Genomic DNA, 113,413 nt, shown 5'->3' with positions numbered 1-113,413 from the left:
CCGCCCTCACGGGCGTACTGCGGTTCTGGTGGGACGACGCCGCCACCGAGGGCGTCCTGGTCTCGGCGATCGGCACCCTGGTGTCGGTCGCCGCGCTCCTGGCCGACGTGCTGCGCGGCGACGCCGACCCGGCCCCGCGGTCGGCCGACGAGGACCGGCGCCGGGCCGCCGACGCGCTGGCCGAGGCCGTACGGGAGCAGTGGGCGGCGGAGGCCCGGCTGCGGCGGCTCCAGGACCCGGAGCCGATCGAGGTGGGCTGGGCGCCCGCGGACCGGCGGCTGGCCGACCATCCGGAGAACGTCGGGCGCGGCGGCCGGATCCCCGCACCGCGGGCGCGGCGGGTCGAGGACCTGGCCGCGTGGTTCGCCGGTCTCCCCGGCCGGCGGCTGGTGGTCCTGGGCGGCCCCGGCTCCGGCAAGTCCGTGCTGGCGATGCGGTTCGTCCTCGCCCGGCTCGCCGCCCGGCGCCCGGGCGGACCGGTGCCGGTGCTCTTCCCGCTGGCCGGCTGGGACCCCCGGCACACCGGGCTGCGCGACTGGCTCGCGGACCGGCTGGCCGCCGACTACCGGCCGCTGGGCGCCGTCCTCGACGGGTCGCGCACCCTCGCCCGCTCCCTGCTGGACACCGGTCTGGTGCTGCCGGTCCTCGACGGCTTCGACGAACTGGCCCGGCCCGCCTACGGGGAGGCCGTACGGCGCATCAACGCCGAACTCGACGACGACCTGCCCCTGCTGCTCACCAGCCGCCGCGCGGCCTGGTCGGCCGCGGTGGCCGACGGCGACGTGCTGACCGCCGCCGAGGTCGTCGAACTCCAGCCCCTGGACCTCGCCCAGGCCTCGGCCCACCTGGAGCGGACCGCACGGCCGCTGCGCACGCCGGACGGGGCACCCGGCACCGTGTGGACGCCGGTGCTGCGGGAACTCGCCCGGCGCCCCCGCTCCGCTCCCGCCCGGGCGCTCAGCACGCCCCTGATGGTGACGCTGGCCCGCGCGGTGTACGGCGACACCTCCCGCGACCCGTCGGAACTACTCGACCGGGAGCGCTTCGCCTCGGTGGGCGCGGTCGAGGAGCATCTGCTCGGGGCGTTCGTACCGGCCGCCTTCGCGGACGCCGACCCGCGCACGGCCTCGGACGCGGTACGGCGGCTCACCCTGCTGGCGCGGGCGCTGCACCGGCGGGACACCGGACGGCTGGCGTGGTGGGAGCTGGAGTCGCTGCTGCCGCGGGCGCTGCGGGTGTTCGGGCCGGGGCTGCTGTCCATGGCCGTGCTGTCGGCGCTGCTGCTGCCCGTCACGGTCACCCGTGCCGTACACCGGCTGGCGGGGGTGGAAGACGTCCTGTCGCTGGTCGCCGCGCTGGTGGGACAGACCCTGGGCTTCGCCTTCGGGGTGGCGCGGCTGCTGCCGGACGGCGCGGACGGACCGGACGGCGGGCCGGCGGGCGGGCCGGACCGGCGGTTCCTCGTCCGGCAGGGGCTGACCGTCGTCGGGGTGACCGGGGCGCTGTGGGCGGCCGTCGCGTACGCCGACGACCTGCGGTTCGGCTTCCGCTTCGGCTCGGTGACCGACGGCTGGCTGCCCGATCTGCTCGGCGGGGGTCTGTTCTCCCTGCTGTTCACCCTGTTCTTCGGCACCGCCGGGCTGTCCCGGCGGCCGGTGCCGCTCGGTCTGCCGTGGAGCGGCGCCGGGGAACGCGCGACGGCCCGGCTGGGCGGGGCGGTCCTGCTGCTCGGCGGGGCGGGCACGGCGGGGACGGGGCTGCTGGGCAGGACCGGCGATCCGTGGCCGGTGCTGGTGGGCGTCACGGCCGCCGGTGCGGGGACCGCCCTGCTGGTGAGCGCCACCCGCCGGGCCGGCCGGGAGGGTGCGCTGCCGGCCCGGCCAGGCCGGGTCGTAGGGCGGTTCGCGGCGGGCATGGTCCGGGGCACCGCCGTCACGCTGCTGACCGGGGTCACCGCCTGCACGCTCGCGGGGCTCGCCGCCACGGGCGTGACCCTCCTCAAGTCCGGTGCCGCACCCGATCTCGCCGGACGGCACCTCGACGGCTGGCGGTTCACGGAACACGGCGGGGTCAGGACCGCGGCCACGGTACGGCCGGTGCGGGGCACGCTGCTGCTTCCCGGTGCCGGGGCCCGGCCGATCGCCTACCCGCGGGGCGCGGAACCGCCCGACTGCACGATCCCGCTGGTCCCGGAGCGCCGATGCGTCCCCTTCCAGTCCCGGGAGACGGAGTTCGAGTCCCGGGGCGGAGCGGTGACCGTGCGCCTCGCCGCGGCCTCCGCACGGCCCGCGGCGCATGAGCCCGCCCGGCCGTCGGCCCACGGGCCGGTGACGGTCGCGTACGCGGCCGACCTGCGGTCGGTGCTGCCCTCGGACGCCCGTGCCTGGCTGACCCAGGGCCCGGCGACGGCATTCGCGGCCCGGTGCCTGCCGCCGTTCGTGGCCGCCGGGGCGCTGGTCGGGCTGGTGGGCGGGTGCGTGTGCGGGGTCTACCGCGCGCTGAGCGTGCCGTCCGACACCATGCGCGCGACCGGCCCCGCGTCCTCCCTGCGCACGGACCGCACGGCGTCCTTCACCCGCGGCGGTGTCGTCGCCCTGCTCGTCGCCTGCGTCTGCGTGCCGGTGACGTTGCTGCCCGGCGACTGGGGCGGACTGGTGCATGTCGGCACCCAGTTGTGGCTCCCGCTGGGCACCACGGCGGTGGCGCTGAGCGCCTGGGGCCGGTTCGCGGTCGCCCGGGTCTGGCTCGGGGTGACCGGCGCGCTGCCCTGGCGGCTGATGGCATTCCTGGAGGACGCCCACCGGCGTGGCGTCCTGCGCCGGTCCGGGGCCTGCTTCGAGTTCCGGCATCTGCGGCTGCAGTCGCACCTGGCGCACGACGGCGTCCCCGCCTCCGGCCCGGCCGACGCCCCGCCCCGGCCCCGCGAGGCGCCCGGCGAACCGGCCGGGGAGCGGGGCGGCCGGCCCCTCCGGTAGTCGGCGGGCCACCGGCTGACACGGCCTGATCAGGCCGCATAATGGGGCTGAGACATCGGATGTCTGGGCGACAGGGAGGCCGGTATGGCAGTCACCGACGAGGCGATCGAGAAGATCAAGGACATGATCGTCTCCGGTGCGCTGCGCCCCGGTGACCGGTTGCCCAAGGAGAGCGAGCTCGCCGCCGAACTGGGCCTGTCCCGCAACTCGTTGCGGGAGGCGGTACGGGCCCTGTCACTGATCCGGATCCTGGACGTCCGGCAGGGCGACGGCACGTATGTCACCAGCCTGGACCCGCAGTTGCTCCTTGAGGCGATGAGCTTCGTCGTCGACTTCCACCGCGACGACACGGTCCTGGAGTTCCTCGCGGTGCGCCGGATCCTGGAGCCGGCCGCCACCGCGATGGCCGCCTCCCGGATCAGCGAGCAGCAACTGGACGCGCTCGCCGCCCAGTTGGACGCCCTCGGCACCGCGCCCTCGGTGGAGGAGCTGGTCGCCTGCGACCTGGAGTTCCACCGGGGCATCGTACAGAGCTCGGGGAACTCGGTGCTGTGCTCGCTGCTTGACGGGCTGTCCGGGCCGACCACCAGGGCCCGGATCTGGCGCGGCCTGACCCAGGAGGACGCGGTCGCCCGGACCCTGCGCGAGCACCGGGCGATCCTGGCCGCACTGCGCGACCGGGACGCCGAGGCGGCCCGCTCCTGGGCGACCGTGCACATCGCGAGCGTGGAGCAGTGGCTGCGCAGCAGTCTGTGAAGCGCTTACCGGCTTCCCGAGGTCAGGGGTGTTCGAGGGCGGCGAACGGGGCAGTGATCCGTTCACTCCCCCGTGCAAGGGGGCTGCGGGCGCCCCCGCCTCACGCCGTAAGGTTGGGGCGTACGCGAGGGCACGTCGGAAGGAGGCACTGGGTGATCGAGCTGGAGGGGGTTCCCGAGCTGATCGACCCAGTCATGGTGGCCGCGTTCGAAGGCTGGAACGATGCCGGCGACGCCGCCTCCACCGCGGTCGCGCATCTGGAGCGGGAATGGAAGGGCGAGGTGTTCGCGGCACTCGACGCCGAGGACTACTACGACTTCCAGGTGAACCGCCCCACGGTGTGGATGGACGCCGGCGTGCGCAAGATCACCTGGCCGACGACACGGCTGTCGGTGGTCCGGGTCGGCGGCGCGAAGCCACGCGACCTGGTGCTGGTCAGAGGCATCGAGCCGTCCATGCGCTGGCGCTCGTTCTGCAACGAGCTGCTCGGTTTCGCCCATGAGCTGGGCGTCGAGCTGGTGGTCGTCCTGGGCGCGCTGCTCGGTGACACCCCGCACACGCGTCCGGTGCCGGTCAGCGGGGTGACGTCGGACCCGGACCTGGCCCAGCGGATGGACCTGGAGGAGACCAAGTACGAGGGCCCGACGGGCATCGTCGGCGTCCTCCAGGAGGCGTGCACGCATGCGGGCGTCCCGGCGGTCTCGCTCTGGGCGGCCGTCCCGCACTACGTCTCCCAGCCGCCCAACCCCAAGGCCACCATGGCCCTGCTCAACCGCCTTGAGGACCTGCTCGACCTGCGGATCCCGCTGGGCGAGCTGCCCGAGGACGCCCGCGCCTGGCAGGTCGGGGTGGACCAGCTGGCCGCGGAGGACAGCGAGGTCGCCGAGTACGTGCAGACGCTGGAGGAGGCCCGGGACACCGCCGAGCTGCCGGAGGCGTCGGGTGAGGCGATCGCCCGTGAGTTCGAGCGCTATCTGCGGCGCCGGGACGTGAGCCCGCCCGGCTCGCCCGGCGGTCACGCCACGGCGGACGGCAGCGACAGCGCGTCGTACCTGCGGGACAACCCCGGCGGCCGGACCCGCCCGCCACGGGCGCCGAAGCCCGACACGCCCGGGACCACGGAGAATTCCGGGGAGACCGGCGATTCCGTGGACCCTGGCCCGGACGGCGAGGACACCTCCGAGGACTGAACAGGGGCGGTACGCGTAGTGCGTACCGCCCCCTTTTTTTGTTCTTCATTCGGTTTTTCGGCGTCAGGCGCCGACCGCGGTGACGGAGTACGTCGTCTCGGACGTCGGCGTGGTCGTGAAGCGCGCGTTGGGCAGGTAGAGCCGGCCGCCGTACGCGGCGACGGTGGTCGGGACGTCGAAGGCCGGGTCGGTGATCCGGCGCTGGAAGACACCGCTGCGGCCGTCCGCGGCCAGCCGGAAGACGTCGATGGCGTTCTGCCGGTTCTGTACGGCGTACAGCGTGCGGCCGCGGACCAGCAGGCCGTCGCCGTTGACGAGCGGGGCCGCGTCGCCCAGGTCCACGGCCTCGGTGATCCCGGTGGCCGGGTCGACGCGGTGCAGCAGACCGACACCGGCCTGGACGACGAGGAGTGCGGAGCCGTCGGGGGTGCGGGCGATGCCGTTGGCGTTGATCGCGCCGTCGGCCGACTGGACCCAGTCGCCGGTCAGCGGCAGCCGTACGACGTCCCCGGCGGCCGGGAGTTCGCCGTTGCGGCCGAGCGGGAGGCCGTAGAGCACCGGCTGGTACGACTCGGTGAACCAGGCGGCACGCGGGGTCAGCACGATGTCGTTGGCGAAGCTCGGGGCGGCGGTGGCGAGGGTGTAGGAGGCGAGGGTCTCGCCGCTGCGGGCGTCGACCACGCGGGCGCCGAAGCTGCGCGCGGCCACGAACAGGCGTCCGCGAGGGTCGAGTTTGAGGCCGACGGCGGGGGTGCCGGGGCCGGTCGAGATCACCTTGCCGGTGCCGGTGCGCAGGTCGGCGCGGTAGAGGGAGCCGTCGACGAGGGAGCCGAGGTAGGCGTAGGGGCCGGCGCCGATGGTGATGCCCTCGGGCTGCCAGCCGTCGGGGAGGGCGAGGGAGGTGGGCGCCGCCGCTTGCGCGTGGGGGCCGAGGGTGAGGGCGCCGAAGGTTGCCGTGCCGAGGGTGAGCAGGCGGCGTCGGCTTAAGGGGTGGGCCACGGGGGTGCCTTCCGCGTGGGGGGGGCCGGCAGTTGGCCGGTCCGTTCGGTCAACTGACCGTAATAGCCCACCACATGGGTCACATTGAGCACACCCGCGTTGGGGGATCGACAGGGTTTCGACAGTTGGGGGGTGCGCGTCGAAAGTTGTCTGCGGGTGCGTTGTGGTTGCTCGCGCCCACGCGGCGGAGCCGCATATTGATACAGCCCCGCGCCCCTAAAAGACAAAGACAGGGGCGCGGGGGGGCGCTTCTTATAGGGCCACGCCCAGCAGGGCGTCCACGGCTCGCGATGCGACACCCGGTGCGCCCGTGTCCGTGCCGCCCTGGTCCTGCTGGAGTGCTGCCCAGCGGTCCACCGCCGCCAGTGCGGCCGGGGCGTCCAGGTCGTTGGAGAGGGCCTCGCGGATCTCCTCCACCAGGGGCTCGGCGGGCGGGCCGTCCGGGCGGGAGACCGCCGCGCGCCAGCGGGTGAGGCGTTCCTGGGCGTCCCGCAGTACCTGGTCGGTCCACTCCCAGTCGGCGCGGTAGTGGTGGGACAGGAGGGCGAGGCGGATGGCGGCCGGGTCGACGCCGTCCTGGCGGAGCCGGGAGACGAAGACCAGGTTGCCCTTGGACTTGGACATCTTCTCGCCGTCGAGGGCGACCATGCCGGCGTGGACGTACGCCTTGGCCATCGGGTACTCGCCGGTGAGCACCTGGGCGTGCGAGGCGCCCATCTCGTGGTGCGGGAAGGCCAGGTCGGAGCCGCCGCCCTGGACGTCGAAGGTCATGCCGAGGTGGTCCAGGGCGATCGCCACGCACTCGATGTGCCAGCCGGGGCGGCCGCGGCCGAGGGAGCTGCCGTCCCAGCTCGGTTCGCCCTCGCGGGCGGCCATCCACAGCATCGGGTCGAGGGGGTTCTTCTTGCCGGGGCGGTCCGGGTCGCCGCCGCGCTCGGCGGACAGCAGCCGCATCGCGGCCGCGTCGAGGCCCGAGACCTCGCCGAAGTGGGGGTCGGACTCGACGGAGAAGTAGATGTCGCCTTCGAGTTCGTAGGCCGCGCCGAGCTCGCGCAGCCGCTCGACCAGCGGCACGATGCCGGGTATGGCCTCGACCGCGCCTATGTAGTGCCGCGGCGGCAGCATCCTGAGGGCGGTCATGTCCTCGCGGAAGAGGGTGGTCTCCTTCTCGGCGAGGGCGACCCAGTCGACGCCGTCCCGCTCCGCGCGCTCCAGGAGCGGGTCGTCGACGTCCGTCACGTTCTGGACGTAGTGCACCTGCCGCTTGGTGTCGAGCCACACGCGCTGCACGAGGTCGAACGCGTTGTAGGTCGCCGCGTGCCCCATGTGGGTCGCGTCGTACGGCGTGATGCCGCAGACATAGATACGGGCGACGGGACCGGGGTCAAGGGTGACCAGACCGCCGGTCGCGGTGTCGTGGATCCTCAGGTCGCGGCCCTGACCAGGCAGGGCGGGGACCTCGGAAGCGGGCCAGGCATGCATGTACATGAGCGTAACCGGACCCGAGTTCGGTATACGAACCGGACGGCCGGGAAGGCGCTCTTGATCTCGGGCCCGGAGTGTGCTGCCAGGCCCTATACGGGCGGCCAGGGGATGGCCGGCCACTCGCCGCTGGGTTCCGGGTGCTTGCCGGCGGTGAGCAATGTCTCGACACGCGCGCGGGTGGCGTCCAGCTCGGCCGCGGTGATCAGTTCGGCCAGCCGGGTCCCCAGCGGCCCGCCGAGGGCCTCGTGCAGCCCCGTGAGGACCTCGACGGCCTCGCCGGTGAGGTCCTCCCCGGCCCAGCCCCACAGCAGGGTGCGCAGCTTGTTGTCGACGTTGAAGGTGACGCCGTGGTCGATGCCGTAGAGCCGGCCGTCGGCGGTGGGCAGCAGGTGGCCGCCCTTGCGGTCGGCGTTGTTGATGACGGCGTCGAGGACGGCGAGCCGGCGCAGCCGTTCGTCGTCGGCGTGCACCAGCAGCGCGGTCCTGCCCTCGCCGACCTCGGCGAAGCCGATGGCCTTCCAGCCGGGCTCGGGCTCCTCCGCGTCCACCAGGGCGAGCAGTTCGCTGCCCTCGGGGTCGACGTCGATCCACAGCTGGACCATGCCCTCGCCGTACGGCCCGTCGCGCAGCACGGTGGGCGGGACCAGGTCCCAGCCGGTGGCCGCGGAGACCTCGTAGGCGGCCACCTCGCGCTGCGCGAGGGTGCCGTCGGGGAAGTCCCACAGCGGGCGCTCCCCGGCGACCGGCTTGTAGACGCAGGACGCCTCCTCGCCGTCGTGCGCGACCGTGCAGAACAGCGCCGCGTTGGAGGCGTCACGGATGCGGCCGCGTACCTTCAGCTCACCGTGGGCGAGCAGCTCGGCGGCGGTCACGCTCCGCGGCGGTATCCGTTCTGGCGCGGACATACGTGTCCTTCCGGGTCGAGCGGGAGGCTGCACAGCGGGCACGGCGGCCGCCCGGCGTTGACGACGTCGAGGGCGCGCTTGCAGAAGGCCCTGGCCTGCGCGCCGGTCAGCCGGACCCGCAGCATCGGGGGCCCGTTCTCCTCGTCCTGGAGGAGCCGCTCCTCGGCCTCGGCGAGGTCCTCCTCGGAGTCGGCGTCCAGCTCCACGAGGGCCTGCGCCTCGACGATCATGCGCTCTTCCTCGCCGTCCCAGGCGAGTGCCATGGTGCCGACGCGGAACTCCTCCTCGATGGGGGTGTCCAGCGGGGCGCTGTCGGCGATCTCGTTGGGTGCGACGGCGGGGACGGAGGCGTTGCCGCCGCTGCGGCGTACGACCTCGTCGAGGAGTTCGTCCATGCGTTCGGCGAGTGCGGCGACCTGGGTCTTCTCCAGGGCCACGCTGGTCGTCCGGGGGCCGGCCGTGGCCTGGAGGAAGAACGTACGGCGTCCGGGCATCCCGACCGTGCCCGCGACGAAGCGGTCCGGCGGATCGTAGAGGAACACCTGACGGGACACGTCCTGTCTCCATGGGAATCGAGAGTGCATGGCATTGGGGGTCGGCGACACGACCGGTGGGGTCGCTTACGTGGATCGCTTCACCCTACTGCGGCTGACGATCACGGCGCGCCGGCGCCGCCACCGACCGCGGCGTCTTCCCCGGGAGGTTCCTCGCGGGGGGCGAGCGAGGCGAAATCCCCGGTGTCCCCGAGACGAACGAGAAACGGCCTGAGGCGGGTGTAGCGGATCGCGGTGATCGAACACGGTTCGACGGAGATCCGCTGGAAGAGGTCGAGATGCAGCCCGAGCGCGTCCGCGACCAGGGACTTGATGATGTCACCGTGCGAGCACATGAGATAGACGGCGTCCGAGCCGTGGTCGCGCTCCACGCGCGCGTTCCACTCACGGACCGCCTCGGCGGCGCGGGTCTGCATGGCCCGCATGGACTCGCCGCCGGGGAACGCCGCCGCCGACGGATGGGCCTGGACGACCTCCATCAGCGGCTCGTCCCTGAGCTCGGCGAGCTTGCGGCCGGACCAGTCGCCGTAGTGGGCCTCCCCGATCCGCTCGTCGGTGTGCGCGGTGAGCCCGGGGCGGGCGTCGAGCAGCGGGCGGAGCGTCTCCTGGCAGCGTTGCAGCGGGCTGGTGACGATCTCGGAGATGGGCAGCCCGGCGAGCCGGCCGGGCAGCGCGGCGGCCTGGGCGGCCCCGCGTTCGTCGAGGGCGACGCCCGGCGTCCAGCCGGCGAGCACACCGGAGGTGTTGGCGGTGGACCGTCCGTGCCTTACGAGGATCAGCGTGGGCATGCGGCCCAGGGTAGGCGCACGCCGAAGTGCACAGCCGGGCGGGCGACGGGAGAATACGCTCCGTGATCGTCGATTGCGCCATCTACCGGGACGGGGAGCGGACGGAGACGCCGCAGGACTTCTCCGACGCCCTCGCGGAGGCACGCGCGCGTGGCGACAGCTTTCTGTGGATCGGCCTGTACGAGCCGACGGAACGCGAGTTCGACCTGGTCACCGACGAGTTCGGGCTGCATCCGCTGGCCGTCGAGGACGCCCTCACGGCTCACCAGCGGCCCAAGCTGGAGGTGTACGACGACTCCCTGTTCGTCGTCCTGAAGCCGGTGACGTACGAGCCGAAGAGCGACACGGTGACCTCCGGCGAGCTGATGATCTTCATCGGGGACTCCTTCGTGGTCACCGTGCGCCACGGGACGCCCTCGCCGCTCGGCGACATCCGGCGGCATCTGGAGGAGCGGCACGAGATGCTGAAGCACGGGCCGACGGGGGTGCTGTACTCGATCTCCGACGCGGTCGTGGACCACTACCTGGAGGTCGCGACCGAGCTGCAGAACGACCTGGAGGAGCTGGAGGCGGAGGTGTTCTCGCCGAGCGGCGGCGGGTCCCGGCACACCGCTTCGCGGATCTACACCTTCAAGCGGCAGATCCTGGAGTTCCGCCGGGCGACGGTGCCGCTGGCCCTGCCGATGACCAAGCTGGCGGGGGTGGGCCCGTACGGCAGCGGTATGGCGGTGCCCTTCGTGCAGGAGTCGGCCCGCCCGTTCTTCCGGGACGTCAACGACCATCTGATGCGGGTGAACGAGAACGTGGAGGCGCTGGACCGGCTGGTGTCGGACGTCCTCGGCGCCCACCTCGCGCAGATGAGCGTGCGGCAGAACGACGACATGCGGAAGATCTCCGCGTGGGCGGCCATGGCCGCCGTCCCCACGTTGATCGCGGGGATCTACGGCATGAACTTCGACCACATGCCCGAGCTGCACTGGATCTGGTCGTATCCGGCGGTGATCCTGTTCATGGCCTGCCTGGAGCTGATGCTGTACCGGATGTTCAAGCGCCGCGGGTGGATGTGAGCGGTCTCCGCGGGGCGGTCCGGCCCGGACTCAGGCGAACTCGGGTGCGGGTGTCGGGGGCCCGCCCAGGGCGTTCCTGCGCTCCGGCATCCGCAGCGAGACCATGCGGCGCCAGCCGGCGGCGCGCTCGTAGGCGTAGACCGCGTGGATGCCGCACGCGAGGAGCGCGGACCTGGTCCTCCGCCAGCCGAGGATGCGGCCCATGCGGGCCATGACGGCGAGGCTGACGTCCCGGTGGATGCGGATCTCGGCGAGGGCGCAGGCGCGGAGGGTCCGCTGGATGGTGCGGCCGTGCCCGGCGGCGGCGAAGCTCAGCAGTTCCTCGTGGCAGTAGGCGAGGTGGTTGTCCTCGTCGCCGGAGATCACGCGCACCGCGCGGCCCACGTCCTGGTGGTCGGCGAAGTACCGGCGCAGCAGCTCCATCTGCTCGGAGGCGCGCTGCTCGGTGACCCGGCTGTGGGCGAGGTAGGTGATGATGTCCGGCACGGTGAGCGGCCGGTCGGCCCGGAGCCGGTCGTGGGCGAGCCCGATGCCGTGCCGTTCCAGGATCATCGTGTAGTCGGTGTCGGCCGGCACCGGAACGGGCGTCAGCCCGCGCTTCCTCAGCAGGGCGTGGAAGATGCGCCCGTGCTTGTCCTCGTCGGCGCCATGGCGGGTGATCTTGGGGGCGAGGTCGCGTTCGCTCCGCGGTACCAGCGCGGCGATCCGCGCGTTCTCCCAGCCGCCCTGGGACTCCCCGCCGGCCGCGATGGAGCAGAAGAGCCGGAAGGACTCGTCGTTGTCGAGGATCTCCTGGAACAGACTCCTGGCCGAAAGCATCGTGGGCACCTCTCCGGAGGCTCACCAAACCCGTAAAGAACGAGTCAAATGCCGCATCGGAGTGGCTGCAACAGGTGTCCGGGCGAACTCGGCCGAAAGGAGGAGGACCGGGGTCACACCGGGGGCGTAACCGCGCGGGCACCGGCGCGTTGTTCTGCGTGACGGCCGTGGCGGGGAAGACCCCCGAGCCCCCACCACGGCCGCGGACTTCTCTCACCTCTCAGGTGTTCACGCGAGCCCGGCGCGCTCCAGGGCCTCGGCGCCGGCCCGCAGCGAGGCGAGCCGCTCGTCCAGGGCGAAGCCGGCGGGCGCGAGGGAGAGCGTGGTGACCCCGGCGGCCGCGTAGGCCTTCATCCGGTCGGCGATCCGGTCCACGGAACCGAGCAGCGTGGTCTGGTCGATCAGCTCCTGCGGTACGGCGGCCGCGGCCCCGTTCTTGTCCCCGGACAGGTACTTGTCCTGGATCTCGGCGGCCTCCCGCTCGTAGCCCATCCGCTGGGCGAGCTGGTTGTAGAAGTTCTGCTTGCGGCTGCCCATGCCGCCGACGTACAGCGCGGTGTAGGGCCGGAAGGTGTCGGCGAGCGAGGCCACGTCCTTGTCGTCGCCGACGGCGAGCGGCAGCGTCGGGCAGATGTCGAACCCGTCGAGGGTCTTGCCGGCCTTCTCCCGTCCCGCGCGCAGATACCGGACGGCCGTCTCCTCCAGGTGCTCGGCGGAGGGGAAGATCAGCAGCGCGCCGTCGGCGATCTCGCCGGTCTGCTCCAGGTTCTTCGGGCCGATGGCCGCGATGTAGACCGGGATGTGCTCGCGCTCCGGGTGCACGGTCAGCTTGATCGGCTTGCCGGGGCCGCCCGGCAGCGGCAGCGTCCAGTGCTCGCCCTCGTACGACAGCCGTTCCCGGCTCATCGCCCGCCGCACGATCTCCACGTACTCGCGGGTGCGGGAGAGCGGCTTGTCGAACTTGACGCCGTACCAGCCCTCGGAGACCTGCGGTCCGGAGACGCCGAGGCCGAGCCGGAAGCGGCCGCCGGAGAGGGAGTCGAGGGTCGCGGCGGTCATCGCGGTCATGGCCGGCTGCCGGGCGGGGATCTGGAAGATGGCCGAGCCGACGTCGATGCGCTCGGTCTGGGCGGCGACCCAGCTGAGCACGGTGGCGGCGTCGGAGCCGTAGGCCTCGGCGGCCCAGCACACGGCGTACCCGAGCCGCTCGGCCTCCTGCGCCACGGCCAGATTGTCCCCGTCCATCCCGGCGCCCCAGTAGCCGAGGTTGATCCCGAGCTGCATGGCCGTTCCCCTTACCGATCAGTAACGTCGCTGTTGCGAAGACCTTAGCGTGAGGCGCCCCGAAAGGGGCGCGGGGAACTGCGCGCTCAGCCCCCACCGGCCCGCAGCCTGCCGACGGCCGAAAGCCCACAGCGAAGTTACCCGTCCCACCCCTTCTGCCATGGAAATCGGTTATCCACAGGCAACCCAACGCACCAGCTCTGGCCAGTAATCTCGCGGCATGGAGCAGAGGCATCTCGGCCGCACCGGCCTGCGCGTGTCCCGGATCGGACTCGGCACCCTCACCTGGGGCCGGGACGTCGACGAGCACGACGCCGCGGACATGCTGAAGGCGTTCTGGGAAGCCGGCGGGACCCTTGTCGACACCGCGGACGTGTACGGCGACGGAGAGGCCGAGTACCTGCTCGGGCAGCTCATAGAAGGGCTGGTGCCGCGCCGGGACCTGGTCATCTCGACCAAGGCGGGCAGCGTCCCCGACCCGGACCGGCGTTTCAACGGCTCGCGCGGCCATCTGCTCGCCGCGCTGGACGCCTCGCTGGCCCGCCTCGGCACCGACTACGTCGACGTCTGGCACGTGCACGCCTACGACCCGGACACCCCGCTGGAGGAGACCCTCCAGGCCCTCGACCTGGCGGTCAGCACCGGCCGGGCCCGGTACGCCGGGGTCTCCAACTTCTGCGGCTGGCAGCTGGCGAAGGCGGCGACCTGGCAGCTCGCGGCGCCGGGCACGCGCACCCGGCTGGCCAGCACGCAGCTGGAGTACTCGCTGCTCCAGCGGGGCATCGAGCGCGAGGTGCTGCCCGCCGCCCTCGACCTGGGCATCGGCCTGCTGCCGTCCTCCCCGCTGGGCCGGGGCGTGCTGACCGCGAAGTACCGGCACTCCACCCCCTCGGACTCGCGCGGTGCCTCGGAGCATCTGGCGCTGTTCGTCGAGCCGTACCTCGACGACACCGCGACCCGGATCGTGGACGCGGTGCAGACGGCGGCGGACGGGCTCGCGGTCACCCCGCTCCAGGTGGCGCTCGCATGGGTGCGGGACCGGCCGGGCGTGGCCGCGCCGATCGTCGGCGCGCGCAACGCGCAGCAGCTCGCGGGGGCATTGTCAGTGGAGGCGCTTACTCTTCCTGACGAGATCTGCCGGGCGCTCGACGACGTGTCGGCGCCCGTGCACCGCTATCCCGATCACGACTGGAGCACGCTGTGAGCACGGAGCCGGGGCTGGGCGCCAAGCCCGAGGCCGACGAGGACACGACGGCCGGGGGGACGGCGGAAGCCGGCGACCCCACCGCCGACACGGCCACAGCGGGCGGCACGACGACTGCGGGGACCGGCGCGCCCGGGACCGGTGGAGCGGACGGCGACGACGACGCGGGGGCCACCGGATCCGGCGCGGTCGGCGCCACCGGTGCGGCGGGCGCGGGCGGATCGGGAAGTGCCGTGCCGGACGCGGGGAGCGGCGAGGCCGCCGGGGGCGACAGCGCGGCTCAGTTGTCCGAGGCCGCGGCCGAGTTGGCTGCTCAGCGGGTCGAGCGGGAGCGGATCGCGCAGCGGAAGGCCGAGAAGAAGGGGCCCATCGAGAGCGGGACCAAGCTCAGCGGGACGGCCGCGGATCTGCTCGCGGCGATCCGGGCGGTGGAGAGCGGGGACAAGCCTGCGGCCACCGTGTTCGCGGACCCCGAGCCGGCCACGCGCCGGGCCCCGGCGCCCGAGCCGGTCCGCAGGCCCGAGTCGGCGCCCGCCACCGCCGCACCGGCCATGCCCGCCGCGCCCGCCGCGGAGGCGGTCACGGCGGTACGCGGGGTGCTGACCGACGGCGGGGCGCCCGAGTCGCTCGCCCCCCAGGTCGCCGCCGCTCTCGGCGAGGGCGCGGACACGCTGCTGCGGGAGGACCCCTGGCAGCTGCTCCGGGTCACCGGCGTACGGCCGGACCAGGCCGACGGGTTCGCGCGGGCGCTGCTCGGCGCGGAGTGCGGTCCGGACGACGAGCGGCGCGGCCGGGCGGTGACCGGCTGGCTCCTGGAGCAGGCCGCCGTGGCCGGGCACACCGCGCTGGAGATGCCGGCGCTCACGGCCGCGCTCGCCCAGCGGGCGGTGCCGGACCCGGAGGAGGCCGTGCAGGGCGCGCTGGCGGAGGGCGAGGCGCTGGTCTTCCAGGACGCCCTGGATCCAGGCGCCCCGGAGCCCGAGGACGACGAGGAGGAGCGGCCGGTCCGGGTCCTGGTCGGCCTGGAGCGGTACGCGCTGGCCGAGGAGAGCCTCGCCGACGGGCTGGCCCGGCTCGTCAACTCGCTGGCCAAGGACGCCTCGGAGCTCTGGGAGGCGGCCGCCGCGGCGGCCGCCGGCGGCGCGGCCGAGCTGGCGCGTGCCGTCGCCGGGCACGGCCTGGTGCTGCACACGGGCGGCGAGGCGGCCCGCGCCGAACCCGCGGCCCTGCTGACCGCCGCCCGCGCGGCCGGACTGCGCGCCTTCGCGGCCGCCCACACCCCCGACGGCAGCCGGCGCCTCACGAGCGGCGAAGGAGCCGTCGGCACCGTCGCCGACCTGCTCGCCGGCGTCACGGGCCCCGGCCGGGACGCGGACGGCGCCCTGGATCTCGACCTGCTCATCGTGCTGGACGCGCCCCAGCTGGACGTGGAGGGCGCGGCCATCCTCGTGGAGGCGCTGCCCGACGGGGCCCGGCTGGTGCTGAGCGGGGATCCGGCGATGCTGTGGTCCGCGGGTCCCGGGCGGGTCTTCGCCGACCTGCTGGCGGCCCGCGTGTGCCCGCAGATCGCCTCCCGCACGCCCGACCCCGGCCCGCTCGGCGAACTGGTCTCCGGGATCGGCGTCGGCGAGCTCACCCAGGTCGAGGCGCCCGGCAAGGAGGTCGTGATCGTGCCGGTGCGGGACGCGGGCGAGGCGGTGCACCGGACGGTGCAGCTGGTCGCCGACTCCGTTCCGCGCGCGATCGGCGTCCCCGCCGAGCAGACGGTGGTGATCACCCCGGGCCACGGTGGAGCGGCCGGCACCCGCGCCCTCAACGCCGCCCTCAAGGAACGGCTCAATCCGGGCCCCGGCCGCTTCGGCGGCTTCGACCCCGGTGACCGGATCGCCTACTCCCCCGCGCCGGGCCGTACGGTGCCCGGCCAGGTGGTGAAGGCCGACGCCGACGGGCTGCACCTGTCGTGCGCGGGTGCGCCGGTGGTCGTGCCGAAGGAGCGGGTGGAGCAGTCCGTCCGCCACGGCTGGGCCCTGACCGCCCACCAGGCGGCGGGGAGCCGCTGGCCGGCGGCGGTCGTGGTGCTGCCCGGGGACGCGGTCCAGTCCCTGAGCCGCCCCTGGGTGTACACGGCGTTCAGCCGGGCGGAGCGCCACCTGTCGGTGGTCCACGGAGTGGACCAGGCCCTGGCGAAGGCGGTGGCCGAGTCCCTGCCGAAGCCGCGGACGACCCGCCTGCCGCTGCTGTTGAAGACGCAGGTCCCCGCAGCGAACTGACCGTTTCCGCCGGCGGCTCCGTCCGGGCACGAGCCGACCCCGCCGCACGGTCCCTGTCCCGCCGCCGGATCTGCTCCCGCCGCGACGGCGATCAGCCGCAACGGCGCGGGCCGGCGGTGCCCATCCGGTCTCAACCCTCGGAAGGCACCGCCGGCCGACCGGCGAATCAGCGCTCGGCGTCCATCAGCGCTCGGCGTCCAACGGCTCCAGATCCTCGTCCTCGTCCAGGTCGAGGTCGTCGTCCAGCTCGTCGGCGCCCCCGGCGTCCTCACCGTCCTCGCCGTCCTCCGTGTCCTCGTCGTCGAAGACCGCGCTGACGTCGAAGCGGCACACCACCCGCTGCGGATCGACGCCCTCGAAGGGCACCTCCAGCCACTCGCCGGGCTCGGCCGGCTCGTCCGCCGCGGTCACCCACAGCGTGGAGTCGCCCTCCTCCAGGCCGAACTCCTTGTGCCGGGAGGCGATCTCGTCCGGTTCGAACTCGCCGAACAGGACGCCCAGCGCCCCGTGGATCGTGCCGGCGGCACCCTCGTCCGCGCCGGGGCCGTCGTCGTACTCCGCCGCCTCGACGCGCTGGGCCTGGGCCAGCAGCCGCTGTGGTTCCGCCACGGCGTAGTCGCGGCGGATCAGCACGCTGATCGCGTTCGGTTCCTCGGGGCCCGCGTACGGTGGCAGCGAGTCGTCCGTACCGGGGATCTCGAAGGGCGTGACCTCGTCGTAGCGGTCGTAGAGAAGCTCGTCGTAGACCTCGGCGGCCGCGGCCAGCTGGTTGAACGCCTCGTATACAGCCGGGTCGTCCTCCCCCGACCTGCGTTCGACCGCGGCCAGATGGCGGTCGAGCGCGGTCTTGACCGCCTCGGCGGCGGCGCGTACCTCGGCAGCGGTGGGCTGCACAGCATCAGACATAGTGCAGACGCTATCCGTACCGGGCACCAGCCCGCACAATAGATGCGATGCCGGAATACGAATTTGTCGACGTGTACGTACCTCGCGGGGTGTCCCGCAAGGAGGCCACACGTCTACTGACGGACCATGCCGAGTACGGACACTGGGAGTTGGACCGACTGAGCCTGATGCGCGACGGCAGCCGCAGGGTGCGGTTGCGCCGGCGGATCATCCGCCAGGTGCGTGCCACATGGTGAGACTGGCCGACTGACGGAAGGGGCCCCGTGTCGACGGGGCCCGTCCCGTTCCACGCACCGGTCGCGGCGCGTCACGCTCCGTGCGCTACGCCGCGGCGCGCGCCCTGCGGTACAGCACGGCGCCCGCGAGCAGCGCACCGGCGCCGGCCGGGAGCGCGAGACCCAGTGGCAGGTCACTGCCGGTGTGCGCGAGCTGCGCGGCGGTGACGGGCCGGCTCACGGAGACGCTGCCCAGCGGGTGGACGAGGGTGGCGCCGCGGGCACCGGTCGGGACGGTCCTGCTCCCGGAGTGAGCGGGGGGCATGCCCGGGTGCACGCCCGGAGCGCCCGGGTGTCCCGGAGTCCCCGGGTTCCCCGGCCTGCCCGGCGTTCCGGGGTTCCCCGGCTTCCCGGGCGGCGTGCTGCCGTGCCCGCCGTGCGCAGGAGGCGTGCCGTGCCCGCCGTGGCCGGGCGGCTGCGTGGGGTGACCACCGCCGGGAGACCCTGGGTGTCCCGGGTGTCCTGGGTGCCCCGGGTGTCCGATGTGTCCGGAACCCCCGTCGTTGGCGCACTCGTTGCCCACGGCGGTGTTGCCGACGCCGATGACGTCGACGCTGTTGCCGCACATATTGACCGGAACGTCGACCGGCGCCTGCGCGGTGTTGCCCGAGCCGACACCGGGCGAACCTGCGGTGTGCCCCCCGGCGGGCGAACCCCCGTGGCCGCTGTGACCGCCGTTGCCGCCGTTGCCGCCGGGACCGCCGTACCCACCGTGGTCTCCGCTGTGGCCGTGGCCCGCCGAAGCACCGCCCCCGCCGCCGTGGTTGGCGCACTTGTTGCCCATCGACGGGTTCAGGGCGCCGACGACGTTCACGGTGTTGCCGCAGACGTTCACCGGCACGTGCACCGGCGCCTGCACCGTGTTGCCGGAGAGCACGCCGGGTGAGTCGGCGGCGGAGCCGACCGCCCCCGAGTCGGCGTGGGCGTATCCGCTTGCCGCGGCGATCACGCCGGTCGCCGCGGCCACTGTCATAAGGCCCTTACGGGTACCCTGTCGCATTTCTGAATTCCCCTGCCTCGGATCCTGACCTTGCATTCCGCACGGACATTCGTTCGGAAAAAGCCCGCGGAAAAACCGGTCGGCCCCGGAGCGCATGGCGCGCGCTCCGGGGCCGACGGGAAGACGCCCCTCAGGGAGTCGGCGTCACTTGTTGATGCAGGTGTTGCCGAAGGCGGGGTTCAGCAGCCCGATCACGGAGATCGTGTTGCCGCAGACGTTCACCGGGACGTGCACGGGAACCTGGATCACGTTGCCGGAGACGACACCCGGGGAATGCATGGCAGCGCCCTGGGCACCCGAGTCGGCGACGGCCAGGCCCGCACCCGCGAGAACCAGACCACCAGTGGCAGCCGCAGCAGCGACGACCTTCTTGAGCATTATTCCTCCTTGTTGGCAATGCGATTCGCAGTAGCGGATCACATCTGGAGTAACGAGGAGGGAGTAATGGAGCTACGAGCTTATCGTCGCATTCACTCTTCTCATTCGGCCTCGTACAGCCGCCCGATTATATGAAGCCAGGACTTTACGACGCGTCGATGAAGCGGTCGAGCACGCGCACCCCGAACTGCAGCCCGTCCACCGGCACCCGCTCGTCCACGCCGTGGAACATGCCGGCGAAGTCCAGCTCCGGCGGCAGCTTGAGCGGCGCGAAGCCGAAGCCGCGGATGCCGAGGTCGTCGAAGGACTTGGCGTCGGTGCCGCCGGAGAGCATGTACGGGATCGCCTTGGCGGTCGGGTCCTCGGCGAGCAGCGAGGACTGCATGGCCTCCACCAGGGCGCCGTCGAAGCTGGTCTCCAGCGCCTTGTCGGAGTGCACGTCCGCGCGGACCACGTTCGGGCCGAGGATCCGGTCGAGGTCGGCGAGGAACTCCTCCTCGTGGCCCGGCAGGAAGCGGCCGTCGACGTGCGCGGTGGCCTCGCCCGGGATGACGTTGACCTTGTAACCGGCGTTGAGCTGGGTCGGGTTGGCGGTGTTGCCGAGGGTCGCGCCGATCAGCTTGGCGATGCCGCCGAGCCGGGTCAGCGTCGACTCCATGTCCTCCGGGTCCAGCTCGGTGCCGAGCGCGTCGCCCAGCTCGTCGAGGAAGGCCCGGGTGGTCTTGGTGACCCGCACCGGGAACTTGTGCCGGCCGAGCCGGGCCACGGCCTCGGACAGCTCGGTGATCGCGTTGTCGCGGTGGATCATCGAGCCGTGCCCGGCGGTGCCGGCCACCTTCAGCTTCATCCAGTGCATGCCCTTCTCGGCCGTCTGGATGAGGTAGAGCCGCCGCTGCTCGCTCACCGTGAAGGAGAAGCCGCCCACCTCGCTGATCGCCTCGGTGACCCCCTCGAAGAGGTCCGGGTGGTTGTCGACCAGGTGCCGGGCGCCCCAGATGCCGCCGGCCTCCTCGTCGGCGAGGAAGGCGAGGACGATGTCCCGGGGCGGCTTCCGGCCGCTGCGCAGCCGGTCCCGTACGACCGCCAGGGTCATGGCGTCCATGTCCTTCATGTCGACGGCGCCCCGGCCCCACACGCACCCGTCCGCGACCTCGCCGGAGAAGGGGTGGTGGGTCCAGTCGTCGGCGTTGGCCGGTACGACGTCGAGGTGGCCGTGGATGAGGAGGGCGGGCCTGGACGGGTCCGCGCCCTCGATGCGGGCCACCGTCGAGGCGCGGCCCGGGTGGGACTCGAAGATCTTCGGTTCGAGGCCGACCTCCGCGAGCTTCTCGGCGACCCACTCGGCCGCCTTGCGCTCGCCGGGACCGGAGTGGTCGCCGTAGTTGCTGGTGTCGAACCGGATCAGCTCGCGGCAGAGGTCGACGACCTCGTCCTCGCCGGTGACGCCCCTGGCCGTGTCCGTCTCGCTCACGCTGCTTCCTTCCGCTGTCACTGCCGCCCGGTCCCCGCCATCCTCTCTCCCTTCCCGCTCCGGGCCCAAGGCCGGTCCCGGCCCGTCACACGCCGTTCACGCCCGCGGGTCCGGAAACAGGGTGTGATCGACCGCCCCCGAAAGCCTGGTAGTGTTTCCTTCGTCGTCGCGAGGGAAACCCGCACGGAAGACTTCGCACGACAGACACCTTGTCCGGGTGGCGGAATGGCAGACGCGCTAGCTTGAGGTGCTAGTGCCCTTTATCGGGCGTGGGGGTTCAAGTCCCCCCTCGGACACCACGAAGAAACCCCTGCTGAGCAGGGGTTTCTTGGTTTTTCTGGACAGAGCGCCGTCGGCGACCACCTTCCGGTGGGCGCCGCTCTCTCAGTCGAGGCCGCCTATTCGGCCGTCACCGAGGGCCACGGCGGAGGTGAACGCGCGGAGCGCGGTGCGGTCCAGCAGGAGCGCGGGCCCTTCGGGCCACTTGCTGTCGCGGACGGCGACCGTCGCCCCGTCGACGATCCCGCATTCCACGCAGTCGGACTGTGATGCGGACGCCGAGGACTTCCACCAGGTCACCGGCAGAGTCGACGCGTCGTCAGCGTGCTTCATTCCTTATTCGTTCTTCCTTATCTGGGTGATCAGTTCCACCGACGCCTCGACGGACTCGGCGGCAGACGTGAGGCGTTGCCACGCGGCCCGGTGCGTGGAGACCCGATCACGTTCCTCGATGTACAGGGCGGAGGTCAGCCCTTCCTGGTGGACGACGTCCAGATCGGTGTGCGGACCGAAGCCCAGGATGCTGAAGGTGCCGGTGAGCCCGGCGTGCAGGGGGGCGTCCGACCGCAACACCTGGATGTTGATGTTCGGGCGCCGCCCCATCGTAAGCAGGCGCCCCAACTGCTCGTACATCAGGGCGGGATCCTCGGTGGTGGAGCGCAGGGCCTGTTCGGAGATGATCGCCCAGAGCGCCAGCGGGTCGCTGTCCCGGGTGAGGACGGCCTGGCGTGCCAGCCGTACCTCGACGAGCGCGTCGACCCGTGCCTCGACCGCCTCGGACATGGCGGTCGCCCGGATGATCTCGCGGGCGTACTCGGCGGTCTGGAGCAGTCCGGGGACCATGCCCAGCTGCCAGGTGGAGACCGTCTCGGCCTCCGCCTCCAGGCTGATCAGGTCCTCGTACACCGGGGTGAGGACACCCCGGTACGAGTGCCACCAGCCGCGCCGGCCGCCCTCCTTGGTGAGCGTGATCAGGGCCGCGCGCAGCTCGTCGCTGACGTCGCGGCCGAGGTCGCCGTACAGATGGAGCAGCGCCTGGATGTCCGCTGCCTTGGGGGCGGTCTTGCCGGTCTCCATCCGGGACAGCTTGGAGGAGACGAACGCGCCTTCGGAGTGCTCGGCGACCTCGTCGAGGGTGAGTTCGCCACGCAGCTCGCGCAACTTCGCACCGAGCCGTCGCCGGCGCACCGTGGGCGTGCTCACGGATTCCCCCTTCTGTCCGGTGAACTGCCCGACAGTCTGCCCGTGCCGCACCAACCCTCGCCACCGACTGACGACTTGTGCCGCAAGTCTCTCGCGTCGATGCGCAATTTTTCACATCCCGCGGGACGTATTGCGATCGACTGTGCCGTGAAGGCACCATGAATCCGGGAAATACGACAGTGACCGCACTCGCATGGCGAACCACCGTGCCTGCGTTGGGACATGCCCGTGAGGGGATGCACATGATCGAACGCCAGCGGAGCACCACGACCGAACCCCGCTCCCTGCAAGTCGCCCCACCGCCGGTCCTGTTACTGGCCAGCGAGCCTCAGTCGGCCAAGGCTGCCCGGCTGTTCGTGAGCGACTTCATCGCCCACCACACCCCTGACGCCTCCCGCGACCACATCGACGCGGTCGCCCTGGTCACCTGCGAGCTGGTCACCAACTCCCTGCGCTACGAGACCGACCCGGACGACCCGGTCCGTCTCGTCATCGACACCGACGGCTCCCGGACCCGGGTCGAGGTGCACGACCCGCTGGGCCGCCATCCCCGCCTGCGCCCCATCTCGGTCGAACGGGACCGGGGTCGCGGTCTGCTGATCCTCGACGCGCTCTGCTCGGGCCGCTGGGGTGTGGGCAATCTGCCCTGGGGCAAGTCCATCTGGGCCGAGGTCAGCGCCGCGTGACGTCCGGCGCCCTGTGACGTTTCCTCCGCCCCCACGGCGACGGCCGGTTCCGCGGCGATCTCTCCCCCCTCTTCGCCGCAGGGCCGGCCGTTGTCGTACGGGCCGCCGGACACACGGAGTTGGCCCGCCTCACGCTGTGTGTCCCATCTCTCGTCGTGCGCGGAGAATGCCAGGTCAGGAGTTGCTTAAGATTCAAGGGACTACTCCGAACGGCTGTCTCCAGGTGGCCGCGAGATGAACGGGAGCCTAGCGTCGTACTAATATTTCCGGCTTGTTACCTAGCCGGAGCCGGACAACCCCAGGCAGACCTGCGGGCCCGCCGGCATCCCGGAGGTTCCGGGAACGAGACGCGAGGACCGGATGGCAGCGATTGACGAGAGCAGCGCTCTCGGCCTGCTCGACGAAGAGATCCGCGAGGAGTTCGGGGACACCGCACGTTTCTCGGCCGGGGCGGCGGCCTCGCCGCGCACCCTGGTGGACGTGTTCGAAGCAACGGTGCGGGCCCACCCGGACGAGCCCGCACTGGACGACGGCACCATCCAGCTCACCTACCGCGGGCTCGCCATAGAGGTGGCGCGGCTGCGGCGGCGGCTCGCCGAGGCCGGCATCGGGCTCGGCGACCGTGTGGGCGTCCGGGTGCCGTCCGGAACCAACGACCTGTATGTCGCCGTTCTCGGCGTGCTCGCGGCCGGCGCCGCCTACGTCCCGGTCGACGCCGAGGACCCGGACGAGCGGGCCGCGCTGGTGTTCGGCGAGGCGGAGGTGGCAGCCGTCCTCGGCGAGGGCCTGGACATCGACGTCCGCCACGAGTCCGAAAGGCCCTCCGGCCGCCCCGGCGCCGAAAACGACGCCTGGATCATCTTCACCTCCGGGTCCACCGGCAAGCCCAAGGGCGTCGCCGTCACCCACCGCAGCGCCGCCGCCTTCGTGGACGCCGAGGCCGCGCTGTTCCTGGCCGAGGAGCCGATCGGGCCCGGCGACCGGGTCATGGCGGGCCTCTCCGTGGCCTTCGACGCTTCCTGCGAGGAGATGTGGCTGGCCTGGCGCTACGGCGCCTGTCTGGTGCCGGTGCCGCGCTCCCAGGTGCGCAGCGGCGCCGACCTCGGCCCCTGGCTGGTCGACCAGGAGATCACCGTCGTCTCGACCGTGCCGACCCTGGCCGCCCTCTGGGAGCCCGAGACCCTCAACGACGTCCGCCTCCTCATCTTCGGCGGCGAGGCCTGCCCGCCCGAGCTGGCGCAGCGCCTGGTGACCGAGGGCCGCGAGGTCTGGAACACCTACGGGCCCACCGAGGCCACCGTCGTCGCCTGTGCGGCCCTGATGACCGGCGAGGAGCCGATCAGGATCGGGCTGCCGCTGAACGGCTGGGAGCTGGCCGTCGTGGACGACGCCGGCGTGCCCGTGGCCATGGGCGGGAGCGGCCAGCTGGTGATCGGCGGGGTCGGCCTCGCCCGGTACCTGGACGCCGAGAAGGACGCGGAGAAGTACGCGCCGCTGGAGTCGCTGGGCTGGGAGCGGGCGTACCGCAGCGGTGACCTGGTGCGCGCCGACCGTGCGGGGCTGGTCTTCCTCGGGCGTGCCGACGAGCAGATCAAGCTCGGCGGGCGCCGTATCGAGCTGGGCGAGGTCGACGCGGCCCTCCAGGCGCTCCCGGGCGTCGCGGGCGCCGCGGCGGCCGTACGCACGGCCCGCAGCGGCAACCAGCTCCTCGTCGGCTATGTCGTCACCCAGGACGGCTGGGACCACGCGGCGGCCGTCGAGAAGCTGCGCACCGAGCTGCCCGCGGCCCTCGTCCCGCTGCTGGCGCCGGTCGCCGAGCTGCCCACCCGCACCTCCGGCAAGGTCGACCGCAACGCCCTGCCCTGGCCCCTGGAGGACCTGGAGACCGGCGGCCCGGCCGAGCAGCTGTACGGCACCGAGGCCTGGCTCGCCGAGCAGTGGACCGAGGTCCTCGGCATCCCGGTGGGCAGCGCCTCCGACGACTTCTTCGCGATCGGCGGCGGCAGCCTGTCCGCCGCCCAGCTCACCACCCGGCTGCGCACCCGCTACCCCAGCGCGGCCGTCCTCGACATCTACCAGCAGCCGGTGCTGCGCAAGCTGGCCCGCCACCTGGAGAAGTCCGCGCAGGACGACGGCGCCGAGCGCACGATCGCGCCCGTGCCGCGCAGCGCCCAGCTGGTGCAGCTGCTGCTCCTGCTGCCCCTGTTCACGCTCCTCGGGCTGCGCTGGACGGTGGTCCTGGCCGCCCTCGGCAATGTGCTGGGCGGCTACGGCTGGCTGCCCACCGCACCCTGGTGGCTGGTCGGCCTCGGGGCCCTGGTCCTGTTCACCCCGCCCGGCCGGATCGCGGTCGCGGCCGGTGGCGCCCGGCTGCTGCTGCGGGGCGTGAAGCCCGGCAGGTACGCGCGCGGCTGCTCCGTACACCTGCGGCTGTGGGCGGCGGAGCGGCTGGCGGAGTTCACCGGGGCGACCACGCTGACCGGCTCCTGGCTGGAGCGGTACGCGCGGGCGCTCGGCGCCAAGATCGGTCCCGAGGTGGACCTGCACTCGCTGCCGCCGGTCACCGGCCTGCTCAGGATCGGGCGGGGCGCGGCCGTGGAGTCCGAGGTGGACCTGTCCGGCTCCTGGCTGGACGGGGACCGGCTGGTGATCGGCCCGGTGCGGATCGGCGCCCACGCGGTCGTCGGGACGCGCAGCATGCTCTTCCCGGGCGCCCGCGTCGGCAAGCGCGCCGAGGTGGCCCCCGGCTCCGCGGTCACCGGGCAGATCCCGACCGGCCAGCGCTGGGCCGGCGCCCCGGCGGTCAAGCTCGGCAAGGCCAAGCGGAACTGGCCCAAGCACCGGCCGCAGCGCGGCACGTACTGGCGGGTGATGTACGGCCTGACGGGCGTCGGGCTCAGTGCGCTGCCGGTGCTGGCGGGCGGAGCCGCGCTGCTGGTCGCCGGGCGTTTCGTGGCCCCCGGGGACGGCCTGGCCGAGGCCCTGCGGGGCGCTGCGGTCGCGCTGGTCCCGGCGACGCTGGCGTTCGGTCTCGCGTACGCCCTGCTGATCCTGGTCGCCGTACGGCTGCTGAGCCTGGGCCTGCGGGTCGGTACGCACCCGACGCACAGCAGGATCGGCTGGCAGGCCTGGACGGTCTCCCAGCTGATGGACCGCTCCCGCGAGACCCTGTTCCCGCTGTACGCGGGCCTGGTCACGCCGGTGTGGCTGCGGCTGCTCGGGATGCGGATCGGCAAGGGCGCCGAGGTGTCGACCGTGCTCGCGCTGCCGAGCCTGACGACCGTCGGCGAAGGCGCGTTCCTGGCCGACGACACGCTGACCGCGCCGTACGAGCTCGGCGGCGGCTATGTGCGGATCGGGCGGGCGGAGATCGGGCGGCGGGCGTTCCTCGGGAACTCCGGGATGACCGCGCCGGGCCGCAGTGTGCCGGACGGCGGTCTGGTGGGTGTGCTGTCGGCGACGCCGAAGAAGGCCAAGAAGGGCACGTCGTACCTGGGGCTGCCGCCGGTGAAGCTGCCGCGCAGCGCGGCCGACGGCGACCAGAGCCGGACGTACGAGCCGCCGGCGCGGATGCTGTGGGCGCGGGCCCTGGTGGAGACGTGCCGGATCGTGCCGGTGCTGTGCTCGGTGGCGCTGGCCGGGCTGACCGTGGCCGCGCTGTGCGCGCTGGGGGCCTGGGCGCCGCTGCTGTCCGGCCTGGTGCTGCTCGGTGCCGGTGCGGTCGCGGGCCTGGTGTCCGTGCTGGCCAAGTGGCTGCTGGTCGGACGGCACCGCAGCGGGGAGCACCCGCTGTGGAGCTCGTTCGTGTGGCGCAACGAACTGGCGGACACTTTCGTCGAGGTGCTGGCGGTGCCGTGGCTGGCCGGCTCGGTGCCGGGTACGCCGGTGATGACGGCCTGGCTGCGCGGCCTCGGCGCGCGCATCGGCAAGGGCGTCTGGGTGGAGAGCTACTGGCTTCCGGAGACCGATCTGGTGACCCTGGAGGACGCGGCCACCGTGAACCGCGGCTGTGTGCTGCAAACTCACCTCTTCCACGACCGGATCTTGCGGACGGATACTGTGGTTCTCCGTGAGGGCGCCACACTGGGTCCTGGCGGGATCGTGCTGCCCGGCAGCACGATCGGGGCCCGTACGACCCTGGGTCCCGCGTCGCTCGTCATGGCGGCGGAGTCGGTTCCCGACGACACCCGCTGGCTCGGCAATCCGATCGAGGCATGGCGTCCCTGAGCGCGGGCCGCTCGGTGGCCGCGGGCATCGGTGCACCGAGAGACGGTTCGAGCACAGCGCAGGGAGCGAACGCGGAAGTGGCAGTGCAGCAGTCAGCGGGTCCGGACCCGTACTTCCCGGACAACGGCGATTCCCGGTACCGGGTGCATCGCTATGAGCTCACGCTGGACTACCGGCCGGGCCCCAACCGCCTGGCCGGCATGGCCCGGATCAACGCGATCGCGGGCCGTGCCGCACTGCCCGAGTTCCAGCTGAACCTGGCCGACTTCAAGATCGGCCGGATCCGGGTGGACGGCCGCCAGCCGCACTGGACGCATCGCGGCGGCAGGCTGCGGATCAAGCCCGCGAAGCCGCTGCGCGCCGGGGCCGCCTTCACCGTGGAGATCCACTGGTCGGGCAACCCCAAGCCGGTGAACAGCCCCTGGGGCGGGATCGGCTGGGAGGAGCTGACGGACGGCGCCCTGGTGGCCAGCCAGCCGACCGGTGCGCCCTCCTGGTTCCCGTGCAACGACCGGCCGGCCGACAAGGCGTCCTACCTGCTCTCGATCACCTGCCCGTCGGCGTACTCGGTGGTGGCCGGCGGCCGGCTGCTCACCCGTACCACGAAGGCGTCCACGACGACCTGGGTGTACGAGCAGGCGGCACCGACGTCGAGCTACCTGGTGAGCCTCGCGATCGGCAAGTTCCAGACGGTGCTGCTCGGCGACCCCGGCTTCGGCGGAGTGCCGATGCACGGGCACATACCGGCGCAGCTGCTCCCGGAGTTCTCCAGGGACTTCGCGCGGCAGCCCGCGATGATGGACCTGTTCCAGCGGCTGTTCGGGCCGTACCCGTTCGACGAGTACGCCGTGGTCGTCGCCGACGAGGAGTTCGACGTCCCCGTCGAGGCCCAGGGGTTGTCGCTGTTCGGCGTCAACCACGTGGACGGGGCCCGGGGTTCGGAGCGCCTGGTGGCGCACGAACTGGCGCACCAGTGGTTCGGCAACAGCGTGTCCATCGCCGACTGGCGGCACATCTGGCTGAACGAGGGGCTCGCCAAGTACGCGGAGTGGCTGTGGTCGGAGCGCTCCGGCGGCCGTAGCGCCCAGCAACTCGCCGCCCTCGCCCACCGGTTGCTCTCCGGGCTGCCCAAGGACATCCGGATCGCCGCCCCGGGCAAGAAGGCGATGTTCGACGACCGCCTCTACGAGCGGGGCGGCGTCACGATCCACGCGATCCGCTGCGCGCTCGGCGACGAGCGGTTCTTCCACATGCTGCGCGCGTGGGCGGGGCTGCACCGGGGCGGCTCCGTGACGACGGCGATGTTCACGGCCCACGTCAACCGCTTCGCGGACGAGCCGCTGGACGGCCTGTTCGACGCGTGGGTGCACCGGACGGCGCTGCCCGTGCTGCCCACCCTGGCCGTCCCGGCGCGCCCGGCCCAGCCGCCCACCAACGCCGAGTCGGCGTAGGGGGCGGGCCGGTGACACCGAAGCGCTCCTCCCGGCAGCAGCCTGCCGCCGCCTGCCCGTGCGGTCTCGCGGAGACGTACGAGCAGTGCTGCGGCCGGCTCCACCGGGGCGAGGCGGCCGCGCCCACGGCCGAGACGCTGATGCGTTCGCGCTACAGCGCCTTCGTCAGACGGGACGAGCCGTACCTGCTGCGCACCTGGCATCCCCGGACCCGCCCGGCCCGGGTCGACTTCGACCCCGGGATGCGCTGGACCGGCCTGGAGATCCTGGCGACGACCGACGGCTCGGCCTTCCACACCACCGGCACGGTGACCTTCCGGGCGTCCTTCAGGGGCGGCTCGCTGCACGAGCGCAGCCGGTTCGAGCGGGTCGGGGGAGCCTGGGTGTATCTGGACGGGGAGTTCCTGGACTAGGGCGCCAGGACGTCCAGTTCCTGGAGGGCGCCCATGGTGATCTCGCGGGTCAGCCGTTCCGCGCGGGGCGCGTCGCCCTCCCGTACCGCCTCCGCGACCTGGACGTGGAGGGTGACCGCGGCCGGGTCGGGGTCCTCGAACATCACCTCGTGGTGGGTACGGCCCGTGAGGACCTCGGCCACGACGTCGCCGAGCCGGGCGAACATCTCGTTGCCCGACGCCGCCAGGATCACCCGGTGGAAGGCCACGTCGTGGACCAGGTACTTCTCCAGCTCGTGGCCGCGCGAATGGGCCACCATGCCGAGCGCGCACTCGGTGAGCTCGGCGCACTGGGCGGCCGTGGCGTGCCGCGCCGCCAGACCGGCCGCCACCGGCTCGATCGCCGAGCGCAGCACGGTGAGCGAGCGCAGCTGGTGCGGGCGGTCGGCGCCGGCCAGGCGCCAGCGGATGACCTGCGGGTCGTAGACGTTCCACGCGGCCTTGGGGCGGACGGTGACGCCCACCCGGCGGCGGGACTCGACCAGGTGCATGGATTCGAGGACCCGGACCGCCTCACGCATCACGGAGCGTGACACCTGGAAGTGCTGGGCCAGCTCGTCCGTGCGCAGGACGCTTCCCGGCGGGTACTCGCCCGCGGTGATGGCGGGGCCGAGGGTGTCCAGTACTCGGCCGTGCAGGCCCCGGCCCGGTGTACTCATGCACTCAGCGTACCGAGCGGATCACTGAGCCAAAAAGTCAGACTTATATGTCACATACTCTTGAATTCGTCGTACCTAATGGGTTTCAGTGAGGCCGACACCTTCCGAGGAAGACACAGCGAGGCACTGATGCGCACCCCTCATGTCGTCGTGGTGATGGGCGTCGCCGGCACGGGCAAGACCACGATCGGTCCCCTGCTCGCCGCCCGGCTCGGCGTCCCTTACGCCGAGGGCGACGACTTCCACCCGCCGGCCAACATCGCCAAGATGTCGGCCGGGCACCCGCTCGACGACGCCGACCGGTGGCCGTGGCTGGACGCCATAGGCTCCTGGGCGCACGGGCGGGAGGGACTGGGCGGGGTGGTCAGCAGCTCCGCGCTGAAGCGGTCGTACCGCGACCGGCTGCGGGCCGCGGCCCCCGGCATCGTGTTCCTGCACCTGACCGGCGACCGGCGGCTCATCGCGGACCGGATGTCGCACCGGCAGGGCCACTTCATGCCGACCGCGCTGCTGGACTCCCAGTTCGCCACGCTCCAGCCGCTGAGCGCGGACGAGCCGGGCGTCGCCGTGGACGTCTCGGGCAGCCCCGAGGAGATCACCGAACGGGCCGTCCGGGCGCTGGACACGCTGCCCGGCCCCACCCCGAAGTAAGCCCCTCGGTAAGCCCCTTCCCCGGATCCCCCCTACCTGTCCCCGTCACTGCAAGGAACCCCCGTGACCAGACTCAGCGTCGAGATGCTGGCAGCGGACACCGTCGCGCCCATCACCTCGGCCGGACATGCCCGGCTCGGCATCGCCGTCCTGTTGGGCTTCGCCGTCATCGTCCTGCTCATCACCAAGTTCAAGCTCCACGCCTTCCTGGCGCTGACCATCGGCTCGCTCGCGCTCGGCGCGTTCGCCGGGGCACCGCTCGACAAGGCCATCACCAGCTTCACCACCGGGCTCGGCGCCACCGTCGCCGGCGTGGGTGTCCTGATCGCGCTCGGGGCGATCCTGGGCAAGCTGCTGGCCGACTCCGGCGGTGCCGACCAGATCGTCGACACGATCCTCGCCAAGGCCGGCGGGCGTGCCATGCCGTGGGCGATGGTGCTGATCGCCTCCGTGGTCGGGCTGCCGCTGTTCTTCGAGGTCGGCATCGTGCTGCTCATCCCGGTGGTGCTGATGGTCGCCAAGCGCGGCAACTACTCCCTGATGCGCATCGGCATCCCGGCCCTCGCCGGTCTGTCGGTGATGCACGGTCTGGTGCCCCCGCACCCGGGCCCGCTGGTCGCGATCGACGCGGTCCACGCGAACCTGGGCGTGACCCTGGCCCTCGGCGTCCTGGTCGCGATCCCCACCGTGATCGTCGCCGGTCCGCTGTTCTCGAAGGTCGCGGCCCGCTGGGTGGACGTGCAGGCCCCCGACCGGATGCTCCCGCAGCGCCCGTCCGAGGAACTGGAGCACCGCCCCGGCTTCGGCGCCACCCTCGCCACCATCCTGCTGCCGGTCGTCCTGATGCTGTCCAAGGCGCTGGTCGACATAGTCGTCGACGATCCGGCGCACAAGGTCCAGCGGGTCTTCGACGTCATCGGCTCCCCGCTGGTCGCCCTGCTCGCGGCCGTGATCGTCGGCATGTTCACGCTGGGGCGCCCGGCCGGGTTCTCGCGGGAGCGGATCTCGCAGACCGTCGAGAAGGGCCTCATGCCCATCGCGGGCATCCTCCTCATCGTCGGCGCGGGCGGCGGCTTCAAGCAGACGCTGATCGACTGCGGTGTCGGCCAGATGATCCTGGAGATCTCCAAGGACTGGTCGATCCCGGCCCTGCTGCTGGCCTGGCTGATCGCGGTCGCGATCCGTCTCGCGACCGGCTCCGCGACGGTCGCCACGGTCTCCGCGGCGGGCCTGGTGGCTCCTTTGGCGGCCGACATGTCGACGGCCCACACCGCCCTCCTGGTCCTGGCCATCGGCGCGGGCTCGCTGTTCTTCAGCCATGTCAACGACGCCGGCTTCTGGCTGGTGAAGGAGTACTTCGGCCTGAGCGTCGGCCAGACCCTCAAGACCTGGTCCGTCATGGAGACGATCATCTCGGTGGTCGGGGGCGGCCTGGTTCTCCTGCTGTCCCTGGTGATCTAGGGGCGGTACGGGACCGGAGTCCGGCGGTGCGCGTCACTCGGCACCGCCGGACTCCGCCGTCTCCGCTGACCGGCGTTGCGGCGGGATGAGGAAGGGCGGCCTTCACAGTTCTCTCCACCGCAAGGGCTATCGGCCACGACGGCGAAGTCCGGCGACGCCTGCGGCACCGTTGGAGCGCCTCCGGGGGGCCTTGCATCGCTGAGGAAAGCGACGGCCTTCACAGTTCCCTCCACCGCAACGGCCATCGGCCACGACGGCGGCGTCCGGCGGTGCCTGAGGAAAGCGATGGCCTTCACAGTTCTCTCCGCCGCGACGGCGATCAGCCACGACGGCCGTGCTCGGCGGTGCCTGATCTCCGTCGGAGTTCGTGCGGCAGGCTCCGCAGGGCTACGGCCGCCACAGCGGGTGTTCGCGCTTGGCCCACTCTCTGCTCACCGTGCCCGTGCGCAGGCCCCGTCTTGCCTCCGGGTCGCCGAGGGCCATGCCGATGTGGCCGGCCAGGACGACGCCGATCGTGAGGGCCAGCCAGTCGTGGACAAAGGTGGCCGAGGTGCGCCACATCAGCGGGGCGAGGTGGGTGAACCACATGAGGAGGCCCGTGCCGAGCATGACGAGGGTCGCACCGGCGATCCAGTTCGCGTAGATCTTCTGGCCGGCGTTGAACTTGCCCGCCGGACGGGAGGAAGGGCGCTTGTCGCGGCTCAGGGCGGCATGCAGCCAGAGCCTGTCGTGCGGGCCGAAGCGGTTCAGGAAGCCGAGGTCCCTGCGGAAGGCACGGGAGGCCAGGCCCAGGAGGACCGGGACGGGAAGGGCGAGGCCCGCGCACTCGTGGATGCGGACGACCAGTTCGCGGCGGCCGACGAGGACGGCCAGCTGCGGGATGTAGAGGCAGGCGGCCGTCGCGACGCACAGGCCCATCAGCAGCGCCGTGCTGCGGTGGACCCAGCGCGCGGCGGCGGTGAAGCGGCGCAGCCGGTCCGTGGCGGCCGGGGCCTCAGCTCGTAGGCTCATCGTCACGTCCGTTCGAGCGGCCGACCCAGGCGTCGACGTCGTAGCCCAGCCGCTCCCAGTAGCCCGGTTCGACCTTGTCGGTGACCGTGATGCCGGAGAGCCACTTGGCCGACTTGTAGAAGTACATGGGGGCGACATAGAGGCGGACCGGGCCGCCGTGGTCGTGGGAGATGACCTTGTTCTGCATGCGCAGCGCGACCAGGATGTCCGGCCGGCGGGCCTGGTCGAGGGTGAGGCTCTCGGTGTACGCGCCGTCGAAGCAGGTGAAGTGGATCGCCTTCGCGGAGTCCCGGACGCCCGCCAGGTCCAGCAGGTGCGAGAGGCGGACGCCCTCGAAGGGCGTGTCGGGGACCCGCCAGCCGGTCACGCACTGGACGTCCTTGACCAGCTTGGTCTGCGGCAGCGCCCGCAGGTCGGCCAGGGTGTACGTCTGCGGCTTGTCGACCAGCCCGTCGATCTTCAGCTGGTAGTCGGCGGCGGTCTTGTCCGGCACCGACCCGGTCACCGAGTAGTAGCGGAAGCCGCCGCCGTTCGGGAGCAGTCCGGTCAGGCCCGTGGGGTCCTTGCCGGAGAAGGTCCCGAGGACCGACTCGGTGACGCGTTGCAGCACCGGCGCGGTCACCAGACCGAGCGCGCCGAGGCCGATGGTGCCGAGGAACACCCGGCGGCCGACCGGGCTGCCCTCCTCGGTGCGCCGCGGTTCCTCGGATTGTTCAGAGTTCACGTACTCATTCGAACACCATCGGGGCGGGCTCGGCCACGAAATCCGGCGGCCGTAAGGAATCCACAACCTCTTCTCATCATCCTCCCCTCAGCCTCCCAGCACCCGCTCCCGGGCCGCCCGGAACGCCTCGCACGGGTCGCGGTCCGGGTACGACCAGGGTGCCGGGGTGGCATGGCGGCCGATCCGCTGGAACAGCGCGGCGGCCTCGGCGTACCGGCCGGCGCCGAAGGTGGCGTGGGCGAGATGGTTGAGGTCGATGTGGCGGCGGGGATGCTCCTCGATCCCCCACTCCAGCCACCAGTCGAAGGCGGCGCCCAGGGCGCGCAGCGCGGACGGCTCGGTCCAGTGCCCGGCGGCGGCCGGGTCGGCGGGGGCCCGGCCGGTGGCGGCCAGCACCCGGTGGCGTTCGGCGTAGGCGACGACCGGCAGGACGGCGAGCGGGGAGTCGGCCGGTGCCTCGGCCGCGGCGCGTTCCGCGAAGGCGCACAGTTCGTACGTCCCCCCGGTCTCGGTCTCCGCGATCCGGGCCGCCATCAGGTGGTGGGCGTGATGGTGTTCGGGGTGGCGGCGGCGCACCTCGGTGAAGGTCCGGCGCGTCTCCTCGTCGGTGCCCAGGTAGCGGGCCAGCAGGAGCAGCCCGAGCCATGGCGTGGGGTCGGCGGGGGCGAGCGCGGCGGCGCCGGCGCAGGCCTCGCGGGCCCGCTCCGGATCCTCCTTGCCGCGCAGGGCGCGCCGGACCAGCGTCAGGGCGTACAGGGTGGCGGCGCCGGCGGAGCCGGGCTCGGCGAGCAGCCACTCGCGGGCCCAGGCGGTGGCGTAGGGCTCACGGGCGAGGACGGTGGCCCGGTGGCCGCGGCGGTCCCAGTCATCACCCGTATGGAGCAGCAGGGAGCGGGCGGACTGCCAGCGGCCCTGGGTCAACGCGGCCCGGGCGGAAATGAGTTCTGCGTCGTCGAGGGCGTCGTCGGGGCAGTGTTCGCACCCCGGGTGCGCTGCCGCGCGGGGAGCTCGGACGACGGCCGGGCCTGGGTCCGAGACGGCCGGGCCTGGGCCTAAGAGGGGCGGGGTTGGGGGCACCGCGGAACTTCCTGGTTGTCGGGCTGCCATCGGCCGATCACGCACAGCAAACCCCCAGCCAAGACTTTGCGTCAAGCTGAACGGGGCTGGTACTCCGTTCAACTACCTTGCGTGAGGCGGAACTTGACGCGCGCCGGGGCCCGGTTGGCGTACCGTGGCCGTGGGGCTTCGGGTTCCGGCTGTGGTGTACGCCATGGCGCCGGCCGCCCGGGCGTCGGACCATGGCCGTAGGGTCCCGCCGCCGCCCCGATCCGCCCAGCGTGATCGACTCGGGCAGCGTGACCGAGTCAACCGCCCGGTTCCGGGTACCCCCGGAGCAATCCCTACCCGGGAGCGCTACAGTCGGCCACTACGCACTCCGTAGCCCGGCCGCAGATCGAGGTACGCAGCGTGTCCGTTCTGGTTCTGGTCCTCGCCGTGAGCGCGGCCTGTTGCCTGGGCTTCGGGTTCGTGCTCCAGCAGAACGTCGCCCAGAAGGCACCGCTCAGCGACTTCCTCTCGCCCCGGCTGCTGCTCGACCTGATGAGGGTGCCGCGCTGGCTCGGCGGCATCGGCCTGATGGTGGCCGGCATGGTCCTCGGCGCGATCGCCCTCGGCAAGGGCGAGATCTCCCTCGTCGAGCCGCTGCTCGCGACGAACCTCCTGTTCGCCCTCGCGCTCTCCCGGCACCAGACCAGGCATCCCCTCAGCCACCAGGGCTGGGCGGGTCTCGTCCTGCTCGCGGGCGGCGTGACCGCGTTCATCCTGGCGGGCCAGCCACGCGGCGGCGACGCCATCGCCAACCCGCTGCGGCACTGGCTGATCATCGGCCTGATGGTCGGGATAGCCCTGCTCCTGACGACCTACGCCAAACGCTCCCGCCTCAGCGCGGGACCGACCCTCCTCGCCCTCGCCGCGGGCCTGCTCTACGGCGTCCAGGACGCGCTGACCCGGGTCACCAGCACCCGCTTCTCCGAGGGCGGCATCATGGAGGTGCTGACCGGCTGGCAGCCGTACGGCGTGCTGGTCCTCGGGGTCACCGGGCTGATCCTCGTCCAGAGCGCGTTCGAGACGGCGGAACTGCGCAACTCGCTGCCCGCGCTCACCGCGGCCCAGCCGCTCGCCGGGATCCTCTGCGGGGTCGGCTTCCTCGGGGACCGGCTGCGCACCGACACCGGGGCGCTGGCCTGGGAGGCGGCGGGGCTCGCGGCGATCGTGGCGGGCATCGTGCTGCTCGGGCTGCACCCGGCGATGCCGCGCGGTACGGCGCCCAAGGAGCCTTCGCTGGACCTCCAGCCGCGCTGACGCCGGCGGCCGTCCGCCTGCTTGGATGGCGGTATGAGCGCTGCTGACGAGATCCTCGACATCGTCGACGAGCACGACCGGGTGACCGGACAGTCCCCACGCGGCGAGGCGTACGCCCGGGGCCTGCGCCACCGCTGCGTCTTCATCCAGGCCCGCGACGCCGCCGGCCGCGTCTTCGTCCACCGCCGCACCGCGACCAAGCTGGTCTTTCCCTCCCTGTACGACATGTTCGTCGGGGGTGTGGTCGGCGCGGGCGAGTCCTACGACGACGCGGCGCTGCGGGAGGCCGAGGAGGAACTGGGCGTGAGCGGCCTCCCCCGGCCGACGTTCCTCTTCAAGTTCCTGTACGACGACGGCGCCGGGCAGAGCTGGTGGTCGGCGGTGTACGAGGTGCGCTGCGAGCTGCCGGTACGGCCGCAGGTGGAGGAGGTGGCGTGGCACGCCTTCCTGAACGAGGAGGAACTGGTGTCCCGGCTCGGGGAGTGGGAGTGGGTGCCGGACGGGGCGGCGGCGTGGGAACGGTTGCGGGAGTGGCGGGGCTGAGGCGGGGGGTGGGGACGCTTACCGGCGCTGGCCGGGTGCCTCCCCCAGCCTTCGGCCGGGGGGACCCCCAGCGCCCACCCGTGCCGCCTGGGGGCACCTCCCAGGCCCTTAAGGCACTGGGGGAGGCACGCCTGCCCGCAGCTATGTGAGACACGGCTGGGGAGCGCCCCTTAAGGGGCGCGGGGCTGTATTTGATTTGCGGCTCCGCCGCGTGGGCGCGGCCAGCCCCCACCGGCCCGCGGCCGGACAACCACGGGTCCCGCCCCCGGTAGTCTTCCTATACGTGATCGAATTCGCTCGGAACGTCCGTTTGTGGTTCGCCCCCGAAGAGGTACGGCAGGAGGGCACGACCCCCGACTACCGTTTCTCCCTCGCCAACGAGCGGACCTTCCTGGCCTGGCTGCGTACCGCCCTCGCCCTCATCGGCGGCGGCTTCGCCGTGGACCAGTTCCTGCCCGACCTCCGCTGGGGCTGGCGCGTCGGCCTCGCGCTCGCGCTCCTCGCCGCCGGCGTGCTCTGCTCGCTGCGTGCCGTGAACCACTGGATGCGCTGCGAGCGGGCGATGCGGCGCGGCGAGGATCTGCCGGTGTCCCGGTTCCCGGCACTGCTGAGCGTGGTCGTCGCCGTGGTCGCCGTCGCGATGGTCGTCGTGGTGCTCGTCGGGTGGGAGGGATGACGGAGCCGGCCCGCGACCCCGGGCTCCAGCCGGAGCGGACCCGGCTGGCCTGGCGCCGTACGACCCTCTCGGCGACCGTCGCCGCCATACTCGCGGCGAAGACCGCACTGCACGGCAGCACCTCGGCCGCCGGCGTACTCGGCTGCGCCGCCTGCTGCGCCCTGTGGCTGGGCTTCCTCCTGGTCGCCAACCGCCGTATCCGCGCCCTCGCGGCCGCCGACCGTCCCACGGCGCTGGCCCCCCGGCAGGCGACCGGAGCGGTGCTGTGCACGATCGCCATCGCCCTGTGCGCCGCCGCACTGGTCGTATGAGGAGCCGGTAAGGATCCGGCCCCTCGCTCAGCCCTCCTCCGGCCAGTCCACGATGACCACCAGCTTGCCCCGGGTACCCCCCTCCTGGCTGCGGCGCTGCGCGTCGGCCGCCCGCTTCAGCGGGAACGTCTCGGCGACATGGACGGTGAGAGCCCCCTGCTCCGCGAGCGCCGCGAGCCGGGTCAGGTCCTCGGCGTCGGGTCGCGCCCAGCAGTAGCGGCCGCCGAAGTCGACGACGTCCGGGTCGGCGATCGAGGCCATCCGGCCCTCGGGTGCGAGCAGGTTTGCCGAGGCGGTCAGGGCCTCCCCGCCGACGGTGTCGAAGACGGCGGCCACGCCCTCCGGCGCCAGCCCCCGGACGCGTTCGGCCAGGCCCGCGCCGTAGGTCACCGGTTCGCCGCCGAGCCCCCGGACGAAGTCGTGGTTGCGCTCGCTCGCCGTGCCGATCACCCGGGCGCCGAGGTGGGCCGCGATCTGGACGGCGAGGGAGCCGACCCCGCCGGCGGCGGCGTGCACGAGGACTGTCTCGCCGCGCCTGACCTCCAGGGCGTGCACCAGCACCTGGTAGGCGGTGAGACCGGCCAGCGGCAGCCCGGCGGCCTGTTCGAAGGTGAGGTTGCGCGGCTTGCGGGCGAGGGTGCGCACGGGTGCGGCGACGTACTCGGCATAGGTGCCCCGGGAGAGGAAGTCCTCGCGGACGTAGCCGATCACCTCGTCGCCGACCGCGAACTCGGTGACGACGGGGCCCGGCTGCACGACGACGCCGGAGACGTCCCAGCCGGGGACCACCGGGAAGACGGCGTCCATGATGCCGTGCAGATGGCCCTCGCGGCACTTCCAGTCGACCGGGTTCACGGCCGCCGCCCGGACCTTCACGAGCACCGAGTCGGGGCCGACCTTCGGGTCCTTGACCTCGCCGTACTCCAGCACCTCGGGGCCGCCGTACCGGCTGTAGCTGATGCCTTTCATGCAAATGACCCTCTGGGGTACTCGGACGCCACGCAACCGGGATGCCCACATATGCGCCCTTTGCGTGGCAGCCTGTCCGTCGGCGTCACGCCACACTCCCGAACCCTGCACCCCCGAAGGCGAGCACCATGACCACCCTTCACCAGGAACACGTCTCGCACGGTCACAGCCACGGACCGGACTGCGGGCACGACCAGGTGCCGCACGGCGACCACGTCGACTACGCGCACAACGGACATCTGCACCGCGAGCACGGCGGCCACTGGGACGAGTGCGAGCCCGACGGGCACGTCACCCACGAGGCCCACGAGCACCGGCACGGCGACGGCTGCGGGCACACCGGCGTCCTGCACGGCGACCACGTCGACTATCTGCACGACGGCCACCGGCACGCCGAGCACAACGGTCACTGGGACGACCACTGAGCCGATCCTCGCCGGTGACGGCTCCCCGCTCGGCACGCGGGGAGCCGTCACCCACCGTACGGGTCGTAGGGTGGTCCCGGTCACGTTTGGCTCACGCGCTGGACGACATACCGACTGGTCGGCATCATAAGTCGGGTCCTGTTCATTCGTTCGTAGGAGCGATGCATGAGCCCCGACCACCCGCCCGGACTCGACCTCGACCGGCTGCGCGGCCTGCTCGACCGCGAGCACCCCGGCCTGGTGACCGGTCCGCTGACCGGAAGGCTGATCGAGGGCGGACGGTCGAACCTCACCTACGCGCTCTCCGACGGCACCTCGAAGTGGGTCGTGCGACGGCCGCCGCTGGGCCATGTCCTGGCCACCGCGCACGACATGAAGCGCGAGCACCGGGTGATCAGCGCGCTGTACCCGACCGAGGTGCCGGTGCCGCGCCCGGTGCTGCTGTGCGAGGACGACGAGGTCCTCGGCGCGCCGTTCTACGTGATGGAGTTCGTGGACGGCACCCCGTACCGCACCTCCGAGCAGCTCGCCCCGCTCGGCCCCGAGCGCACCCGTAACGCCGTGCTGTCCCTGGTGGACACGCTGGTCGAGCTGCACGCCGTGGACCCCGCGGAGGTCGGCCTCGCCGACTTCGGCCGCCCGGAGGGCTTCCTGGACCGCCAGCTCCGCCGCTGGGGCAAGCAGCTGGACGCCTCCCGCAACCGTGAGCTGGCCGGTATCGACGAGCTGCACGCCACCCTGGGCCGCCGCCTGCCGCAGTCCCCCGCGCCCACCGTGATCCACGGCGACTACCGCCTCGACAACGTCCTGATCGGCGACGACGACCGGATCAAGGCGATTCTCGACTGGGAGATGTCGACGCTCGGCGACCCGCTGACCGACCTGGGCCTGCTGGTGATGTACAGCCTGCCGCTGGGCGCGCCGGACTCCCCGGTGTCGACGACCGCCGAGGCGCCGGGCCACCCGGACCCGCGGGAGCTGGTCGAGCGCTACGCCGCCCGCTCGGGCCGGGACGTCTCGCACATCTCCTGGTACACGGCGTTCGCCTGGTTCAAGCTCGCCGTGATCCTGGAGGGCATCCACTACCGGTACACGCTGGGCCAGACGCTCGGGCAGGGCTTCGACCGCATCGGCGAGCTCGTCCCCGTCTTCATCGACCACGGACTGACCACTCTTCAGGAAGGCTGACCGGCCATGGACTTCGCGTTCGACGCGCGCACCGAGGAACTGCGCGCCCAACTGCTCGCCTTCATGGACGAGTTCGTCTACCCGGCCGAGGCGGTGGCCGAGGAGCAGCGGGCCGCGCTGGCCTCGCCGTGGGACACCCCGGCCGTGGTCGAGGAGCTGAAGGCCGAGGCGCGCAGGCAGGGCCTGTGGAACCTCTTCCTCCCCGACGCCGAGTACGGCGGGGGCCTCAGCAACCTCCAGTACGCGCCGCTCGCCGAGATCACCGGCCGCTCCCCGCACCTGGCGCCCACCGCGCTGAACTGCGCGGCACCGGACACCGGCAACATGGAGGTGCTGGCCCAGTTCGGCGACGACGCGCAGAAGAAGCAGTGGCTGGAGCCGCTCCTCGCCGGTGAGATCCGCTCCGCGTTCGCCATGACCGAGCCGGAGGTGGCCTCCTCGGACGCCACCAACATCACCACGTACATCGAGCGAGCCTCCGACGGTACAGACGACTACGTCATCACCGGCCGCAAGTGGTACATCTCCGGGGCGATGAACCCGGACTGCAAGATCTTCATCGTGATGGGCAAGACCGACCCGGACGGCACCGACATCCGGCGTCAGCAGTCCATGGTCCTGGTCCCGCGCGACACCCCGGGCGTGACCGTGAAGCGGGCGATGAAGGTCTTCGGCTACGAGGACCACTCGCACGGCGGCCACGCCGAGGTGGTCTTCGACCACGCGCGCGTGCCCGTCACCAACCTGGTCGGCGAGGAGGGCGGCGGCTTCGCCATCGCCCAGGCCCGGCTCGGTCCCGGCCGGATCCACCACTGCATGCGGCTGATCGGCATGGCCGAACGGGCGATCGAGCTGATGTGCCGCCGGGCCGTCTCCCGTCAGGCCTTCGGCAAGGCGCTGGCCCAGCAGGGTGTGGTGCACAACTGGATCGCCGACGCCCGGGTGACGGTCGAGCAGCTGCGGCTGCTGGTCCTCAAGACGGCCTGGCTGATGGACACCGTCGGCAACCGGGGTGCCCACGCCGAGATCCAGGCCATCAAGATCGCCACGCCGCGTGCGGTCGTCGACATCATCGACCGGGCGATCCAGCTGCACGGCGCCGGCGGTGTCAGCCAGGACTTCCCGCTGGCCGACCTGTACGCCGGGGCCCGCACCCTGATGATCGCCGACGGCCCGGACGAGGTGCACCAGCGATCGCTGGCGCGGCGGGAGCTGAAGAAGTACCTGTAGGCGTTGCGCGGTCGGGGCCGGTGCGGGCATCCACATGCCCGCACCGGCCCCTCGCCGTCCGCCTCAGCCGGTCCGGCCCACCACGAGCTGGTAGAAGATCGGCTCGCCGGTCGTCGTCACCCGGTGCTGGAACCGGGTGCGTTCCAGCAGTTCGAGACGTCCGTCGGCCACCAGCCGCTCCACGGCGACGCCGAACCCGTCCGGATCCGCTTCGTCCATCCACTGCTCGTGGATCGTGAAGGCCACGGGCGCACCCGGCGGCAGGACCCCGAGCGCGTTGACCAGCGCCTGCGGTGTGGCGTGCGTGCCGCCGAACGCGCCGGCCGACACCAACCCGCCGAACGCGTAGGGGCTCAGTGCCTCACGGAGTCCGTCGCCGAGCTGGAAGTCGCCGACCACGTAGTCGGCGTAGACGCCCGGCCGGTCGCGCAGACACGCCTCGCGTGCCGCCGGCAGCGCGTCGACCCCGACGACCCGGGCCACGCCTCCACGACGCACGAGTTCGCCGACCAGTCCGGTGCCGGAGCCCACGTCCAGCACCGTCATCGACTCCGGCTCCAGCCCGAGGCGCGCGGCCGCGCGCAGCAGACCCTCGGCCGCGACCTGCGGCGATCTGCACTGCAGCCGTTCCTGGACGACATGCTCGTAGAGGCCGGGCACGGCGTAGATCCGCGTGTACTCGTGCAGGTGCACCGTCTCGTGCTCGCTCAACGCGATGTACTCACCGTCGGTCACCGGCGGGCCGAGCAGCCGGACACCCGCAAACGCATCTGCCATGCGGGCGAGACTATGCGCACGTGTCCGTGCCCCGCCACCAGTGACCGGGGCGGGCCGACTGCTCGCGATTGCGGGGCGCGTGTCGTCCCCGTCCCGGCACCGGCCGGCGCCCGGTACTGGCGGCCGTCGCCTACTTGAGGATCTGGAGCAGCCGGTCCGCCAGGATCGCCGACGAATGGGGGTTCTGGCCGGTGATGAGATTGCGGTCCTCGACCATGTAGGGCTCCCAGATCGGACCGCGGCTGAAGTCGATGCCGGTCTTCTCCTTGAGCTCCGTCTCCAGGAGCCACGGTGCCCGGGGGGCCAGTCCGACGGCCTCTTCCTCCTCGTCGGTGAAGCAGGTGATGCGGTATCCGTCGAAGGGCGACCTGCCGTGAATCCTGGTGGCGAGGATCGCGGCGGGGGCATGGCACACGATCGCGAGCGGTCTGCCCGAGGCGAGCTGCGCGGTCAGCAGGCGGCCCACGTCGGCGTCGAACGCCAGGTCCGCCATGGGGCCGTGGCCGCCGGGCAGGTACACCGCGTCGTAGTCCTCCAGGCGGACGTCCGAGAGCTGGAGGGGCCGCCGCATCACCTCGGCGGAGCGGATGATCGCCTCCAGTTCGAGGGCCATCTCCTCGCCGCCCGCCATCGACGGGCGCAGGCTCATCATGTCGACGTTCGGGGTCACGCCGCCGGGCGTCCCGACCACGACGTCATGACCGGCTTCCGTGATCTTCTTGTAGGGCACGGCGAACTCTTCGGCCCAGTAGCCGGTCGCGTATCTGGTGCCGTCCTTGAGAACCCAGTAGGTCGCCCCGCTGACGATGAAGAGGACTTTCGCCATCGCACTCGGTCTCCTTCCCCCCGAGTCGACTCGTGGAGGAATTCAGCCGTTCCAGCTTAGGGGCGCAGTGCCCGCAGCAGCAGGTCGGCCAGGTGGTCGGCGACCTCCTGCGGGGCCATGGGGCCGTCGGGGCGGTACCAGGTCGACAGGTGGTGGACCGAGCCGAAGTGGTAGTCGACGACGAGGTCGGCCGGGGTCGCGGTGGAGAACACGCCCTCGCGCTGGCCCTCCTCCACGAGCGCGCGGAAGCGTTCGTGGTAGCGCCGGCGCTCGGCGCGCACCTGCTTGTTCTTCTCCGGGCTCAGGTGGTGCATGGACCGGAAGAAGATCATCGCGTCGTCGAGGTTCTCGATGGTCGTGACGACCACGTCCGCCGCCGCGCCCCGCAGCCGCTTCTCGATCGGCTCGTCCGCGTTCGCGAAGGCGTCGAGCCGTTCCTGCTGGACGCGCAGCACGCGCGCGTACACCTCGTGCAGGAGATCGTCCTTGGAGCCGAAGTAGTGGTACAGCGCCCCCTTGGTGACGCCGGCCGCCTCCACGATCTCCTGCACGGAGGTCCTGTCGTACCCCTGCTCCGCGAAGAGCCGGGTGGCGGCGGCAAGAAGCCGCTGCGGAACAGGAGCCCCGTCTCCGTCCGTCGTCCTGGGCACTGCCGCCACCTGCCTTTCTCGTAAGTCCGCTAACTCTGTTGCGGTCGGGAACGAAGTTCCCGTCGGAGGATCTTCCCACTTGCCGTCTTCGGCAGGTCGGGCAGGATCTCCACCTGGCGCGGATATTTGTAAGCGGCCAGTCTCTCCTTGCAATAGAGGGCGAGATCGTCCGGATCGGTTGCACTACCCGGACGAAGACTGATGTAGGCCTTGACGGTCTCCCCGCGGTAGCCGTCGGGCACCCCGACGACGGCCGCCTCGCGCACCGCCGGGTGGGTGTACAGCACGTCCTCGACCTCACGCGGCCAGACCTTGAAGCCGGACGCGTTGATCATGTCCTTCTTGCGGTCGACCACGTACAGCCAGCCCTGCGGGTCCATGAACCCGATGTCGCCGGTGCGCAGTTCGCCGTCCGGGAAGGTCTCGGCGGTCGCCTCGGGCCGCCGCCAGTACCCGGGCACGACCTGCGGCCCGCGGACGGCGATCTCGCCCTGCTCGCCGAACGGCACCTCCTCGCCCTGGTCGTCGATGATGCGGACGACGCCGTCCGGGCCGGGCACCCCGACCGCGAGGGTCCCGGAGACCGGGTCGACGGGCGCTTCCAGGCCCGGCGGCACGGAGGCGCAGGGTGCGGTGCACTCGGTCAGCCCGTAGCCGTTGCGGATGTACGGCCCGAACCCGGCGCGGAACTTCTCCACCAGGGCCGGCGGCAGCGGGGCGCCGCCCGACGAGATGTTGACGAAGGACGCGAAGTGCTCCGGGGTGACGTCCGGATGGGCGGCCAGGGCCATGAAGGCGGTGGACGGCCCGACCGTGTACTGCGGGCGGTGCTCGGCGAACGCCTCCAGCACCAGGCCCGGCTCGAAGCGGTACGTCAGCACGAGCGTGCCCACGCTGGTGAGGCAGGCGCAGAGCTGGCAGACCATGCCGGTGATGTGGAAGAGGGGCGCGAGGGCGTAGTAGACCGGCGCGTCGGGCAGGGCGAGCCCGGTCCGCTGCCGTTCCGCGTTGTACATGATGTTGCTGTGCAGGTTGGTGGCGCCCTTGGGCGCGCCGCTCGTCCCCGAGGTGTAGCTGATCAGCGCGATGTCGGAGGGCTCCGGGTCCCGTCCCTCGGGCGCCTTCCCGCCCTGCCGCGCGACGGCGACCAGGTCCTCGGCGTCGGCGGCCTGCGGCAGCCGCTCGAAGGTCAGCACGCGCGCGTCGTCACGCGTCTGGAAGTCCAGCTCGCTCGCGGTGAGCACGATCCGCACCGGCGAGTCGGCGGCCGTGTCGCGCAGATACGACTCCCAGGCCCGCTGGGAGCAGACCAGTGCGGTCACCTCGGCGTCCCGCAGGACGTGCGAGACCTCCCCCGACTTGTACATCGGGTTGACCGGAACGACGGTCGCGCCCGCCTTCCAGGCGCCGAGCAGCGCGAGCACGAAGTGCGGCGAGTTCTGCAGGATCACGGCGACCCGGTCCCCGCGCTCCAGGCCCCGCTCGGCGAGATGCGCGGCGACCGAGTCGCTCAGCTCGTCGACCTCGCGGAAGCTGAGGCGGGCGTCGAAGTAGGCGAGGCAGGTGCGGTCGGGCGCCTCGGCCACGGCGGCCCGCAGGGCGTGCACCAGCGAGGCGGGCGGATCGACCGGCCCGCGCTGGGCGTCGTTGAGCAGCGCCACCCAGGGCCGTGCAGCGTATCCGGACTCGCTCACCGGGTGACCTCCCACTTCTGCTGGAGGTGGTTCATGTTCGTCAGCCAGCGGTCCGGGTCGGTGGCCCGCGCCTGGTAGAACTCGGCGACCTCGGGGTGCGGCAGGATCAGGAACCGGTCCTCCGCCATCCCCTTGAACAGCGCGTCGGCGACGGCGTCCGGCTCGATCGCGGTCGGCTGGAGCACCAGGTCACCCGCGCTGCCGGTGGCGGCGAGCATGTCGGTACGGACGCCCTGCGGACAGATGGCGTGCACCTTCAGGCCCCGGTGCCGGTACGTCAGCGACAGCCACTCGGCGAAGGCGTAGGCGGCGTGCTTGGTCACGCTGTAGGGCGCGGCGCCGATCATGGTGAGCAGTCCGGCGGCGGACACGGTGGACACGAACCGCCCGCTCCCCCGCTCCAGCCACTCCGGCACCAGCTCCTGGGCGGCCCGTACGTGAGCCATGACGTTGACGTCCCAGGCCGATTCCCACACGGCCGCGTCGGCCGCCTCGGACCCGCCGGAACCGAGCCCGGCGTTGGCGCAGTAGACGTCGACGCTCCCGCCGAGCGCTTCCCGGGCGGCGCCGACGATGCCGGACGCGTCCCCCGGAAGGGCGATCCCGCCGATCTCCTCGGCGACGACGGCCGCCTTGTCCCCGTCCAGGTCGTTCACGACGACGCGGGCGCCTTCGGCGGCGAACCGGCGGGCAAGGGCGGCCCCGATGCCCCCTCCCGCCCCGGTGACGACGACTCGGGCATCTTGCACGGCTCCCACCATCGGTCTCCTTCGACACGACGCGACCAGACTCGGCTCAGCAACGACACACTAACCGGTCGGTATGTTTGAGAAAAGGGCGACCGTCACACCCCCTAAGCTGCAGCGCGCCCCAAAGGGGCGCGGGGAACTGCGCGACCAGCCACACACGACCCGCACCCGGACGACGACGGAGGCTCACCCCCATGCGCCCGTCCAGACGAAGTCTGCTCACCGCGGCCACGGCAACGGCCGTGACAGCCCTACCCACGGCCACCACAGCCGACGCCCACGGCACCCTCAAGACCGGCTTCGATCACCTCGCCGCCGACGGCTATGCCCTCCTCGCCGCCCAGAAGACCGGCATCGTGACCAACCCCACCGGCATCACCCCCGACGCCCGCCACATCGTCGACGTCATGCACGCCGACCCTCGCGTGAACCTCACCGCCGTCTTCGGCCCGGAACACGGTTTCCGCGGCACCGCCCAGGCCGGCGGCTCCGAGGGCCGCTACGACGACCCGGCGACCGGCCTGCCCGTCCACGACACCTACCTCAAGAGCGGACAGCCCCTCGCCGACGTCTTCACCGCCTCCGGCGTGGACACGATCGTCTTCGACATCCAGGACGTCGGCGCCCGTTTCTACACGTACATCTGGACGCTCTACGACTGCATGGAGGCCGCCCGGCTGGCCGGCAAGCGCTTCGTGGTGCTCGACCGCCCGAACCCGGTGACCGGCCGCACCGCCCAGGGCCCGGTCCTGCACCGGGAGTTCGCCAGTTTCGTCGGCCGGCAGCCGATCGCGCAGGCACACGGCATGACGGTCGCCGAACTCGCGCGGCTGTTCAACGCGGAGTTCCTGGACCCGCCGGTCGCGCTGGACGTCGTACCGATGACGGGCTGGCGGCGCTCCCGCTTCCTCGACGCGTACGGGCTGCCGTGGGTGCCGCCGAGTCCCAACATGCCCACCCCGGACACCGCCCTCGTCTACTCGGGCACCTGTCTCTTCGAGGGCACGAACCTGTCCGAGGGACGCGGTACCACCCGCCCCTTCGAGCTGCTGGGCGCCGAGGGCATCGACGCGCGCTGGGCGGCCGCCGCCAACGAGCTCGCGCTCCCGGGCGTGCGGTTCCGGGAGGCGTACTTCGCGCCGGCCTTCTCCAAGTTCCAGGGCAGGACCGCCGGCGGGGTGCAGATCCATGTGCACGACCGGGCCGCCTACGACCCGGTACGCACCGGAATCGCCCTGCTGGTCACCGCGAAGAAGGTGTGGAGCGGCTTCGCCTGGCGCCCGGACGGCTGGATCGACAAGCTCACCGGATCCACGCGCGTGCGCACGATGATCGACGCCGGGGCGGGCCCGGACGAGGTGGTCGGCGCCTGGCAGGACGAACTCGCCGCATTCCGCCGGGTCCGAAAGGAATTTCTCCTCTACAGGTGAGGCGCGTCGTATGGCCAACCTTGCCCCGCAGCAGGACGATGCGCGCACATCGCACCGGTTCGGGGGACGAGGAGCCTGGTATGGCGGATCCTGGGATGAGTGTGACTCCCTACTGGGAGCTGACCTTCGACGCGGACGGGGACCCGGACGCCGCCGAACGCGACCGCCTGCTGGGCGAGATCGGCGGCCACGGCGTCCATGACCTGATCGTCTTCGCGCACGGCTGGAACAACGACCGTTCGGGCGCGACCGCCCTGTACCGGCGGTTCTTCGCGCCGATCCCGAAGCTCGCGCCGAAGGCGCGGATCGGGTACGCCGGGGTGATCTGGCCGTCGATGCGGTTCTGCGACGAGCCGATCCCCGACTTCCCGAAGTCCGTGGTGGCCACGGAGGCGGAGGAGTCACCGGCGCCCGCCCTCGACAAGGACACCCGGCACGCGCTCCTGGAGACGTTCCCGGGGCGGGCCACCGTCGTCGACCAGATCGCGCGGATGCTGGACCAGCGGCCGGCGAACGAACTGGAGGAGTTCGGGCGGCTCGTACGGCTGCTGGTCGAGGTTCTCCCCGGCGGCCCGCAGCCGCTGTTCGCGGCGGACACGCTCGCGGAGGGCGTCCCGCAGAGCGACCCGGTGCTGTTCACCGGGGACACGGCGGCCCTGTGCGAGGAGTTCGCGGCGGCGCTGGCCACGCTCCAAGGGGGCGGCGGCGCGGCCGGGTTCGCGCTGCCGAACCCCTGGGACGGCGCGAAGGAGCTGCTCAGGCAGGCGACCTACTACGCGATGAAGCGGCGCGCGGGGACCGTCGGGGAGCGCGGGCTCGGGCGGGTGGTCGGGCAGCTGGCCGGGGCGGCGCCGGACGTGCGGGTGCATCTGGTCGGGCACAGCTTCGGCGGCCGGCTGGTGTCGTTCGCGCTGCGCGGGCTGCCGGACGGGGTGCGCACGGTGAAGTCCGTGACCCTGCTGCAAGGCGCCTTCTCGCACTACGCGTTCGCCGCCCGGCTGCCCCACGACCCCCGTACCGGCGGGGTGCTCCAGGGGCAGCAGAACCGGATCGACGGCCCGCTGGTGTGCTGCTACTCCCACTTCGACGAGGCGCTCGGCACGATGTATCCGCTGGCCTCGCGGATGGCGGACGACTGCGAGTCGGCGCTGGGCGAGGACGTGGGGCGGATGCTGGGCGCCATGTGGGGTGCGATGGGCCACGACGGTGTCCAGGAGGTGCCGGGCACCCGTGCGCTGGACCTGGCGGCGGCGCTGCGCGGCCCGCTCGCCGCGCCGGGCTGTGTGAACGTCGACGCGGCGGCGGTCGTGAAGAAGGGCGGGCCGCCGTCCGGGGCGCACAGCGACATCGTGCACCCCGAACTGGCCCGGGTGGTGCTGGCGGCGGGGCACATCGCGTGACCCCGCCGCCGTGGGACATCAGCCCACCGGTGTGCGGCTCAGCCGTGTCTCACCTGTGTGAGGTGAACTCCACGACCTGCTGGAAGGTCGGCCGGTTCTGCCAGCTGATGTTGTAGTGCTTGATGCCGCCCAGGGTGCGCTGGACGATCGAGTCGGCGCACCACTGGTCGCCCGCCGAGCACAGCGAGTCCCCGGGGTAGACGGTGGACGCGCTGGTGCCGGCCGCCGTCTTCAGGGTGCTGATGAGGATGTCCCGGCAGGCGCTGAGGCTGCCGCCGCCGCAGTACTGCTCGGCGAGCGGTCCCGACACGGTCTGCCCGAGCACCGACCGGATGTCCTTGTCGACATAGCTCCACCAGCCGTACTGGAAGGAGCTTCCGGCATGCGAACCGGTCGGTCCGTGGGCGGCGGACGGGGTCTCGTCGATGTAGAGGTTGTTGGTAAGCGCGGTGTACAGGCTGTCACCGAGGCCGGGCTGGAACTCGGCCTTCACCAGCAGCGGCCACCAGGCGTCCAGGATCCGGATGGCGTCGGAGTTGGCGTACGTCTTCGAGCCCGCCGAGGTCTCCGTGCGCTTGCCGCCCGCGGTCAGCCAGGTCTGGAGCTTGGTGACGGCCGCGGCGGCCGTGGAGTCGGTCACCGTACTGCTGTTGATCACCTTCAGCAGGTCCGGCAGGACGTCCTCGGCCCGCAGGTCCTCCAGGGATGCGTCTGCCATGGCCTTGACAAGCACAGAGCGGGTGACACCGCCGGCGGCGACGAGTTTCTTGACCCGGTCGTCGAGGAGGTTGCCGCGGTGCACGGACCCGTCACCCCAGCTGGCGGTCGTGTAGTTCAGCGCCTGTTTGTTGTTCCAGGAGATGTAGTAGTCCTGGTCGATGGAGTTGGGGTGCGCGGAGGCCGGGGTGTAGTCGGCCGTGTTGGTGGTCGGGTCCCAGTTCTGCCACTCGTAGGCGGCCTGGCCCCAGACCGGGAACTCGGGGTCGACCCCGCTCGCCCGCACCGGGTTGTTGCCGCTGTTGTAGTACGCGGTGTGCGAGGAGTCGGCGTAGAACCAGTTGAAGGTGAAGTTGATGTGCTGGACCGCGCTCTGGAAGGTCTGCGGGCTCTTCACGTAGTCGGGGTCGTTGAGCATCTGGAAGCCGATGATCGAGTCGGCCTCGTGCATGTAGGAGGATCTCAGGGTGGTGTAGGCGACCTTCTTCCCGCCGACGGTGGCCCGGTATTCGACCGGGCCGTACTTGGTTTTCCAGACTTTCATGGTGTAGGAGCCGGCGGCCGTGCCGTCGGCGGTGGTCGGCTTCCAGGAGTTGGCCTGCTCGACCTCGTCCATGGCCGTGCAGGTGCCGTGGTACAGGTAGTGGTAGTCGTCCTGGCAGAGTTCGACCGCGTAGGAGTCGATGATGTCCTGCCCGGAGGTGGTGGCGGACCACGCGTAGTCCTGGCCGCGGCCCAGTTCGACGTACATGCTCAGGCCGGCGAAGGAGGCGCCGCGGGCGCTGATGCCCGGGCCCTGGATCTCCTGGAGCATGAGCAGCTGCGGGGCGAAGTAGCCGGTCTGCGGTCCGAACACGGCGATCGGGTGGCCGCTCGCGGTGTACTTGCCGCTGACGACGAGGGCGTTGGACATCCCGCGCTTGGCCGAGCTGAGAGCGGTCGCGGTCGCCGCCGCGGAGGCCGCGCTGGCGCTCTGGTCGGCGCCCGTGCCGGTGGCGTTGTAGACCAGCGGTTCGGTCGTCACCGTACCGGCGTCCGGCAGTGCCTCGCCCTGCGGGTTGTCGGGCTTGGTGCCGTACGGGAAGCTCTCGCCGTTGTGGACGGTGAGCACGGCCTCGGGGTCGTTGCGCTCACGGAACGACTCCCAGACCTTGGTGCCCTCGGTCACACCGTACTTCTCCTGGGCGGCGAGCAGCGAGATGGCGTTGTTGACCTCGCCTCCGCCGCCGGAGCCGAACAGCGTGCCGATCACGGAGGCCAGCGCCACCAGGTCGGTGATCTTGAAGTGGTCGATCGTACCGGCGTTGGTGATCGAGTCCTTGTGTCCGGTCAGCACGTATTCGCCGGGGAAGTACCGGCCGCTGTCGGAGGCGTCGATGTAGGAGTTGATGCCGGCGAGGTAGGCGTTGGCGTCCGCGAGGGCCTGCTGGCCGCGGGTGCCGTTGTTGGCGACGGCGTTGTCGATCTGCGCCTGGAGGTCGGCCTCGGAGTAGGGGGCGTTGCGGTAGAACTCCTGTTCAAGGCCCTGGTTGGAGGCGGCGCCACCGGCGAAGGTGGTGAGCTGGCCGCGGCCGACGTGCCGGAACACGTCCATGAGCCACAGCCGGTCCTCAGCGGCGGCATACCCCGCGCCGAACTCGGTGCCGTATCTGGTGGTACCGGTGATGTGCGGCACGCCCGTCTTCTTGTCACGGACGATCGTCACGTCACTGCGACCCGCCGGACTCTCCGTGGAGGCGACTTGATCGGAAGCGACACCGAACGACGAGTCGTTGAAGAACGTGTTGATCTTCGCGTCGGTGAGGGTGGAGTACCCCGTGGCCAGGTTGTTGTAGGGGCCCAGCTGGTCCTCGGCATGGTCGGGCTGGGTGCCGAAGACCTGGTTGAGGAGGACCTGGGCGAGCGTGGCGTTGCCGTTCTCGCCGGGCGGCAGGATGTCGGAACACTGGCCGCCGCAGTAGTCGTTGGAGGCCGCGGCCGCCGCCGGAGTCGCCTGGACCAGCGGGGAGAGCAGGCCGGCTATGAGGACGCATACGGATGCGGCTTTCAGGAACCCGGGGAGCTTGCGGGGAGTTCTCAGTTTGTCGAACAACGCGTGATGTCTGGTGCGCCGGGGCATGGCAGCTCCTCACGACGGGGGTGGTGCCGGACGTTACCGCCGGTATCCCCGGGATTGAAGATGAACATGCGTCAAGTTTTGGAGTGGTCGCCCGCGTCGGTGGTGCCACCGGCCGTCGGTCAAGGCGGGCGGCCTTATGGGCGGCATCGGAAATCGGATGGAGCCGATTCGAGTGTCGATACGTCTATACGGCAACGCCGCGCGAAGCCGGTGCGGCGACGCCGAAGTGACCGAAGTACAGGTGCAGGTGTGACGGAGGTGCAGGGCGATGGCCGGTTTCCGGAGTCTGGCGAGACAGGTGCGAGACCCACGGTGCGATCTGGCGCTACGGCGTTACTCGCTGCGCAAGTGCCTGGAGCGGTTCGCTCCTTACGGGCACCGCGCGACCTGGGACCATCTCTGCTCGCGGGCCGGGTTCGGTCCCGAGGACCGGTCCCCCGATCCGGTGCGTCTCGTGGGCGCGCTGGAGGAGCTGGAGGAGGCACGGACGGTATGGCTCGCCTATGAGGGCGAGTTCGCCGAGCGCCGCAAGAAGGAGAAGCACGACGGGCTGCGCCGCCCGGGCAGCGTGGACGACTGGCACCGGCTGACCTGGGGCGGATTCGGAGTGGCCTGGTGCGACGACCCACGGGTCCATCCCGACGAACCACTCGCCGAGGTGCTGCGACGGCTGATCGCCGCCCTGGAGCGCGAGCCGGGCACCGTCTGCCCGGTGTGCGCAGGGGAGCGCCTCATCTGGAAGTACGACCTGGACCACGAGCCTTCCGCCGGTCCGGTCTGCACGGACTGCGGGATCCTGGTGCCGCGTCCGGTGCTCACCCCCGAGGCCCTGGCCTATGCCAGGCGCGGGCGGCTTCTCATGTCGGCCTGACCACGTGGGGGTGCGCCGGGGATGCCGCACCCCCCAAATGCCCGGCGACCCACCGCAGGCGGCCGCTCAGGAAGCGATGGTCAGCTGGCCTTCCAGGTGTCCGCGAAACTGCCGCCGGATATCGTGCCCGGCTGGGCGCGCACGGCGGAGCTGCTGCTCTTGGTCATCACGATCTCGGTCGGCGAGAAGCCGTCGAGGTTGGAGCCGTTCGCCTTCGCGCCCGTGAAGGTCACGGTGCCGAAGTTGGCGAGGCTCGCGACCGAGCCGCCGACCTCGGGGGCCTCCGCGACGACCTCGGCGGAGGCGTTCTTGAAGCCGGAGGAGCCGGCGTGGGTGGTGGTCTTCGTCCAGCCCTGGGTGGAGTCCGTGAGGGTCATGGCGAAGGTGCTGCCGTTGTAGGTCACGGTGGCGGTGAACTTGTCGCCGCCCTTGACGGTGACGCCGGAGTAGGCGCTCTCGGAGGCGGGCAGCACCTCCCACCAGGCGCCGTAGACGGCCGTGCCGTTGATGCAGTCGGCCTCGGTGCCGGTCTGCTCCAGCGCGGAGTTGCTGTAGCCGTCCAGGCCGACCCAGAACGAGGAGTACGTGGTGGCCGAGCCGCAGCTGACGGACGGCTGGGTCCAGGAGGAGGTCACCGAGGTGTAGGCGCCGGAGGAACCGGTGGCCGCGTAGCCGGACCAGTTGGTCGAGGAGACGGTGGCGTTGGTCGTGCCGGGCTTCGACAGACCGCGCAGGGTGTGGCTCTCCTGGCGCGCGACGGCCTGGGTGAGCTGGGCGGTGGTGTGCGCGGCGAGGTGTGGGGCGGCGGCGAGCGCCGGGGTGGCGAGGGCGGCGCTGAAGGCGGCCGCGGTGGCGAGGACGATACTGGCGGAAGCTCTCGCTGACATGACTCTCCGTCACGGAAGGGAGTGGGGGGGCGCCTCCGGCGGTCCGGCGATCTTCCACCGGGGACGACAGCAGCTTCCGCTCACTCCATGACCATGACAAGCCCGTCAAGGGCGTTCAGTATTGCGGGATTTGACGCCGAAACGCAGCGGAAATTCGACAGGATCCCGACAGGTTCACCCAAGCTCGATCAAATAACGGGCAACACTGGTCCAACATCCCGGCAACGGGGTTCCGTACCCGCACATCCTCCGGCCAAGACTGGTGCATGTGACATCCAGACCCGAGGGGCCGTTCCCCGAGGCGCTGCGGGCCGCCATCGCCGCCAGCGGGCTGAGCCTGGAGCGGATCCACCACCGGCTGCGGCGGCGGGGCACCCCGGTGGCACCGGCGACGCTCAGTTCCTGGCAGTCCGGGCGCTACCGTCCCGAGCGCAAACAGTCGCTGGCCGCGCTGGCCGCCCTGGAGGACGTCCTGCGGCTGCCGCCGGCCGCGCTCAGCGGCCTGCTCGGCCCGCCGCGCCCGCGCGGCCGCTGGCTGCCTCCGCCGCCCGGCCATCCCGGGCTGGCCGAGACCTGGTCGGGGCGCCGTGACATCAGCGCCGCCCTGGACACGATCGACACCCGCTGGGACGACAGCCTGACCCGGCTGAGCTGCCACAACCGCCTGGAGGTCGGCCCCGACCGCCGCCCGGCCTCGCTGGCCAGCCGGCGGCTGCTGCGCGCCGAGGCCGACGGCGCGGACCGCTGGATAGCGCTGTACCGGCTGGACTCCCCCGGGCCACCGCCCCGGGTCCGGCTCGCGCCGCCCTGCCGGCTGGGCCGGGTCGTCGAGATCCCGGAAGACGGGCTGGTGGCGGCGGAGATGCTCTTCGACCACCCGCTGGCCCGCGGCGAGACCGTGATCGTCGACTACACCCTCGAACATCGCGAACCCCGGCCGTACTCGCAACGGCTGGAGACCGCCATCCACGTGCCCATGCGCGAGCACCTGCTGGAGGTGCGCTTCGCCGCCGAGGCGCTGCCGTCGGCCTGTTACTCCTTCCGCACCACGGCGCTGGACGCCCACCCGCGCACCCACCCGCTCCGCCTGGACACCGCGGGCTCGGTGCACGCGGTGGCGCTGGCCGCCGGGCCCTGCCGTTTCGGCATCCGCTGGGAGTGGCCCGGCGCGACAACGCCATAGCAGTGGCTAATCCGCTGGTTCCACCCGTTTCCCGTCCGGAGAGTTGGGCCCGATGAAACCCGACTGAGGAAACCGGGCCGTGGAACCCCGCGGGTTCCCGCCGAGCGAGGAGTGCCGATGTCGACGCTGCGCGTCACCGCCGAAGTGCTGACCGTCCACGAACACCCCAACGCCGACGCGCTGGAGCTGGCCCAGGTGGGCCTCTACCGGGCGGTCGTCGCCAAGGGCGTGTACCGCACCGGTGAGACCGCCCTGTACATCCCCGAACAGGCCGTGCTGCCGGCCGGGCTGATCGAGGAACTGGGCCTGACCGGGCGGCTGGCGGGCAGCAGCGCGAACCGGGTCAGGGCGGTACGGCTGCGCGGTGAGCTGTCGCAGGGGATCGTGTGCCGTCCCAGGGCGCTGGCCGGCGTCGACCTGGCCCGGGCGGCGGCGGAGGGCACCGACTTCGCGGAGACGCTCGGCATCACCAAGTGGGTGCCGCCGGTCCCGCCCACGATGGACGGGGACGTCGAGTCGGCACCCGACCTGCTGCCCTGGGTCGACATCGAGAACATCCAGCGCTACCCCGGCATCTTCGAGCCCGGCGAACCGGTGGTCCTCACCGAGAAGCTGCACGGTTCGGCGTGCCTGCTCACCTATGTCGCCGACGAGGACCGGGTGTACGTGTCCTCCAAGGGCTTCGGCGCAAAGTCCCTGGCCCTCAAGGAGGATCCGCGCAATCTCTACTGGCGGGCGGTGCGCGGCCACGGCGTCGCCGACGTGGCCCGGCGACTCGCCGAACGGCTCGGCGCCCGCCGGGTCGGGATCTTCGGGGAGGTGTACGGGGCGGGCGTCCAGGACCTGACGTACGGCGCCGACGGGCGACGGGAGTCGCTCGGGTACGCCGCGTTCGACGTGTCGGCCGAGTTCGACGGGGCGGTGCGGTGGCTGGCCGCGGCGGAGCTCCTGGCGGGCGAACTGCCCCTGGTGCCACACCTGTTCGAGGGGCCGTACGACATCGACCGGGTGCTGGCGGTGGCGAGCGGCCGGGAGGCCGTGTCCGGGCGGGGGCTGCACCTGCGGGAGGGCGTGGTGATCCGGCCGGTGGTGGAGCGGTACAGCGCGGTGACCGGGGGCCGGGCGATCGCGAAGTCGGTGAGCCCGGCGTATCTGACGCGCAAGGGCGGGACCGAGTTCGAGTAGGTGCGGGTGGGGTGGAGCGGGGGGGGGTGGGGACGCTTACCGGCGCCGGCGGGGTGCCGCTGCGCCCACCCGTGCCGCCCTGCGGCACGCCTGCCCGCAGCTGGGTAGCCGGCGCGACTACAGCGCCCCTTCAGGGGCGCGGGGCTGTATTTGATTTGCGGCTCCGCCGCGCGGGCGCGCTCAGCCCCCACGCACCCGCGGCCGAACGACCACGGTCAGCGCTCGCCGAGCATTCCGCGGACCTCCTCCGCCCGCGGCGAGCCCAGCGCCGTGTAGAGGTCGAGGGCCTCGCGGAGACGGGCGTCGGCCTCTTCCGGTTCGCCGTCCCTCAGCACCGCCGCCGCCCCCACGTGCGCCCGCGCCTGTTCCTCCTGTTCGTCGATCTCGCGCGCGATCTCCAGCGCCTCCGCGTGGGCCGCCAGCGCCTCGGCGGCCCGGCCGAGCCCGTGCAGGGCCTCGCCGAGGCCGTTGAGCGCGCCGGTCTCGCCGTAGCGCTCGCCGATCCGGCGGAACAGGTCCAGGGCCTCGCGCTGGTGCCCGGCCGCCTCCTCGTGGCGGTCCAGACCGCTGAGCGCGTTGCCGAGGTTGGACAGGGCGTGCCCCGTGCCCGCCGCGTTCGCCAGCCGCCGGAACAGCGTCAGCGCACGCTCGAAGTGCCGTGCCGCCGCGGCGTGGTCGCCCAGCCGTGCCACCAGGATGCCGAGGTTGCCGAGGGCACTGGCCTCCCCGAGGGGATGGTCCACGGCCCGGTACAACTCCAGGGCCCGCTCGTAGCGTTCGACCGACGCCTCGAAGTCCTCCAGCAACTCCAGCACGATGCCGAGGTTGTTGAGCACGTCCGCCTCGCCGGGCGCGTCGCCGACCGAGCGGAACAGCGCGACCGCACGCTCGTGCTGCTCGGCGGCCTCCCGGTAGCGGCCGCGCAGTTCGTGCAGGACCCCCACGTTGGTGAGGTGCCGGGCCTCGCCGGCCGCGTAGCCGATCCGGCGGCACAGCGCGAGAGCGGTGTCGTGGAGCTGTTGCGCGCTGTCGTACTCGCCGAGCCTGCGGTGCACGGCGCCGAGGCAGACGAGGACGTCGGCCTCGCCTCGAACGTCCCCCACCGACCGTGCGGCCCGCAGCGCGTGGGTGTGGACGGTCAGGGCGTCCGTGTAGTGCCCGGAGCGCTCGTAGTGGCGGTGCAGTGTGGTGGCGATGCGTACGGTGTGCCCGGACGGGCCGGGCTCCTCGGTGCGCGAGCACAGCGCCACCAGCGTGGACTGCGCGGCGGCGAGCCAGGCGCGGGCCTCGTCGGCGGTCCGTAACGGCGGCAGTCCGGTGCCGGTCCGCTCGACGGCGGGGCGCAGATGGCGTTCGGCCGGGTAGAGGACGTCCATGGCGGCCGCGGACGCGGCGAGGCAGTGGTCGAGCAGCCGGGTGAGGGCGGCCTCGCGTTCCGCCGCCGGGTCGTGGCCGGCGGCCAGCTCCGCCGCGTACACGCGCAACAGGTCGTGCATGCCGTACCGGCCGGCGGCGGTGCGGTTCAGCAGGTGGGCGCGGGCCAGCAGGTCGAGCGCCCGCCGTACGGCTTCCACGGACTCGCCGGCCAGTGCGGCGGCCGCGTGGGCGTCCGTGTCGGGACCGGGGTACAGGCCGAGCAGCCGGAAGAGCCGGGCGGGCAGTTCGGCGAGGCGGGCGTAGGACCAGGAGAAGACGGCGCGTACGGCGGCCCGCGGGTCGTCGCCGGAGTCCAGCAGGTCCAGCCGGCGCTGGTGGTCGTGGAGTTCGGCCACCAGACGCGTGAGCGGCTCGGCGGGCCGGGAGAGCACCAGCTCCGCTGCCACCCGCAGGGCGAGCGGCAGCCGGGCACACTGGTCGGCCAGATCGGCGGCGGCCGAGCGCTCCGCGTCGATCCGCTCGCCGATCAACGCCCGCAGCAGGGCGAGGGAGTCGGTGCCGGAGAGCGCGTCGAGCACCACGCGGTGGGCGCCGTTGACCGAGACCAGCGCGCCCAGCGAGTCCCGGCTGGTGATCAGTGTCCGGCAGTCCGGGCTGCCCGGCAGCAGATGCCTGACCTGGGCGGCGGACGCGGCGTTGTCCAGGACGACCAGCAGCCGGCGTCCGTCGAGGGCCGTCCGGTAGCGCGCCGCCCGGTCCTCCAGACGCAGCGGGATCTCCTGCCGGAGCACGCCGAGGGCGGTGAGGAAACCGGTCAGCGCCTGGGCCGCGGACACCGGTCTCTGCGGGTCGTAACCCCTGAGGTCGACGTACAGCTGTCCGTCGGGGAAGGCGTCCCGCGACCGGTGCGCCCAGTGCACGGCGAGCGCGGTCTTGCCGACGCCCGCGGTGCCGGAGACCGCGGACACCACCGCCGCGGTGGCCCCGTTCACACCGGCGCCGGGGATCAGGGCCCGGGTCAGGTCGGCAAGTTGCGCGTCGCGTCCAGTGAAGTTACTTACATCCATGGGCAGTTGGGCCGGAGCAGGAACCGCGCGCGGCGGTGGGGCCTGCCGTTTCCGGGCGGCGGTTCCGCTCGACAACTCCTCGTACGCCGAACGCAGTTCGGGACCGGGCGGCAGGTCCAGCTCGTCGGCCAGCTGCTGACGGATGCGGGTGTAGACGTGCAGAGCGTCCGTGGTCGAGCCGACGGCGGCGAGCGAGCGCATCAGGACCGCGGCGAGCTGCTCGGACAGGGGGTGGTCGGCCAGCAGGGGCCGGAGCAGCTCGGGCACCCGCTCCGGGCCGCCCTGCCGCAGACAGGTCTGCGCCCAGGCCACGGCCGCCTCGATCCGCTCCTGGTTCCAGGCCGTGCGCATCCGTTCGGCCCAGGCTCCGGACAGTCCCGGGAGCGGGGCGCCCCGCCAGAGCCGCAGCGCCTCCTCCAGGAGGCCGGCGCGCTCCGCGTCGGGGTACAGCGGCTCGCGCCCGCGTGCGACCAGGGAGCGGAACCGCGCCAGGTCGACGGCGTCGTCGTCCGCCTCCAGCAGGTATCCGCCGGAGATCCTGCCGAGGCGGATCGGCGGCCGCGTCGCCGCGCCGCCGCTCTCCCTGACCGCGGCCTCGTCAAGGAGCCGCCGCAGGCGGCTGATGTGGGAGTAGACGACGGAGCGCGCGGCGTCCGGCGGATCGCCGTCCCAGACCCGGTCGACCAGCGTCTCCAGGGTGACAGGCCGCCCGGTGTCGGCCGCCAGCGCGGCGAGCACCGCCTGTCTGCGCGGCTGTCCCAGGTCCATCCCGGTCCCCGCGACACGCAGTTCCAGCGGACCGAGCAGAAGGAGCTTCAACGGACCTCCGTCACAAGATTTTCGCAAGACCGATCGTAAATCCTCACATCACCGGTCGTCAGGGGGACGAGCGGATCAACTGCCTTACAGGGCAGGGACATTGATGAGGAGTAAAACAGTGAAGGTTCGCAACTGGGCCGCGTCCCTGAGCGTCCTGGCCCTCGCCGCGGCGGGAACCGCGATCGCCACTCCCGCGAACGCCGCCGGCTGCTACGGCTCCACCTGCGAGGGCAAGGACCCCGCCGCCTACTGCCAGAGCGACGCCATCACACCTTCGAACGGTGCCGTCTGGCTCGGCGCGGCGTACGTGGAGCTGCGCTACAGCCCCAGCTGCCGGGCGGCCTGGGCACGGATCTCACAGGCCACCTACGTCCCGCAGGACCAGTCGGTCCCGTGGGTCACGGTCCACCGGACCAGCGACGGCAAGGAGTACACCTGCGCCGTGCCGAACGGCTCCACGGGCTGCTACACCAAGATGGTCAACGACATCGGCGTGGAGTCGTACGCGAAGGGCTTCTACGACGGCGGTGCGCGGACCTGGAGCGGCTCCACCGGCTCCTACTGACCGGCCCCCGCCGGCTTGTGCGCGGGCGGGGCGTACGGGGGTCGCACCGCCCGCGCACAAGCCTTCACCGTCCCTCGCCGACCCGCTCCGGCAGCAGACGGGACCCCGCCCGTCGCTCGCCGAACGCGTCGTCCGGGTTGGACAGCACACAGGTGTCCAAGGACAGACAGCCGCAGCCGATGCAGTCGGTCAGATGGTCGCGCAGGCGGTTGAGCTGCCTGATGCGCTCGTCCAGTTCCCTGCGCCAGGCCTCCGAGAGGCGGGCCCAGTCCTCGTGGGTCGGCGTGCGTTCCTCGGGGAGTTCCGAGAGCGCCTCGCGGATCGTCGCGAGGGGGATGCCGACCCGCTGTGCCGCCCGGACGAAGGCGACGCGGCGGAGCGTGTCGCGGGTGTAGCGGCGCTGGTTGCCGGAGGTCCGCCGACTGCTGATGAGGCCCTTGGACTCGTAGAAGTGCAGTGCTGAGACGGCGGCGCCGCTGCGCGCGGACAACTGGCCCACGCTCAGCTCTTGGATCTGCTCGGGAATCTGCGGCACCCCGCAGAGACTACCCACCGGCTACGGGTCGCGGTCCGTTGACAGGGGGCCCGTACCGGACCATGCTAAGCAGTTGCTTAGACAATTGCTTGGACAATGTACGGGTGACCCCGTGACCGCGAGAGGGCCGGCAACATGGCAGAACCGAGGATCTTCACCTCCCCCGACGAGCTGAGGGCGGCCGTGGGCGAGCAGCTGGGCTACACCGACTGGCTGGAGGTCGACCAGAAGCGGATCGATCTGTTCGCGGAGGCGACCGGCGACCACCAGTGGATCCACGTCGACCCGGAGAAGGCGGCCGCCGGCCCGTTCGGCACGACCATCGCGCACGGCTATCTGACGCTGTCGCTGCTCCCGCTCTTCGGTCCCCAGCTGATCGAGGTCGAGGGCGTGAAGATGGGCGTGAACTACGGCGTCAACAAGGTCCGCTTCCCCTCCCCCGTCCCGGTCGGCTCGCGGCTGCGCGCCACCGCGACGATCACCGGCGTGGAGGACGTCACGGGCGGCGTCCAGGTGACCGTCGGCTTCAGCGTGGAGCGCGAAGGCGGCGACAAGCCGGTCTGCGTCGCGGAGTCGGTGGCCCGGTACTACCTCTGAGCCGCCCCGCGGCTATTTGGCCCCGACCATCCGCAGCACGAGGTCGGCGTAGAGCGCGCCGACCTCCTCCGGGGTCCGGGGACCGTTGACGTTGAACCAGCGGGCGACGTCGATGGACAGCGACAGCACCGCGAGGGTGGTGCCGTGCACGTCGATGACGTCGAACTCGCCGGACGCGACGCCCTCCTGGATGATCCCGCGCACCTCGGCGTCGACCTGGCGGCGCAGGTCGAGGATCTCGGCGCGGGCGTCGGGGCCGAGGGCGTCGAGCTCGTACTGCACGACCCGCGCGGTGGTGCGCCGCCCGGCGTGCCAGCGGACGAAGGAGCTGACGGCGTCGGCGAGCCGCTCGGTGGCGGTGCCCTCGCGCCGGGCGGCCGTCTGGAGGATCTCCAGGGCCCTGTCGTGACCGATGCGGCTGATCCGGTGGAGCAGCTCTTCCTTGGTCTTGTAGTGGATGTAGAGCGCGGCGGGGCTCATACCGGCGCGGCCCGCGATGTCGCGGGTGGTGGTGGCGTGGTAGCCGCGCTCGGCGAAGGCCTCCACGGCGGCGACCAGCAGTCGCCGGGCCGCGTCAGGGGTGACCTCTTCCCACGGCTCGACCTCGCCGCCGGTCGTCTCCTCCGCCGTACTCATCGCTCACTCGCCCCTCTCGATACCGGAGCTCCACCATACCGCCGAAGCTGAGCGAGCGCTTAGTGTGCCCGCTCAGAGCTTTTCCCGGGCGGCAAGGGGGCTCAGAGCTTCTCGAAGGGGTCGTGTTCGGCGAGCAGCTTCTCCAGCCTGGCCTGGTCGACCCGGCTGACGATCTGCCCGGCCTCCTGGCGGTCCCGGATGACCTTCGCGAGCGTGAAGGCGGAGGTGACGAGGTAGAGGACGGCGATGCCGAGGAAGGCACGTACCCATGCGTCGGCGTGCAACCGGAGGATACCGATGGCCGTGGCCGTGATGGCGACGGCGAAGGAGGCGACGGCCTGCCCGTAGAAGGCGGCCGTGTTCTGCTGTCTCACTGGTGTGTCACTCATGGAACGAGCATCGGCGAACGTGGCACGCGCCACATCCGCCCGGATACTCAGGAACGTACTCAGAAAGCCGAAACGCCCGTCAGCGCCCGCCCGATGAGCAGCTTCTGGATCTGGCTGGTGCCCTCGTAGAGGGTCATCACGCGGGCGTCGCGCAGGAGTTTGCCGGCCGGGTACTCGTCGATGTAGCCGTAGCCGCCGAAGACCTGGAGGGCGTTGTTGGCGGCGCGCACGGCGGCCTCGGAGGCGAAGAGCTTGGCCTTGGAGGACTCGGTGGCGAACGGCAGCCCCCGGTCGATCAGATCGGCGACCCGCCAGGTCAGCAGCCGGGCCGCGTCCACGTCGACGGCGATGTCGCTGATCAGTTCCTGGACGAGCTGGTGCCCGGCGATCGGCGTGCCGAACTGCTCGCGCTCCCCGGCGTACCGCACGGCCGCGTCCAGTGCGGCCTGGGCTATCCCGACACAGCCGGCGGCGACCGACATCCGCCCCTTGGCGAGCGCCGACATGGCGACCGAGAAGCCCTTGCCCTCCGGGCCGAGCATCGCGGAGGCGGGGATCCGGACGTCCTCCAGGACGAGTTCGGCGGTGGCCTGGCCGCGCAGGCCGAGCTTGCCGTGCAGGGGGCGGCGGGTGAGGCCGGGGGTGTCGGCCGGCACGAGGAAGGCGGAGACGCCCTTGTGGCCGGGGGCGTCGGTGGAGCGGGCGAAGAGGAGGACGACGTCGGCCCAGGTGCCGTTGGTGATGAACATCTTGGTGCCGTTGACGACGTAGTCGTCGCCTTCGCGAACGGCTCGGGTGGTGAGGTTGCCCGCGTCGGAGCCGGTGCCGGGTTCGGTGAGGCCGAAGCAGCCGACGTACCCGCCGGAGGTGAGCCCCGGCAGCCAGCGCCGCTTCTGCTCCTCGGCACCCCAGGCGGCGACGGTCTTGGCGACCAGCCCCAGGGACACGGACACGATCCCGCGGACCGAGGAGTCCCCCCTGCCCAGTTCCTCCGTCACCAGGCAGTACGCGAGATGGTCGCCGCCCGAGCCGCCGTACTCCTCGTCGATCGTCAGGCCCAGGAAGCCGACCTCGCCGAGCTTCTTCACGATCCCCCGGTCGACCTCCTCGGCGCGGTCCCAGGCGATCACGTTCGGGGTGATCTCGCGGTCGACGAAGTCCCGGGCGAGCTGCCGTACGGCGGTCTGCTCCTCGCTGAGCCCCAGGTTCACCATGCGATCACCCTTTAATTAGCACTGCTAGTTTATTCTTGCAGCCCTACTATGTGCGCCATGGCCCGACCGCGCAAGCCCCTCCTCAGCACCGACCGGATCGTCCTGGCGGCACGGGAACTCGTGGACGCGGAGGGACTGGCGGCCCTCTCCACGCGGCGGCTCGCGGCCGAGCTGGGGGTGAGCGGGCCCTCCCTCTACAACCACTTCCGCACCAAGGACGAGATCCTGGAGGCGGTCGCGGACTCGGTCAGCGCACAGGTCGACCTGTCGATGTTCGAAGACCTCGGGCAGGACGCCGAACGGGACTGGCGGACCGCGCTGCACGACTGGGCGGTGTCGTACCGGACGGCACTGCGGGACCACCCGAACATCGTCCCGGTCCTCGCCCGGGGCCCCGGCCGCCGCCCGGCCGGACTCCGGCTCGCCGACGCGGTCTACGGCGCGATGGTGGACGCGGGGTGGCCGCCGGCGCAGGCGACGTCGATCGGGGCGCTGATGCGGTACTTCATCATGGGGTCGGCGCTGGGGTCGTTCGCCGGGGGCTTCGTGGACGACGCGAGCGCGTACGACCCGGCCGACTATCCGCACCTGGGCCAGGCGCATCTCCTCTCGGAGCGCCAGGAGAAGATCGACGAGCGGGCGTTCGAGACGGGGTTGCGGGCGTTGCTGGATGGGTTGCAGGAGCAATTTTCGAAGGTGGCGGAGACGACGTGAGGTGAGGGGTGCTCCGGCCGGACGTCGGGTGCGGGCCGGTGGGGGCTGATCGCGCCCACGCGGCGGAGCCGCAAATCAAATACAGCCCCGCGCCCCTAAAGGGGCGCTACAGCCGCGGGCAGCGTCGCAGCTACTCAGCTGCGGGCAGGCGTGCCTCCCCCAGTGCCTTAAAGGCCTGGGAGGTGCCCCCAGGCGGCACGGGTGGGCGCTGGGGGTCCCCCCTCTGGGGGAGGCACCCGGCCAGCGCCGGTAAGCGAAACCCCCCGCCCCCGCCCCCATCCACCCGTCCGAAATCCGCCAGCCCCGGCCCGCCCCCAGTCCATACCCTCGACCGCATGAAGAAGCCCGCCGATCCCGCTCCCCACCGCCTCCTCCCCGTCGCCGCCGCCGTCGTCACCGTCGTGCTCTGGGCGTCGGCCTTCGTGTCGATCCGCAGCGCAGGCGACGCCTACTCCCCCGGCGCACTCGCCCTCGGCCGGCTGCTCTCCGGGGCGCTCGTGCTCGGGCTTCTGTGTGCCGTGCGGCGCGAAGGGCTGCCGCCCAGGTCCGCCTGGCGCGGCATCGCGATGTCCGGCGTGCTGTGGTTCGGCTTCTACATGGTCGTTCTGAACTGGGGCGAGCAGCAGGTGGACGCGGGGACGGCCGCCCTCGTGGTGAACGTCGGCCCCCTGCTGATCGCCCTGCTCGGATCCCGGCTGCTCGGTGATCCCATGCCGCCCCGGCTGCTCGCGGGGATGGCGGTGTCGTTCGCGGGCGCCGTGACCGTGGGACTGTCGATGGCCGGCGGGGGCGGCTCCTCGGTGCTGGGTGTGGTGCTGTGCCTGCTCGCGGCGGTCGCCTACGCCGCCGGTGTCGTCTCCCAGAAGCCCGCGCTGGCCCGGGCGAGCGCGCTCCAGGCCACGACGTACGGGTGCCTCGTCGGCGCCGTCGCCTGTCTGCCGTTCGCCGGGCAGCTGGTGCACCAGGCCGCCGACGCGCCCCTGTCCGCCACCCTCAACATGGTGTACCTCGGCGTCTTCCCGACCGCGCTCGCCTTCACGACCTGGGCATACGCCCTCGCCCGCACCACCGCGAGCCGGATGGGCGCGACGACGTACGCCGTACCGGCGCTGGTGGTGCTGATGTCATGGCTGGCCCTCGGCGAGGTCCCCGGGCCGGTCACCCTGGCGGGCGGGGTGCTGTGCCTGGCCGGTGTGGCCGTGTCCCGGTCCCGGGCGCGGGCGCGGATCCGCGCTCCCCGAATCGTGACCGCGGCCGGGGAGCCCCGCTCCGAACAGGTGCCGTGACCGCCGGTCAGAACACCACGAGCGCCCGGCCGCCCTTCCCCGCGAGCATGTTCTCGAAGGCGACCGGGATGTCCTCCAGCGCGATCCGCTCGGTCACGAGTGCGGTCAGGTCCAGGCGGCCCGCCCGGACGTGTCCGGCGAGCAACGGCAGGTCGCGGGCCGGGTCCGAGTTGCCGTAGACGCAGCCGGAGAGGGTGCGGCCCCAGTGGAAGAGCTCCAGGGCGTCGAAGGTGACCTGTTCGGTCCTGGCGCCGATGCCGACCACCGTCGTACGGCCGCCCCGGCGGGTGGACTCCCAGGCCGCGCGGATGCTGACCGCGCGGCCCACGCACTCCACGGCGACGTCGACGCCCTGCTTGCCGGTGAGGGCGCGGATCGCGCGGGGCGTGGTGTCGGAGGCGACGACGTAGTCCGTGGCGCCGGCGGCGTGCGCGAGGCCTTCCTTCTCCGCGGAGACGTCCACCGCGATGATCCTGGACGCGCCCGCGATCCGGGCCGCCTGGACGGTGGCCAGGCCCACTCCGCCGACGCCGAACACCGCCACCGTCTCGCCCCTGCGGACCCGCGCCGAGTGGTGGACGGCGCCGTACCCGGTGAGGACCGCGCAGCCGAGCAGGGCCGCGTCGGTGAGCGGGATGTCTGCGGGGAGCGGGAGGACGCACGACTCGGCGACCACCGTCTCCTCGGCGAAGGCGGCCACGTTCAGGCCGGGGTGCAGGTCGGTGCCGTCCGCCGTACGGGCGTAGACGTCGGCGGAGCCGTTCAGCGCGTTGGCGCACAGCCAGACCTCGCCGAGCGTGCAGGCGTGGCAGCTTCCGCAGGAGGGCGCCCAGTTGAGGACGACCGGGTCGCCGGGCGACAGCCGGGTGACCCCCTCCCCCACGGCCGCCACGGTGCCCGCGCCCTCGTGGCCGAGGACCGCCGGGACCGGCACCCGCATGGTCCCGTCGGACAGGGAGAGGTCGGAGTGGCAGACGCCGGCGGCGGCGAGCCGGACCCGGACCTGGCCGGGGCCGGGGTCCGGCAGGTCGATCTCGGTGACCGTCAGCGGGGCGCCCACGGCGGGCAGCACGGCGGCTCGGACCGTACGAGTCATCGAAGCAACCTCCTCAGAACTGCAGGGACTTGGTCTGGAGGTACTCGGCGAGGCCGTGCGCGCCCAGCTCCCGCCCGACGCCCGACTGCTTGTAACCGCCGAACGGGGCACGGGGGTTGAACCGGCCGCCGTTGATGTCGACCTGGCCGGTCTCCATGCGCCGGGCGAAAGCCACCGCCTCCGCCTCGTCCCCGGCCCAGACGGCGCCCGCGAGCCCGTAGACCGTGCCGTTGGCGATGCGCAGGGCGTCGTCCTCGTCCTCGTAGCGCAGCATCGACAGGACCGGGCCGAAGATCTCCTCCTGGGCGATCGTCATCTCGGGGGTCACGTCGGCGAAGACCGTCGGGCTGACGAAGTAGCCCTGTTCGCGCGGGGATTCGGGACCGCCGGCGACCAGCCGCGCCCCCTCCGCGATGCCCTTCTCGATGTAACCGCGCACCCTGGCCTGCTGCCTGGCGCTGACGACCGGCCCGATCCGCTCGCCGTACTTGGCGGCCGCCGTGGCCGCCAGCTCCACCGCCTCCTCGTACTGGTCGGCGTGCACCAGCATCCGGGTCCAGGCGCTGCACGTCTGGCCGGAGTTGGACATCACGTTGGCCACACCGACGTTGACGGCCCTGGCGAGGTCGGCGCTTGGGAGGATGACGTTCGCGGACTTGCCGCCCAGTTCGAGCGCGACCTTCTTCACGGCCGCGCCGGCCACCGCGCCGATCTGCCTGCCGACGGCCGTGGAGCCGGTGAAGGAGACCAGGTCGACGCCCGGGTGCTCGGCGAGGGCCTGCCCGGCGATCGGGCCGAGACCGGTGACCAGGTTGAACACACCGGCGGGAAAGCCCGCTTCGTGCACCGCCTCCGCGAACAGCTGGGCGGTGAGCGGGGTGTTCTCGGCGGGCTTCAGCACGACCGTGCAGCCGGCGGCGAGTGCCGGGGCGGCCTTGGCGACGATCTGGTGCAGCGGGTAGTTCCAGGGCGTGATCGCGCCGACCACACCCACCGGCTCCTGGTGGACGGTGGAGTTGCCGACCTTCTCCTCGAAGGGGTGGGCGGCCGCCAGTTCGGCGTACGAGTCCACGACCGCGATCGGCACGCCCGCGTGGACCGTCCGGGAGAACTGGAGCGGGGAGCCCAGCTCGGCGGTGACCGTCTCGGCGATCTCGTCCTTCCGGGCCGCGAGCACATCGCGCAGGGCGGCGAGCCGGGCGGCCCGCTCGGCGGGCGGGGTGGCGGCCCAGGCCGGGAGGGCGGCACGGGCGGCGCGGACGGCGGTGTCGACGTCCAGCGCGCCGCCCGCCGGGACCCGGCCGACGACCTGCTCGTCGACCGGGTTCACGACCTCGATCACGTCCCGGCTCTCGGCGGCGCGCCAGGCGCCGTCGATGTACAGGCCGTCGTGTGCCTTCATGCTGCTTCCTCCCGGCGGAGCTGTGTCGTCCGAGTCACAAACTAGCGGCGATAGTTTTAGCGCGCCAGACGTGCCCCGGGACACGCCACGGAGGCACCCGTCAGAAGTCGACCTGGGCATGTTCGTCCACCCTGCCCACGCTCTCCTGCGCGAAGGCCTTCTCGTAGGCCCGCCGGATCTCCTCGATCTTCCGGTCGCTGCCCTTCGCCGCCGACTCCGGATAGAGCAGGATCAGCTCGTACGACCGCTCCTTCTCGATCGTCCCGTGCGCGTCCCGCCACTGCCCGCGCCCGTTCTGCACGGTGAGCCCGTCGGGGAAGTCCGGGGTGACCTCCTTGTCGACGAAGGCCATGAACTGCCGGTCGGTGACGGCGGGTCCGCCGTCCGGCCGGGCGGTGCCGAAGAGCAGCCGGGTCTCGACGTACGGCTTGCCGCGCGCCGGCACTGCGGCGGAGCGGCCGTCGGCCAGCGCCGTGTACGCGGTCGGAGCACCGGCGAGCAGAATCCCGGCCACGGCGAGGGCCGACCGGTTACGGAGGGAATGAGTGAGCATGCCCCCTTCCTAGGGGCTTGTGCTGGTCCCGGTCCCGCTTTCCCGGCCGTTTTCACTCGTCCTGGTTCCTCAGTGAGCGGCACGGCAACTCCCTAGGGGCGCGGGGAACTGCGCGACCAGCCACCACGGCGCGGCGGCCGCAACGACGCATCCGCCCCCACCCCGCTGGGCGCCCCCTCCGTCCGCTCCGGCGACCGCAGAGCAACCCCCGAGGACACCAGCAGCAACGCCCCCAGCATCACGAACGGCGCCGCGACCCCCGCCACCCCGGCCACCAGCCCCGCCGCGGCCGGCGCGGCCACCTGCCCCAGCCGGTTGCCGGTCAACCGCAGCGCCAGCGCGGTCGACCGCGCCCCGTCCGGCGCCGCCTGCACCACCGTCGTCATGGACAGCGGCTGCCCCACCCCCAGGCAGAAGCCGAGGACGGCCAGCATCACACCCAGCGCCCACACCGGCGCGGGCAGCGCGATCCCCGCGCACAGCATCGCCGCCACGAAACAGGTGACGGTCAGCAGCACCGGCCGCCCCAGCAGCCGCAGCAACGGGGTGAGCACCAGCCGGCAGGCGATCGTCGCCCCCGCCGACACCGGCACCGGCACCGGCACCGGCACCGGCACCGACCAGGACGGTCTCCGTGCGGGGCTCCTCCACCAGCGCCTCGTCCAGGGTCAGCACGCCGAGCCGTTTGCGCTCGCGGCGGCCGAGGACGTAGGCGAGGGCGAAGACGAACAGCAGGCCCGTGGCCAGCGCCGGGATCATCGGCACGAAGATGTCGCTCGCGTCCAGCTTGAGCGCGGTCGCGGCGCGGGCGGTGGGTCCGCCCCAGGGCAGGGTGTTCATCACGCCGTTGGCCATCGCGGCGACACCGGTCATCACGACCATGCTCATCTTCAGGCGCTTGTACAGCGGGTACATCGCCGAGACGGTGATCATGAAGGTGGTGGAGCCGTCGCCGTCGAGCGAGACGATCGCGGCGAGTACGGCCGTACCGACGACGATCCGCAGCGGGTCGGCCTTGCAGAACCTCAGGATCCCCTTGACGACCGGGTCGAAGAGGCCGACGTCGATCATCACGCCGAAGTAGACGATCGCGAACATGAGCATCGCCGCGGTGGGCGCGAGACTGGTGACGCCGTCGATGACGTAGTCGCCGAGGTGGGCGCCCTTGCCGACGACCACGCAGAACAGCGCGGGGATCAGCACGAGCGCCGCGATCGGCGACATCTTCTTCAGCATGATCAGGACCAGGAAGGTCGCGATCATGGCGAAGCCGAGGATGGTCAGCATGAGTGGATTACCTAACGTTCGCCCTTGAACTCCCACCAGGGCCGGCGGTGCGGACGACGTTAGGTCGCGTCAAACGTCGTTAACAAGACGTTGACGCGCGAGCAATAAGCGCGAAAGTCCAGGTCACGGGGTTGCGGTCACTTCGATGGGGATGCCGTTGAGGACGGCGTTGCCGGACAGCGGGTCGAGCAGGCTGCCGTCGAGGAGCTGGTTGACGTTGACGCCGGGAGCGGTGGCGGCGTGGTTGAGCCGGGTGCCGGGGCGGTTGTGGCCCCAGCCGTGCGGGAGGCTGACGACACCGGGCCGGACGCCGTCGGTGACCTCGGCGGGGGTGACCACCTCGCCGCCGGCGCCCTTGACGCGTACGTCGGCGCCGTCGCGCACGCCGAGCCGTTCGGCGTCCTCGGGGTGGATGTGCAGGGTGCAGCGGTTGGTGCCGCCGGTGAGGGCGGGCACGTTGTGCATCCAGCTGTTGTTGGAGCGCAGGTGGCGGCGGCCGACCAGGACGAGGGCCGCGGGGCTGGTGTCGAGGGCCGCGCGCAGCCGGGGCAGGTCGTCGGCGATCGGCCGCGGCAACAGCTCGACCTTGCCGCTCCTGGTCTTCAGCGGCTGCGGGAGGCGGGACCTGAGGGGCCCGAGGTCGATGCCGTGCGGGTGGGCGAGCAACTGCTCCAGGGTGAGGCCGTCGGGCCGTACGCCGAAGCCGTCGCCGTAGGGGCCGAGGCGCAGCATCAGGTCGAGCCGGCGCTCGGCGCCGGTGTCCCCGGTGAGCCGGCCGGCGAGTTCCTGCGGGTCCCGGCCGTGCACGGGCGAGTGGGTCTCCCTGACCGCCTTGCCCAGGGTCTGGCCGATGACCATGTCGTCCACGGCGGACGGTTCGGCGCCGTGCATGCCGCCGGCCGCGAGGACCAGGCGGGCCAGGATCTCGGTCTCCGCCATCCTGCCGGGCTCCAGCGGGACGGCGGGCCGGGAGTAGCGGACCTGGTTGCGTACGGCGAGGGTGTTGAAGGCGAAGTCGTGGTGCGGGCTCTGCGAGGGCGGCGGCGGGGGCAGCACGACGTCGGCGTGGCGTGCGGTCTCGTTGAGGTAGGGGTCGACGCTGACCATGAAGTCGAGGGAGTCCAGGGCCTTGTCGAGGCGGTCGCCGTCCGGGGCGGAGAGGACGGGGTTGGTGGCGATGGCGATCAGCGCCCGGATCGGCTCGCCCTCCGCCGTGGCGGTGTCGATCTCCTCGGCGAGCGCGGAGAGCGGCAACTCGCCCTTCGCCTCGGGGTGTTGGCTGACCCTGGAGTGCCAGCGCCCGAGCGCGAAGCCCCGGCCGGGTCCGGCAGGGCGAGGGGTCCGGTCGGTGGCGGCCTGCGGGAAGAGCGCACCGCCGGGCCGGTCGAGGTTGCCGGTGAGGACGTTGAGGACGTCGACGAGCCAGCTGGCGAGGGTGCCGTGCGGGACGGTGCAGCTGCCGATCCGGCCGTACACGGCGGCCGTCGGCGCGGCGGCGAGTTCACGGGCGAGGACGCGGATCGTGTCGGCGTCGACGTCCGTGGCGTCGGCGACCGCGTCCGGGGTGAAGTCGCCCAGTTCGGCGCGGAGTTCGTCGAGTCCGTCGAGGTGCGGGGCGAGGTGGCCGAGGTCCACCAGGCCCTCCTCGAAGAGGACTTGGGCCATCGCGGCGAGCAACAGGGCGTCGGCGCCGGGCCGGATGGCGATGTGCCGGTCGGCGAGCTTCGCGGTGCGGGTGCGGCGCGGGTCGATGACAGTGAGGGTGCCGCCGCGGGCCTTGAGCGCCTTGAGCTTGCCGGGGAAGTCGGGGGCGGTGCACAGACTGCCGTTGGACTCCAGGGGGTTGGCGCCGATGAGGAGGAGGTGGTCGGTGTGATCGAGGTCGGGCACCGGTATCGCGTTGGCGTCGCCGAAGAGCAGTCCGCTGGAGACGTGCTTGGGCATCTGGTCGACCGTGGACGCGGTGAAGACGCTACGGGTACCGAGGGCGCCGAGCAGGACCTGCGGATAGAGGCCGCCGGCCACGGTGTGCACGTTGGGGTTGCCGAGGACCACGCCGACGGAGTCCGGGCCGTACCGCTCGACGACACCCCGCACCCCGGCGGCCACCGCGTCGAAGGCCTCGGTCCAGGTGGCCTCGCGCAGCTCGCCGTCCCTGCGGACCAGGGGGGTGCGCAGCCGGTCGGGGTCGGCGTCGACGGCACCGAAGGAGGCGCCCTTCGGGCAGATGAACCCCTTGCTGAACACGTCGTCGCGGTCACCGCGGGCTCCGGTGACGCGGGTGCCCTCGATGGTGAGCGTCAGACCACAGGTGGCCTCGCACAGGGGGCAGATGCGCAGGGCGGTGCGGGGCATGGGGGCCTCCCGAGGATGCGGCGACGGTGGTGGCCGGACTCGGGGTGAGCATACCGGGCGGTATGTGGGGAGGGGAGTCCTGTTGTCGTACAAGTGCGGGCCGATGGGGGCTGGTCGCGCCCACGCGGCGGAGCCGCATACCGATACAGCCCCGCGCCCCTTGCGGGGCGCTACTTCCGGGCGTTTCCGGGGACCGTCAGTCCAGAACTCGGGCCAGATAAGCCCGCAGGAGTTCGCGCGTCTCCGCGATGATCTTCTCGTCGCCCTCCGGGGCCATCCGGAAGGACAGGTGGACCAGGGCGTCGGCGGACTCCACCGCCACCAGGAACGTGCGGCGCAGCGCCTCGTCGGGGGCGCGGCCGACGTACGCCGCCAGCAGGTCGGTCAGCCGGTCGGCCACCCGGTGGTTCGGCTCCGCGTCGCGGGCGCCGACCGGGATCTGGTTGCCGAAGTCGACGAGGGAGAAGCCGGGGGCGGTGCGTTTCATGGCCAGGTACTCGTCGAGCACCGCGTCCATCGCCGTCCGCCAGTCGCCCTTCGGCGCTTCCTCCAGCCGCTCGGTGACACGCTCGGAGTAGCGCTCCAGGTTGCGCTGGGCGAGGGCGTCGGCCATCTGCCGCTTGTTGCCGAAGAAGCGGTAGACCGAGCCGATGGGCACCCCGGCGCGCACCGCGACGGCCCGGGTGCTCAGCTCGTCGTAGCCCACCTCGTCGAGGAGGTCGGCACAGGCGTCGAGAATCCTGGTCAGCCGTTCGGCGCTGCGGCGCTGCACGGGCGCTTTGCGAAGCGATGTCGCTTGGGGCACGGGCTTCATGATGCCTTTCCGCCGGGATCAGGTGAACCTCGCCCCCCAGTACGCGGACGGATGGCCCATGCACTCATCCGGCGTCCGGGCTGCTCGCGGCGCTGTCGGCGGAGGTGGGGGCGGTGGAGGAGGCGGTCGAGGCGGCGGTGGGGGTGGCGGGCGCGGCCCCCGATGCCGACGGCGACGCCGTCTCCGCGCCCGATGCCGTGACGTCCGCCGTGCTCTCCACCGGCTTGCCGTGCACGGCCCATACCGTGCCGTCGTCCGCGTAGAGCCGGGCGGTGATGTGGTGGGTGCCGTGCGGGACCAGGCCGGCGGGCAGGTGGTACGCGGAGGTGCGCAGCCGCGTCACCAGGTCGCCGTCCACGAAGAGGTAGGCGAGGCCGCGGCCGACGACCGCCTTCGCCGCGGTGCCCGCCGGGGAGAAGCGGAAGCGGTGCACGTCGAGCCGGACGTCCCAGCCGCCGGCCGCGTCGGGGGTGACCACCGTGTCCACCTCGGGCGCCCGCTTCCTGTCCAGCTCGCGGTAGTGGCGCCCGCTCTCGTCCGTGCCGTCGAGGATCTTGCCCACCGGTGAGGGCGCCCCCGTCCCCCGCTGCCCGTGCGCCTCCCCGGTAGCGCACCCCGCCGCCGCGACCAGCAGCAGCACGCAGACCGCGAGCGCCCCCGGCAGTCCACGCGTCCACGACATGCCCGGGAGCGTAGAACAGCGCGCCGCAGACCGGATCCCCCTGAAGTCGGGTTCTCGCCATACCCCGCTGGGATGATCCCGGCCCTCTTGCACCCGCCCCCGCGCAATCCTACGGTGATGCATAGGAATCGACGGCACTCGGGTTCAGCAGGTTCAGGGAGCGATCATGAGCGATGGGGGTACCTTCCGCGCGGGCGCGTTCGAGCGCGGGGAGGCGCGGAAGACCGCCGAGGGGCTGTCGTACCTCTCCGGGTTCGGCAACGAGCACTCCTCGGAGGCGGTGCCGGGCGCCCTGCCCGAGGGCCGCAACTCCCCGCAGCGCGCCCCCCTCGGCCTCTACGCGGAGCAGCTCAGCGGTACGGCCTTCACCGAACCGCGGGCCCACAACCGCCGCTCCTGGCTGTACCGGATCCGCCCGTCGGCCGCCCACCCGGCGTTCACCCGGGCCGCCGACAACGGCGGACTGCGTACCGCGCCCTTCACGGACATCGCCCCGGACCCGAACCGGCTGCGCTGGAACCCCCCGCCGGAGCCGCCGCCCGGCACGGACTTCCTGGCCGGCCTGTGGACCCTGGGCGGCAACGGCGACGCGACCCAGCGCACCGGCATGGCCGTGCACCTCTACCACGCCGACGCCTCCATGGAGCGGGTCTTCTCCGACGCGGACGGCGAGCTGCTCATCGTCCCGGAGCGCGGCGGACTGCTGCTGCGTACCGAGTTCGGCCTGCTGCATGTGGAGCCAGGACATGTGGCGCTGATCCCCCGTGGGGTCCGCTTCCGTGTGGAGCTGCTGGAGGCCACGGCCCGGGGTTATGTGTGCGAGAACTACGGCTCGCCCTTCCGCCTCCCCGACCTGGGCCCGATCGGCGCCAACGGCCTTGCCAACGCCCGGGACTTCCTGGCCCCCGTCGCCGCCTACGAGGACATGGAGGGCCCGGTGGAGGTGGTCAACAAGTTCTGCGGCAACCTGTGGACCGCCACATATGCCCACTCCCCTCTGGACGTGGTCGCCTGGCACGGCACACATGTGCCCTACGCCTACGATCTGCGCCGTTTCAATGTGATCGGCACCATCTCCTACGACCACCCGGATCCGTCGATCTTCACGGTGTTGACGTCTCCCTCCGACACCCCCGGCCTGGCGGGCGTCGACTTCGTGGTCTTCGCGCCGCGCTGGCTGGTGGGCGAGAACACCTTCCGGCCGCCGTACTTCCACCGGAACGTGATGAGCGAGTACATGGGGCTCATCGAGGGCGCGTACGACGCGAAGACGGCCGGAAAGGGGGGATTCGTGCCGGGCGGCGGGTCACTGCACAACATGATGTCGGCGCACGGTCCGGACCGGGAGACGTTCGACCGGGCGAGCGCGGCCGAGTTGAAGCCCCAGAAGGTGGACGACGGCCTTGCATTCATGTTCGAGACCCGCTGGCCGGTGACGCTGACCCCGCAGGCGGCGACCGCCGGACACCTCCAGCAACGCTACGACGACGTGTGGCAGGGCCTGGAACGCCACTTCCGTCCCTTGCACTGAAGATCCCTCACCGGTACGGATGACCTGTGACCTCCTTCGCCCCGGACTCGATCGTCCTCAACCGCAAGCTGCCGCTCTGGTACCAGGTGTCGCAGTCGCTGCGCGCCTCGATACTCGGCCGCTCGCCCCGGGACCCGCTCCGGCTGCCCACCGAGGAACAGCTCGCCGGGCACTACGGCGTGAGCGTGCTGACCATGCGGCAGGCGCTGAAGGAACTGGAGGACGAGGGCCTGATCAGCCGGCACCGCCGCCGCGGCACCTTCATCGAACCGGACGCCCGCCGGGGCACTCCGGTACGGCTGCTCGGCTCGGTGGACGCGATCGTGGCCCAGCAGTCCGGGATGACGGCGGAGCTGCTGGACCACGGCACGGTACCCGTCACCGGCGAACTCGCCGACTACTTCCCGGACCTCGCCGAGGTGGCGGCGTACCACCGGCTGCGCAGTGACGAGCAGACCGGCGAGCCCACCAACCACGCCCGCAACCACGTCCGTCCCGAACTGGCCGAACGCATCGACCCGGAGGACCTGGCGCGCCGCCCCATGACCAAGGTGCTCCGCGACCTCGTCGGCACGGACATCAGCCGCATCACGGACACAGTGCAGGCCCGGCTGGCCGACCCGGAGACCGCCCGGCTGCTCCAGGTCCCCCTCCTCAGCCCGATCCTGCACTACACGGGCGTCACCTACGACACCGCCGGCCGGGTCCTGGACCTGGCGGTCATCCACTACCGGGGCGACCGTTTCTCCTTCACGGTCACCCTCGACGCCACCTGAACTCGTCGTACGATGCCGGGCGTGACGCACGACGACGCTCCGCTGCTGGCGGACCTCATGCCGTGGTCCGTCGCACCGCTACGGCTCGGCCGGGGGTGGCCGACGGCCCCCGGCGCGGCGACCCTGAAGGCCCGCTGGGACGCCCTTCTCAAGGCCGCGGGTCCCGACCGCGCGACCCTGTTCGAGCCGACCCGCTCGCGCACGGTCCACTCCGCGGTCGCCCAGCTCCCCGGCCAGCCCAGCGGCACCGCGCCGCTCGCCGACGCGTCGGGCCCCTGTCCGGACCCGGTCCGCGTCCTGGCCGCCCCCTTCGACGAACAGTGGCTGATCCCGGACCACCGCCTGATCGACACGGCCCGCCCCGAGCTCTGGCGCGTGGCCGACGACCACCAGGTCTTCGCGGTGGAATCGGCGGAGGGGACGCCGCTGCCGCTGCTGGCGACCTCGCTCCTCCCCACCCTGCGCGCGGGCCGCATCCGCCCGCTGTACCGCCGCCCGGGCGGCGCGGAGCCGAACCTGGCACCGGGACTGCAGGCGTACCTGGCCGACCGGCTGGGCCGGGACGTCACCCCGCCGGACGTCCTGGCCTGGACCCTGACCGCGATCCGCCCGGACCGCACCGTCCCGCTCACCGAGGACACGGACCTCTGGGCCCGGGGCGTGGAGCTGGGCCACCGGGCCCTGTGGCTGCTGCGCCGGGACGGCGACCGCCCCAAACTCCCGGGCGGCCGCCGCCCGTACGTCCGGGCCCCGCTCCCCTCCCGTCCCCTGACGATCCTCTACGACGCCGAGGAGGAGGCCCTCCACCTGGACGAGGGCCGCATCTCCCCGGTGCCGCCGGAGGCGTGGGACTTCAGGACGGGCGAGGTACGGGTCCTGGAGGCGTGGTTCACCACCCGCACCCAGCAGGCGGAACCGGGCACCCTGTCGGCGATCGCCCCCACGACATGGCCACAGCAGCAGACCTCGGAACTGCTGGAACTGATCACGGTCCTGTCCTTGTTGGCGGACGTACGCGCACAGCGGTCCGCCCTGGAGATCAAGACACAGATCACGGCAGCCGACCTGACGGCAGCGGGCGTACTCCCACCCCCGGAGACGTCCCGCAGACCGGCGTCGGTCCTGGAGCACACCGAAGAAGGCCCGGCGGGCCAACTGACGCTGCTCTGACCGGCCCTCTTTCAGGGGCGCGGGGCTGTATAGATTTGCGGCTCCGCCGCGTGGGCGCGACAAGCCCCCACCCACCCGCAGACAAGGACGGCGCTCATGGACCCTCTGCCCCTCGAAGGCATCACCGTAGTCGCCGTCGAACAGGCGGTCGCCGCCCCCTTCGCGACCCGGCAACTGGCCGATCTCGGCGCCCGGGTCATCAAAATCGAACGAATCGACGGCGGCGACTTCGCCCGCGGCTACGACACCGCCGCCCGCGGCCTCGCCTCGCACTTCGTGTGGTGCAACCGCGGCAAGGAGTCCGTCGCACTGGACCTGAAGGACCCGCGCGGCCTGGACGCCGTACGGCGGCTGATCGCGGACGCGGACGTGTTCGTGCAGAACCTGGCCCACGGTGCCGCGTCCCGGCTCGGCCTCGACGCGGCCACGCTGTGCGCCGCGCACCCCCGGCTGGTCGCCGTGGACATCTCCGGATACGGGGCTACGGGGCCGTACGCCGGCAAACGCGCGTACGACATGCTCGTGCAGTGCGAGGCGGGCCTTGTGTCGGTCACCGGAACGCCGGAGCAGCCCGTGAAGGCCGGGATCCCGGCGGCGGACATCGCGGCGGCCATGTACGCCTTCTCGGGCGTCCTCGCGGCACTGGTGCGACGCGGGACCACCGGCAGGGGCGGGCCGGTGGAGGTGTCGATGCTGGAGGCGCTGGCGGAGTGGCTCGGGCATCCGCTGCACCACACCATCCACGGCGGGACACCGCCGGAGCGCACCGGTCTGGCACACGCCGTGATCGCGCCCTACGACGCCTACCCGACCGCGGACGGCGGACGGGTGCTGCTGTCGGTGCAGAACGACCGGGAGTGGCGACGACTGGCCGAACAGGTGCTCGGACTGCCGGAGTTGGGAATGGAGCCGGTGTTCGCGACGAACGCGGCGCGGGTGGCCAACCGGGCGCGGACCGACGAGCTGGTCGGGACGGCCCTGAAGGCGCTCGACGCCGACGAGGCGCTGGCACGGCTTGAGGCCGCGGGCATCGCGTGCGCGCGGCTGCGGGACCTGTATGAACTGGCCGGGCATCCGCAGCTGGCGGCCCGGGAGCGGTGGCGGGAAGTGGGGTCGCCGGTCGGGCCGCTGCGCGCGTTGCTGCCGCCCATCACGCTGCCGGGCGGGGACGAGGCGCGGATGGGGGATGTGCCCGCGCTCGGACAGCACACCGAGGCGCTGCTGCGTGCCGTGGGGATGACGGACGCCGAGATCGCAGCGCTGCGCCGGGACGGTGTGGCGGCCTGAGCGCGGGCCTGACGGTCAGACGGTCAGTGCTTGTTGCCGCCGAACAGCGAACGGCGCAGTCGGCGCAGCGGCGCGAAGAGCGAGACACGGCTGACCCGTGCGACCCGGTCGCTGCGCTGCGCGGGTTCACGCGCGGTCAGCTCACGCATCAGCGAGGTCGCCTCGACCGCCTGCTGCTGCGGTATGGCGGGACCCGCCAGCACCGACAGATGGCGGTCGAGGCGCGAACTGGTCGCGCCGCTCCCGCAGGTGATCGCAGGAACCCTCGCCCTGCTGCGTGTTATCTGATCCATGTCACTCCCCACCCGTACGAGTCCACCCGGCCCGGGCAGGGTAACCCTATCGCCCCGATGGGGCACTCGTGTATCGCGGTCACAGGATTCACCTTCCCCGCAAGGGTGTTGACGACCCCTCTGCGACTACAGTCCGACTACTCTCCGAATCCAACCGATTTCAGGGCGAGTTGGACAACCGGCTGGCTGGTGGGCTGTGCTGAACCACCGGCAGGTTCGACGGTCACCGCGAGTGACGTCGCGGCCTTGCTCAGACCCGTGGCGACGAGGGGTGCGTCGCCCTCGAAAAGCCCGAGGGAGCGCGGTTGTACACGGGGGCGCATGAGCCAGAGCTGGTGCACCCGGCCCTTCGACAGGGCGCCGTACCCGCTCAGTGTGACGACGGCCTGCCCCTCCGATGCGGAGGCCACCGCTCCGATACTTCGGCCCTGCGCGTCCTTGCTGCTGGTCGCACGGGCGTCGGGCGCGGCCAGAACGTGGGCGATCTCACGCGACTGGGCCCGTTCGGCGTCGAGCTGATTCCGTGTCCGGTCGGCCTGGACCGCGAACAGGGAGGCGACGACCAGCGCGGCGGCCGCGGTGGCGGTGGCGAACGGCACGAACAGGGGCCGCTGCCGCCGGCGTGCCGGCGGGGGCTGTGCGCCCCAGACGTGCGGCGGCAGATTGGGCACGTGCTCCCGGCCGGGGGCCGGCTCCTGGGGGGTGGCGCGGACGGCGGCCAGCACCCGGCCGCGCATCGCGAGGGGCGGCGGGGCCGCCGTCGACCAGGCGAGCCGTACCGCGTCCTCGGTCAGCGCCCGGACCTCGTCGGCACACCGGTCGCAGTCCTTGAGGTGCTTCTCGAAGCGGCGCCGCTCACCGGGCTCCAGGGCGTCCAGGGCGTAGGGCGCGGCCAGGGAGTGCAGGTCCTCGCGGTGCAGCAGGCGGCCGACCAGGCTCACGCGACACCTCCCAGGCAGTCGCGCAGCCGGGTGAGTCCGTCGCGCATCCGTGTCTTGACCGTGCCCAGCGGCAGCTTCAGCCGCTCGGCGACCTCACGGTACGTGTAGCCGTCGTAGTAGGCGAGGGTGACGGACTGGCGCTGGAGGGCGGTGAGCCGGTCCAGGCAGCGGCGTACCCATTCGCGCTCCAGGCCGGCTTCCACCGTTTCGGCGACCTGGTCGAAAGCGGGTTCGCCGGCGCGCAGGGCCTCGCGCTGTTCGCGTTCGCCGGCCGCGCGGGCGCTGCGCACCCGGTCGACGGCGCGGCGGTGGGCGAGGGTGAGGATCCAGGAGAGGGCGCTGCCCCGGCCGGGGTCGAACTTGGCCGCGGAACGCCAGAGTTCGAGGAGCACCTCCTGGGCCACCTCCTCGGACTGGGCGGGGTCGCGGACCACGCGGCGTACGAGCCCGAACACCGGACCGGACACCAGTCCGTAGAGGTCCTCGAACGCCTTCTGGTCGCCACCGGCGACGAGCACCAGCAGTTCCTCCGCCTCCACCCCGTCCCTCCTTCTGCGGCCGCACCCGGCCCGTCCTCCCACACCAGGGCTTCGCAACTGACGCACCTCCGGCAGAAGTACGTATGCGAGCGCCCTAAACGCGGGTCGAGCATGAAGAAAAGATTTTTTTCTTCTGACCAATCCAAACGGCCCTCCCGCTCCGTATACCCGTCCGTCAAGCAAGTTGGGACCGAGGGACGGACGGCATGACACCTCTAATCTCCAGGAGCGGCACGGGGCGCAAGGGCCTTGTCACGCTCATCTGCGGGGCCCTGGCGACCGGCGCGATCACAGCCGCCAGCGTCGCCGCGCTGGAACCGGGGGCGGCCTCCGCCTCCTCCCACCGGGAGGCCCCGCTCATCTCGGGCACTCCGCAATACGACAACACGGACCTGTACGCGTTCGTCAGCCCGGACAAGTCCGACACCACGACGATCGTGTCGGACTACATCCCCTTCGAGGAGCCGGCCGGCGGCCCGAACTTCTACCAGTTCGCGGACGACGCCCAGTACGACATCCACATCGACAACAACGGTGACGCGCTGGACGACCTGATCTTCCGCTACACCTTCAGCACCAAGATCAAGAACAAGAAGACGTTCCTCTACAACACGGGCGTGGTCGACAGCCTGAACGACCCCGACCTGAACGTCACGCAGTCGTACGACCTGGACCTCATCAAGCTGAAGAACGGCAGGCAGCAGTACAAGACGAGGATCGCCGACAACATCCCGGCGGCCCCGTCGGACGTCGGCAAGGCGTCGATGCCGGACTACGCGAAGCTGCGCTCCCAGGCCATCTACAAGACGGCGGGCGGCGGCGCGACCTTCGCCGGCCAGGCCGACGACCCGTTCTTCGCCGACCTGCGCGTCTTCGACCTGCTGTACGGCGGCAACCTGAGCGAGGTCGGCAACGACACCCTCAAGGGCTACAACGTCAACACGATCGCCCTCCAGGTGCCGAACTCCCTGATCCGGCAGTCGGCGTCACGTCCGACCGTCGGCATCTACGCGACGACCCAGCGCAAGAACGCGCAGGGCTACTACTCGCAGGTCTCGCGCCTCGGCAACCCGCTGGTCAACGAGGTCGTCAACCCGCAGAAGGACAAGGACAAGTTCAACGCGTCCGAGCCCAAGGACGACGCGCAGTTCCTGAAGAACGTCACCAACCCGGAACTGCCGAAGCTCATCCAGGCGATCTACAACATCAAGGCGCCGTCCGAGCCCCGCAACGACCTCGTCAGCGTGTTCCTCACGGGCGTCAAGGGCCTCAACACGGAGCAGCCGCAGGCGAAGCCGTCGGAGATGCTCCGCCTGAACACGTCCATCAAGCCCACCGCCAAGCCCAAGCGGCTCGGTGTGCTGGACGGTGACAACCAGGGCTTCCCGAACGGGCGCCGGCTCACCGACGACGTGATCGACGAGGCGCTCCAGGTCATGGAGGGCGAACTGGTCGGTTCCAAGAACGACCTGGGCGACGCGGTCGACAAGAACGACAAGAGCTTCGAGAAGTACTTCCCGTACGTGGCCGAGCCGACGGCCGGTTCGCGCGGCAAGATCGCCAAGGCGGCGGCCGGCAGCAGCACGAAGAGCGCGCTGGGTGACGCCCTGACCGGTTCCGGTGACACCAACATGACGCTGATCGCGGGATCGGCGGCCGCGGGTGCAGCGGGCGTGCTGCTGATCGGCACGGCGTTCGCCTGGTGGCGCCGCCGGGTGCAGCGGCCGTACTGATCGCCGTTCCCTTCAGGGCAGTCGGGTGACTGCGGGTCGGCGGTGGCCGATCGCGCAGTTCCCCGCACCCCTTGCGGGGCGCTCGACGCGCCCTCCACATACTGGCGCGGCCCGCACCCACCCAATCCCCCACGGCGCGGGCCGCGCCGCCCCGCGCGACAGCTACTAGGAGAGGGCATGGCCCCGGGTACGAACGACAAGCAGCCCGCCGAGACGAAGGACGACGAGCGCGTCACCGCCCTGCGCCGGTTCGCCGCCGCGGGGCGGAACTGGCGGCGGGCCCGGCTCGCCGGCTCCGCCGTGCTGATGGCCATCGCGCTGACCGGCGGGGCGATCGCCTTCGGGGCCGCCCGGGACGGCGGTACGGCGCCGGTGGCCACGTCGAGCGCGGTGGACCCGGCGCTGCTCGCGAGCGGTGACCTCGCCACGACGATCGCCTCCCTCCAGGCCCATCTCCGTACCCAGCCGAAGGACTCCGACAGCTGGGCCACCCTCGGCCTCGCCTACGTCGAACAGGCGCGCACCAAGGGCGACCCGTCCCGCTACCCGCAGGCCGAGAAGTCCCTCAAGCGCGCGCTCCAGATCACCCCGGACAACGACCAGGCGCTGGCCGCCGAGGCCGCGCTCGCCGCCGCCCGGCACGAGTTCGCGCAGGCACTCACCTACGCGGACCGGGCCCTGAAGCAGAACCCGTACAGCGCGAACGCCCTCTCCTCCCGTATCGACGCCCTGGTCGAACTCGGCCGTTACGACGAGGCGAGCAAGGCGGCCGATCTCGCCGACCAACGCAAGCCGGGCGTACCGGTGTTCACCCGGTACGCGTATGTGCGGGAACTGCGCGGTGACGTCAAGGGTGCCCAGCGGGTGCTGCAGCAGGCCCTGTCCACGGCCACCTCGAAGGGCGACATCTCCTACGTGGCCGCCCAGCTCGGTCTGCTCGCCTGGAACCAGGGCGACTACAAGAGCGCGCTGGACTACTACGCGCGCGCCCTGGCCGCCGACGAGAACTACCTTCCCGCGCTGGAGGGCCGGGCCCGCGCCCAGGCGGCGAGCGGCGACCGGGCCGATGCCATCAAGGGCATGGAACTGGTCGTCTCCCGCTACCCCCTGCCGCAACCCCTCGTCGAACTCGGTGAGTTGTACGAGGACCGGAACGCCAAGGGCGACAAGGAGAAGGCCGAGGACCAGTACGCGCTCGTCGAGGCCTGGATCGCACTCGCCCGCGCCAACGGCGTCAACGCCGACCTCGACACCGCCCTCGCCGCCGCCGACCACGGCAACAAGGCCGAGGCGCTGAAGGCCGCCCGCGCCGAATGGGCCCGCCGCCACACCGTGCACACGGCGGACGCGCTGGCCTGGGCCCTGCACGTCAACGGCAAGGACAAGGAAGCCCTCCCGTACGCCCGGCAGGCCACCGCCACCGGCTACCACAACGCCTCCTTCATCTACCACCAGGGCATGATCGAGCTGGCCAACGGCGAGAAGGCGGCCGGCCGCGCCGCCCTCACCAAGGCCCTCAAGCTCAACCCCGGCTTCTCCCCGCTGGGCGCCCGTACGGCCCGCAAGGCGCTGGAGGACTCGAAGTGAACCTCCGCCGCACCGTCGCCGTCTTCATCGTGGCCTGCGCCGCGACGCTGCTGTCCGCCGCGGGCGCGAGCGCCCACCCGCTCGGCAACTTCACCGTCAACAAGTACGACGGTCTCGTCGCCGCCCCCGGACAGCTCCGCGTCGACCACGTCGAGGACCTCGCCGAGATCCCGGCGACCCAGGCCAAGCCCGACCTGAAGCGGCTGGGCACCGCCAAGTGGGCCGAGCAGCGCTGCACGACGGCGGCGGACGGCAGCAAACTCACGGTCGACGGCAAGGCGACGCCGCTCACTGTCGGCACCAGCCACGCCGAACTGCGCCCAGGCCAGGCCGGTCTGAACACCCTGCGCGTGGAGTGCCGGTTCACCGCGCCGCTCCCCAAGGGCACCACAGCCACCCTCACCTTCCACAGCGCGGGCACCGACAGCGGCCCCGGCTGGCGGGAGATCACGGCGCGCGGCGACCGGATGACACTGACGAAGACGGACGTGCCGAAGACGTCCCTCTCCCACGAACTCACCAGCTACCCCAAGGACCTGCTCTCCTCCCCGGCCGACATCACCACCGCCGCCGTCCACGTGAGGCCGGGCGGCCCGGCCCTCGCCGAGGAACGGCAGGACGCCCCGGGCGCCGCGATCCTCCCCCGGGGCATCGACCGCTGGACCCAGGCTCTGACCGATCTGGTCGCCCGCCACCACCTCACCGTCGGCTTCGCGGTGCTCGCGCTGTTCATCTCGATCGGCCTCGGCGCGATGCACGCCCTCGCACCGGGCCACGGCAAGACCCTGATGGCGGCGACGGCGGCGGCCCGGGGCGGCCGCGCCCGCCTCCGCGACGTCCTTCCGCTCGCCGCGTCGGTCACGGTCACCCACACCCTGGGCGTGGTCGCCCTGGGCGTCCTGGTGACGGCGGGCTCGGCGGCCACGCCGTCGGTGATCGCCTGGCTGGGCATCGCGAGCGGCCTCATGGTCCTGGCGGCAGGCGCGAACCTGACCCGCAGGGCCTGGCGGAACAGGACCCACGAACACGCTCACGCTCAGGCCCACGAACACGCCCACGGCCACGGCCATCACCACGAGCACGAGCACGATCACGATCACGACCACCAGCACGAGGCGGCCGAGAAGCGAGTGCTGGCCCTGGTCGGGACACACGAGCACGCCCGTGCCCACGCCCGCACGCACGATCACGGGCACGGGCACGACCACCCTCATGACCACGACCACGACCACGCTCATGGCCATGACCACGGCGCTCAGCCACACTCTCTGACCACCCGGTCGTCCGAGGACGACGGCCGGCCCGCACCCCACTCAGCCCGTCCGGCGCTTGAGGACGAGGCCGTTCAGGCCGAAGGGGGGTCCGGGGGCGCAGCCCCCGATCACGGCCACACCGACATGCCGCACAGTCACGGCGGCTTCACCCACACCCACTCCACGGCCCCCACCCTCCGCGGCACCATCCTCCTCGGCTTCGCCGGCGGCCTCGTCCCCAGCCCCTCCGCCGTCGTCGTACTCGTCGGCGCGGCCGCCCTCGGCCAGGCGTGGTTCGGGCTGCTTCTCGTCGTCGCGTACGGTGTGGGTCTCGCGCTGACGCTGACGGCCGCCGGGTTCGCCGTCGTCAAGCTGGGTACGGGAATGACTCGGGTGATGGACAAACGCCCTCGCTGGACCACCCATCCCATGGCCACGCTGGTCCGCAGGACCACCCCGCTCGCCTCGGCGCTCGTGGTCGTGGCCCTGGGCGTCGGGCTGGTGCTCAAGGGGGCCGCATCCGCGCTCCTCTGAGTTACGTTTGTCATGAATTCTTGCGAGCTGCCGTGGGGGGCACCCGTGACCGAAGAGCCGGGCCGTGAGCGAGTGATCGCGGGCCGCTACAGATTGCTGTCCCCGCTCGGCGAGGGCGGCATGGGTACCGTGTGGCGGGCCCGGGACGAAGTGCTGGGCCGTGACGTCGCCGTCAAGGAGGTGCGGGCGCCGGCCGGGCTCCCCGGCTCCGACGTCGAGCGGATGTACGCCCGTCTGGAGCGGGAGGCCTGGGCCGCGGCCCGGGTCGCGAACCGCAATGTGGTGACGGTGTACGACGTGGCGATGGAGGGCGGACGGCCCTGGATCGTCATGGAGTTGGTCCCGGGCGTGTCTCTCGCCGACGTGCTGGAGACGGAGGGGCCGATGTCCCCGCAGCGGGCCGCGGGCATCGGCGCCGAGGTGCTGTCCGCACTGCGGGCCGCGCATGCCGCCGGGGTGCTGCACCGGGACGTGAAGCCCGGCAACGTACTGCTGTCGAACGACGGCCGGGTGGTGCTCACCGACTTCGGGATCGCCACGGTCGAGGGCAGCTCGGCACTGACCATGACCGGCGAGGTGGTCGGCTCGCCGGAGTTCCTCGCCCCGGAGCGGGCGCTGGGGCGGGCGTTCGGCCCCGAGTCCGACCTGTGGTCGCTGGGTGTGCTGCTGTACGCGGCGGTCGAGGGCACCTCGCCGTTCCGGCAGGACACCCCGCTGAGCACCCTGCGGGCCGTGGTGGACGAGGAGTTGCCGCCGCCGTACCGGGCCGGACCGCTCGCCCCCGTCATCGAGGGGCTGCTCCGCAAGGAACCGGCGCAGCGGCTGTCGGCCGAACAGGCCGAGCGCGACCTGCGGTTGGTCGCGGCCGGGGGCACCCCGAGCACGGCCGCCACGATGCCGGTCCCGGCGCCCTACGAGACCCCGACCCTCGTCGCCCGGCAGCCTCAGCCGTCCTCCCCCACGCCCCCGTTCCCCACCACTCCCGCCACCCCGACGGACACCCGGCCGCCCGCCGCCTACCCCGACGGCAACCGCAGGGCCGGTACCGTGCTGATCATCGGGCTGGTGCTGGTCGTCCTCGCGCTCGGCGGGCTGACGTATGCCCTCCTCAACCGCAACAACAACGACGGCGACGGCAACAACGCGAGGGCGAGCCAGTCGGCGAGCAACCTCAGCTCCCCGGCGCCCAGCAAGAGCAGCAGCACCGAGCCGGAGTCCCCGTCGGCGTCGGCGTCCGCGAGCAGCAGCGCGGCCGCGCAGAGTGTGAAGGTCAGCGTGGCCGGGTCGCGCACGGACTATTCGGGGACCTGCCCGCCGTCGTCCGCGCTGGCGCCCTCGTTCACGGCGACGTTCACGGTGGGGAGCGTGCCCGAGGACGTGCAGTACCGGTGGGTGCTGAAGGACGGGACGCTCGACGACCAGGGCTGGAAGACGCTGTCCTTCCCGGACGGCGGCGGGAAGACCCGGCAGACCAGGGTGACCGTGACGACCTGGTCCGACAGCGGGACGCTGAGCGACGCGATCGCCGTCGAGGTGCGCAGCCCGGTGGAGACGACGTCCAACTCGGTGCCGTTCTCGGTCACCTGCACCAAGACGACGGAGACCCCGACCGACGGGGCCTCCGCTTCGCCTTCGCCGTCAAGTTCGTACTGACGTACCGAAGGTCACGCGTTGCTGGTCAGGGCCGGCAGATAGCCGCCGGACTGGCCGGCCGCGGTGGGGTGGTACGACTCGGTGATGTCCAGCCAGTTGACGCTGTGCAGCCAGGAGCTGCTTGAGCAGATCTCGTGGCTGGAGAACGCGCTGCGGACGTCGCCGAAGGTGAAACCGTGGTCGGCGGCGCGCTTGGCGATCGCGGTGTCGATGTAGTCGGCTGCGTTGTTGATGGCGGTGCGTTTGGCCGAGGAGAGGCCGAGGCAGGTCGTGCCCAGCAGGTAGAAGCGGGGGTAGCCGAGGACGACGACCTTGGCGTTGGGGGCCTTGGCGCTGATCGCGTTGTACACGTTGTCGAGCTTGCCGGGGAGCGTGGAGTCGACATAGGCCTCGGCGGTGCTGATCCGGGACAGGCAGGTGCTGTCGGAGCTGAGCACACAGGTCGTCATGACATCGGCGAAGCCCGCGTCGTTGCCGCCGATGGTGACGGAGACCAGGGCGGTCGAGGAGCTGAGCGTGCCCAGCTGGCCGGAGAGCACGTCGTCGGTGGTCGCGCCCGAACAGGCGAGGAACGAGAACGAGGACGGGCTGTGGGCGGCGTTCCACAGGTAGGGGTAGGCGTTGGTGCTGCGGTCGCAGCTGCCGCTTGAGCTGATGTAGCTGCCGGCGCCGACTCCGGACGCGTACGAGTCGCCGAGCGCCACATAGCCCCCGGTCGCGGCCTGCGCTTCCGTCGCGGCCGCCCCGGTGAGGGCGAGGCCGGTGGCGAGGAGGAGTGAAGTCACGTATGCCGTAATTCGGGAACGTCTCATGGAACCTCCCTTTAGCAGGATCTCTGCCACAACTGTCGTACCAACTACGCGTGTTGACGGGAAGTGTCCATGCCAAAACTGTTCGGGTTCTCAACCAGCCCTAACCGGACCGATTCCGCGCGTTCCCGACGCGTTTGATTGCGTGTCCATGACAGCTCTGTGACAGGTCGTCAACTCCCTTGTTCTTTGCCGGGGGAAAACCGATTCTTTACTCGGTCCGGGAGCGGAACGCGACGCTCCCGGTCCGTGTGCGCGAAGCCGCGCGCACACCCCCACACACGCGCGCGCCGACCCGGGCGTGCGCTGCCTAGAGGAGGACTCCCTCGTAATGGCACATCTGCGTACCCAGAAGCTGCGGTTCGCCGCCGTCACCACCGTGGCGGCCGCCGCCCTCGTCGGCGGACTCACCGCACTCCCCGCCCAGGCCGCACCCGCCACCGGCAGGGTGCTGCACGCCGGCTCCCCCACGGCCGTCAAGGGCAGCTACATCGTCACCCTCAAGAACAGCGCCGGCTTCAAGGCCTCCTCGACCGAGGGCAGGAGCCTGGTCAAGGAGTACGGCGGCACGGTCGCGAAGGCCTTCGGCAAGGTGCTCAACGGCTACTCGGCGAAGCTCTCGGCGCCCCAGGCCGCGAGACTCGCCGCCGACCCGGCCGTGGCCACGGTCGAACAGGACCAGACGGTCCGCCTCACCGACACCACCCAGTCCAGCGCCCCCTGGGGTCTGGACCGCATCGACCAGGCGAGCCTTCCGCTGTCCGGTACCTACACCTACCCGGACACCGCGGGCAGTGGGGTGACGGTCTATGTGATCGACACCGGTGTGCGGATCACCCACACCCAGATCAGCGGCCGTGCCTCCTACGGCTACGACGCGGTCGACGGCGACACCACCGCCTCCGACGGCAACGGCCACGGCACCCATGTGGCGACCACCATCGCGGGCTCCACGTACGGGGTCGCCAAGAAGGCGAACATCGTCGCCGTGCGGGTGCTGGACAACAGCGGTTCGGGTACGACGGCCGGGGTGATCGCGGGCATCGACTGGGTGACGTCGAACCACACCGCCCCGGCCGTCGCCAACATGTCGCTCGGCGGCTCGGCCTCCACCACGCTGGACACCGCGGTCGCCAACTCCATAGCCAGTGGGGTGACCTACGCGATCGCGGCCGGCAACAGCAGCGCCAACGCCTCCTCGTACTCCCCGGCCCGGGTCTCGACCGCCATCACCGTCGGCGCCACCACCAGCTCCGACGCCAAGGCCAGCTACTCCAACTACGGCTCGGTCCTGGACATCTTCGCGCCCGGCTCCTCCATCACGGCCGGCTACAACACCAGCGACACCGCCACCGCCGTCCTGTCGGGCACCTCGATGGCCACCCCGCACGTGGCGGGCGCGGCCGCCGTCTACCTCGCGGGCCACACCTCGGCCACCCCGGCCCAGGTCGCCACGGCTCTGGTCAACGGGGCCACCTCCAACGTGCTCACCAGCGTGGGCACCGGCTCGCCGAACAAGCTCCTGAAGCTCGTGTCGTAACCGATCACCGGAACGCACCGAAATCGAGCGACTTGTTCCCCGGAGGCATCAGGTGTCTCCGGGGAACGGTCATGTCCGGAGACCTGCTTGACGCCTCCTGTTCGGCTGCGCGACATTGAAGCCCGGCATCCGACGCCTTGGGGGGCAAAGTCGGCCATGCAGACCATACGGCTCAAGACATCATCAACAGCGGACGAACGGGCACGGCCAGGACCGGGGAGGGACCTGGGACCCCTGCTCGCGGGGGTGGCGACGGCCGTCGCCGGGACCGGTGCGCTGCTCGCGCTCACCGACTCGGGCTCGTCGCCACGCGGGCCGTTCGCGCTGTTCTTCCTGATCGCCGCGCCCGCCGTGGCGATCGGTCTGGCGCTGCGCGGACTCGATCCGTTCGCCCGCGTGCTCACCGCGCTGGCGGGTGCCGTCGCCCTGGACATGCTGATCGCCCAGGGCATGCTCGCCACCCACCGCTGGTCCTGGCGCGGCGGCATCGTCGCCGTGACCGCGATCAGCATTCTGCTGCTTCTACTGGTACTCCTGCGACCGGTGGAACGCATTCTCAAACGGACATCCCGGCGGGCCGGGAAAATCCGTTCGAGTTGAAGAACAAGGTCGGCCAAAATTTCGTAACGGCCAAACCAACAAAAACGTGAGGCCCACTTCCAGGCCTTGCCATACTGGTCCAATCATCAATACCGTCGTACATCTCACCCGCATCGGATCGTCATCAAGCGGCTCTAGGGGAGGGCTCAAGGACCGCGATGTTCCGGAGTGGGGCGCGGTAGGGGGGTGCCGTGCTCGGTGACCGCAATGACCACTGTCGTTTCTCGTGTGACCACTGTCGTTTCCGAGCCGTGCCGCGCGACCGGCTGCCGTTTTCCGGCAGACCGGCCAGCTTTGCCAGCTCACCTGCGGATACGGAGAACCTCTTTCCGTGCCACGGGTGAGAACCCCCCTTTCGAACCGGACACAGAAGCGGGCCGCCCAAGGGGCGGGCGGTCCACCGGACGAGAGGGACAAGACTCATGAGTTCTGTTCTGCACACACCGGCCTCGGGCCAAGATCCGTTAATGGCACCCGAATACCGGCCGATCTCCTCTCACCTGGCCATCACACCGCCGGTGAGCGTGGTGATTCCCGCCATGAATGAGGCGGAGAATCTCCCCTACGTCTTCAAGACACTTCCCGGCTGGATACATGAAGTGGTCCTTGTGGACGGCAATTCCACCGACAACACCGTGGAAGTCGCGCGGGAGTTGTGGCCCGAAGTGAAAGTCGTCGAACAGAGTGGCAAGGGCAAGGGGGACGCCCTGATCACCGGATTCGAGGCGTGCACCGGCGACATCATCGTCATGGTGGACGCGGACGGCTCGGCCGACGGCCACGAGATCGTGTCGTACGTCTCCGCCCTGGTCTCGGGCGCCGACTTCGCCAAGGGCTCGCGCTTCGCCAACGGCGGCGGCACGGACGACATGACCTTCATCCGCAAGCTGGGCAACTGGGCGCTGTGCACGGTCGTCAACCGCAAGTTCGGCGCCCGCTACACCGACCTCTGCTACGGGTACAACGCGTTCTGGCGGCACTGCCTCGACAAGATCGACCTCGACTGCACCGGCTTCGAGATCGAGACCCTGATCAACATCCGGGTGGTCAAGGCGGGCCTGAAGGTGCAGGAGATCCCCAGCTACGAGTACCTCCGCATCCACGGCACCAGCAACCTGCGCGCCGTACGCGACGGGCTCCGGGTGCTCAAGGTGATCCTGAAGGAGCGTTCGAACCGGCGTGACCTGCGCCGGCAGGTGCGGCACTCCCCGATGCTCACCACGGGCCAGGGAGAGTCGTCTTGAGCGATCCCGACATCTCCGTCGTGATCTGCGTGTACACCGAGGACCGCTGGGAGGACATCCTCGCGGCGGTCTCCTCGGTGCGCGCCCAGTCGTATCCGGCGCTGGAGACCCTGCTGGTCGTCGACCACAACCCGGCGCTCCTGGAACGGCTCACGAAGGAGTACAAAGAGGCCACCCAGGTGCGGGTGCTCGCCAACGCGGGCCCCCGCGGCCTGTCCGCGGGCCGCAACACCGGTATCGCCGCCTCCTACGGCGCGGTGATCGCCTTCCTCGACGACGACGCCGTGGCCGAGCGGGACTGGCTGCGCCGCTTCGCCGAGGGGTACGCCGACCCGAGGGTGATGGCGGTCGGCGGCCGGACCATGCCGATCTGGGCCTCGGGCCGCCGCCCGGACTGGTTCCCGGAGGAGTTCGACTGGGTGGTCGGCTGCACCTACCGGGGGCTGCCGGCGGGCCGCGTCCGGGTCCGGAACGTACTCGGCGGAAACGCTTCTTTCCGGCGTACGGCCTTCGACGCGGCAGGCGGTTTCGCCACCGGCATCGGCCGCGACGGCGACAAGCGCCCGCTGGGCTGCGAGGAGACGGAGCTGTGCATCCGGCTCACCCGGGCCCGCCCGGACGCCGTGCTGCTCATCGACGACCGCGCGGTGATCCACCACCGGGTGCCGGAAGCCCGTGAGCACTTCGGCTACTTCCGCACCCGCGCCTACGCCGAGGGCCTCTCCAAGGCCCTGGTCGCCCGCAGTGTGGGCGCCGGCAAGGGCCTGGAGTCCGAACGCCGGTACACCACGCGTGTGCTGCCCGCCGGGGTCGCTCGTGGCCTGCGGGACGCACTGCTGGCCCGGCCGGGCGGCGCCGGCCGGGCGGGCGCGATCGTCGCCGGGGTGCTGACGGCGGCGGGCGGCTACGTGGTGGGGAGCGTGCGGGCGCGGCGGAGCGGGGCGGCCTTCGCCGTCACCGGGATCGAGGACGGACCGTACGGACGGACCGCCCCTGCCGACGGGGGTGTCCGATGAGCGACACACCCGTCCCGATCCTCATGTACCACTCGGTCGCGACCGCGCCCAACGACGCGACCCGCGCGCTGTCGGTGGCGCCGGAGGCGTTCGCCGAGCAGATGGCGCTCATCGGCGACCTGGGCCTGACCCCCGTCGACACGGCCGCCCTGGCGGCCGGTTGGCGCTCGGGCGGCCCCCTCCCCGACCGTCCTGTCCTGATCACCTTCGACGACGGCTACGAGGGCGTGCACCGGCACGCCCTGCCCGTGCTCGCCAAGCACGGCTTCGCGTCCACGCTGTTCGTCTCGACGGGCTGGATCAGGGGCGCCTACGACACCGGAGGCGGCCTGGACGCCATGCTCGACTGGGACCAGGTGCGCGAACTCGCGGGCGCCGGCTGCGAGATCGGCGGGCACAGCCACACCCACCCGCAGCTCGACCAGCTGGACGACGAACGGCTGCGCGCGGAGCTGGTGCGCTGCCGGGAGATCGTCACCGACGAACTCGATGCCGTGCCCGACTCGTTCGCCTACCCGTACGGCTACTCCAGTCGCCGGGTCCGGCAGGCCGTGCGGGCGGCCGGGTACACCCAGGCGCTCGCCGTCGGCAACGGTCTCGCCCGCCGCCGTCAGGGTCCGTTCGCGCTGCAGCGCGTCACCGTGCGCCGCAGTACGGACGCCGAGGAGTTCACGCGACTGCTCGAAGGCCGAGCGATCGCCCGCAACTTCGCCAGGGACCGTGCCCTCACCCAGGGTTACGCCGTTCTCCGCAGAGCACGCCAGGTCCGCCGGAAGGCCATCCGTTCCCGTGTCTGACACGACGACCACAACCGAGACCGCGACAACCGAGACGTCGGCGCCCGAGCAGTCGGGGCGCCGTCTTCGCCTGCCCGGACGGGGCGGCTCGTCCGGCGGCAGTCCACTCTTCCGGAACGCCTACGCGCTGATGCTCAACACCGGCATCTCCGCCGTCCTGGGCCTCGGCTTCTGGCTGGCCGCGGCCCGCTACTACTCGGAGTCGGCCGTCGGCCAGGGCTCCGCCGCGATCGCCGCGATGAAGTTCCTCGCGGGCCTGACCGCGGTGACCCTCACCGGCGCCCTCGCCCGCTTCATCCCGGTGGCGGGCCGCCACACCGGGCGCCTCATCTTCCGTACCTACGCGGGCAGTTCGCTGATCGTGGCGATGGCAGCCGGTGCCTTCCTGCTGACGCTGAACGTGTGGGGGCCGTCGTACCGCTTCCTGCACGGGCCGCTCAACGGGCTCGGGTTCGTCGTCGCGGTCGTCTCCTGGAACCTGCTCACCCTCCAGGACGGGGTACTGACCGGGCTGCGCAACGCGCCCTGGGTGCCGGTGGGCAACACCGTGTTCTCGGCCGTCAAGCTGGCACTGCTGGTCGCCCTGTCCGTGGCGATCCCGACGGCCGGTGTCTTCGTCTCCTGGGTCGCGGCGATCGCCACCTCCTTCGTGCCGCTGGGCTGGCTGGTGTTCCGGCGCCTGGTGCCCCGGCACATCAAGGCGACCGAGGACCATGCGAAACCGCCCACGCTGCGGGAGATCGGCAGGTTCCTGGCCGGCGACTACACCGGCTCGCTGTTCTCCCTCGCCGTGGTCTACCTGGTCCCGGTGATCATCGCCTCGCAGGTCAGCTCCGAGGACAACGCGTACTTCTACATCACCACCACCATCGGCGGCACCACCAACCTGCTCGCCATCAACATGGGCGCCTCGCTGACCGTCGAGGGCTCCCACGACCCGGCCCGGCTGGCCGGCAACACCCGGGCCGCGCTGAAGCGGATGGCCCGGATCATGATCCCCATCTGCGCGCTGCTGTTCTTCGGGGCGCCCTGGATCCTCGGCGTGTTCGGCCCCGGCTACGCGGACGCGGCGACCCCGCTGCTGCGCTGGTTCGCGGTCGGCGCACTGCTCCGGGTCGTGATGGAGACGTACTTCGCGGTGCTGCGCGCGCAGAGCCGTACCGCCGGACTGGCCTGGCTGCAGGGCCTGTTGTGTGTGCTGGTGCTCGGACTGACCCTGCTGCTGCTGCCCCGGATGGGGCTGACCGGCGCCGGCGTGGCCGAGATCTCCAGCCTCGCGGTGATCGTGACGATCGCGGCGCCCCGGCTGTGGAAGACGCTCCGGACGGCCCCGGCCGAGATCCCGGAGGACGCGGCACCGGACGGCGACCTCGCCGACCTGGGCGCGCGCGAGGTCCCGGCGGCCGCCGCACCGCGCAGGCGGGGCCCGGCGTGGGCGCTGGACACCGACACCCTCGCGCTCGGCATCCATGTGGACTTCGACCATGTGGAGCGGCGCCCGGACGTCCGGCCGGGTCCGGGAACTCCGCCCGCGGGTACGCCCGTTGTCCGACCGGACGACCGGCCGACGTGGGCGCTTCGGCCGCCGCGGAACCTGGGGTTGCCGGTGGAGGAGAGGGAGCCGCACGCGGAGGCCTCGCTGGGGCCTGCCGAGGTCTCGCTGCTGAAGGAGGCGGAGGTCGACGCGCCGTTCGGGACGGCGGCCGTACCGAAGCCGGAGCCGGGGTCGGAGGAGGCGGCGGCGGTGCCGGCCGGGGCTCCGGAGGAGTCCGAGCCCGCGCGCTCGCTGCGGGAGCGGCTGACGCCCACCCGATCGGGAGTCGTCCTCGGCTGTCTCCTGGTCGCCGCCCTGCTGCTCTACTGGGTGCCGGCGGCCCGGCTCGACGACGCCGACCTGGACCGGATGGGCGGGCTCGGGCTGATCTCGGTGCTGCCGCTGCCGACGCTGGCCGGGGCGGCGCTGCTGGTCACGGTGTTCGCCGCGCTGCTCTGGCTGCGCCGGGAGCACAAGGCGCTGTTGCTGGTCACACTGCTGGCGACGGTCGTGTCGCTGCATGCGCTGCCCGCCGTGATCGAGACGGAGCCGCGCTTCCCGACCGCCTGGCAGCACCTCGGGTTCATCGACTACATCGACCGCACCGGTTCGGCCGTACCGGACCTGGACGCCCGCTGGAGCTGGCCGGGCTTCTTCGCTGCGGCCGCGTTCATCGGCCGGGCGTGCGGGGTCACGGACTTCACCGAGGTCATCCGCTGGTGGCCGACGTTCATCCAACTCGCGTATCTGGCACCGATGTTCCTGCTCGTACGGTCGCTGCGGGCGAGCTGGCGGGCGAAGTGGACCGGCATCTGGATCTTCGTGCTGTGCGGCTGGGTCGGCCAGGACTACTTCTCCCCGCAGGGCTTCACCTACCTGCTCTATCTGATGTTCGTGGCGATCCTGCTCGTCTGGTTCCGCGCCCCGCACGTCATATGGACGAGGTTCCGGCCGGGCGAGGCGGAGGTCGAGCCGGCGAACCGCCGTCAACAGGCCGTGCTGCTCATGGTGCTGGTCGGCCTGTACGCGGCGACGGTCCCGGCGCACCAGCTCACCCCGTTCGTGATGCTGGGCGTGCTGGCGGCCCTGGTCCTGATGGGCAGGTCCGAACTGCGGGGCCTGCCGATCCTGTTCGGGGTGGTCGCGGCCGTCTGGCTGGGCTTCATGGCCGAGCCGTACTGGTCCGGGCACTTCAACGAGCTGTTCGGCGGGGTCGGCGGGGTCGGCAGCAATGTCTCCACGTCGGTCTCCGGCCGTATCCAGGGCGGGAGTTCGACCCACAAGCTGGTCCTGTACGTCCGGGTCCTGCTGGCCGGGAGCATGATGACGTTCGCCGTCTGGGGCTGGTGGCGCCGCCGCTTCCACCGGTACCGCGAGCGTTCCCTGCTGGTCCTGACCTTCGTCCCGTTCCTGGGCTTCGGCATGCAGTCCTACGGCGGCGAGATGGCGCTGCGGGTCTTCATGTTCGCCCTGCCGGGCGCGGCCCTGCTGGCCGGGCTCGCCCTGTTCCCGCGCACCGGCGCCACGGCGAAGGAACGGGAGAAGGACAAGGTCAGCCTGGCGCCGGTGGCCGCGCTCATGGCCGGGCTGCTGCTCATGGGCGGCTTCCTGGTGGCGCGTTGGGGCAACGAGTCCTTCGAGCGGGTCCGGCCCGGCGAGGTCGCCGCCATGGACTACGTCTACGCCCACGACAGGCCGACGGTACGGCTGCTGTGGCTGAGCAACGACACGGTCAACGACGTGACCCCGGCGATCCCGTGGGGCGCGAAGGACATGGAGCGGGTCGACTATGTGCCGACGCTCGCCCCGACCGACCCGGTGCTGGTGTCGAGCCTGGTCAAGGCGCTCAAGGACGCCGGTCCGAACTCGTATCTGATGATCAACAGGAGTCAGGTCACCTATCTCCAGATGGACGCCGGCTACTCGGCGGCCTGGGAGAGCCGGCTGATCCAGAACCTGGACAACCGGCAGGATCTGACGAAGGTCCTGGTCAACGACGACGCCACCATGTACGCGCTGCGCACGCGGCCCGCGGGCGCGGTGGCGAAGCCGGATCCGGGGCCGATCGGGCCGCGGATCACCTGGACGCCGTGGTCGGTGATCGGCGGTCTCGCCGCCGTCGCGCTGATCCTGCTGCTGACGGCCCGCGAGGTGGTCAGGGTCGCGGTCCGGCCCGGGGTGCGTCAGCTGCGGTGGCTGCAGGGCAGCTTCTGGTTCTCGCTGCCACTGCTCGCGGTACTGCTGGCCTCGCTGGCGCAGCGGTTCCTGACGCTCAACTGACGGGGCCGAAGTGGCTCACCGGGTTCACCTGGTGAGCCACTTCACCTCGTACGGCTTCATGTCGAACCGCTTCCCGTCCACCTGGGCGCTGATCGCCCGGTCGAGGGTGTTGACCACCAGGACGGTCCGGTCGCTGGCGAGGACGCGCACGTTGGGCACGTCGTCCTGGGCGACGGAGACCGTCTCGTACCTGGTCCCCGGCGGGAACGCCTTTCCGAACCGCGACACCAGGTCGTACATGGGCAGTGCCTGCCCGCCGTCCCCGCTGTCGGTCGTCGTCCACAGGCAGCCGGCGCAGTCGCCGCCCTTCTCGTCCTCCGGGTTCCAGTAGAAGCCGGAGCCGGCGCCGCCCTCGGCCAGGGCGATCATGCCGGTGGCCTGGACGGCGACCCGGTGGTCCTCGGTCCAGCCGTCGCGTCGGTCCCGGCCGTCGGCGGGCTCGACGTAGTACTCGGCCCACCACAGCGGCAGGTCGTGCGTCTGCTTCCGCACCCACTCGCTGACGTAGGTCAGCTTCTCCGTGGCGGCGAACTCGTCCGGCAGCAGGTCGTCGTCGTTGGTGTAGCTGGACCCGTCGACGACCACGAAGTCGGCGCCCGCCTTGTGGGTGTTCCAGTAGTCGAAGGCGTCGACGACCCGCTGGTCCATGACGCCCCAGGCGCCCTTGAGGGTGGCGGAGGCGTTCTCGGTCTGGCGCGGGTCGAAGCTGTCCATGACGAGGTACGGCCCGCCGACCATGATGTCCTTGTTCACGGCCTTCAACGCCTTGTAGACGAGGTTGTAGAGCTCGGTGTAGCCCTCGTAGTCCCAGCGGCCCTTCGCGTTGTTCCAGAAGCCCTTGAACTCGTTCCAGACGATGAAGTGCCGTACGTCCGGGTAGCGCTTGGCGACGGTCGCGGCGATGTCGGCGTAGTCCTGGTAGTGGTCGGGGGTGGGCGCGGTCTCCAGGGCGGCCTGGCTCCAGTCGGTGTTGTTCACCCCCGCCCTGCCGCCCTTCATCCAGTCCGGGGAGCAGCACAGGGTGATCACCGGGGTGCCGCCCGACCTGCGCATGAAGTCGACGCGCCGGTCCAGGGCGCCGAAGTCGTAACGCCCCTTCACCGGCTCGGGGTTGTCGGCGCCCCAGCCCATGATGGCCTGGTTCTGCGGCAGCCCGGCGTCCTGGGACAGCAGGTCCTCGACCCGCCGGGTGGCCTGCGCACTGCCCTCGTCGGCGCTGTACTGGGTGTGGGTGAAGCCCCAGCCCACGTACGGCTCGGTGGTGTCCGGCGGGGTGGCGGGGGTGCCGTGCACCTTGTCGCCGTCGCGGGTGGTGCCCGCGGTGCCGGCGCCGCCCCCGGAAAGTGTGCTGACCAGTGTCACGATCAGGGCGAGAGCGGCCACCCCCACCCCGAGCAGGGCGGTGAGCCGCCACCGCCGAGCCTCCGAATTCCACCCATGACGTCCCATCAAGGACAACAGTAATGGCGGAAATCGCCCCGGGGGCAGGTATCGGGGATCGACAGCCGTGTAACAGGATCGGGTGCACTCCGGGGTCGCGCGCGTGACCTCCTCGGGATACTCCGGAAGCTCGGTGCGCACCCGACACTCCCCTCCCACTTCGGAAAACGGGTGCGCCGCGGGCCCCGGTGACGGATCATGGCGGCATGTCTGCCAAGCCGCACGAGACGCTGCCGATCCGGCTCAACGTCGACGACTCCGACTCCCCGTCCGATGTCGTCGACGCGCTGTTCCTCGGCCGCTTCGCGACGGGCGAGCAGCCGTACTCGCACGCGGTGAACATCGACCGGGTGCGCTCCGGGGCGACCCTGCTGCCGAAGGAGGCGCGGGTGCTGCGGGTGGCGCGCGACGACGACCGCAGCGCGACCCTCGCGGAGGGCGACGGCTGGACGCTGCTGGTCTCCCGCTGGAACCGGGGCGCCGACGTCACCGTCACCGCCACCACCGCCGAGCTGGCCGCCAAGGTGCTCAACGAGACGACGGACGGCGCGGCGGACGAGCCGGAACCGCAGCCGGAGAACGTGACCATGGGTTTCTGGTACGTCTCGCCGCGCCGCGGCCCGCACCGCACCACCCGGCAGATCTCCGCGGGCACCTGGGACGAGGTCCGCGCCAACTACACGGCACCGGTCGCGGACGCGATGGACCGTCTGATGAAGACGACGCCGGAGGACATCGCGGGCCGGCTCCTGCTGCTGCACGGCCCGCCGGGCACCGGCAAGACCTCCGCCCTGCGCACCCTCGCCCGTTCCTGGCGGGACTGGTGCCAGGTGGACTGCGTCCTCGACCCGGAGCGGCTCTTCTCCGACGTCGGCTATCTGATGGACATCGCGATCGGCGAGGAGGACGGCGCCGGCAAGGGCCGCTGGCGGCTGCTGTTGCTGGAGGACTGCGACGAGCTGATCCGCGGCGAGGCCAAGCACACGGCGGGCCAGGCGCTGTCCCGGCTGCTGAACCTCACCGACGGTCTGCTCGGCCAGGGCCGCAACGTCCTGGTCGGTGTCACCACCAACGAGGACCTGGAGCGGCTGCACCCCGCCGTGGTCCGCCCCGGCCGCTGCCTGGCCCGGATCGAGGTGGGCCCGCTGACCCACCGCGAAGCGGTGAACTGGCTCGGCGGGGAGGCCGTCGGCCGGGAGGAAGCGGTGGGCCGGGACGGGGCGACCCTGGCGGAGCTGTACGCACTGCGCCGGGGCACGACGCCGACCTCGGTACCGGGGGCGCGGGAGGGCGCGGACGCGGGCCTGTACCTCTAGCCGGTGCTTTGATAGGGGTATGCCCCTCTTCATCGGAACGTCGGGCTGGCAGTACAAGGACTGGCGGGGCGTCCTGTACCCGGCCGACGTGCCCGTGCGCTCGTGGCTGGAGGCCTACGCGGAGCGGTTCACCACAGTCGAACTGAACAACGCGTTCTACCGGCTCCCGACCCGCGAGAACTTCGCGTCCTGGCGGGACCGGGTCCCGCCGGACTTCGTGATCGCGGTCAAGGCGAGCCGCTATCTCACCCACATCAAACGTCTGAAGGACCCCGGGGAGCCGGTCGAGCGCCTGCTGACCCACGCGGCGGGCCTCGGCGACCGGCTGGGCCCGGTCCTCCTCCAGCTCCCACCGACGCTCAAGGCGGACCCGGGCCTGCTGGACGCCTGCCTGGCGTGTTTCCCCCGGGGCACTCGCGTCGCGGTCGAACCCCGGCACGACTCGTGGTGGACGCCGGAGACCCGCGAGATCCTTGAATCCCGGGGCGCGGCCCTGTGCTGGGCGGACATCCAGGCCCACCCCATGACCCCCCTCTGGCGCACCACCGACTGGGCCTACGTCCGCTTCCACGAGGGCCGAGCCACCCCGTGGCCCCGCTACGGCCGCCGCTCCCTGGAAACCTGGATCGACCGCATCGCCACGGCATACCCCAGGAAGGCCGACGTCTACACGTACTTCAACAACGACCCGGGCGGAGCGGCGGTCCGGGACGCGGTGGCGTTCGGAAAGGTGGCGCAGGCAGCAGGGCTGACGGTGACCCGCACACCGGAGCCGAGCACGAGCAGGTGACGCCACGCTTCCCGCTTCAGGCCGAGCAGGGTGCGGCACCGTCGGATTCCTCTCAGCCCTCCCCGTACGCCGCCCGCAACGCATCCCGCACCGCGGCCAGCGCCTCCTCCTCCCCCAGCCCCAGCCGCCGCACCCGCTCGGCGTAGGCCTGCGCGGCCAGCGACGCCTCGCGGTCCGCGGCCGAGCCGGCCGCAGCGACGAACGTTCCGTTGCGGCCCCGGGTCTCGATCACCCCGTCGGTCTCCAGCGCCCGGTACGCCTTGGCCACCGTGTTCACCGCCAGGCCCAGCGACTCGGCCAGCCCCCTGACCGTCGGCAGCCGGTACCCCACCGGCAGCACCCCGCCCCGCGCCTGCTCGGAGATCTGCGCCCGCACCTGCTCGTACGGCGGCGCGCTGTCATCGATGTGGATCTTCAAGGTCACGGCCCGATTCTCCCGCACGCGCCGGAAAATGAGAGGCATCCAGCACACGTCCCGCATAGCGTGCGGCTCATGACAGTGATCGTGCGTGACCTGCGCCCCGACGTCCGGTCCGACGCCGAGGGCTTCTCCCGGGTCCGGCAGCTCGCCCTCCCTTTCATGCTGTTCACCCCGGAGTCCCTGGTCCACGACCTCACGCACACCCACCCCGACGCCCGCTTCCGCCAGCTGATCGCGGAGGAGGACGGCGAGGTCGTCGGCACCGCCCAGGCCGGCCTCGCCCACGAGAGCCCGGAACCGGGCCAGGGCTTCGCCAACGTGTACGTGCATCCGGAGCGCACCGGCCGGGGCGCCGGCACCCTCCTCGTCCGTACGGCGGAGGCGCACCTGTCGGCGGTCGGCGCGAGCATCTCGTACGCCTGGGTCCTGGACGCCCCGTCCAACCGAGCCTTCGCCGAGCGGCGCGGCTACACCGCGAGCCGATCCGCCCACTTCCTCCGTCTCGACCTCGCGCACGGCGCCCTTCCCCCGCTGCGGACTCCCCCGCCCGGCGTGGAGCTGCGCACCGCCGCCGACTTCGCCGACGACCCGCGCCCGCTCTTCGCCCTGGACGCGGAGACGACGCTGGACGAACCGAGCGACATCGACACGGAGTTCGCCGACTACGAGGCCTGGCTGGCCGGGACCTGGCGGCATCCGCTGTTCAGCCGGGAGCTGACCTCGGTCGTCCTGGCCGACGGCCGTCCCGCCGCCTTCAGCGCGGCCCGCACCGACGGCGGCACCCGGTACGGCACCGTCATGACCGGCACGGGCCGTGCCTTCCGCGGCCGGGGTCTGGCCAAGCTCGCCAAGAACGACTCATTGCACCGCGCCCGTGCCGCCGGCTGCACGGAGGCATTCACGGGCAACGACAGCGGCAACGGCCCGATGCTGGCGATCAACAAGTGGTTCGGGTACGACATCTGCGCGACGGAGGTCAGGTATGTCCGTGAACTCGGCTGAACCGGCGGGCACGGTGGACGTCGTGCTGGTCAAGGCGGGCCGCACGAAGATCCGTTACCCCGCCGAGCTGCTGCACGACGACGGCACCCGGATCGCCGTACGCGCCCCCTGGGCCGGCGACACGCCCCGCGACTTCGGCTTCGTCCGCTTCGAACAGGGCGATGTCTTCACCGAGTTCTACTGGCGCGACCGCTGGTACGCGGTGAAGGAGGTCCGGGCCGCCGACGGCACGCTGAAGGGCTGGTACTGCGACGTCACCCGGCCGGCGACACTCAGCGGCGGCCGGCTGGTCGTCGAGGACCTCGACCTGGACCTGTGGCGCTCCGCCGACGGCACGGACGTACGCCGGCTGGACGAGGACGAGTTCGCCGAGAGCGGTCTTGCGGAGCGGGACCCGGAGGCCGCGGCGGCAGCCACGGCCTCGCTCGACACGCTGGAGGCGCTGGCCCGTGAGCCGGATTTCGCGGCCCTGCTGTCCTGAAGCGCCCCTCACACCGTCTGTCCTGACGCGCCCCTCACACCGTCGCCACCACGGCGTACCGCTCGTCGTCCACCTCCTTCCCCCACAGCACCGCCGCCGCGGACAGCCGCTCCACGCGCACGTCCGCGGCGAGCGGTGCGAGCAGGGCGGTGAGCCGCTCGGCGGGTATGCCGACCGGGGCGACGGCTCCCCACACGCCCTCCACCAGCACGAACCGCCCTCCGGGCCGGAGCAGCCCACGCCAGTGCCGGAGCACGCGCGCGGGGTCGGGCAGCGTCCACAGCACATGCCGTACGAGCACGGTGTCGAACAGCCGCTCGCCCACCGGCGGTGCCGCCGCGTCGCCGAGCAGGAACACCGCGTCACGGCCGGCGAGCTTGGCGCGGGCCCGCTCCACCATCGCCGGGGAGCTGTCGACCCCGGTGACGCGATGGCCCTGCTCGGCGGCGAGGAGGGACAGGCTGCCGGTGCCGCAGCCGAGGTCGAGAACGTCGGCGGGGCGGGCGGGCAGCCACGCCCGGATCCGCTCCGCCCAGGCCGCGCGGACCTCGGGCGCACCGAGGCCATGATCCGGCTCCTCGTCGAACCGGGCCGCCTCGGCATCCCAGTCGACACTCACCGCAACCGTCCGATCACTTTCATTCCTCATGCCCCCAGCGTGACACCCACCACTGACACTCGATCCATGTGACAGCGACCACTGACAGACCGGCATCGATGAGGAACTCTCGCCAAAAGCGTCTACCTCCGTGACAACACGGATCTCGGTAGGCACTGAAGGAGGCAGCCATGCGCCGCACAACCGTGCAGAAGCCCCTGAAGAGGACGGACAGCCGCCGGATCCGCGAGGAGGCCGACGAGCGCCCCGCCGGACGCCCCGAGGTGCGCAAGGACATCGCACGCACCTGGTGGCCGGACGGCTGACCGGGCCCGCTCCCCGGGCCCTTCAGTCCAGCCGCTTGCGGTAGTGGATCCGGTCGTACGGCCCGTCCACGCGCCGCTCGACGACTTCGTAGCCGTACTTCGGGTAGATCTTCTGGTTCTCCCACATCAGCGCGTTCGTGTAGAGCCTGACCTCGGGCAGGCCGAGCGCACGCGCGCGTGCGTCCACGAACTCCAGCAGCCGTCGTCCCACCCCCTGGCCGTGCGCGTCGGGGTGGACGGCGATGCTGTCGAGGAACAGGTGGTCGTCGTGGGCCTCGATGACGACGAGCCCGGTCACCGGCTCCCCGACGACGAACACCCTGCCCGCGGTGACGTTCGCCATGTGGTCCGCCTCCATGGGCTGTGGCACCACCCCGATCCGCGCGACATAGGGGTGGTACGCCATGTCGGTCACGGCCTTCACGGCCGGTACGTCGGCGGGCCGGGCGGGCCGGATCTCGTCGTTGGTCATGGCGTGAACGCTAACTACCTCAGCACAGTCTGAGCACTCCCTTAAGACGACCATAAGGATCTCCGTCGCCCGCTCCCAGCAGGCGATTTCACGGCTTCTTGGGGCTAGCTTTCTGATCGCCCCCACGGGATTCGGCCCGGCGGGACCGGGCCCGCCCCGAGGACCGCTCCGAGGAGTCTCCGCATGCTCGCAACACGCCGTCAGGTCGCTGCCGCCGTCGTGCTCGGCGTGGGTGCGGTCATGTTCGCCGCCGTACCCGCGTCCGCGCACGGCACGATGGGGGACCCGGTCAGCCGGGTCGCCCAGTGCTACGCGGAGAACCCGGAGAGCCCGAAGTCGGATGCCTGCAAGGCGGCGGTCGCCGCCGGTGGCACCCAGGCCCTCTACGACTGGAACGGCATCCGCATCGGTGACGCGAACGGGCAGCACCAGGCGCTGATCCCGGACGGCAGGCTGTGCAGCGCGGACAACGACGAGTTCAAGGGCCTCGACCTGGCCCGCGCCGACTGGCCGGCGACGAACGTCAGCGGCGGGTCGTACACCTTCAGGTACCGGGTGACGGCGCCGCACAAGGGCACCTTCAAGGTGTACCTCACCAAGGCCGGTTACGACCCGGCCAAGCCGCTGGCCTGGGCGGACCTGGACCTCGACCACCCGGTGGCGACGGCCACCGACCCGGTCGCCGCCGGCGGTTTCTACACGTTCTCCGGCACCCTTCCCGAGCGCACCGGCCGCCAGCTGCTGTACGCGATCTGGCAGCGCTCGGACAGCCCGGAGGCCTTCTACTCCTGCTCGGACGTGGACTTCGGAGCCGCCGGTACCGCCACCGGCGCCGCCCCGGCCGCCTCCGCCCCCACCGACGAGCAGATCGCGGACGGTGCCGACAAGTCGACGATCGAGCACGGCGGTCACGGCGACGACGACGCGAGCACGTCGGCCGCACCGGCCACGGAGGCCACGGAGGCCACGGAGGCCAACGCGCCCGAGTCCGCCGGAAGCCAGGGGCCGACGCTCGCCGAGACCGGCGGCGACGGCTCCACGCCGTACCTCGCGATCGGCGGGGCGGCCGCCCTGGCGCTGGGCTCCAGCGCGCTCTTCCTGTCGGTGCGGCGGCGAGCGCCGCGGCGCTGATCCCTCATGGTTCCGGGGCCTGACCGGCGGCTCAGGTCGGACAGGCCCCGGCGGCGTTCAGTTGGGCAGCGGCTCAGCTGAACGCCGACGCACAGGTGGTGCCGGTGGCGTGCGCCGGGTCGAGCGCGTTGGCCACCTCGTGGAAGGCGATCCGGTCGAAGAGCCCTATCGCCACGTGCTCGGAGAGGTCGAGCGGGCAGAGGTCCTGGAGCAGGACGTTGTGGACGTCGGAGCCGCTCAGGTACTGGCTCTGCCAGGGCGTGGCCACCTCGTCGTACTTGGTGGCGACGACCGTGTAGTGCACTCCGGGGACGGTGTCGCCGCCCGCGTTGAGCTTGGCGAGGAAGGCGGAGCCGGGGATCTGGTCGGCCAGGCCGGGGGTGGTGGCCTTGATCAGGTCCGAGGCGCCGGGGAAGTACGGCAGCAGGTTGGTGAGACCGCTGAGGGTGGCGCCGTGGTTGTCGGGGGCGAGGCCGACGAGGGCGTTCACCTTGGCGGCGCCGCCGAGGAACTTCAGGTAGTAGCGGGGCATCATGCCGCCCTGGGAGTGGCCGACGAGGTCGGCCTTGGCGGCGCCGGTCGCGGCGAGCACTTTGTCTACGAAGGCGGAGAGTTGCTCTGCCGACTTGTCGATGGGGCCGAGGCCGTAGAAGAGGGGGACACCGTCCAGCTGGCCGTAGTCGAGGGAGAAGACGCAGTAGCCGCGGTCCTCCAGGTACGGGGCGAGGGAGAGCCAGTTGTCGACGGAGTTGCCGAGGGTGCCGTGGACCAGGATCACCGGGCGGGGGTGGGCGGCGGAGGGGCGGCAGGAGTAGTCGTTCCAGCCGGTGGTGGGGGCGCTGGAAGCGTGGGCGGTGGCGGCGGGAACGGTGGCGACGGCGGCGGCGAGGAGCAGCGCGGTGAGGGGTCTGAGCACTCGTTTCCAGGGCAGCATCGGGTGATCTCCTTGCGGCTCAAGGGAGGTACGACGGCCTTACGCCCTGTGATCCGGATCACGAAGGATGCTGTTCACTCATCAAGTTACGGACGAGTAGTGCAAGCGTGAAGTTACGCGTCGGTAAAACTTCCGGGTAACCGCTCACGCACCACTCGCCTGACGGTGCGTCACCAGCTGGGCCTGAGGGGGCCGTAGGGAGCGATACGGGACAAACAGTCCCACAACGCACGCACTTCCCTCTCCCCCAGCACATCGCCCCAGCCCCGGACGACCTCCGCGGCCGCCGCCTCCGCGGCCCGCGTGCACGCCCACCCCCGCTCGGTGAGCACGATCAGCCGCGCCCGCGCGTCCCTGGGGTGCGGCCGGCGCTCGGCATACCCCCTGCGCACGATTTCATCGACAAGCTGACTTGCCGCCTGCTTGGTCACCCCGAGGTGCACGGCGAGTTCGGTGACGGTGGCCCCGTCCGGGGCGAGCCGCGCGAAGGCGAAGCCATGAGCGGGCCTGATCCCCTCGAAACCGCGGGCGACGACCCCTTCATTGATGCGCTGGGTCAGCTCACCGGCTGTGGCGAGCAGGGCTGCGGACAGGGCCATGGCCTCGGAGTTCTGCACGGAGGCATTGAAACACCCTTGACGAATCGGTCAAGCAGCTTGACTATATAGTCAACCTACTTGACCATCTGCCCGGGAGGCATCCATGCCCGTCGTCCGCTCCGCCGAGGCCGTCACCCACGAGATCCACGGCGCCCGCTTCGTCTCCTACGCCACTCCCCGCACCGGCAGCAAGGAACTGTGCGCCTGGCGAGGGGAGATACCGGCCGGGACCAAGGCCCCCGCCCACACCGTCACCCGGGAGGAGATCTTCCTCCTGCTCGTCGGCGAACTCCTGATCACCCTCGACGGCCGTACCGACCGCATCCGCGCCGGCGACACCGTCATCGTCAACCCCGGCGCCACCCTCGCCGTCGAGAACCCGACCGACCACACCGCGCTCTCCTGGGTCACCACGTCCGTCGGCCTGGAGGCCGAACTGGCCGACGGCAGCCGGATCGTGCCGCCGTGGGCCAACTGACGTAGCGGCGCGGCGGCCGCCCTCGACGATCGGAGCAGTGGCAGGCGGTCCGCCGGACGAGACGGGCGCGGCTACGCGAGCGGGCGGTGGACCCGGAGGCCGATGCGGTGCCGATGTCCCGGCCCGGACGCGTCAGCCGCGGCCGGGCGGGTTTTCCAGCAGGTGGTCGATGTTGCGCTGGAGGATGGCCAGCGCCACGGCCGGGGAGTGATGGCCCGCCACCACCTGGACCGTGAGGCCGTCGGCCAGGGCGAGGAGCGCGCGCCCTCCGCATCGCCGGCAACCAGAAAGTCGCCGCCGCGCTCCGGGCCAAGCCCCACGACGCCCGCCCCGGAGGACTCTGGCCCGCTTTCCGCGGTCAGAACCACCGAATCCGAGGAGAAACCTGCCCACCTCGGATGTCATGCCTCCCGCACGCTGACGGCGGCTCGGTGATGGCGGGGCGCCTCGATCTCGTCGATCAGTGCGATCGCCAGGTCCGCGTACGTAATCCGGCTGGCCGGGTCGCCGTGCTCAGCGATCCGGTACCGGCCCGTGCGCGTGCCCTCATGGTCGAAGTCGCCCGCCGGGGCCACGTATGCCCAGTCCAGGTCACACCTCCGCAACTCGTCGAGGCCCGCCGCGTGGCCGAGGGAGAAGGAGCGGTACTCGTTCGGGTAGCCGGGCTCGTCCATCAGAAGAGCGCCGGACGCACCAGGCATGACCGATGCGAGCCCGACCACCACGAGGCGGTGCACGCCCGCGCCGGCCAGGCCGGTGGTCAGGGCGCGCGACGACGCGGTGAAGAACTCGTGTGGTGGCACGGACAGATCCGCGGCGGCACTGATGGCGGCATCGTGCGCAACGGCCGCATGTTCGATGCTCGCCGTGTCCGTGACGTCGCCTGCCACGACCCGCACGTCGGTCAGGTCCTTGTGGCCGGAAGGGTCGCGCACCACAGCGGTGACCTGGTGTCCACGTCGGTGCGCCTCCGCGACAGCCTGCCGCCCGGCCCGGCCGCCGGCGCCGAAGACCACGATGTTCATGACGAACCGCCTCTCACCAGGGCCGGAGCCCGTGCCCAGGCCAGTTCTCGAAGGCTATCGAGGGCCCCGGTTACCACCGGGATACCGGCTAGGGTGAGGCCATGAGGGAGCCGCTGCCCGCCGACATGTTCGACGAACTGTGCCCGTCCTCGCTCAATCCGATCCGATTCGGCGACAAGTGGGCAGCGCTCGTCATCCGTTGTCTCGAGCACGGGCCGCGCCGGTTCTCCGAGTTGCGCGTGCCGCTGAGCCGCGTCACCCCCAAGGTCCTGACCCAGTCGCTGCGGTCCCTCGAACGAGACGGTCTGGTCAAGCGCACCGTCTACGCCGAGGCCACCCCACATGTCGAGTACGAACTGACGCCGCTGGGCCGCAGCATGCTCCAACCGATAGCGGTCGCTTGCGCCTGGACGGAGAAACACTGGGACGAACTGCTTGACGCCAGGGAGTCGTACGACAAGGCCGTCCGCCTTGACCGCGCCGGATGACGAGGCACGACCTGCGGGAGGGCCAGATCGGCGACGGGTGCGGGAAGCTCAACCCGGACGGCGCCGAGGCGGATGCGGACGGCTCCGTCCAACCCGCCGGCGCGGGGCGAGGATTCGCCGCCGGCAGGGACGGGAACCGCGCGGTCAGTTCGCCAGAGCGGCCGGCCGTACGGCCCCTGGCCCGAAACGTCGACGGGCACGGTCCGCGGCGGCCTCGGCCGCGCGGGCGCGGGCGTCGCCGGGGTCCAGGGAGAGCTGGCGGTAGGCGCTGTCGGCAGGCCGCAGTCCGTCGGCGCGGATCGCGAAGGCGCGGACTCGTGCCCGTTGCAGTCCGAGGGCGGCCAACAGATCCAAGGCTGTCGTGGCCAGGGCTGGCGAGTGGCCGGTGGGTTCCGGCAGGGTGCGGGTGCGGGTGGTGGAAGTGCGGTCGGCGTATCGCACCGTGAGGGTGAGCCGCCGCGCGATCTGGCTCTCACCGCGCAGGCGTTGGCCGATCCGTTCGGCAAGTCCTAGGACGGCCCGGTGGTGTTGTGCCGGGTCGAGGCAGTCCCGTTCCAGTACGAGATCGGCGGTCAGATGCTCTGCGGGTTCCATCGGGGTAACCGGGCGGGGGTCGTGGCCGCGGGCGCGTTCGGCCAGCAGCCGGGCGGGGCCCGTGCCGAGGAGCCGCTGCAGGGTCGCTGGGGGCAGGTCGACGACCTGGCCGATGGTGTGCAGGCCGTATCTGCCGAGCGTCTGCGCCGTGGCCCGGCCGATCCCCGGAAGCGCGGTGACCGGCCTGGGATACAGCCAGTCGGCCGCGTCGGCGGTGCGGACCCAGGTGGTCTCTCCCGGCGCGGACGCGTCGGCCGCCATCGCCGCCAGCATGCGGTTGCCCGCGAGCCCGGTGCTGCTGTCGATGCCGTACAGGGCCTGCAACCTCATCATCGTCGTCTGGACCATGTCGTACGGGGACAGGTCGAAGTACCGGAGCGCCGACGTCAGGTCGAGTTGGACGGCGTTGGGCGGGACGGCCTGGACGTGCGGCGTAATCCCGGACACCAGTTCGATTACATCGGCGTACTGATCCTCAGTCATCGAGGCGTGCAGGTGGAGGTGGGCGATGTGCCGCTGCCGTGTGCTCGTTCCGCTCGTTCCACTCGTTCCGCTCATCCCGCGCTCCCGGGGCTGCGGTGGCCGAACTTCTTGAGGTCGGCCGAGCGGGTGCCGGCGGGCTGGAGGTCGGCGTACGGGTGCAGGCGGGCGCCCGCGGTGCCGTCGGCCAGGGTGCGCTGCGGCTGGGCGGGGGTCGGGTGCGGGCGGCTCCGGCCGAGGAGGGCGAGGGCGGCCTGCGGGCCGTGGTCGCGGCGGGCGGCGGCGATCTCGTCCAGGTCCCAGGCCATAGAGCCGACGACGGTACGACGGGTGCCGCGCACCTGGACCGTGCCGCGGACCAGGAGCAGCCCGCTGTGGAACACGGTGTGCGCGCACGCCGGGTGGGAGTCCTCGAAGAAGGCCAGGTCGACCAGGCCGGAGCCGTCCTCCAGGGTGACGAAGATGATCCGCTTGCCGCTCGCGATCGGCGGGGTCTGGGTCGAGGCCCGCACCCCGGCCACGAGGACCTGCCGGCCGGCGCGCATCCCGGCGAGGTGCGCCGCGTCGGTCGCGCCGATCTCGCGCAGCAGCCGGTGATGGTGCTCCATCAGGTGCCGGGAGACATCGATGCCGAGGGTGCTCAGCTCGGCGCTCAGGGCCTCACGGCCGGTCATCTCCGGCAGCCCGCTCGGTTCCGCCCCACCGACGGCGCCCGCGTCGATGGGCAACTGGCCCTTGCCCGCGGACCGCACCCGGGAGGCCCGGTGGAGCTCGGCGATCTGGAGCAGCAGGTCGCGCCGGGTGAGACGGCCGTCATGGAGACCGTTCAGGGCGCCGATCTCGGCGAGCCGTTCGGCGACCGGTCTGCTGGGACGGGCCCGCTGCCAGAAGTCCGACAGCGATCCGTACGGCTGCCCCTCCTCGATCCGGGCACACTCCTCCTCACTGATGCCATGCACCGCGCAGAGGGCGAGGCGTACCCCCCACCGGTCTCCGTCGGCCTTCTCCACGGTGTGCCGCACCCGGGAGTTGTTGACGTCGACAGGGAGCACCTGCACACCGCCCCGCCGGGCGTCGGCGACCAGGACCCGCTTGGGCCACATCCCGGGATCGTGTTCGAGGAGGCCGGCCAGCAGGAACGCCGGGTAGTGCGCCTTGAGCCAGGCGCTCTGCAGGGCGGGGACGGCGAAGGCGACCGCATGGGCGCGGCAGAAGCCGTACGCCCCGAAGGCCTCGACGGTCTTCCACACCTCCTCCCGGACGGCCGCACTGTAGCCACGCGCACGGGCCCGCTCGTGGAACCAGTCCCTGATCCTGGGCAGTTGCTCCTTGTCGCCGAGCGCCCGCCGGGTGATCTCCGCGAAGGCCCGGTCGCAGCCGGTCAGCACCCGCAGCGTCTCGATGATCTGCTCGTGCCAGATGGTCACGCCGTAGGTGTCGGCGAGCACCGGCTCCAGGTCCGGGTGCGCGTAGGCGGGTGTGCCGCCGTGGCGGGCGGCGATGTACCGCTCGGGCATGCCGCCGGCGACCGGGCCGGGGCGGAAGAGGCTGATGTCGGCGATGACGTCCTGCACGTCACGGGGCTGGAGCCGGGACAGCAGGTCCTGCTGACCGGGCGACTCCAGCTGGAACAGGCCCAGGGTCTGGCTGGCCTGGATGAGCTTGAACGCGAAGACGTCGTCGAGCGGCACCTGCCCGGGGTCGTCCAGGTCGATGTGGTTCCCGGTGGTGCGTTCGATCTCCGCGACCGCGTGGGCCATCGCGGACTGCATCCGGACGCCCAGGACGTCGAGTTTGATGTTGCCCAGCGCCTCGATCTCCTCCTTCGCGGCCATGGCCATGGGGTAGTCGCCCTGCGGGGTGGGCTGCACCGGCAGCCGGTCCAGGAGGGTGGCGTCGCTGATGACCACGCCGCAGGGGTGCATGGCCATGCCGTGGACCAGGGAGTCCAGGCCCTCGGCGAGCTCCCACAACGGTCCGTAGCGGTCCATCTCCGTCGCCAGTTGTCTCAGTTCGGGCAGTTCGGCGAGGGCGCCGGTGATGTCGCAGGCGCGCAGGTGCGGGAAGCTCTTGGCGATCCGGTCGACGTCCGCGGGCGGGATACCCAGCGCGAGGCCGGTGTCCCGCAGGGCGCGGCGGGCCCGGTAGGTCTCGGGCATCGCGGTGACGGCCACCCGTTCCTTCCCGAAGCGTTCGAAGATCGTGTCGTAGCACTCCAGGCGTCGGGCGGACTCCACGTCGATGTCGATGTCGGGCAGTGACTCCCGGCGTCTGCTCAGAAAGCGTTCGAACAGCAGGCTGTGGTCGAGCGGGTTGGCGGTGGCGATGTCCAGGGCGTGGCAGACCAGGGAGCCGGAGCCGGAGCCGCGGGCCGCGACCCGGATGCCCTTGGCCCGGATGTCGGCGACGACCTGTCCGACGGCGAGGAAGTACGCGTCGTAGTTCCAGTGGGAGATGACGGCGAGTTCCTCGTCCAGCCGGGCGAGCGCCTCCCGGTCGCGGTCGAGGCCGCGCCGGACCAGGCCGGCCTCGCAGCGCAGGCGGAGCAGCCGGGCCGCGCCGTCGGCCCCGGGCTCGGCACCGAAGAGCGACGGTTCGGGGAGGTGCGGGGTGCCGAGGCCGAGGTCCGCCTTCGGGTCGACGGTGCACGCGGCCGCGGTGGCGGCGGTGTCCGCCATCAGCCGGCGGGCCCTGCGGGGGTCCGTTCCGGCGCAGTCAGTGATCATGCGGGCGACGGCCGCCATTCCTCGCTCGTCCTTGAGCCAGCGCTGTCCGCTGTCCAGGCGGCGCCGGTCGACGGGCCGCAGCAGCCTCGCGGCGTCGAGGACATCGGCAAGTCGATGCTGTTCGGGGTCGGCGTAGCGGACGGCGTTGGAGAGGACGGCGGTGGTACGGGTGCGGTCGGCCAGGGCGAGGGTGCGGGCGGCCAGGCGCAGGGATCCCGGACCAGTGCCGGAACGTTTCTGCGCGACGGCTTCCAATCGAACATCCCTTCCGAAGATCTCCTGCCAGGGCGCCAGCAGCTTCATCGCGACGTCCTCCCGGCCGACCGACAGCGCCCGCACCGGCTCCGAGAGCGGCCCGAGCAGCACGGTCAGGCCGGGGCCGCCGTACTCGCGCAGCGCCTCCCACGGCACCACCGGCGGCGTACCGGACACGGCACCGACGTGGGCGGCCGACGTGATCCGGCACAGCCGGGCCCAGCCCTCTCTGCTCTGCGCGAGCAGCACGAACCGCAGCGGCGGCTCGACCACGTGCGCGCCGCCGCGTGCCGGGGTACGGCGGCGTTGGACCGGCGGCGGAGGTGCCAGGGCCGCCACCGCCAGGTCGATGCCGAAGAGCGGCCGGACCCCTTCCTTCGCACAGGTCTGCGCGAATCGAACAGCCCCGGTGACCGTGTCCCGGTCGGTGAGCGCGAGCGCGGACATGCCCCGGTCCGCCGCCTGCCGGACCAGCTGCTCGGGATGGGAGGCGCCGTAGCGGGCGGAGTAACCGGACGCGACGTGCAGATGGGCGAAGCCCGTCATGCCGCACCTCCATCACTCCACCCCTTTTCAGCCACAAACCCGATACGCCCGATATGTTCATCGTACTCGCGTTCGATTACTCTAACCTCATCAGCCCCGGTCAGCGACCTGCATTCGAACACATCTGCGATTCTTTGGGGAGGTGGGCGACGTCCGAAACAGGCACCGCCCCGTCAGCTCCCCAGCCGGCCACCGCAGTTGAGGAAAACCACCGCCATGACACACATCTCGCCGCGGCCACCCGGCCGCTCGGCCGTCCGGGAGAACGCACCCGCGACGCTCTGCGCCACATGTGGCACCCTCCGTAACAGCCGGCCGGCTCTCGGGGTGGTCGGGACGCCCCGCGGCCAGGGGGCGGCCGGCGTCGGCGCATGCCAAAAGGCCCCGCCCCTCGGAGGGGGCGGGGCCTGACAGGGATACGGCGCGCGTCAGCCGATCCGGAACACCGGGGGCCGTCAGCCGATCCGGGACACCGGGGCCGTCAGCCGATCCGGGTCCCCGTCGCCGACAGTGCCTCCGTCACCGGCTGGAAGAACGTCTCCCCGCCGGAGGTGCAGTCGCCGCTGCCGCCGGAGGTCAGGCCGATCGCGTTGCTGCCCGAGAAGAGCGAGCCGCCGCTGTCGCCGGGCTCGGCGCACACGTCGGTCTGGATGAGGCCGCTCACCGTGCCCTCGGAGTAGTTCACGGTGGCGTTGAGACCGGTGACCGTGCCGTCGTGGACCTGGGTGGTGGAGCCGCTGCGAGTCACCTTCATGCCCACGGTCGCCTCGGCCGCGCCGGTGATCTGCTGGGCGGAGCCGTTGTAGAGGTCGACCTCGCTCGGGTGGTCCACACCCGAGGTGTACTTCACCAGGCCGAAGTCGTTGCCCGGGAAGCTGGACTGGGCGTTCTGGCCGATCACGGTCCCGGCGGAGTCCGACCAGGTGGAGATGGCCTCGGTGCAGTGCCCGGCGGTCAGGAAGTACGGCTCGCCGTCCTTGACCACGTTGAAGCCGAGCGAACAGCGGCCGCCCGAGCCGGTGATCGCGTCGCCGCCGGCGATGAAGGGCTTGAACTCCCCCTTCGAGTGGCGGAGTTCGACCCTCTCGCCGAGCCCGTCGACAACCTTGGTGAGCCTGGCCAGCTCGGCCCCGGTGACCGTCCTGTCGGCGGTGACGACAACCTTGTTGCCGACCGGGTCGGTCGCCCACGAGGTGCCGGGGATGGTCGCGTCCTGCTTCAGCGCGGTACGCGCGCCGTCGAGCTCGGCAAGGGAGTTGGCGACGAGTCTCGCCTTGGCCCCGGCCGCCTCGACGGCCTTGGCTGCGGTGTCGTCGAGCACGTTGACGACGAGGTTCTTCGACCGGGCGTCGTAGTAGGTGCCCGCCGCGTCCGTGCCGAGGTCGGCGGCGAGTGCCGAGGCGAGCTTTCCGGCCGCCGGGGCGGACAGGATCTGCGGTGCGGCGGCCCTGGCGGGCTCGCTGGCGTTCGCACTCTGGAAGGTCA

102 protein-coding genes, 1 tRNA gene and 1 pseudogene (2 of these 104 only partly in view) are annotated in these 113,413 nt (G+C 71.8%); 52 read left to right on the top strand and 52 right to left on the bottom strand.

The genetic code is table 11. From position 1 onward, the window contains the following. The 3 genes from SSP29_RS25100 to SSP29_RS25090 all read left to right on the top strand — a co-directional run. On the top strand, positions 1–2,975 hold the 3' portion of the coding sequence (locus SSP29_RS25100) for an NACHT domain-containing protein (protein WP_089103062.1). The gene continues 70 nt to the left of window position 1, outside the view; the window shows 2,975 of its 3,045 coding nt (coding positions 71–3,045); its start codon lies off the left edge, out of view; its stop codon occupies positions 2,973–2,975. 84 nt (positions 2,976–3,059) lie between these two features. Further along, positions 3,060–3,731 carry a FadR/GntR family transcriptional regulator gene (locus tag SSP29_RS25095; RefSeq protein WP_089103061.1) on the top strand — a complete coding sequence of 224 codons (672 nt, stop codon included), beginning with the start codon at positions 3,060–3,062 and terminating at the stop codon, positions 3,729–3,731. 152 nt (positions 3,732–3,883) lie between these two features. Beyond that, the gene (locus SSP29_RS25090) at positions 3,884–4,921 is read left to right on the top strand and encodes a PAC2 family protein (protein ID WP_150134872.1); all 1,038 of its coding nucleotides are present in this window, start codon (positions 3,884–3,886) and stop codon (positions 4,919–4,921) included. Positions 4,922–4,984: 63 nt separating this feature from the next. On the opposite strand, the gene SSP29_RS25085 is transcribed toward SSP29_RS25090, so the two are convergent. The 5 genes from SSP29_RS25085 to SSP29_RS25065 form a co-directional block, all read right to left on the bottom strand. After that, positions 4,985–5,920 carry an SMP-30/gluconolactonase/LRE family protein gene (locus SSP29_RS25085; protein WP_089103060.1) on the bottom strand — a complete coding sequence of 312 codons (936 nt, stop codon included), beginning with the start codon at positions 5,918–5,920 and terminating at the stop codon, positions 4,985–4,987. A 252-nt stretch (positions 5,921–6,172) separates the two neighbouring features. After that, positions 6,173–7,402, bottom strand: a complete 1,230-nt coding sequence (gene mshC, locus SSP29_RS25080) for a cysteine--1-D-myo-inosityl 2-amino-2-deoxy-alpha-D-glucopyranoside ligase (RefSeq protein ID WP_089103363.1) — start codon at positions 7,400–7,402, stop codon at positions 6,173–6,175. A 92-nt stretch (positions 7,403–7,494) separates the two neighbouring features. Continuing rightward, the gene (locus SSP29_RS25075) at positions 7,495–8,310 is read right to left on the bottom strand and encodes an SCO1664 family protein (protein WP_089103059.1); all 816 of its coding nucleotides are present in this window, start codon (positions 8,308–8,310) and stop codon (positions 7,495–7,497) included. Beyond that, complete coding sequence (locus SSP29_RS25070; RefSeq protein ID WP_089103058.1) at positions 8,274–8,864, bottom strand: DUF3090 domain-containing protein; 591 nt, start codon at positions 8,862–8,864, stop codon at positions 8,274–8,276. Before SSP29_RS25070 ends, SSP29_RS25075 begins: the two co-directional genes overlap by 37 nt. Positions 8,865–8,965: 101 nt before the next feature. Continuing rightward, positions 8,966–9,652, bottom strand: a complete 687-nt coding sequence (locus tag SSP29_RS25065) for a histidine phosphatase family protein (RefSeq protein WP_089103057.1) — start codon at positions 9,650–9,652, stop codon at positions 8,966–8,968. Between the two features lie 62 nt (positions 9,653–9,714). On the opposite strand from SSP29_RS25065, the gene corA reads away from it, so the two are divergent. Next, entirely contained in the window at positions 9,715–10,719 is a 1,005-nt protein-coding gene (gene corA, locus SSP29_RS25060) for a magnesium/cobalt transporter CorA (protein WP_167449999.1), read from the top strand. Between the two features lie 30 nt (positions 10,720–10,749). Here the strand turns inward: corA and SSP29_RS25055 are convergent, their stop codons facing one another. Next, a complete protein-coding gene (locus tag SSP29_RS25055) occupies positions 10,750–11,538 on the bottom strand; it encodes a ferritin family protein (RefSeq protein WP_089103056.1) in 789 nt (262 codons plus the stop codon). Positions 11,539–11,766: 228 nt separating this feature from the next. Further along, positions 11,767–12,822 carry an LLM class F420-dependent oxidoreductase gene (locus SSP29_RS25050; RefSeq protein WP_089103055.1) on the bottom strand — a complete coding sequence of 352 codons (1,056 nt, stop codon included), beginning with the start codon at positions 12,820–12,822 and terminating at the stop codon, positions 11,767–11,769. A gap of 220 nt (positions 12,823–13,042) precedes the next feature. Here SSP29_RS25050 and SSP29_RS25045 point away from each other — a divergent pair, with 220 nt between their 5' ends. Next, positions 13,043–14,026 (top strand): aldo/keto reductase, encoded by a 984-nt coding sequence (locus SSP29_RS25045; protein WP_089103054.1) that lies wholly within the window; start codon positions 13,043–13,045, stop codon positions 14,024–14,026. Then, a complete protein-coding gene (locus SSP29_RS25040; RefSeq protein WP_150134868.1) occupies positions 14,023–16,296 on the top strand; it encodes a helix-hairpin-helix domain-containing protein in 2,274 nt (757 codons plus the stop codon). The genes SSP29_RS25045 and SSP29_RS25040 overlap by 4 nt, the downstream gene beginning before the upstream one ends. A 183-nt stretch (positions 16,297–16,479) precedes the next feature. Here the strand turns inward: SSP29_RS25040 and SSP29_RS25035 are convergent, their stop codons facing one another. Beyond that, on the bottom strand, positions 16,480–17,202 hold the full coding sequence (locus SSP29_RS25035) for a hypothetical protein (RefSeq protein ID WP_089103052.1): 723 nt from the start codon (positions 17,200–17,202) through the stop codon (positions 16,480–16,482). A gap of 47 nt (positions 17,203–17,249) precedes the next feature. Between SSP29_RS25035 and SSP29_RS25030 the strand changes: the two genes are divergently transcribed. Continuing rightward, positions 17,250–17,438 (top strand): DUF5703 family protein, encoded by a 189-nt coding sequence (locus SSP29_RS25030; RefSeq protein ID WP_046732800.1) that lies wholly within the window; start codon positions 17,250–17,252, stop codon positions 17,436–17,438. 85 nt (positions 17,439–17,523) lie between these two features. Here the strand turns inward: SSP29_RS25030 and SSP29_RS25025 are convergent, their stop codons facing one another. The 3 genes from SSP29_RS25025 to SSP29_RS25015 all read right to left on the bottom strand — a co-directional run bounded on the left by SSP29_RS25025 (position 17,524) and on the right by SSP29_RS25015 (position 20,326). Next, positions 17,524–18,477, bottom strand: coding sequence for a chaplin (locus tag SSP29_RS25025; RefSeq protein ID WP_089103051.1), 954 nt, complete (start codon positions 18,475–18,477; stop codon positions 17,524–17,526). 144 nt (positions 18,478–18,621) lie between these two features. Beyond that, positions 18,622–18,855: a chaplin ChpH gene (gene chpH / locus SSP29_RS25020; RefSeq protein WP_089103050.1), complete on the bottom strand. Its 234-nt coding sequence runs from the start codon at positions 18,853–18,855 to the stop codon at positions 18,622–18,624. 145 nt (positions 18,856–19,000) lie between these two features. Further along, positions 19,001–20,326, bottom strand: coding sequence for a M20/M25/M40 family metallo-hydrolase (locus tag SSP29_RS25015; protein WP_089103049.1), 1,326 nt, complete (start codon positions 20,324–20,326; stop codon positions 19,001–19,003). 211 nt (positions 20,327–20,537) lie between these two features. Here SSP29_RS25015 and SSP29_RS25010 point away from each other — a divergent pair. Next, positions 20,538–20,625 (top strand) — tRNA-Leu (locus SSP29_RS25010). An 85-nt stretch (positions 20,626–20,710) separates the two neighbouring features. Here the strand turns inward: SSP29_RS25010 and SSP29_RS25005 are convergent. Together SSP29_RS25005 and SSP29_RS25000 are read right to left on the bottom strand one after the other, a co-directional pair. Further along, a complete protein-coding gene (locus tag SSP29_RS25005; RefSeq protein WP_089103048.1) occupies positions 20,711–20,938 on the bottom strand; it encodes a DUF397 domain-containing protein in 228 nt (75 codons plus the stop codon). A gap of 3 nt (positions 20,939–20,941) precedes the next feature. Then, entirely contained in the window at positions 20,942–21,808 is an 867-nt protein-coding gene (locus SSP29_RS25000; RefSeq protein WP_089103361.1) for a helix-turn-helix domain-containing protein, read from the bottom strand. Positions 21,809–22,050: 242 nt separating this feature from the next. On the opposite strand from SSP29_RS25000, the gene SSP29_RS24995 reads away from it, so the two are divergent. The 4 genes from SSP29_RS24995 (at position 22,051) to SSP29_RS24980 (ending at position 28,585) form a co-directional block, all read left to right on the top strand. Continuing rightward, a complete protein-coding gene (locus SSP29_RS24995) occupies positions 22,051–22,494 on the top strand; it encodes an ATP-binding protein (RefSeq protein ID WP_089103360.1) in 444 nt (147 codons plus the stop codon). Positions 22,495–22,854: 360 nt separating this feature from the next. After that, positions 22,855–26,721, top strand: a complete 3,867-nt coding sequence (locus SSP29_RS24990) for a Pls/PosA family non-ribosomal peptide synthetase (protein ID WP_089103047.1) — start codon at positions 22,855–22,857, stop codon at positions 26,719–26,721. Positions 26,722–26,798: 77 nt separating this feature from the next. Next, the gene (locus SSP29_RS24985) at positions 26,799–28,172 is read left to right on the top strand and encodes a M1 family metallopeptidase (protein ID WP_089103046.1); all 1,374 of its coding nucleotides are present in this window, start codon (positions 26,799–26,801) and stop codon (positions 28,170–28,172) included. A gap of 11 nt (positions 28,173–28,183) precedes the next feature. Then, complete coding sequence (locus SSP29_RS24980) at positions 28,184–28,585, top strand: YchJ family protein (RefSeq protein WP_089103045.1); 402 nt, start codon at positions 28,184–28,186, stop codon at positions 28,583–28,585. On the opposite strand, the gene SSP29_RS24975 is transcribed toward SSP29_RS24980, so the two are convergent. Further along, positions 28,582–29,283: a FadR/GntR family transcriptional regulator gene (locus tag SSP29_RS24975; RefSeq protein WP_089103044.1), complete on the bottom strand. Its 702-nt coding sequence runs from the start codon at positions 29,281–29,283 to the stop codon at positions 28,582–28,584. The genes SSP29_RS24980 and SSP29_RS24975 overlap by 4 nt on opposite strands. 129 nt (positions 29,284–29,412) lie before the next feature. Between SSP29_RS24975 and SSP29_RS24970 the strand changes: the two genes are divergently transcribed. After that, complete coding sequence (locus SSP29_RS24970) at positions 29,413–29,934, top strand: gluconokinase (protein ID WP_089103359.1); 522 nt, start codon at positions 29,413–29,415, stop codon at positions 29,932–29,934. 63 nt (positions 29,935–29,997) lie between these two features. Further along, positions 29,998–31,395: a GntP family permease gene (locus SSP29_RS24965; protein WP_089103043.1), complete on the top strand. Its 1,398-nt coding sequence runs from the start codon at positions 29,998–30,000 to the stop codon at positions 31,393–31,395. A 387-nt stretch (positions 31,396–31,782) separates the two neighbouring features. Here the strand turns inward: SSP29_RS24965 and SSP29_RS24960 are convergent, their stop codons facing one another. The 3 genes from SSP29_RS24960 to SSP29_RS24950 form a co-directional block, all read right to left on the bottom strand. Continuing rightward, positions 31,783–32,406 carry a cytochrome b/b6 domain-containing protein gene (locus tag SSP29_RS24960; RefSeq protein WP_089103042.1) on the bottom strand — a complete coding sequence of 208 codons (624 nt, stop codon included), beginning with the start codon at positions 32,404–32,406 and terminating at the stop codon, positions 31,783–31,785. After that, on the bottom strand, positions 32,390–33,130 hold the full coding sequence (locus SSP29_RS24955; RefSeq protein ID WP_089103041.1) for a molybdopterin-dependent oxidoreductase: 741 nt from the start codon (positions 33,128–33,130) through the stop codon (positions 32,390–32,392). Before SSP29_RS24955 ends, SSP29_RS24960 begins: the two co-directional genes overlap by 17 nt. Positions 33,131–33,217: 87 nt before the next feature. Continuing rightward, positions 33,218–34,051: a hypothetical protein gene (locus SSP29_RS24950; protein WP_150134860.1), complete on the bottom strand. Its 834-nt coding sequence runs from the start codon at positions 34,049–34,051 to the stop codon at positions 33,218–33,220. Positions 34,052–34,597: 546 nt separating this feature from the next. Between SSP29_RS24950 and SSP29_RS24945 the strand changes: the two genes are divergently transcribed. The 4 genes from SSP29_RS24945 to SSP29_RS24930 all read left to right on the top strand — a co-directional run bounded on the left by SSP29_RS24945 (position 34,598) and on the right by SSP29_RS24930 (position 37,021). Continuing rightward, complete coding sequence (locus SSP29_RS24945) at positions 34,598–35,491, top strand: DMT family transporter (protein ID WP_089103039.1); 894 nt, start codon at positions 34,598–34,600, stop codon at positions 35,489–35,491. Positions 35,492–35,524: 33 nt separating this feature from the next. After that, entirely contained in the window at positions 35,525–36,034 is a 510-nt protein-coding gene (locus tag SSP29_RS24940; RefSeq protein WP_089103038.1) for an NUDIX hydrolase, read from the top strand. A 283-nt stretch (positions 36,035–36,317) separates the two neighbouring features. Next, positions 36,318–36,710 carry a YidH family protein gene (locus SSP29_RS24935; RefSeq protein ID WP_089103037.1) on the top strand — a complete coding sequence of 131 codons (393 nt, stop codon included), beginning with the start codon at positions 36,318–36,320 and terminating at the stop codon, positions 36,708–36,710. Continuing rightward, positions 36,707–37,021, top strand: coding sequence for a DUF202 domain-containing protein (locus SSP29_RS24930; protein ID WP_089103036.1), 315 nt, complete (start codon positions 36,707–36,709; stop codon positions 37,019–37,021). The genes SSP29_RS24935 and SSP29_RS24930 overlap by 4 nt, the downstream gene beginning before the upstream one ends. Positions 37,022–37,048: 27 nt before the next feature. Here SSP29_RS24930 and SSP29_RS24925 read toward each other — a convergent pair whose 3' ends face one another. Further along, entirely contained in the window at positions 37,049–37,990 is a 942-nt protein-coding gene (locus SSP29_RS24925; RefSeq protein ID WP_089103035.1) for an NADP-dependent oxidoreductase, read from the bottom strand. 128 nt (positions 37,991–38,118) lie between these two features. Here SSP29_RS24925 and SSP29_RS24920 point away from each other — a divergent pair, with 128 nt between their 5' ends. From SSP29_RS24920 to SSP29_RS24910, 3 genes are all read left to right on the top strand, one after another. Beyond that, positions 38,119–38,415 (top strand): hypothetical protein, encoded by a 297-nt coding sequence (locus tag SSP29_RS24920; RefSeq protein WP_089103034.1) that lies wholly within the window; start codon positions 38,119–38,121, stop codon positions 38,413–38,415. 165 nt (positions 38,416–38,580) lie between these two features. After that, positions 38,581–39,603, top strand: a complete 1,023-nt coding sequence (locus SSP29_RS24915; protein WP_089103033.1) for a phosphotransferase family protein — start codon at positions 38,581–38,583, stop codon at positions 39,601–39,603. A gap of 6 nt (positions 39,604–39,609) precedes the next feature. Next, on the top strand, positions 39,610–40,833 hold the full coding sequence (locus SSP29_RS24910) for an acyl-CoA dehydrogenase family protein (protein WP_089103032.1): 1,224 nt from the start codon (positions 39,610–39,612) through the stop codon (positions 40,831–40,833). 63 nt (positions 40,834–40,896) lie between these two features. Here the strand turns inward: SSP29_RS24910 and SSP29_RS24905 are convergent, their stop codons facing one another. From SSP29_RS24905 to SSP29_RS24885, 5 genes are all read right to left on the bottom strand, one after another. Further along, positions 40,897–41,610, bottom strand: coding sequence for a methyltransferase domain-containing protein (locus SSP29_RS24905; RefSeq protein WP_089103031.1), 714 nt, complete (start codon positions 41,608–41,610; stop codon positions 40,897–40,899). Between the two features lie 130 nt (positions 41,611–41,740). Continuing rightward, positions 41,741–42,436 (bottom strand): type 1 glutamine amidotransferase domain-containing protein, encoded by a 696-nt coding sequence (locus SSP29_RS24900; protein WP_089103030.1) that lies wholly within the window; start codon positions 42,434–42,436, stop codon positions 41,741–41,743. Between the two features lie 56 nt (positions 42,437–42,492). After that, on the bottom strand, positions 42,493–43,086 hold the full coding sequence (locus SSP29_RS24895; RefSeq protein ID WP_089103029.1) for a TetR/AcrR family transcriptional regulator: 594 nt from the start codon (positions 43,084–43,086) through the stop codon (positions 42,493–42,495). A 29-nt stretch (positions 43,087–43,115) separates the two neighbouring features. Beyond that, the gene (locus SSP29_RS24890; protein WP_089103028.1) at positions 43,116–44,780 is read right to left on the bottom strand and encodes a class I adenylate-forming enzyme family protein; all 1,665 of its coding nucleotides are present in this window, start codon (positions 44,778–44,780) and stop codon (positions 43,116–43,118) included. Further along, positions 44,777–45,541, bottom strand: coding sequence for an SDR family oxidoreductase (locus SSP29_RS24885; RefSeq protein WP_089103027.1), 765 nt, complete (start codon positions 45,539–45,541; stop codon positions 44,777–44,779). Before SSP29_RS24885 ends, SSP29_RS24890 begins: the two co-directional genes overlap by 4 nt. 182 nt (positions 45,542–45,723) lie before the next feature. Here SSP29_RS24885 and SSP29_RS24880 point away from each other — a divergent pair, with 182 nt between their 5' ends. Then, positions 45,724–46,959, top strand: coding sequence for an exo-beta-N-acetylmuramidase NamZ family protein (locus SSP29_RS24880; RefSeq protein ID WP_089103026.1), 1,236 nt, complete (start codon positions 45,724–45,726; stop codon positions 46,957–46,959). Between the two features lie 80 nt (positions 46,960–47,039). Further along, the gene (locus SSP29_RS24875; protein WP_089103025.1) at positions 47,040–48,359 is read left to right on the top strand and encodes a serine-threonine protein kinase; all 1,320 of its coding nucleotides are present in this window, start codon (positions 47,040–47,042) and stop codon (positions 48,357–48,359) included. 49 nt (positions 48,360–48,408) lie between these two features. On the opposite strand, the gene SSP29_RS24870 is transcribed toward SSP29_RS24875, so the two are convergent. Then, positions 48,409–51,195, bottom strand: coding sequence for a penicillin acylase family protein (locus tag SSP29_RS24870; protein ID WP_089103024.1), 2,787 nt, complete (start codon positions 51,193–51,195; stop codon positions 48,409–48,411). A 268-nt stretch (positions 51,196–51,463) separates the two neighbouring features. Between SSP29_RS24870 and SSP29_RS24865 the strand changes: the two genes are divergently transcribed. After that, positions 51,464–52,066 (top strand): hypothetical protein, encoded by a 603-nt coding sequence (locus tag SSP29_RS24865; RefSeq protein WP_089103023.1) that lies wholly within the window; start codon positions 51,464–51,466, stop codon positions 52,064–52,066. A gap of 80 nt (positions 52,067–52,146) precedes the next feature. On the opposite strand, the gene SSP29_RS24860 is transcribed toward SSP29_RS24865, so the two are convergent. Then, positions 52,147–52,953 carry a G1 family glutamic endopeptidase gene (locus SSP29_RS24860; protein ID WP_089103022.1) on the bottom strand — a complete coding sequence of 269 codons (807 nt, stop codon included), beginning with the start codon at positions 52,951–52,953 and terminating at the stop codon, positions 52,147–52,149. A gap of 268 nt (positions 52,954–53,221) precedes the next feature. Here SSP29_RS24860 and SSP29_RS24855 point away from each other — a divergent pair, with 268 nt between their 5' ends. Together SSP29_RS24855 and SSP29_RS24850 are read left to right on the top strand one after the other, a co-directional pair. Further along, positions 53,222–54,136 (top strand): helix-turn-helix domain-containing protein, encoded by a 915-nt coding sequence (locus SSP29_RS24855; RefSeq protein WP_150134854.1) that lies wholly within the window; start codon positions 53,222–53,224, stop codon positions 54,134–54,136. Between the two features lie 117 nt (positions 54,137–54,253). Then, positions 54,254–55,321 (top strand): RNA ligase (ATP), encoded by a 1,068-nt coding sequence (locus tag SSP29_RS24850; protein WP_089103020.1) that lies wholly within the window; start codon positions 54,254–54,256, stop codon positions 55,319–55,321. A 215-nt stretch (positions 55,322–55,536) separates the two neighbouring features. Here SSP29_RS24850 and SSP29_RS24845 read toward each other — a convergent pair whose 3' ends face one another. Further along, positions 55,537–58,584: an AfsR/SARP family transcriptional regulator gene (locus SSP29_RS24845; protein WP_150134853.1), complete on the bottom strand. Its 3,048-nt coding sequence runs from the start codon at positions 58,582–58,584 to the stop codon at positions 55,537–55,539. Between the two features lie 118 nt (positions 58,585–58,702). Here SSP29_RS24845 and SSP29_RS24840 point away from each other — a divergent pair, with 118 nt between their 5' ends. Further along, positions 58,703–59,149, top strand: coding sequence for a DUF2690 domain-containing protein (locus SSP29_RS24840; RefSeq protein ID WP_245883203.1), 447 nt, complete (start codon positions 58,703–58,705; stop codon positions 59,147–59,149). 64 nt (positions 59,150–59,213) lie between these two features. Here the strand turns inward: SSP29_RS24840 and soxR are convergent, their stop codons facing one another. Next, positions 59,214–59,684: a redox-sensitive transcriptional activator SoxR gene (gene soxR, locus SSP29_RS24835; RefSeq protein ID WP_089103018.1), complete on the bottom strand. Its 471-nt coding sequence runs from the start codon at positions 59,682–59,684 to the stop codon at positions 59,214–59,216. Positions 59,685–59,819: 135 nt separating this feature from the next. On the opposite strand from soxR, the gene SSP29_RS24830 reads away from it, so the two are divergent. Beyond that, the gene (locus SSP29_RS24830; RefSeq protein WP_089103017.1) at positions 59,820–60,281 is read left to right on the top strand and encodes a MaoC family dehydratase; all 462 of its coding nucleotides are present in this window, start codon (positions 59,820–59,822) and stop codon (positions 60,279–60,281) included. Between the two features lie 12 nt (positions 60,282–60,293). Here SSP29_RS24830 and SSP29_RS24825 read toward each other — a convergent pair whose 3' ends face one another. The 3 genes from SSP29_RS24825 to SSP29_RS24815 all read right to left on the bottom strand — a co-directional run bounded on the left by SSP29_RS24825 (position 60,294) and on the right by SSP29_RS24815 (position 62,517). Continuing rightward, on the bottom strand, positions 60,294–60,917 hold the full coding sequence (locus tag SSP29_RS24825; protein ID WP_089103016.1) for a TetR/AcrR family transcriptional regulator: 624 nt from the start codon (positions 60,915–60,917) through the stop codon (positions 60,294–60,296). 101 nt (positions 60,918–61,018) lie between these two features. Next, positions 61,019–61,306 carry a YiaA/YiaB family inner membrane protein gene (locus SSP29_RS24820; RefSeq protein ID WP_089103015.1) on the bottom strand — a complete coding sequence of 96 codons (288 nt, stop codon included), beginning with the start codon at positions 61,304–61,306 and terminating at the stop codon, positions 61,019–61,021. A 59-nt stretch (positions 61,307–61,365) separates the two neighbouring features. Further along, entirely contained in the window at positions 61,366–62,517 is a 1,152-nt protein-coding gene (locus SSP29_RS24815; protein ID WP_089103357.1) for an acyl-CoA dehydrogenase family protein, read from the bottom strand. Positions 62,518–62,577: 60 nt separating this feature from the next. On the opposite strand from SSP29_RS24815, the gene SSP29_RS24810 reads away from it, so the two are divergent. Together SSP29_RS24810 and SSP29_RS24805 are read left to right on the top strand one after the other, a co-directional pair. After that, complete coding sequence (locus tag SSP29_RS24810; protein WP_089103014.1) at positions 62,578–63,234, top strand: TetR/AcrR family transcriptional regulator; 657 nt, start codon at positions 62,578–62,580, stop codon at positions 63,232–63,234. Between the two features lie 335 nt (positions 63,235–63,569). After that, on the top strand, positions 63,570–64,520 hold the full coding sequence (locus tag SSP29_RS24805; protein WP_089103013.1) for a DMT family transporter: 951 nt from the start codon (positions 63,570–63,572) through the stop codon (positions 64,518–64,520). Positions 64,521–64,527: 7 nt separating this feature from the next. On the opposite strand, the gene SSP29_RS24800 is transcribed toward SSP29_RS24805, so the two are convergent. From SSP29_RS24800 to SSP29_RS24765, 8 genes and pseudogenes are all read right to left on the bottom strand, one after another. Then, positions 64,528–65,616: a Zn-dependent alcohol dehydrogenase gene (locus tag SSP29_RS24800; RefSeq protein WP_089103012.1), complete on the bottom strand. Its 1,089-nt coding sequence runs from the start codon at positions 65,614–65,616 to the stop codon at positions 64,528–64,530. A gap of 13 nt (positions 65,617–65,629) precedes the next feature. Next, on the bottom strand, positions 65,630–67,018 hold the full coding sequence (locus tag SSP29_RS24795; protein ID WP_089103011.1) for an aldehyde dehydrogenase family protein: 1,389 nt from the start codon (positions 67,016–67,018) through the stop codon (positions 65,630–65,632). A gap of 100 nt (positions 67,019–67,118) precedes the next feature. After that, positions 67,119–67,571, bottom strand: a complete 453-nt coding sequence (locus SSP29_RS24790) for a DUF3574 domain-containing protein (RefSeq protein WP_089103010.1) — start codon at positions 67,569–67,571, stop codon at positions 67,119–67,121. Between the two features lie 92 nt (positions 67,572–67,663). Next, entirely contained in the window at positions 67,664–68,089 is a 426-nt protein-coding gene (locus SSP29_RS56275) for an MFS transporter (RefSeq protein WP_438363811.1), read from the bottom strand. Continuing rightward, positions 67,986–68,858: pseudogene (locus SSP29_RS56270) on the bottom strand (citrate:proton symporter); the annotation flags it as partial. The gene SSP29_RS56275 and the pseudogene SSP29_RS56270, both read right to left, overlap by 104 nt. Before the next feature lie 123 nt (positions 68,859–68,981). After that, a complete protein-coding gene (locus tag SSP29_RS24775; RefSeq protein WP_089103009.1) occupies positions 68,982–71,213 on the bottom strand; it encodes a molybdopterin oxidoreductase family protein in 2,232 nt (743 codons plus the stop codon). A 196-nt stretch (positions 71,214–71,409) separates the two neighbouring features. Then, positions 71,410–72,027 (bottom strand): TetR/AcrR family transcriptional regulator, encoded by a 618-nt coding sequence (locus tag SSP29_RS24770; protein ID WP_089103008.1) that lies wholly within the window; start codon positions 72,025–72,027, stop codon positions 71,410–71,412. A 64-nt stretch (positions 72,028–72,091) separates the two neighbouring features. Continuing rightward, positions 72,092–72,709, bottom strand: coding sequence for a hypothetical protein (locus SSP29_RS24765; RefSeq protein WP_150134847.1), 618 nt, complete (start codon positions 72,707–72,709; stop codon positions 72,092–72,094). Positions 72,710–72,875: 166 nt separating this feature from the next. Here SSP29_RS24765 and hmgA point away from each other — a divergent pair, with 166 nt between their 5' ends. The 4 genes from hmgA (at position 72,876) to SSP29_RS24745 (ending at position 77,473) form a co-directional block, all read left to right on the top strand. Further along, positions 72,876–74,240 (top strand): homogentisate 1,2-dioxygenase, encoded by a 1,365-nt coding sequence (gene hmgA, locus SSP29_RS24760; protein ID WP_089103007.1) that lies wholly within the window; start codon positions 72,876–72,878, stop codon positions 74,238–74,240. A gap of 26 nt (positions 74,241–74,266) precedes the next feature. Further along, positions 74,267–75,016 carry a GntR family transcriptional regulator gene (locus SSP29_RS24755; RefSeq protein WP_089103006.1) on the top strand — a complete coding sequence of 250 codons (750 nt, stop codon included), beginning with the start codon at positions 74,267–74,269 and terminating at the stop codon, positions 75,014–75,016. 12 nt (positions 75,017–75,028) lie between these two features. Continuing rightward, positions 75,029–76,186 (top strand): type ISP restriction/modification enzyme, encoded by a 1,158-nt coding sequence (locus SSP29_RS24750; protein WP_089103005.1) that lies wholly within the window; start codon positions 75,029–75,031, stop codon positions 76,184–76,186. A 96-nt stretch (positions 76,187–76,282) separates the two neighbouring features. Next, entirely contained in the window at positions 76,283–77,473 is a 1,191-nt protein-coding gene (locus SSP29_RS24745; protein WP_089103004.1) for a CaiB/BaiF CoA transferase family protein, read from the top strand. A 23-nt stretch (positions 77,474–77,496) separates the two neighbouring features. Here the strand turns inward: SSP29_RS24745 and SSP29_RS24740 are convergent, their stop codons facing one another. The 3 genes from SSP29_RS24740 to SSP29_RS24730 all read right to left on the bottom strand — a co-directional run bounded on the left by SSP29_RS24740 (position 77,497) and on the right by SSP29_RS24730 (position 79,246). Continuing rightward, positions 77,497–77,766, bottom strand: a complete 270-nt coding sequence (locus SSP29_RS24740) for a hypothetical protein (RefSeq protein WP_089103003.1) — start codon at positions 77,764–77,766, stop codon at positions 77,497–77,499. Between the two features lie 137 nt (positions 77,767–77,903). Further along, positions 77,904–78,707 (bottom strand): anti-sigma factor, encoded by an 804-nt coding sequence (locus tag SSP29_RS24735; protein ID WP_089103002.1) that lies wholly within the window; start codon positions 78,705–78,707, stop codon positions 77,904–77,906. Next, a complete protein-coding gene (locus SSP29_RS24730) occupies positions 78,704–79,246 on the bottom strand; it encodes a sigma-70 family RNA polymerase sigma factor (RefSeq protein WP_089103001.1) in 543 nt (180 codons plus the stop codon). Before SSP29_RS24730 ends, SSP29_RS24735 begins: the two co-directional genes overlap by 4 nt. Before the next feature lie 206 nt (positions 79,247–79,452). Between SSP29_RS24730 and SSP29_RS24725 the strand changes: the two genes are divergently transcribed. From SSP29_RS24725 to SSP29_RS24710, 4 genes are read left to right on the top strand one after another with little or no spacing between them, the layout of a single operon-like run. After that, positions 79,453–80,979, top strand: coding sequence for a DUF4331 domain-containing protein (locus SSP29_RS24725; RefSeq protein WP_089103000.1), 1,527 nt, complete (start codon positions 79,453–79,455; stop codon positions 80,977–80,979). A 42-nt stretch (positions 80,980–81,021) separates the two neighbouring features. Next, a complete protein-coding gene (locus SSP29_RS24720; RefSeq protein WP_438363809.1) occupies positions 81,022–82,566 on the top strand; it encodes a tetratricopeptide repeat protein in 1,545 nt (514 codons plus the stop codon). Then, on the top strand, positions 82,563–84,353 hold the full coding sequence (locus SSP29_RS24715; RefSeq protein ID WP_089102999.1) for a sulfite exporter TauE/SafE family protein: 1,791 nt from the start codon (positions 82,563–82,565) through the stop codon (positions 84,351–84,353). The genes SSP29_RS24720 and SSP29_RS24715 overlap by 4 nt, the downstream gene beginning before the upstream one ends. Positions 84,354–84,398: 45 nt before the next feature. Then, positions 84,399–86,006, top strand: a complete 1,608-nt coding sequence (locus SSP29_RS24710) for a serine/threonine-protein kinase (protein WP_089102998.1) — start codon at positions 84,399–84,401, stop codon at positions 86,004–86,006. An 11-nt stretch (positions 86,007–86,017) separates the two neighbouring features. On the opposite strand, the gene SSP29_RS24705 is transcribed toward SSP29_RS24710, so the two are convergent. Continuing rightward, positions 86,018–86,818, bottom strand: a complete 801-nt coding sequence (locus SSP29_RS24705; protein ID WP_089102997.1) for an SGNH/GDSL hydrolase family protein — start codon at positions 86,816–86,818, stop codon at positions 86,018–86,020. A gap of 328 nt (positions 86,819–87,146) precedes the next feature. On the opposite strand from SSP29_RS24705, the gene SSP29_RS24700 reads away from it, so the two are divergent. The 6 genes from SSP29_RS24700 to SSP29_RS24675 all read left to right on the top strand — a co-directional run bounded on the left by SSP29_RS24700 (position 87,147) and on the right by SSP29_RS24675 (position 95,826). Continuing rightward, positions 87,147–88,355, top strand: a complete 1,209-nt coding sequence (locus tag SSP29_RS24700) for a S8 family peptidase (RefSeq protein ID WP_089102996.1) — start codon at positions 87,147–87,149, stop codon at positions 88,353–88,355. 156 nt (positions 88,356–88,511) lie between these two features. Beyond that, positions 88,512–88,955: a hypothetical protein gene (locus SSP29_RS24695; protein ID WP_150134843.1), complete on the top strand. Its 444-nt coding sequence runs from the start codon at positions 88,512–88,514 to the stop codon at positions 88,953–88,955. A 422-nt stretch (positions 88,956–89,377) separates the two neighbouring features. Beyond that, a complete protein-coding gene (locus SSP29_RS24690) occupies positions 89,378–90,199 on the top strand; it encodes a glycosyltransferase family 2 protein (protein ID WP_089102995.1) in 822 nt (273 codons plus the stop codon). Then, positions 90,196–91,215: a glycosyltransferase family 2 protein gene (locus SSP29_RS24685; protein WP_089102994.1), complete on the top strand. Its 1,020-nt coding sequence runs from the start codon at positions 90,196–90,198 to the stop codon at positions 91,213–91,215. Before SSP29_RS24690 ends, SSP29_RS24685 begins: the two co-directional genes overlap by 4 nt. Next, on the top strand, positions 91,212–92,012 hold the full coding sequence (locus SSP29_RS24680) for a polysaccharide deacetylase family protein (protein ID WP_089102993.1): 801 nt from the start codon (positions 91,212–91,214) through the stop codon (positions 92,010–92,012). Before SSP29_RS24685 ends, SSP29_RS24680 begins: the two co-directional genes overlap by 4 nt. Next, positions 92,005–95,826 carry a hypothetical protein gene (locus tag SSP29_RS24675; protein WP_089102992.1) on the top strand — a complete coding sequence of 1,274 codons (3,822 nt, stop codon included), beginning with the start codon at positions 92,005–92,007 and terminating at the stop codon, positions 95,824–95,826. The genes SSP29_RS24680 and SSP29_RS24675 overlap by 8 nt, the downstream gene beginning before the upstream one ends. 24 nt (positions 95,827–95,850) lie before the next feature. Here the strand turns inward: SSP29_RS24675 and SSP29_RS24670 are convergent, their stop codons facing one another. Further along, entirely contained in the window at positions 95,851–97,275 is a 1,425-nt protein-coding gene (locus SSP29_RS24670) for a GH39 family glycosyl hydrolase (protein WP_089102991.1), read from the bottom strand. A 197-nt stretch (positions 97,276–97,472) separates the two neighbouring features. On the opposite strand from SSP29_RS24670, the gene SSP29_RS24665 reads away from it, so the two are divergent. Continuing rightward, complete coding sequence (locus SSP29_RS24665; RefSeq protein ID WP_089102990.1) at positions 97,473–98,582, top strand: DUF5925 domain-containing protein; 1,110 nt, start codon at positions 97,473–97,475, stop codon at positions 98,580–98,582. A 19-nt stretch (positions 98,583–98,601) separates the two neighbouring features. Beyond that, on the top strand, positions 98,602–99,372 hold the full coding sequence (locus SSP29_RS24660) for a DUF72 domain-containing protein (RefSeq protein ID WP_089102989.1): 771 nt from the start codon (positions 98,602–98,604) through the stop codon (positions 99,370–99,372). Positions 99,373–99,424: 52 nt separating this feature from the next. Here SSP29_RS24660 and SSP29_RS56265 read toward each other — a convergent pair whose 3' ends face one another. Continuing rightward, on the bottom strand, positions 99,425–99,796 hold the full coding sequence (locus tag SSP29_RS56265; protein ID WP_167449998.1) for a GntR family transcriptional regulator: 372 nt from the start codon (positions 99,794–99,796) through the stop codon (positions 99,425–99,427). Positions 99,797–99,865: 69 nt separating this feature from the next. Here SSP29_RS56265 and SSP29_RS24650 point away from each other — a divergent pair, with 69 nt between their 5' ends. Together SSP29_RS24650 and SSP29_RS24645 are read left to right on the top strand one after the other, a co-directional pair. Beyond that, on the top strand, positions 99,866–100,795 hold the full coding sequence (locus SSP29_RS24650) for a GNAT family N-acetyltransferase (protein ID WP_089103353.1): 930 nt from the start codon (positions 99,866–99,868) through the stop codon (positions 100,793–100,795). Continuing rightward, positions 100,776–101,276, top strand: a complete 501-nt coding sequence (locus SSP29_RS24645) for a ribonuclease FAU-1 family protein (RefSeq protein ID WP_089102988.1) — start codon at positions 100,776–100,778, stop codon at positions 101,274–101,276. Before SSP29_RS24650 ends, SSP29_RS24645 begins: the two co-directional genes overlap by 20 nt. 34 nt (positions 101,277–101,310) lie before the next feature. On the opposite strand, the gene SSP29_RS24640 is transcribed toward SSP29_RS24645, so the two are convergent. Further along, positions 101,311–101,925, bottom strand: a complete 615-nt coding sequence (locus tag SSP29_RS24640; RefSeq protein ID WP_089102987.1) for a class I SAM-dependent methyltransferase — start codon at positions 101,923–101,925, stop codon at positions 101,311–101,313. Positions 101,926–102,065: 140 nt separating this feature from the next. Here SSP29_RS24640 and SSP29_RS60960 point away from each other — a divergent pair, with 140 nt between their 5' ends. Further along, on the top strand, positions 102,066–102,200 hold the full coding sequence (locus SSP29_RS60960; RefSeq protein WP_089102986.1) for a hypothetical protein: 135 nt from the start codon (positions 102,066–102,068) through the stop codon (positions 102,198–102,200). A gap of 22 nt (positions 102,201–102,222) precedes the next feature. On the opposite strand, the gene SSP29_RS24630 is transcribed toward SSP29_RS60960, so the two are convergent. Beyond that, on the bottom strand, positions 102,223–102,672 hold the full coding sequence (locus SSP29_RS24630) for a GNAT family N-acetyltransferase (protein ID WP_089102985.1): 450 nt from the start codon (positions 102,670–102,672) through the stop codon (positions 102,223–102,225). A gap of 183 nt (positions 102,673–102,855) precedes the next feature. On the opposite strand from SSP29_RS24630, the gene SSP29_RS24625 reads away from it, so the two are divergent. Further along, on the top strand, positions 102,856–103,803 hold the full coding sequence (locus SSP29_RS24625) for a lytic polysaccharide monooxygenase auxiliary activity family 9 protein (RefSeq protein WP_089102984.1): 948 nt from the start codon (positions 102,856–102,858) through the stop codon (positions 103,801–103,803). Between the two features lie 73 nt (positions 103,804–103,876). Here the strand turns inward: SSP29_RS24625 and SSP29_RS24620 are convergent, their stop codons facing one another. Next, on the bottom strand, positions 103,877–104,737 hold the full coding sequence (locus SSP29_RS24620) for an esterase/lipase family protein (RefSeq protein WP_089102983.1): 861 nt from the start codon (positions 104,735–104,737) through the stop codon (positions 103,877–103,879). Between the two features lie 170 nt (positions 104,738–104,907). After that, positions 104,908–105,354, bottom strand: coding sequence for a MarR family winged helix-turn-helix transcriptional regulator (locus SSP29_RS24615; protein WP_089102982.1), 447 nt, complete (start codon positions 105,352–105,354; stop codon positions 104,908–104,910). 85 nt (positions 105,355–105,439) lie between these two features. Between SSP29_RS24615 and SSP29_RS24610 the strand changes: the two genes are divergently transcribed. After that, positions 105,440–105,814: a cupin domain-containing protein gene (locus SSP29_RS24610; protein WP_089102981.1), complete on the top strand. Its 375-nt coding sequence runs from the start codon at positions 105,440–105,442 to the stop codon at positions 105,812–105,814. A 401-nt stretch (positions 105,815–106,215) separates the two neighbouring features. On the opposite strand, the gene SSP29_RS24600 is transcribed toward SSP29_RS24610, so the two are convergent. Then, positions 106,216–106,839, bottom strand: coding sequence for an NAD(P)-dependent oxidoreductase (locus SSP29_RS24600; RefSeq protein WP_089102980.1), 624 nt, complete (start codon positions 106,837–106,839; stop codon positions 106,216–106,218). Positions 106,840–106,940: 101 nt separating this feature from the next. Here SSP29_RS24600 and SSP29_RS24595 point away from each other — a divergent pair, with 101 nt between their 5' ends. Next, positions 106,941–107,327, top strand: coding sequence for a winged helix-turn-helix transcriptional regulator (locus SSP29_RS24595; protein WP_089102979.1), 387 nt, complete (start codon positions 106,941–106,943; stop codon positions 107,325–107,327). Positions 107,328–107,471: 144 nt separating this feature from the next. On the opposite strand, the gene SSP29_RS24590 is transcribed toward SSP29_RS24595, so the two are convergent. The 3 genes from SSP29_RS24590 to SSP29_RS24580 all read right to left on the bottom strand — a co-directional run. After that, positions 107,472–108,479: a DNA polymerase Y family protein gene (locus SSP29_RS24590; RefSeq protein WP_089102978.1), complete on the bottom strand. Its 1,008-nt coding sequence runs from the start codon at positions 108,477–108,479 to the stop codon at positions 107,472–107,474. Beyond that, complete coding sequence (locus tag SSP29_RS24585; protein ID WP_089102977.1) at positions 108,476–111,928, bottom strand: DNA polymerase III subunit alpha; 3,453 nt, start codon at positions 111,926–111,928, stop codon at positions 108,476–108,478. The genes SSP29_RS24590 and SSP29_RS24585 overlap by 4 nt, the downstream gene beginning before the upstream one ends. Before the next feature lie 481 nt (positions 111,929–112,409). Then, positions 112,410–113,413, bottom strand: partial view of a S1 family peptidase gene (locus SSP29_RS24580; RefSeq protein WP_089102976.1) — the 3' portion only. 76 nt of this gene lie beyond the right edge of the window; only the last 1,004 of its 1,080 coding nucleotides appear in the window; its start codon lies beyond the right edge, outside the window — the gene reads right to left on this strand; its stop codon occupies positions 112,410–112,412.

Origin of the sequence: Streptomyces hyaluromycini, assembly GCF_002217755.1 — a bacterium.
In the GTDB taxonomy this organism is placed as follows: Bacteria; Actinomycetota; Actinomycetes; order Streptomycetales; family Streptomycetaceae; genus Streptomyces; species Streptomyces hyaluromycini.
This window is presented reverse-complemented; position numbering and strand designations above follow the sequence as displayed.

Coding starts and splice junctions, on each gene's coding strand:
- SSP29_RS25095 (WP_089103061.1), top strand. CDS start 3,060: ATGGCAGTCACCGACGAGGCGATCGAGAAGATCAAGGACATGATCGTC.
- mshC (WP_089103363.1), bottom strand. CDS start 7,402: ATGCATGCCTGGCCCGCTTCCGAGGTCCCCGCCCTGCCTGGTCAGGGC.
- SSP29_RS25075 (WP_089103059.1), bottom strand. CDS start 8,310: ATGTCCGCGCCAGAACGGATACCGCCGCGGAGCGTGACCGCCGCCGAG.
- SSP29_RS25065 (WP_089103057.1), bottom strand. CDS start 9,652: ATGCCCACGCTGATCCTCGTAAGGCACGGACGGTCCACCGCCAACACC.
- SSP29_RS25055 (WP_089103056.1), bottom strand. CDS start 11,538: ATGCTTTCGGCCAGGAGTCTGTTCCAGGAGATCCTCGACAACGACGAG.
- SSP29_RS25050 (WP_089103055.1), bottom strand. CDS start 12,822: ATGCAGCTCGGGATCAACCTCGGCTACTGGGGCGCCGGGATGGACGGG.
- SSP29_RS25045 (WP_089103054.1), top strand. CDS start 13,043: ATGGAGCAGAGGCATCTCGGCCGCACCGGCCTGCGCGTGTCCCGGATC.
- SSP29_RS25035 (WP_089103052.1), bottom strand. CDS start 17,202: ATGTCTGATGCTGTGCAGCCCACCGCTGCCGAGGTACGCGCCGCCGCC.
- SSP29_RS25030 (WP_046732800.1), top strand. CDS start 17,250: ATGCCGGAATACGAATTTGTCGACGTGTACGTACCTCGCGGGGTGTCC.
- SSP29_RS25025 (WP_089103051.1), bottom strand. CDS start 18,477: ATGCGACAGGGTACCCGTAAGGGCCTTATGACAGTGGCCGCGGCGACC.
- chpH (WP_089103050.1), bottom strand. CDS start 18,855: ATGCTCAAGAAGGTCGTCGCTGCTGCGGCTGCCACTGGTGGTCTGGTT.
- SSP29_RS25005 (WP_089103048.1), bottom strand. CDS start 20,938: ATGAAGCACGCTGACGACGCGTCGACTCTGCCGGTGACCTGGTGGAAG.
- SSP29_RS24995 (WP_089103360.1), top strand. CDS start 22,051: ATGATCGAACGCCAGCGGAGCACCACGACCGAACCCCGCTCCCTGCAA.
- SSP29_RS24990 (WP_089103047.1), top strand. CDS start 22,855: ATGGCAGCGATTGACGAGAGCAGCGCTCTCGGCCTGCTCGACGAAGAG.
- SSP29_RS24975 (WP_089103044.1), bottom strand. CDS start 29,283: ATGAGTACACCGGGCCGGGGCCTGCACGGCCGAGTACTGGACACCCTC.
- SSP29_RS24970 (WP_089103359.1), top strand. CDS start 29,413: ATGCGCACCCCTCATGTCGTCGTGGTGATGGGCGTCGCCGGCACGGGC.
- SSP29_RS24960 (WP_089103042.1), bottom strand. CDS start 32,406: ATGAGCCTACGAGCTGAGGCCCCGGCCGCCACGGACCGGCTGCGCCGC.
- SSP29_RS24940 (WP_089103038.1), top strand. CDS start 35,525: ATGAGCGCTGCTGACGAGATCCTCGACATCGTCGACGAGCACGACCGG.
- SSP29_RS24930 (WP_089103036.1), top strand. CDS start 36,707: ATGACGGAGCCGGCCCGCGACCCCGGGCTCCAGCCGGAGCGGACCCGG.
- SSP29_RS24925 (WP_089103035.1), bottom strand. CDS start 37,990: ATGAAAGGCATCAGCTACAGCCGGTACGGCGGCCCCGAGGTGCTGGAG.
- SSP29_RS24920 (WP_089103034.1), top strand. CDS start 38,119: ATGACCACCCTTCACCAGGAACACGTCTCGCACGGTCACAGCCACGGA.
- SSP29_RS24915 (WP_089103033.1), top strand. CDS start 38,581: ATGAGCCCCGACCACCCGCCCGGACTCGACCTCGACCGGCTGCGCGGC.
- SSP29_RS24910 (WP_089103032.1), top strand. CDS start 39,610: ATGGACTTCGCGTTCGACGCGCGCACCGAGGAACTGCGCGCCCAACTG.
- SSP29_RS24905 (WP_089103031.1), bottom strand. CDS start 41,610: ATGGCAGATGCGTTTGCGGGTGTCCGGCTGCTCGGCCCGCCGGTGACC.
- SSP29_RS24900 (WP_089103030.1), bottom strand. CDS start 42,436: ATGGCGAAAGTCCTCTTCATCGTCAGCGGGGCGACCTACTGGGTTCTC.
- SSP29_RS24885 (WP_089103027.1), bottom strand. CDS start 45,541: ATGGTGGGAGCCGTGCAAGATGCCCGAGTCGTCGTCACCGGGGCGGGA.
- SSP29_RS24880 (WP_089103026.1), top strand. CDS start 45,724: ATGCGCCCGTCCAGACGAAGTCTGCTCACCGCGGCCACGGCAACGGCC.
- SSP29_RS24875 (WP_089103025.1), top strand. CDS start 47,040: ATGGCGGATCCTGGGATGAGTGTGACTCCCTACTGGGAGCTGACCTTC.
- SSP29_RS24870 (WP_089103024.1), bottom strand. CDS start 51,195: ATGCCCCGGCGCACCAGACATCACGCGTTGTTCGACAAACTGAGAACT.
- SSP29_RS24865 (WP_089103023.1), top strand. CDS start 51,464: ATGGCCGGTTTCCGGAGTCTGGCGAGACAGGTGCGAGACCCACGGTGC.
- SSP29_RS24860 (WP_089103022.1), bottom strand. CDS start 52,953: ATGTCAGCGAGAGCTTCCGCCAGTATCGTCCTCGCCACCGCGGCCGCC.
- SSP29_RS24850 (WP_089103020.1), top strand. CDS start 54,254: ATGTCGACGCTGCGCGTCACCGCCGAAGTGCTGACCGTCCACGAACAC.
- SSP29_RS24830 (WP_089103017.1), top strand. CDS start 59,820: ATGGCAGAACCGAGGATCTTCACCTCCCCCGACGAGCTGAGGGCGGCC.
- SSP29_RS24825 (WP_089103016.1), bottom strand. CDS start 60,917: ATGAGTACGGCGGAGGAGACGACCGGCGGCGAGGTCGAGCCGTGGGAA.
- SSP29_RS24820 (WP_089103015.1), bottom strand. CDS start 61,306: ATGAGTGACACACCAGTGAGACAGCAGAACACGGCCGCCTTCTACGGG.
- SSP29_RS24810 (WP_089103014.1), top strand. CDS start 62,578: ATGGCCCGACCGCGCAAGCCCCTCCTCAGCACCGACCGGATCGTCCTG.
- SSP29_RS24805 (WP_089103013.1), top strand. CDS start 63,570: ATGAAGAAGCCCGCCGATCCCGCTCCCCACCGCCTCCTCCCCGTCGCC.
- SSP29_RS24800 (WP_089103012.1), bottom strand. CDS start 65,616: ATGACTCGTACGGTCCGAGCCGCCGTGCTGCCCGCCGTGGGCGCCCCG.
- SSP29_RS24795 (WP_089103011.1), bottom strand. CDS start 67,018: ATGAAGGCACACGACGGCCTGTACATCGACGGCGCCTGGCGCGCCGCC.
- SSP29_RS24790 (WP_089103010.1), bottom strand. CDS start 67,571: ATGCTCACTCATTCCCTCCGTAACCGGTCGGCCCTCGCCGTGGCCGGG.
- SSP29_RS24775 (WP_089103009.1), bottom strand. CDS start 71,213: ATGCCCCGCACCGCCCTGCGCATCTGCCCCCTGTGCGAGGCCACCTGT.
- SSP29_RS24770 (WP_089103008.1), bottom strand. CDS start 72,027: ATGAAGCCCGTGCCCCAAGCGACATCGCTTCGCAAAGCGCCCGTGCAG.
- SSP29_RS24765 (WP_150134847.1), bottom strand. CDS start 72,709: ATGTCGTGGACGCGTGGACTGCCGGGGGCGCTCGCGGTCTGCGTGCTG.
- hmgA (WP_089103007.1), top strand. CDS start 72,876: ATGAGCGATGGGGGTACCTTCCGCGCGGGCGCGTTCGAGCGCGGGGAG.
- SSP29_RS24750 (WP_089103005.1), top strand. CDS start 75,029: ATGCCGGGCGTGACGCACGACGACGCTCCGCTGCTGGCGGACCTCATG.
- SSP29_RS24745 (WP_089103004.1), top strand. CDS start 76,283: ATGGACCCTCTGCCCCTCGAAGGCATCACCGTAGTCGCCGTCGAACAG.
- SSP29_RS24740 (WP_089103003.1), bottom strand. CDS start 77,766: ATGGATCAGATAACACGCAGCAGGGCGAGGGTTCCTGCGATCACCTGC.
- SSP29_RS24725 (WP_089103000.1), top strand. CDS start 79,453: ATGACACCTCTAATCTCCAGGAGCGGCACGGGGCGCAAGGGCCTTGTC.
- SSP29_RS24705 (WP_089102997.1), bottom strand. CDS start 86,818: ATGAGACGTTCCCGAATTACGGCATACGTGACTTCACTCCTCCTCGCC.
- SSP29_RS24700 (WP_089102996.1), top strand. CDS start 87,147: ATGGCACATCTGCGTACCCAGAAGCTGCGGTTCGCCGCCGTCACCACC.
- SSP29_RS24695 (WP_150134843.1), top strand. CDS start 88,512: ATGCAGACCATACGGCTCAAGACATCATCAACAGCGGACGAACGGGCA.
- SSP29_RS24690 (WP_089102995.1), top strand. CDS start 89,378: ATGAGTTCTGTTCTGCACACACCGGCCTCGGGCCAAGATCCGTTAATG.
- SSP29_RS24680 (WP_089102993.1), top strand. CDS start 91,212: ATGAGCGACACACCCGTCCCGATCCTCATGTACCACTCGGTCGCGACC.
- SSP29_RS24670 (WP_089102991.1), bottom strand. CDS start 97,275: ATGGGACGTCATGGGTGGAATTCGGAGGCTCGGCGGTGGCGGCTCACC.
- SSP29_RS24665 (WP_089102990.1), top strand. CDS start 97,473: ATGTCTGCCAAGCCGCACGAGACGCTGCCGATCCGGCTCAACGTCGAC.
- SSP29_RS24660 (WP_089102989.1), top strand. CDS start 98,602: ATGCCCCTCTTCATCGGAACGTCGGGCTGGCAGTACAAGGACTGGCGG.
- SSP29_RS24650 (WP_089103353.1), top strand. CDS start 99,866: ATGACAGTGATCGTGCGTGACCTGCGCCCCGACGTCCGGTCCGACGCC.
- SSP29_RS24645 (WP_089102988.1), top strand. CDS start 100,776: ATGTCCGTGAACTCGGCTGAACCGGCGGGCACGGTGGACGTCGTGCTG.
- SSP29_RS24640 (WP_089102987.1), bottom strand. CDS start 101,925: ATGAGGAATGAAAGTGATCGGACGGTTGCGGTGAGTGTCGACTGGGAT.
- SSP29_RS60960 (WP_089102986.1), top strand. CDS start 102,066: ATGCGCCGCACAACCGTGCAGAAGCCCCTGAAGAGGACGGACAGCCGC.
- SSP29_RS24630 (WP_089102985.1), bottom strand. CDS start 102,672: ATGACCAACGACGAGATCCGGCCCGCCCGGCCCGCCGACGTACCGGCC.
- SSP29_RS24625 (WP_089102984.1), top strand. CDS start 102,856: ATGCTCGCAACACGCCGTCAGGTCGCTGCCGCCGTCGTGCTCGGCGTG.
- SSP29_RS24620 (WP_089102983.1), bottom strand. CDS start 104,737: ATGCTGCCCTGGAAACGAGTGCTCAGACCCCTCACCGCGCTGCTCCTC.
- SSP29_RS24610 (WP_089102981.1), top strand. CDS start 105,440: ATGCCCGTCGTCCGCTCCGCCGAGGCCGTCACCCACGAGATCCACGGC.
- SSP29_RS24600 (WP_089102980.1), bottom strand. CDS start 106,839: ATGAACATCGTGGTCTTCGGCGCCGGCGGCCGGGCCGGGCGGCAGGCT.
- SSP29_RS24595 (WP_089102979.1), top strand. CDS start 106,941: ATGAGGGAGCCGCTGCCCGCCGACATGTTCGACGAACTGTGCCCGTCC.
- SSP29_RS24590 (WP_089102978.1), bottom strand. CDS start 108,479: ATGAGCGGAACGAGTGGAACGAGCGGAACGAGCACACGGCAGCGGCAC.
- SSP29_RS24585 (WP_089102977.1), bottom strand. CDS start 111,928: ATGACGGGCTTCGCCCATCTGCACGTCGCGTCCGGTTACTCCGCCCGC.